Annotated in this window: 109 protein-coding genes and 1 other RNA gene (1 of these 110 running past the window's edge); 30 read left to right on the forward strand and 80 right to left on the reverse strand. The window is 47.7% G+C overall.

All coding sequences use genetic code 11. The features are described from left to right. From CWB99_RS15870 to CWB99_RS15880, 3 genes are all read right to left on the reverse strand, one after another. A partial coding sequence (locus CWB99_RS15870) for a TnsA endonuclease N-terminal domain-containing protein (protein WP_171045368.1) occupies nt 1-280 on the reverse strand: 280 nt, incomplete at its 3' end. 130 nt (nt 281-410) lie between these two features. Then, nucleotides 411-507, reverse strand: an RNA gene (ffs, locus tag CWB99_RS15875) — signal recognition particle sRNA small type. Nucleotides 508-665: 158 nt separating this feature from the next. Next, nucleotides 666-1,565 carry a DUF3014 domain-containing protein gene (locus tag CWB99_RS15880; protein WP_138550068.1) on the reverse strand — a complete coding sequence of 300 codons (900 nt, stop codon included), beginning with the start codon at nt 1,563-1,565 and terminating at the stop codon, nt 666-668. A gap of 602 nt (nt 1,566-2,167) precedes the next feature. On the opposite strand from CWB99_RS15880, the gene CWB99_RS15885 reads away from it, so the two are divergent. Next, nucleotides 2,168-3,313, forward strand: coding sequence for a patatin-like phospholipase family protein (locus CWB99_RS15885; protein WP_138550067.1), 1,146 nt, complete (start codon nt 2,168-2,170; stop codon nt 3,311-3,313). A 5-nt stretch (nt 3,314-3,318) separates the two neighbouring features. Here CWB99_RS15885 and CWB99_RS15890 read toward each other — a convergent pair whose 3' ends face one another. Then, complete coding sequence (locus CWB99_RS15890; protein WP_138550070.1) at nt 3,319-5,319, reverse strand: monovalent cation:proton antiporter family protein; 2,001 nt, start codon at nt 5,317-5,319, stop codon at nt 3,319-3,321. A gap of 206 nt (nt 5,320-5,525) precedes the next feature. Between CWB99_RS15890 and CWB99_RS15895 the strand changes: the two genes are divergently transcribed. Then, a complete protein-coding gene (locus CWB99_RS15895) occupies nt 5,526-6,422 on the forward strand; it encodes a GGDEF domain-containing protein (RefSeq protein WP_138546299.1) in 897 nt (298 codons plus the stop codon). 96 nt (nt 6,423-6,518) lie between these two features. On the opposite strand, the gene CWB99_RS15900 is transcribed toward CWB99_RS15895, so the two are convergent. The 19 genes from CWB99_RS15900 to rpsB form a co-directional block, all read right to left on the reverse strand. Beyond that, nucleotides 6,519-6,860, reverse strand: a complete 342-nt coding sequence (locus tag CWB99_RS15900) for a hypothetical protein (RefSeq protein WP_138550066.1) — start codon at nt 6,858-6,860, stop codon at nt 6,519-6,521. Beyond that, the gene (tilS, locus tag CWB99_RS15905) at nt 6,835-8,190 is read right to left on the reverse strand and encodes a tRNA lysidine(34) synthetase TilS (protein ID WP_138550065.1); all 1,356 of its coding nucleotides are present in this window, start codon (nt 8,188-8,190) and stop codon (nt 6,835-6,837) included. Before tilS ends, CWB99_RS15900 begins: the two co-directional genes overlap by 26 nt. 101 nt (nt 8,191-8,291) lie before the next feature. Further along, nucleotides 8,292-9,248 carry an acetyl-CoA carboxylase carboxyl transferase subunit alpha gene (gene accA, locus CWB99_RS15910; RefSeq protein ID WP_054015678.1) on the reverse strand — a complete coding sequence of 319 codons (957 nt, stop codon included), beginning with the start codon at nt 9,246-9,248 and terminating at the stop codon, nt 8,292-8,294. 16 nt (nt 9,249-9,264) lie between these two features. Then, nucleotides 9,265-12,756, reverse strand: a complete 3,492-nt coding sequence (gene dnaE / locus CWB99_RS15915; RefSeq protein WP_138550064.1) for a DNA polymerase III subunit alpha — start codon at nt 12,754-12,756, stop codon at nt 9,265-9,267. Between the two features lie 2 nt (nt 12,757-12,758). Further along, on the reverse strand, nt 12,759-13,352 hold the full coding sequence (rnhB, locus tag CWB99_RS15920) for a ribonuclease HII (RefSeq protein ID WP_138550063.1): 594 nt from the start codon (nt 13,350-13,352) through the stop codon (nt 12,759-12,761). Further along, nucleotides 13,342-14,496, reverse strand: coding sequence for a lipid-A-disaccharide synthase (gene lpxB, locus CWB99_RS15925; RefSeq protein ID WP_138550062.1), 1,155 nt, complete (start codon nt 14,494-14,496; stop codon nt 13,342-13,344). Before lpxB ends, rnhB begins: the two co-directional genes overlap by 11 nt. A gap of 100 nt (nt 14,497-14,596) precedes the next feature. Further along, nucleotides 14,597-15,367, reverse strand: coding sequence for an acyl-ACP--UDP-N-acetylglucosamine O-acyltransferase (lpxA, locus tag CWB99_RS15930; RefSeq protein ID WP_138550061.1), 771 nt, complete (start codon nt 15,365-15,367; stop codon nt 14,597-14,599). A gap of 2 nt (nt 15,368-15,369) precedes the next feature. Beyond that, entirely contained in the window at nt 15,370-15,822 is a 453-nt protein-coding gene (gene fabZ / locus CWB99_RS15935) for a 3-hydroxyacyl-ACP dehydratase FabZ (protein ID WP_138550060.1), read from the reverse strand. Nucleotides 15,823-15,833: 11 nt separating this feature from the next. After that, a complete protein-coding gene (gene lpxD / locus CWB99_RS15940; RefSeq protein WP_138550059.1) occupies nt 15,834-16,874 on the reverse strand; it encodes a UDP-3-O-(3-hydroxymyristoyl)glucosamine N-acyltransferase in 1,041 nt (346 codons plus the stop codon). Further along, on the reverse strand, nt 16,874-17,392 hold the full coding sequence (locus CWB99_RS15945; RefSeq protein WP_054015671.1) for an OmpH family outer membrane protein: 519 nt from the start codon (nt 17,390-17,392) through the stop codon (nt 16,874-16,876). The genes lpxD and CWB99_RS15945 overlap by 1 nt, the downstream gene beginning before the upstream one ends. Nucleotides 17,393-17,402: 10 nt before the next feature. Beyond that, the gene (gene bamA / locus CWB99_RS15950) at nt 17,403-19,874 is read right to left on the reverse strand and encodes an outer membrane protein assembly factor BamA (RefSeq protein WP_138550058.1); all 2,472 of its coding nucleotides are present in this window, start codon (nt 19,872-19,874) and stop codon (nt 17,403-17,405) included. Nucleotides 19,875-19,941: 67 nt separating this feature from the next. After that, entirely contained in the window at nt 19,942-21,294 is a 1,353-nt protein-coding gene (gene rseP, locus CWB99_RS15955) for a sigma E protease regulator RseP (protein ID WP_138550057.1), read from the reverse strand. 8 nt (nt 21,295-21,302) lie between these two features. Further along, a complete protein-coding gene (gene ispC / locus CWB99_RS15960) occupies nt 21,303-22,490 on the reverse strand; it encodes a 1-deoxy-D-xylulose-5-phosphate reductoisomerase (protein WP_138550056.1) in 1,188 nt (395 codons plus the stop codon). Next, the gene (locus CWB99_RS15965) at nt 22,487-23,353 is read right to left on the reverse strand and encodes a phosphatidate cytidylyltransferase (RefSeq protein WP_138550055.1); all 867 of its coding nucleotides are present in this window, start codon (nt 23,351-23,353) and stop codon (nt 22,487-22,489) included. Before CWB99_RS15965 ends, ispC begins: the two co-directional genes overlap by 4 nt. 11 nt (nt 23,354-23,364) lie before the next feature. After that, on the reverse strand, nt 23,365-24,138 hold the full coding sequence (locus CWB99_RS15970; RefSeq protein ID WP_138550054.1) for an isoprenyl transferase: 774 nt from the start codon (nt 24,136-24,138) through the stop codon (nt 23,365-23,367). A 77-nt stretch (nt 24,139-24,215) separates the two neighbouring features. Further along, the gene (frr, locus tag CWB99_RS15975) at nt 24,216-24,773 is read right to left on the reverse strand and encodes a ribosome recycling factor (RefSeq protein ID WP_010385751.1); all 558 of its coding nucleotides are present in this window, start codon (nt 24,771-24,773) and stop codon (nt 24,216-24,218) included. A gap of 84 nt (nt 24,774-24,857) precedes the next feature. Then, entirely contained in the window at nt 24,858-25,598 is a 741-nt protein-coding gene (pyrH, locus tag CWB99_RS15980; RefSeq protein WP_010385750.1) for a UMP kinase, read from the reverse strand. A 150-nt stretch (nt 25,599-25,748) separates the two neighbouring features. Then, entirely contained in the window at nt 25,749-26,600 is an 852-nt protein-coding gene (tsf, locus tag CWB99_RS15985) for a translation elongation factor Ts (protein ID WP_138550053.1), read from the reverse strand. A gap of 162 nt (nt 26,601-26,762) precedes the next feature. Further along, the gene (gene rpsB / locus CWB99_RS15990) at nt 26,763-27,491 is read right to left on the reverse strand and encodes a 30S ribosomal protein S2 (RefSeq protein WP_049866374.1); all 729 of its coding nucleotides are present in this window, start codon (nt 27,489-27,491) and stop codon (nt 26,763-26,765) included. Between the two features lie 316 nt (nt 27,492-27,807). On the opposite strand from rpsB, the gene map reads away from it, so the two are divergent. The 3 genes from map (at nt 27,808) to dapD (ending at nt 32,219) form a co-directional block, all read left to right on the forward strand. Further along, entirely contained in the window at nt 27,808-28,599 is a 792-nt protein-coding gene (map, locus tag CWB99_RS15995; protein ID WP_138550052.1) for a type I methionyl aminopeptidase, read from the forward strand. A 162-nt stretch (nt 28,600-28,761) separates the two neighbouring features. Further along, nucleotides 28,762-31,380, forward strand: coding sequence for a [protein-PII] uridylyltransferase (gene glnD, locus CWB99_RS16000; RefSeq protein ID WP_138550051.1), 2,619 nt, complete (start codon nt 28,762-28,764; stop codon nt 31,378-31,380). An 11-nt stretch (nt 31,381-31,391) separates the two neighbouring features. Beyond that, nucleotides 31,392-32,219 carry a 2,3,4,5-tetrahydropyridine-2,6-dicarboxylate N-succinyltransferase gene (gene dapD, locus CWB99_RS16005; RefSeq protein ID WP_138550050.1) on the forward strand — a complete coding sequence of 276 codons (828 nt, stop codon included), beginning with the start codon at nt 31,392-31,394 and terminating at the stop codon, nt 32,217-32,219. Between the two features lie 52 nt (nt 32,220-32,271). Here the strand turns inward: dapD and CWB99_RS16010 are convergent, their stop codons facing one another. The 5 genes from CWB99_RS16010 to CWB99_RS16030 all read right to left on the reverse strand — a co-directional run bounded on the left by CWB99_RS16010 (nt 32,272) and on the right by CWB99_RS16030 (nt 35,816). Next, nucleotides 32,272-32,475, reverse strand: coding sequence for a hypothetical protein (locus CWB99_RS16010; RefSeq protein ID WP_138550049.1), 204 nt, complete (start codon nt 32,473-32,475; stop codon nt 32,272-32,274). 117 nt (nt 32,476-32,592) lie between these two features. Then, on the reverse strand, nt 32,593-32,790 hold the full coding sequence (locus CWB99_RS16015; RefSeq protein WP_138550048.1) for a hypothetical protein: 198 nt from the start codon (nt 32,788-32,790) through the stop codon (nt 32,593-32,595). A 72-nt stretch (nt 32,791-32,862) separates the two neighbouring features. Next, nucleotides 32,863-34,062, reverse strand: a complete 1,200-nt coding sequence (locus CWB99_RS16020; RefSeq protein WP_138550047.1) for a helix-turn-helix domain-containing protein — start codon at nt 34,060-34,062, stop codon at nt 32,863-32,865. A gap of 198 nt (nt 34,063-34,260) precedes the next feature. Then, the gene (locus CWB99_RS16025) at nt 34,261-35,214 is read right to left on the reverse strand and encodes a heme-binding protein (RefSeq protein WP_138550046.1); all 954 of its coding nucleotides are present in this window, start codon (nt 35,212-35,214) and stop codon (nt 34,261-34,263) included. 302 nt (nt 35,215-35,516) lie between these two features. Continuing rightward, nucleotides 35,517-35,816: a helix-turn-helix domain-containing protein gene (locus CWB99_RS16030; protein ID WP_082353206.1), complete on the reverse strand. Its 300-nt coding sequence runs from the start codon at nt 35,814-35,816 to the stop codon at nt 35,517-35,519. A gap of 216 nt (nt 35,817-36,032) precedes the next feature. On the opposite strand from CWB99_RS16030, the gene CWB99_RS16035 reads away from it, so the two are divergent. Beyond that, nucleotides 36,033-36,476 (forward strand): helix-turn-helix domain-containing protein, encoded by a 444-nt coding sequence (locus CWB99_RS16035; RefSeq protein WP_138550045.1) that lies wholly within the window; start codon nt 36,033-36,035, stop codon nt 36,474-36,476. 110 nt (nt 36,477-36,586) lie between these two features. Here CWB99_RS16035 and CWB99_RS16040 read toward each other — a convergent pair whose 3' ends face one another. Continuing rightward, nucleotides 36,587-37,273, reverse strand: a complete 687-nt coding sequence (locus CWB99_RS16040; protein WP_138550044.1) for an FMN-dependent NADH-azoreductase — start codon at nt 37,271-37,273, stop codon at nt 36,587-36,589. 126 nt (nt 37,274-37,399) lie between these two features. On the opposite strand from CWB99_RS16040, the gene CWB99_RS16045 reads away from it, so the two are divergent. Further along, nucleotides 37,400-38,257, forward strand: coding sequence for a LysR family transcriptional regulator (locus tag CWB99_RS16045; RefSeq protein ID WP_138550043.1), 858 nt, complete (start codon nt 37,400-37,402; stop codon nt 38,255-38,257). Nucleotides 38,258-38,350: 93 nt separating this feature from the next. Here CWB99_RS16045 and CWB99_RS16050 read toward each other — a convergent pair whose 3' ends face one another. The 3 genes from CWB99_RS16050 to putP all read right to left on the reverse strand — a co-directional run bounded on the left by CWB99_RS16050 (nt 38,351) and on the right by putP (nt 41,272). Further along, complete coding sequence (locus CWB99_RS16050; protein WP_138550042.1) at nt 38,351-38,677, reverse strand: hypothetical protein; 327 nt, start codon at nt 38,675-38,677, stop codon at nt 38,351-38,353. 2 nt (nt 38,678-38,679) lie between these two features. Further along, nucleotides 38,680-39,234 carry a hypothetical protein gene (locus CWB99_RS16055; RefSeq protein ID WP_138550041.1) on the reverse strand — a complete coding sequence of 185 codons (555 nt, stop codon included), beginning with the start codon at nt 39,232-39,234 and terminating at the stop codon, nt 38,680-38,682. A 559-nt stretch (nt 39,235-39,793) separates the two neighbouring features. Further along, on the reverse strand, nt 39,794-41,272 hold the full coding sequence (gene putP / locus CWB99_RS16060) for a sodium/proline symporter PutP (protein WP_138550040.1): 1,479 nt from the start codon (nt 41,270-41,272) through the stop codon (nt 39,794-39,796). Nucleotides 41,273-41,542: 270 nt separating this feature from the next. Here putP and CWB99_RS16065 point away from each other — a divergent pair, with 270 nt between their 5' ends. Then, nucleotides 41,543-42,766: an EAL and HDOD domain-containing protein gene (locus tag CWB99_RS16065; protein ID WP_138550039.1), complete on the forward strand. Its 1,224-nt coding sequence runs from the start codon at nt 41,543-41,545 to the stop codon at nt 42,764-42,766. Nucleotides 42,767-42,945: 179 nt separating this feature from the next. Then, on the forward strand, nt 42,946-44,997 hold the full coding sequence (locus tag CWB99_RS16070; protein WP_138550038.1) for a TonB-dependent copper receptor: 2,052 nt from the start codon (nt 42,946-42,948) through the stop codon (nt 44,995-44,997). Nucleotides 44,998-45,055: 58 nt separating this feature from the next. On the opposite strand, the gene CWB99_RS16075 is transcribed toward CWB99_RS16070, so the two are convergent. The 11 genes from CWB99_RS16075 to ccmA all read right to left on the reverse strand — a co-directional run bounded on the left by CWB99_RS16075 (nt 45,056) and on the right by ccmA (nt 53,362). After that, nucleotides 45,056-45,385, reverse strand: a complete 330-nt coding sequence (locus CWB99_RS16075) for a hypothetical protein (RefSeq protein WP_138550037.1) — start codon at nt 45,383-45,385, stop codon at nt 45,056-45,058. A 244-nt stretch (nt 45,386-45,629) separates the two neighbouring features. After that, nucleotides 45,630-46,361, reverse strand: coding sequence for an MlaA family lipoprotein (locus tag CWB99_RS16080; RefSeq protein ID WP_138550036.1), 732 nt, complete (start codon nt 46,359-46,361; stop codon nt 45,630-45,632). Further along, nucleotides 46,362-47,636 carry a c-type cytochrome biogenesis protein CcmI gene (gene ccmI / locus CWB99_RS16085; RefSeq protein WP_432760836.1) on the reverse strand — a complete coding sequence of 425 codons (1,275 nt, stop codon included), beginning with the start codon at nt 47,634-47,636 and terminating at the stop codon, nt 46,362-46,364. Continuing rightward, nucleotides 47,633-48,106 (reverse strand): cytochrome c-type biogenesis protein, encoded by a 474-nt coding sequence (locus tag CWB99_RS16090; RefSeq protein WP_138550035.1) that lies wholly within the window; start codon nt 48,104-48,106, stop codon nt 47,633-47,635. The genes ccmI and CWB99_RS16090 overlap by 4 nt, the downstream gene beginning before the upstream one ends. Beyond that, on the reverse strand, nt 48,103-48,675 hold the full coding sequence (locus CWB99_RS16095; RefSeq protein WP_138550034.1) for a redoxin family protein: 573 nt from the start codon (nt 48,673-48,675) through the stop codon (nt 48,103-48,105). The genes CWB99_RS16090 and CWB99_RS16095 overlap by 4 nt, the downstream gene beginning before the upstream one ends. Then, nucleotides 48,675-50,630, reverse strand: coding sequence for a heme lyase CcmF/NrfE family subunit (locus CWB99_RS16100; RefSeq protein WP_138550033.1), 1,956 nt, complete (start codon nt 50,628-50,630; stop codon nt 48,675-48,677). The genes CWB99_RS16095 and CWB99_RS16100 overlap by 1 nt, the downstream gene beginning before the upstream one ends. Before the next feature lies 1 nt (nt 50,631). Continuing rightward, nucleotides 50,632-51,111 carry a cytochrome c maturation protein CcmE gene (ccmE, locus tag CWB99_RS16105; protein ID WP_138550032.1) on the reverse strand — a complete coding sequence of 160 codons (480 nt, stop codon included), beginning with the start codon at nt 51,109-51,111 and terminating at the stop codon, nt 50,632-50,634. Continuing rightward, nucleotides 51,108-51,311 (reverse strand): heme exporter protein CcmD, encoded by a 204-nt coding sequence (ccmD, locus tag CWB99_RS16110; protein WP_054015643.1) that lies wholly within the window; start codon nt 51,309-51,311, stop codon nt 51,108-51,110. Before ccmD ends, ccmE begins: the two co-directional genes overlap by 4 nt. Nucleotides 51,312-51,313: 2 nt before the next feature. Next, a complete protein-coding gene (locus tag CWB99_RS16115) occupies nt 51,314-52,051 on the reverse strand; it encodes a heme ABC transporter permease (RefSeq protein ID WP_125720824.1) in 738 nt (245 codons plus the stop codon). Between the two features lies 1 nt (nt 52,052). Beyond that, nucleotides 52,053-52,739: a heme exporter protein CcmB gene (ccmB, locus tag CWB99_RS16120; RefSeq protein WP_046003892.1), complete on the reverse strand. Its 687-nt coding sequence runs from the start codon at nt 52,737-52,739 to the stop codon at nt 52,053-52,055. Next, complete coding sequence (gene ccmA, locus CWB99_RS16125) at nt 52,739-53,362, reverse strand: cytochrome c biogenesis heme-transporting ATPase CcmA (protein ID WP_082078843.1); 624 nt, start codon at nt 53,360-53,362, stop codon at nt 52,739-52,741. The genes ccmB and ccmA overlap by 1 nt, the downstream gene beginning before the upstream one ends. Nucleotides 53,363-53,466: 104 nt before the next feature. Between ccmA and CWB99_RS16130 the strand changes: the two genes are divergently transcribed. From CWB99_RS16130 to CWB99_RS16140, 3 genes are all read left to right on the forward strand, one after another. Further along, on the forward strand, nt 53,467-56,043 hold the full coding sequence (locus CWB99_RS16130) for a flagellar hook-length control protein FliK (protein WP_138550031.1): 2,577 nt from the start codon (nt 53,467-53,469) through the stop codon (nt 56,041-56,043). A gap of 124 nt (nt 56,044-56,167) precedes the next feature. Further along, nucleotides 56,168-58,159 (forward strand): amidohydrolase, encoded by a 1,992-nt coding sequence (locus tag CWB99_RS16135; protein WP_138550030.1) that lies wholly within the window; start codon nt 56,168-56,170, stop codon nt 58,157-58,159. Nucleotides 58,160-58,258: 99 nt separating this feature from the next. Continuing rightward, nucleotides 58,259-58,555, forward strand: a complete 297-nt coding sequence (locus CWB99_RS16140; protein ID WP_138550029.1) for an EscU/YscU/HrcU family type III secretion system export apparatus switch protein — start codon at nt 58,259-58,261, stop codon at nt 58,553-58,555. 59 nt (nt 58,556-58,614) lie between these two features. Here CWB99_RS16140 and CWB99_RS16145 read toward each other — a convergent pair whose 3' ends face one another. Then, nucleotides 58,615-60,744, reverse strand: a complete 2,130-nt coding sequence (locus tag CWB99_RS16145; protein ID WP_138550028.1) for a TonB-dependent receptor domain-containing protein — start codon at nt 60,742-60,744, stop codon at nt 58,615-58,617. Between the two features lie 286 nt (nt 60,745-61,030). On the opposite strand from CWB99_RS16145, the gene CWB99_RS16150 reads away from it, so the two are divergent. Then, nucleotides 61,031-61,849 carry a helix-turn-helix domain-containing protein gene (locus CWB99_RS16150; RefSeq protein ID WP_171045367.1) on the forward strand — a complete coding sequence of 273 codons (819 nt, stop codon included), beginning with the start codon at nt 61,031-61,033 and terminating at the stop codon, nt 61,847-61,849. 295 nt (nt 61,850-62,144) lie between these two features. Here the strand turns inward: CWB99_RS16150 and CWB99_RS16155 are convergent, their stop codons facing one another. From CWB99_RS16155 to CWB99_RS16295, 29 genes are all read right to left on the reverse strand, one after another. After that, on the reverse strand, nt 62,145-62,573 hold the full coding sequence (locus CWB99_RS16155; protein ID WP_054015638.1) for a DUF2802 domain-containing protein: 429 nt from the start codon (nt 62,571-62,573) through the stop codon (nt 62,145-62,147). Nucleotides 62,574-62,576: 3 nt separating this feature from the next. Further along, the gene (locus CWB99_RS16160; RefSeq protein ID WP_010385708.1) at nt 62,577-63,074 is read right to left on the reverse strand and encodes a chemotaxis protein CheW; all 498 of its coding nucleotides are present in this window, start codon (nt 63,072-63,074) and stop codon (nt 62,577-62,579) included. Between the two features lie 24 nt (nt 63,075-63,098). Continuing rightward, nucleotides 63,099-63,914, reverse strand: a complete 816-nt coding sequence (locus CWB99_RS16165) for a chemotaxis protein CheW (protein WP_138550026.1) — start codon at nt 63,912-63,914, stop codon at nt 63,099-63,101. Beyond that, nucleotides 63,907-64,692 (reverse strand): ParA family protein, encoded by a 786-nt coding sequence (locus CWB99_RS16170; RefSeq protein WP_054015636.1) that lies wholly within the window; start codon nt 64,690-64,692, stop codon nt 63,907-63,909. The genes CWB99_RS16165 and CWB99_RS16170 overlap by 8 nt, the downstream gene beginning before the upstream one ends. Nucleotides 64,693-64,745: 53 nt before the next feature. After that, a complete protein-coding gene (locus CWB99_RS16175; RefSeq protein WP_138550025.1) occupies nt 64,746-65,906 on the reverse strand; it encodes a protein-glutamate methylesterase/protein-glutamine glutaminase in 1,161 nt (386 codons plus the stop codon). An 80-nt stretch (nt 65,907-65,986) separates the two neighbouring features. After that, on the reverse strand, nt 65,987-68,224 hold the full coding sequence (locus CWB99_RS16180; RefSeq protein ID WP_138550024.1) for a chemotaxis protein CheA: 2,238 nt from the start codon (nt 68,222-68,224) through the stop codon (nt 65,987-65,989). 15 nt (nt 68,225-68,239) lie between these two features. Beyond that, on the reverse strand, nt 68,240-69,010 hold the full coding sequence (locus tag CWB99_RS16185; protein WP_046003900.1) for a protein phosphatase CheZ: 771 nt from the start codon (nt 69,008-69,010) through the stop codon (nt 68,240-68,242). Between the two features lie 19 nt (nt 69,011-69,029). Then, nucleotides 69,030-69,413 (reverse strand): chemotaxis response regulator CheY, encoded by a 384-nt coding sequence (gene cheY, locus CWB99_RS16190; RefSeq protein WP_010385696.1) that lies wholly within the window; start codon nt 69,411-69,413, stop codon nt 69,030-69,032. A 43-nt stretch (nt 69,414-69,456) separates the two neighbouring features. Further along, the gene (locus tag CWB99_RS16195) at nt 69,457-70,191 is read right to left on the reverse strand and encodes an RNA polymerase sigma factor FliA (protein ID WP_138550023.1); all 735 of its coding nucleotides are present in this window, start codon (nt 70,189-70,191) and stop codon (nt 69,457-69,459) included. A gap of 2 nt (nt 70,192-70,193) precedes the next feature. Further along, on the reverse strand, nt 70,194-71,054 hold the full coding sequence (locus CWB99_RS16200) for a MinD/ParA family protein (protein ID WP_046003902.1): 861 nt from the start codon (nt 71,052-71,054) through the stop codon (nt 70,194-70,196). After that, nucleotides 71,047-72,570, reverse strand: a complete 1,524-nt coding sequence (flhF, locus tag CWB99_RS16205) for a flagellar biosynthesis protein FlhF (protein ID WP_138550022.1) — start codon at nt 72,568-72,570, stop codon at nt 71,047-71,049. Before flhF ends, CWB99_RS16200 begins: the two co-directional genes overlap by 8 nt. A 20-nt stretch (nt 72,571-72,590) precedes the next feature. Then, complete coding sequence (flhA, locus tag CWB99_RS16210; protein WP_138550021.1) at nt 72,591-74,687, reverse strand: flagellar biosynthesis protein FlhA; 2,097 nt, start codon at nt 74,685-74,687, stop codon at nt 72,591-72,593. 60 nt (nt 74,688-74,747) lie between these two features. Next, nucleotides 74,748-75,878, reverse strand: a complete 1,131-nt coding sequence (gene flhB, locus CWB99_RS16215) for a flagellar biosynthesis protein FlhB (protein ID WP_138550020.1) — start codon at nt 75,876-75,878, stop codon at nt 74,748-74,750. A 21-nt stretch (nt 75,879-75,899) separates the two neighbouring features. Continuing rightward, nucleotides 75,900-76,679 carry a flagellar biosynthetic protein FliR gene (gene fliR / locus CWB99_RS16220; protein WP_138550019.1) on the reverse strand — a complete coding sequence of 260 codons (780 nt, stop codon included), beginning with the start codon at nt 76,677-76,679 and terminating at the stop codon, nt 75,900-75,902. A gap of 4 nt (nt 76,680-76,683) precedes the next feature. Further along, entirely contained in the window at nt 76,684-76,953 is a 270-nt protein-coding gene (fliQ, locus tag CWB99_RS16225; RefSeq protein WP_138550018.1) for a flagellar biosynthesis protein FliQ, read from the reverse strand. 1 nt (nt 76,954) lies between these two features. Beyond that, nucleotides 76,955-77,695 carry a flagellar type III secretion system pore protein FliP gene (fliP, locus tag CWB99_RS16230; protein ID WP_138550017.1) on the reverse strand — a complete coding sequence of 247 codons (741 nt, stop codon included), beginning with the start codon at nt 77,693-77,695 and terminating at the stop codon, nt 76,955-76,957. Between the two features lie 4 nt (nt 77,696-77,699). Beyond that, nucleotides 77,700-78,071: a flagellar biosynthetic protein FliO gene (gene fliO / locus CWB99_RS16235; protein ID WP_138550016.1), complete on the reverse strand. Its 372-nt coding sequence runs from the start codon at nt 78,069-78,071 to the stop codon at nt 77,700-77,702. A gap of 11 nt (nt 78,072-78,082) precedes the next feature. Then, entirely contained in the window at nt 78,083-78,484 is a 402-nt protein-coding gene (gene fliN / locus CWB99_RS16240; RefSeq protein ID WP_054015623.1) for a flagellar motor switch protein FliN, read from the reverse strand. 29 nt (nt 78,485-78,513) lie between these two features. After that, nucleotides 78,514-79,608 carry a flagellar motor switch protein FliM gene (gene fliM / locus CWB99_RS16245; protein WP_046003911.1) on the reverse strand — a complete coding sequence of 365 codons (1,095 nt, stop codon included), beginning with the start codon at nt 79,606-79,608 and terminating at the stop codon, nt 78,514-78,516. Between the two features lie 9 nt (nt 79,609-79,617). After that, nucleotides 79,618-80,142 (reverse strand): flagellar basal body-associated protein FliL, encoded by a 525-nt coding sequence (fliL, locus tag CWB99_RS16250; protein ID WP_138550015.1) that lies wholly within the window; start codon nt 80,140-80,142, stop codon nt 79,618-79,620. Between the two features lie 44 nt (nt 80,143-80,186). Next, on the reverse strand, nt 80,187-82,424 hold the full coding sequence (locus tag CWB99_RS16255; RefSeq protein ID WP_138550014.1) for a flagellar hook-length control protein FliK: 2,238 nt from the start codon (nt 82,422-82,424) through the stop codon (nt 80,187-80,189). A 107-nt stretch (nt 82,425-82,531) separates the two neighbouring features. Further along, the gene (gene fliJ, locus CWB99_RS16260) at nt 82,532-82,978 is read right to left on the reverse strand and encodes a flagellar export protein FliJ (protein WP_138550013.1); all 447 of its coding nucleotides are present in this window, start codon (nt 82,976-82,978) and stop codon (nt 82,532-82,534) included. Further along, complete coding sequence (fliI, locus tag CWB99_RS16265; RefSeq protein ID WP_138550012.1) at nt 82,978-84,321, reverse strand: flagellar protein export ATPase FliI; 1,344 nt, start codon at nt 84,319-84,321, stop codon at nt 82,978-82,980. The genes fliJ and fliI overlap by 1 nt, the downstream gene beginning before the upstream one ends. Before the next feature lie 102 nt (nt 84,322-84,423). Further along, complete coding sequence (fliH, locus tag CWB99_RS16270) at nt 84,424-85,239, reverse strand: flagellar assembly protein FliH (RefSeq protein ID WP_138550011.1); 816 nt, start codon at nt 85,237-85,239, stop codon at nt 84,424-84,426. Nucleotides 85,240-85,242: 3 nt separating this feature from the next. Then, nucleotides 85,243-86,283 carry a flagellar motor switch protein FliG gene (fliG, locus tag CWB99_RS16275; RefSeq protein ID WP_054015617.1) on the reverse strand — a complete coding sequence of 347 codons (1,041 nt, stop codon included), beginning with the start codon at nt 86,281-86,283 and terminating at the stop codon, nt 85,243-85,245. After that, entirely contained in the window at nt 86,276-87,997 is a 1,722-nt protein-coding gene (gene fliF / locus CWB99_RS16280; protein WP_138550010.1) for a flagellar basal-body MS-ring/collar protein FliF, read from the reverse strand. The genes fliG and fliF overlap by 8 nt, the downstream gene beginning before the upstream one ends. Nucleotides 87,998-88,017: 20 nt before the next feature. Continuing rightward, a complete protein-coding gene (gene fliE / locus CWB99_RS16285; protein WP_138546246.1) occupies nt 88,018-88,359 on the reverse strand; it encodes a flagellar hook-basal body complex protein FliE in 342 nt (113 codons plus the stop codon). Nucleotides 88,360-88,590: 231 nt separating this feature from the next. Next, nucleotides 88,591-90,003, reverse strand: coding sequence for a sigma-54-dependent transcriptional regulator (locus tag CWB99_RS16290; protein ID WP_138550009.1), 1,413 nt, complete (start codon nt 90,001-90,003; stop codon nt 88,591-88,593). Further along, the gene (locus tag CWB99_RS16295) at nt 90,000-91,112 is read right to left on the reverse strand and encodes a sensor histidine kinase (protein ID WP_138550008.1); all 1,113 of its coding nucleotides are present in this window, start codon (nt 91,110-91,112) and stop codon (nt 90,000-90,002) included. The genes CWB99_RS16290 and CWB99_RS16295 overlap by 4 nt, the downstream gene beginning before the upstream one ends. A gap of 183 nt (nt 91,113-91,295) precedes the next feature. On the opposite strand from CWB99_RS16295, the gene CWB99_RS16300 reads away from it, so the two are divergent. Further along, nucleotides 91,296-91,910, forward strand: a complete 615-nt coding sequence (locus CWB99_RS16300) for a DNA-3-methyladenine glycosylase I (protein ID WP_138550007.1) — start codon at nt 91,296-91,298, stop codon at nt 91,908-91,910. Nucleotides 91,911-92,154: 244 nt separating this feature from the next. Here CWB99_RS16300 and CWB99_RS16305 read toward each other — a convergent pair whose 3' ends face one another. Together CWB99_RS16305 and CWB99_RS16310 are read right to left on the reverse strand one after the other, a co-directional pair. Then, nucleotides 92,155-93,597, reverse strand: a complete 1,443-nt coding sequence (locus tag CWB99_RS16305) for a sigma-54 dependent transcriptional regulator (RefSeq protein ID WP_138550006.1) — start codon at nt 93,595-93,597, stop codon at nt 92,155-92,157. 362 nt (nt 93,598-93,959) lie between these two features. Then, nucleotides 93,960-94,745: a flagellin gene (locus CWB99_RS16310; RefSeq protein ID WP_054015610.1), complete on the reverse strand. Its 786-nt coding sequence runs from the start codon at nt 94,743-94,745 to the stop codon at nt 93,960-93,962. A 226-nt stretch (nt 94,746-94,971) separates the two neighbouring features. Between CWB99_RS16310 and pseB the strand changes: the two genes are divergently transcribed. Genes pseB through CWB99_RS16325 form a run of 3 tightly spaced genes read left to right on the forward strand, consistent with a single transcriptional unit; the run spans nt 94,972 to nt 98,323 of the window. Continuing rightward, nucleotides 94,972-95,973, forward strand: coding sequence for a UDP-N-acetylglucosamine 4,6-dehydratase (inverting) (gene pseB / locus CWB99_RS16315; protein WP_138550005.1), 1,002 nt, complete (start codon nt 94,972-94,974; stop codon nt 95,971-95,973). A 17-nt stretch (nt 95,974-95,990) separates the two neighbouring features. After that, nucleotides 95,991-97,181, forward strand: a complete 1,191-nt coding sequence (gene pseC, locus CWB99_RS16320) for a UDP-4-amino-4,6-dideoxy-N-acetyl-beta-L-altrosamine transaminase (protein ID WP_138550004.1) — start codon at nt 95,991-95,993, stop codon at nt 97,179-97,181. 5 nt (nt 97,182-97,186) lie between these two features. Then, nucleotides 97,187-98,323 carry a Gfo/Idh/MocA family protein gene (locus CWB99_RS16325; RefSeq protein WP_138550003.1) on the forward strand — a complete coding sequence of 379 codons (1,137 nt, stop codon included), beginning with the start codon at nt 97,187-97,189 and terminating at the stop codon, nt 98,321-98,323. Nucleotides 98,324-98,331: 8 nt separating this feature from the next. Here the strand turns inward: CWB99_RS16325 and CWB99_RS16330 are convergent, their stop codons facing one another. Genes CWB99_RS16330 through CWB99_RS16350 form a run of 5 tightly spaced genes read right to left on the reverse strand, consistent with a single transcriptional unit; the run spans nt 98,332 to nt 103,873 of the window. After that, on the reverse strand, nt 98,332-99,849 hold the full coding sequence (locus tag CWB99_RS16330) for a class I adenylate-forming enzyme family protein (protein ID WP_138550002.1): 1,518 nt from the start codon (nt 99,847-99,849) through the stop codon (nt 98,332-98,334). Then, entirely contained in the window at nt 99,842-101,440 is a 1,599-nt protein-coding gene (locus CWB99_RS16335) for a pseudaminic acid biosynthesis protein PseG (protein WP_138550001.1), read from the reverse strand. The genes CWB99_RS16330 and CWB99_RS16335 overlap by 8 nt, the downstream gene beginning before the upstream one ends. Then, the gene (locus CWB99_RS16340) at nt 101,437-101,688 is read right to left on the reverse strand and encodes a phosphopantetheine-binding protein (protein WP_046003928.1); all 252 of its coding nucleotides are present in this window, start codon (nt 101,686-101,688) and stop codon (nt 101,437-101,439) included. The genes CWB99_RS16335 and CWB99_RS16340 overlap by 4 nt, the downstream gene beginning before the upstream one ends. Continuing rightward, on the reverse strand, nt 101,685-102,725 hold the full coding sequence (gene pseI, locus CWB99_RS16345; protein ID WP_138550000.1) for a pseudaminic acid synthase: 1,041 nt from the start codon (nt 102,723-102,725) through the stop codon (nt 101,685-101,687). The genes CWB99_RS16340 and pseI overlap by 4 nt, the downstream gene beginning before the upstream one ends. A 38-nt stretch (nt 102,726-102,763) precedes the next feature. Further along, nucleotides 102,764-103,873 carry an FkbM family methyltransferase gene (locus CWB99_RS16350; protein WP_138549999.1) on the reverse strand — a complete coding sequence of 370 codons (1,110 nt, stop codon included), beginning with the start codon at nt 103,871-103,873 and terminating at the stop codon, nt 102,764-102,766. Between the two features lie 273 nt (nt 103,874-104,146). On the opposite strand from CWB99_RS16350, the gene CWB99_RS16355 reads away from it, so the two are divergent. The 13 genes in view from CWB99_RS16355 to CWB99_RS16415 are tightly spaced (at most 45 nt apart) and all read left to right on the forward strand, a layout consistent with a single transcriptional unit that may run on beyond the window. Beyond that, nucleotides 104,147-104,872 carry a cytidylyltransferase domain-containing protein gene (locus CWB99_RS16355; protein WP_138549998.1) on the forward strand — a complete coding sequence of 242 codons (726 nt, stop codon included), beginning with the start codon at nt 104,147-104,149 and terminating at the stop codon, nt 104,870-104,872. A 45-nt stretch (nt 104,873-104,917) separates the two neighbouring features. Then, nucleotides 104,918-105,517 carry an SIS domain-containing protein gene (locus CWB99_RS16360; RefSeq protein ID WP_138549997.1) on the forward strand — a complete coding sequence of 200 codons (600 nt, stop codon included), beginning with the start codon at nt 104,918-104,920 and terminating at the stop codon, nt 105,515-105,517. Then, on the forward strand, nt 105,510-106,943 hold the full coding sequence (locus CWB99_RS16365; RefSeq protein WP_138549996.1) for a glycosyltransferase family protein: 1,434 nt from the start codon (nt 105,510-105,512) through the stop codon (nt 106,941-106,943). Before CWB99_RS16360 ends, CWB99_RS16365 begins: the two co-directional genes overlap by 8 nt. Then, nucleotides 106,936-108,036: a radical SAM protein gene (locus CWB99_RS16370; protein WP_138549995.1), complete on the forward strand. Its 1,101-nt coding sequence runs from the start codon at nt 106,936-106,938 to the stop codon at nt 108,034-108,036. The genes CWB99_RS16365 and CWB99_RS16370 overlap by 8 nt, the downstream gene beginning before the upstream one ends. A gap of 10 nt (nt 108,037-108,046) precedes the next feature. Continuing rightward, the gene (locus CWB99_RS16375; protein WP_138549994.1) at nt 108,047-109,033 is read left to right on the forward strand and encodes an SDR family oxidoreductase; all 987 of its coding nucleotides are present in this window, start codon (nt 108,047-108,049) and stop codon (nt 109,031-109,033) included. Beyond that, nucleotides 109,033-109,824, forward strand: coding sequence for a transketolase (locus tag CWB99_RS16380; protein ID WP_138549993.1), 792 nt, complete (start codon nt 109,033-109,035; stop codon nt 109,822-109,824). Before CWB99_RS16375 ends, CWB99_RS16380 begins: the two co-directional genes overlap by 1 nt. Nucleotides 109,825-109,826: 2 nt before the next feature. Next, nucleotides 109,827-110,315 carry a transketolase gene (locus tag CWB99_RS16385; RefSeq protein WP_138549992.1) on the forward strand — a complete coding sequence of 163 codons (489 nt, stop codon included), beginning with the start codon at nt 109,827-109,829 and terminating at the stop codon, nt 110,313-110,315. 1 nt (nt 110,316) lies between these two features. Beyond that, nucleotides 110,317-110,919 (forward strand): hypothetical protein, encoded by a 603-nt coding sequence (locus CWB99_RS16390; protein WP_138549991.1) that lies wholly within the window; start codon nt 110,317-110,319, stop codon nt 110,917-110,919. Next, nucleotides 110,897-112,015: a radical SAM/SPASM domain-containing protein gene (locus CWB99_RS16395; RefSeq protein WP_138549990.1), complete on the forward strand. Its 1,119-nt coding sequence runs from the start codon at nt 110,897-110,899 to the stop codon at nt 112,013-112,015. The genes CWB99_RS16390 and CWB99_RS16395 overlap by 23 nt, the downstream gene beginning before the upstream one ends. A 3-nt stretch (nt 112,016-112,018) precedes the next feature. Continuing rightward, nucleotides 112,019-113,461: a PfkB family carbohydrate kinase gene (locus CWB99_RS16400; protein ID WP_138549989.1), complete on the forward strand. Its 1,443-nt coding sequence runs from the start codon at nt 112,019-112,021 to the stop codon at nt 113,459-113,461. Between the two features lie 3 nt (nt 113,462-113,464). Then, nucleotides 113,465-114,208 (forward strand): nucleotidyltransferase family protein, encoded by a 744-nt coding sequence (locus CWB99_RS16405; RefSeq protein WP_138549988.1) that lies wholly within the window; start codon nt 113,465-113,467, stop codon nt 114,206-114,208. A 31-nt stretch (nt 114,209-114,239) separates the two neighbouring features. Continuing rightward, on the forward strand, nt 114,240-114,917 hold the full coding sequence (locus CWB99_RS16410; protein ID WP_138549987.1) for a class I SAM-dependent methyltransferase: 678 nt from the start codon (nt 114,240-114,242) through the stop codon (nt 114,915-114,917). Beyond that, nucleotides 114,907-115,343 carry the beginning of a GNAT family N-acetyltransferase gene (locus CWB99_RS16415; RefSeq protein ID WP_138549986.1) on the forward strand. 553 nt of this gene lie beyond the right edge of the window, so the window shows 437 of its 990 coding nt (coding positions 1-437); its start codon is at nt 114,907-114,909; its stop codon lies beyond the right edge, outside the window. The genes CWB99_RS16410 and CWB99_RS16415 overlap by 11 nt, the downstream gene beginning before the upstream one ends.

Here is a 115,343-nt window from a genome sequence, read left to right on the forward strand (position 1 = left end):
AATTATTCAAAATGGTATTAGGTTTAATTTCAATCAGCTGCTGTTTATTTGATGTATTAGTGAGCAGAAAGTCGGGGGTATACCTGTTGCTTTTCCCTTCAAATTCATACATGAATCCCAGGGGCTGCGCTTCAAAACATTTTATTTTAGGGGAATATTCGAAATGAAAACATGCATCATACTCGAGTGAGCTTTCGACTAAACACATACAATTGTTCTTTGCGCTCGCAAATTTGTATAAGTTTTTTACTCTGGAATGTTTGAGCTTCCGCCTAATCATTATTAGATCCAACGAGTTGTACTCATTAATAATTAGACTATGACAAGTTATTATGCAAATTCTGACAGGTTTGAAGGGCTAATATGACAACTTACACCTCAAACAACAAACCTGAGAGTTTGGGTGGCAGTCTTACCAGCCACATCCCGGCACACGAGTCATTCGCTGTGGCTGCTTCCTTCCGGACCTGACCAGGTTCACGAACTATCGTTGCGAGAGGACCAATAAGACTACCATTGAGGGCCTTGTTTGGCGCGGGAGGGATTATCGCGAGTTTCGCGTCTGGTTGCAAGGGGAAATGTTAAAAAGCCCGGCTAACTGCATAGTGAATATACAATTAGACGAGCTTTGTTGGTTTGGTTGGGTTTTTTACTTTGTTTTCGGGTTACTTGGCCAGCGCGACTTTTAGGTCTTGCAGACGTTTCTTCATCTTTTTCATGTTTTCCGGGCCCATGCGCAGGAAAAGTTTTTGCGCATCGGATAATTGCTCCCATTCTGCATAGGCATATTTGTAGGTGACTGACTCTTGTAGTAAAGGCAGGCTGGTTTCCGGGATTGGGGTTTCCAGCAACTCGCCTATGGCTTCTTGCAAAGTCAGGTCGAACTCGCCCCCGTCGTAGCCAATTTCTTCGTACGCTTCACCGATCAGAGGTCTGAATTTGTTGTACGTACGCACCAGTTGCGCAGTACTAATGGCGTTAAGCATGTTCACATAAGGCGTGTAGCGCTCGAAACTGTTTGGATCTGTGATGATGATGTCATCTTCAATGACCATAAAGCTATCTGTTGGCTTACTGACCGGGAAGTGCTTTTTAGCCACTTTACCCTGTGCCAGGTTATCGACAAACACCACGCTACGGCGGATCATGTCTTCTGTCACCACTAAATCCATTGCGGTATCATTCAGGTAATTCGAAATTTGCTCGCTCAGGGCCACGTCGCTGTCGTCCAGTGAGGGCAGCGGCGTTGCAACAGGTTGCTCTGGTTCGCGCTGTGGCAGCGGCTCTGGCTCAGGAATAGGCTCAGGCTCCACAATCGGTGCAGGCTCAACAGCTTCTTCAACCTGAGGCTGCGGCTCCGGGCGCGCGGTATTAACGACTTCCATTGGTGTTTTCTCCGGCACCACAACATCCTGTTTAAACTTTGTATTTTCCTGTTGATTGTCCCGGTTTGAAAGCACAAAAATGGCCACTATCACGAGGGCCACGACCACGCTTACGGCAAGCAATAAGTGGCTATTAGAAGGCTTGCTGTTCCTTGATTCTGCTGAGTTGTGCTCTGACATGGAAACTCCATTAAATTTGCTAAACGAATTTGTTGCACTTAGGGTGATTAAAGTACCAGATATAGCGGCCTGCCACTCACCAGACAACAAAAATAATCTATAATATACAAAAGATTATAGCTTATTGATGGCCGTTTTGACGACCTTTGCACCTGCAACCTGTGGCTTTTTTGGTATCTTTAAACGCGTCTACTCACCTATGCTTCCTGTATTGGTGAGGATTCAATACTAATCCAGATGAGCAGGTCGCCATGCGGTGGATAAACTCAGCCGCTCACGGTATCAGGACGCTCACATGTATTGCGATCAGGGCGTGCCATTTTTGCCTGAATAGCGCTGAGCCCCGCTTGCCTTCAGGCTAGCTACTCATTTAAGTGGATCAGTATAGTAAAAGATATCGCATCCCTGATAAGGTGCAATGCCAATTACAGGTTAGTGAGCATATGGGCTCAATATGAATCGTCAATGAATTTGCTTCGGTTAAGCGATGTATTACTGTTTTACTAAGTTAAACATACCATTATAGTAGTAGTGTCTGACCTTGAATGGCTGATGTGGCAATCTCAACTCAGCCAAGTAAATTTGAGTGGTTAAGGAAGCATATGAGTCAACATCACACCTCGCGTTCAAGACCTCAAACGGCCCTGTTGTTAACCGGTGGCGGCGCTCGTGCGGCCTATCAGATTGGTGTACTTAAGGCACTGGCACACAGCCAGCCCAGAACCGCACCGCTGCCATTTCGTATTATTAATGGTACGTCGGCGGGCGCTATCAACTCCGCGGGCCTTGCCTGCTATGCCTCAAATATGCATCTGGCCATTCGAAAAGTGGAGTCTATCTGGAAAAACTTCCATACAGATATGGTCTATGAAAGCGGTTTTATCGGGGCATTTGGCCATATTCTGGGTAATATGATGCGAAGTTTTCAGGCGGAATACATTAACCAGCCACCAGCGAGTTTGCTCGACAACACCCCCCTTCGCCATTTATTGCGCGATGTGCTCGATCTCTCGCGGATCGACCGCCACATTCAGCGCGGTTATCTGGATGCCTTGTCTGTTACAGTTTCCAGTTACTCGACTGGTCGCTCTGTGTCGTTTTACCAGGCCAGAGATGCACAACCCTGGCAGCGCGCTAAACGTATTGGCGTACCCGATCACATCACGCTTGATCACCTGATGGCGTCCAGTGCCATTCCCATGGTGTTTCCCAGCGTACGGGTCAGGCATCATTATTATGGCGATGGCTCAATCCACCAGCTGTCGCCACTCAGCCCGTCAATTCATCTGGGGGCAGAAAAAATCTTTATCATTGGTGTGGAGCAACCCAAAATACCCACGCCAATTGGTTACGAACCGCATTTTCCGGGCATGTCTGTGGTGGCAGGTCATTTACTTGATAGTGTATTCAGCGATACGCTGCAGTCTGATCTTGAGCGACTGGAGCGGGTTAATCGTACGGTGGGCCTGTTGCCTGCCAGAGACAAACACAAAGAGCTTAAACATATTAATACTCTGGTGGTTAACCCTACTCACAACTTTAATGAACTGGCGCTGCACTACTACGATGAACTGCCAATGGCCATCAAGCTGTTACTGCGTTCTATCGGGGTAAAACGGCACTCTCCGTCGAGTTTAACCAGTTACCTGCTGTTCGAAAAAGCCTACACCCGACAGTTGATTGAGTATGGCTATCAGGATGGCATAGACAGGTTAGACGAGATACGCGCTTTTCTGGAGCTGGATTAACGGGCCTAAGGCAGGCCGTCTAACAGGAATTGTTCCGCCCGCTCTACCCGACGCGGCTTGCCCTTTAGCAGCAATACATCACTGGCGCACAAGGTGGTTTCCTCATCGGGGATGGAAATTTCCTCTCCGTTGCGCCGCAGTGCTTTTACCACCACTTTATGGCGCGCCAGATCCAGCTCTGCGATTGACTTATCTACAGCGTAGGCGTCGTCAGGCAATGCGATTGCATGCAGGTATTCCAGCCTGTCTGAGCTGTAGCTTGCGCCTTCCGGGCCCGCGTATTCTTTCATTTCCTGGCTGTCGCCGGTAAAAAAGCCGTGTAAATATTCGTAGCGATTTTGTCGCTCTATACTCACCCGTTTAAGGATCCGCCGCATCGGCACGCCCGACATATACAATACATGCGACACCATCATCAGGCTGGCCTCCAGCGATTCGGGCACCACTTCTGTCGCCCCCAGCTCTTTTAAGGCCTCAAGGTGGGTGTCATCTTTCATTCTGACGAGAATTTTTACCTCTGGCGCAAAACGTTTCACTGCATCAATGACCGCCTGAGCTTTATCAAAGTCATTCAGTGAGATGATCACCAGGCGGGCCTCACTGACATTGGCAGACTTGAGCACCTCTTGTTGGGTTGGGTCACCAAACACCACAGGCTCACCGGCGGTCAGGGCCTCCTGCACAATCGCCGGGTTGCGCTCCACCGCAATGTAAGGAATGGCCTCCGGACGTAAAAACCGGGCAATAGTCTGACCGACACGAGCATACCCAAAAATCACCACATGGTTTTTTACTTTGCTTGACGTTATAAACCCCTGTTCGTGCGGATCAGGTCGGCCTTCGCTGTCAATACGTAGCAGCTTCACAAGACGGTCTGTTTCACTGATCAAATATGGCGTAAGTGCCATAGACAGCACGCCCAGGGCTATCAGAAAAGACGCTACCTCAGCGCTGAGTAGCTGATGCTTGCCGGCAAGAGCCACCAGCACAAAGCCAAACTCCCCCATTTGCCAGAGCAAGATACCTGCTGCAAATGCATCTTTGCGGCGCTCTCCCATCAACTGCGCCAGCAGAAAAATAATGCTTAGCTTCAGTACTATAAGTAACGCAAGCACCAGAATAATGTAAACAAAAGACTGAATGACATAAGAAACATCTAACTGCGTGCCCACGGTGACGAAAAACAACCCCATCAGAATATCGCGAAACGGCCGAATTTCAGCTTCCAGCTGGTGCCTGTATTGACTCTCACCGAGCATCATACCGGCCAAAAACGCGCCCAGTGCCATAGACAGACCAAACGCATAGGTCAGCGCCCCGGCACACAGCGCTACCACCAAAGTCGTCAGTACGAATAATTCATCGGTGCGTGCCATCGCAACTTCATTGAATACTTTAGGCAGCACCCATTTTCCGATGGCCCAGAGTAACATGCAAACAAACGCTCCCTTAGCGAGCGCGAGGATTAAAGCCCCAACCAGCACCTGGTTATCTGACTGACTTAATAAAGGAATGGTGATAAGCAAAGGGACAACGGCAATATCCTGAAAAAGTAATACGCCTACGGCCAGCTGGCCACGGCGTATGTTTAATATTCCCCGCTCTTTAAGCTCTTTGACCACAACCGCAGTAGATGACAAGGCTATCAGGCTGGCAATGATCAGTGCCTCTATCCAGTTAAAGCCGAGATATTTTAAGATCACCGCCAGCACCACAGTGGTGACCAAAACCTGTAAGCTTCCCAGACCAAATACCACACTGCGCATTGCCATCAGTTTAGGAATTGAAAATTCCAAACCCAAACTAAAAAGTAAGAAGACGATCCCCAGTTCTGCAATCAGTTGGATCTCATGGCTGTTGTCTATCCAGCCAAATCCATAACTGCCTGCCAGTAGGCCGGTCAGCAGATATGCCAGGATTGGCGGCAGCCCAACACGCTTGAACGACCACACCAGCGCAACGGCACAGAGTAATAACGCTATCAACCCGGCAAACTGACCCTCCAGGGCGGCAACTAATGTACTGGTGACATCCTCACCTAAAAACCCGGCAAAATTTTGCTGCAAACCGCCTCCCAAGCGTCAATAAAATAGTGTTGAGCAATTTTTATTCACTACTAAATATAGCAAGCAGCTGTTTTTCAGCCAGTTTAAATTTTTGGCATGAAACTCGCTTAGAACAGACTGAATGTTGTACTTTAGGGGAATATTAGATGGAAAATGTCCATATTTTGACTCAACGGGCGCCGACGCGCGGGGATTTTTTGCCGTTTAACGCGCAAATGCAAATGTCGCATGTCCCCGAAAACCCGATGAGCCTGACTGAAAAACTGCAAACAACTCTGGATGTGAATGGACTACTCGACATCTTTGCTGGTTATATTAAGCGCATAATAAACCTGGCCGGACTCCAGTTTCACTCGAGTGAAGGCGTGTTTCAAATGCAGCAGAGCAACAACCAGCTCAGCCCTTATACCTTTGATCTGGAATTAAACAACCAGCATCTGGGTCAGATTGTGTATTTTAGTAAATATCGCCTGAGTGAGGCACTGCAGGCCAGGCTAGTCCAGCTGCATACTTGCTTGCTGTATCCACTGAGAAATGCACTGATGTATCAGCGCGTGTTAAAGCTGGCAACCAAGGACTCACTGACCGGATTATCAAACCGCAGCCAGTTCAATGAGTTTTTGGCGAAGAAACTTGAACGCAGTCGTCGTCACCACTGCAATTTTAGCCTGATGCTGTTAGATCTGGATAATTTTAAGCAAGTGAACGATCTCTATGGCCATAAAATGGGTGACAACGTGTTGATTGAGTTTGCCCGTATTCTGGAATCATCTGTGCGGGCCACAGATACCGTATTCCGTTTTGGCGGCGATGAGTTTGCGATCCTGATTGACGATCCAGCCTTTACTACCAACAAAGTAATTGCAGAACGTATTATGGCATCGGTCAGGTGTTGCACTGTCATGAAAAATCATGATGTCACAACCAGTATTGGTTTTACACTGGCCACCAGCCAGGACTGTCCGAATGAGATTTTCTCGCGGGCGGATAAAGGGCTGTATCGCGCTAAGGACGCAGGCCGAGACTGCGCACGTACAATTTAACCTGCAACAGCTCGACCATATTGCGTCCCCTAACGCGATATGGTCTTTATACCAATTTCACTTAATACCTGTTCAATTTGAAGGAGAAAATTGGTATTACTTGCGCAGCACTGCCAGTTTGTAAAGCAACAGCAGCAGGGCAAAGCCACCAAAAAAGCTGTTGATCACCCAGGCCAGTGACAAAAAGTCTGGCAGATCACTGAATATGATGGCCAGCATGGGGGCACCCAGGCCAAAAATAAAAAAGCTGCCGCCTTTACCGTGCCAGTAAGCCAGCAACAGTGCTGCACTGAGCCCACCCACGCTTAAGCTAAGCGCGACATTGGCAATGTTCAGTCCACCATTTACCGCCAGGATTGCAAACAATGCACCGCAGCCAAGTACTGCCCAGATAGCTTTGTTTGCCAGCGATTCACCGATCTTTTGTGTTTCTTGCATCTTCTAATTTCCAGTTGAGTCCCTGAGACGACGCATACGCCTCATTAACGAAAAAGCCCACCACCTGCACCAGCTCGTCGTTGTAATAAATCAGGGGCACACGGCTGCGCTCCCAGGTTGGGACACCATAATCTTTTAACCAGTGCTTCAGGGTATTACGGCCACTTCGTCCAAGTGGTTTAATTTTCTCACTCAGACAGTTAAAACGTACCGACACTTGCTCATCTGGCGCAGGCATACGCACACCTTTGCCCTGTTGCACCTGTAAAACATGGGTATCATCCAGCACCACCGGCGTCTGACCTATATCATGGTTTTCACGCCAGGCTGGTTGTTCTATTACCCAGTAGAGTGCGCCTCTGAAACGTCGAACCTGCCCCTGAGGCAAAGTCACAGCCATTTGTGCGTCTGCTCTGGCGTTAAGTGCCTGTCCGAGGATCTGTTCAAGCTGCTTATGCGAAGGCATCTGAACGCCCTGCTCCGCTAGCCAGGCTCGCACCAGATTTTGCTGGCGCAACAGCGTAAATCCGCCAAGGCGCTCGATACATAAGCTGTTTTCGTTCGAACAGTAGGCCAGATCCGCTTGGGTAATTTCATCCAGCAGCGCCTGTTGTCCCTGTAGCAATTCAACGGAACGCATAACGCTTGGCACAAACCCTGAAAAACGGGATTTTAACAGGGGCAATACCTGATTGCGCAAAAAATTGCGGTCAAACCTGTCACTGAGGTTTGATTCATCTTCGATATGTGAGATCCCAAACGTGTGCGCAAACGCTTCTATGTCAGCGCGCAGGCAGGTTAACAGGGGTCTCAGACACACCCGACCGGATGGCAACACAGTGCGTGCATGCATCGCCCCCAGCCCTTTCAGACCTGAACCTCGTTTCAGGCGCAGCAGGAAAGTCTCAACCTGATCATCCGCATGCTGCCCGAGTACTAATGCATGATGCGGATATGCGTGTGTATCCAGTGCCTGATAGCGTGCCGTGCGGGCTTGCGCTTCGAGGCTTTGGCGACTTTGTGCAACCACTTTGACCGACGCTGGGGTAAAGTCGACCGCCAGCGCGTCGCATTGCGCCTGACAAAATGCCCGCCACTGAGCTGAGTTAGGCGACAAACCATGGTCAACATAAATCGCCTGTAACGTCAGATGGGTATGAGCTTGCACGTAGTGACGGCATAAGTGCAGCAGCACCACAGAATCAACCCCACCGGAGAGCGCAACGGTAAGGCCACGCGTTACCGCAGGCGTTGTAGCGTGCTTTCCCTCATCAGCCAGTAATTTATCCAGGCTGGCAGCAAAACGTTTATAAAGCGGGGTCTGAATCATAATTAGGGACGTTGTCAGTACTTAGGTCGTATTATCCCGATTTCTCAGATACAAAAAAAGCCGCGATGCGGCTTTTTTCAATCTTGCTGTGTCACTGTGGCTTAGCAGTAACCAAATGACATCAGGCGCTGGTAGCGTTGTTCCAGCATTTCTTCTGTGCTGAGTGCTTCCAGTTCACCCAGATCACGCTTCAGCTGTGCCTTCAGGTTCTTCGCCATCGCATCATAGTTACGATGTGCACCACCCATAGGCTCATCAATGATGGTATTGATGAGATCCAGCTCTTTAACGCGTGCCGCTGATACACCCATAGCTTCTGCGGCCAGAGGTGCCTTTTCAGCACTCTTCCACAGGATAGAGGCACAGCCTTCCGGTGAAATCACTGAGTAAGTGCTGTACTGAAGCATGTTAACGCGGTCGCCCACACCAATCGCCAGTGCACCACCAGAACCACCTTCACCAATGACAGTACAAATGGTCGGCACTTTCAGAGCAGCCATGACTTTCAGGTTGCGGGCAATTGCTTCACTCTGACCACGCTCTTCAGCGCCAACGCCCGGATACGCACCCGGTGTGTCGATGAAGGTGATGATTGGCATCTTGAAGCGCTCAGCCATTTCCATCAGGCGTAAGGCTTTGCGATAACCTTCAGGCTTTGGCATACCAAAGTTACGCTTGATTTTTTCTGCTGTGTCGCGGCCTTTTTGCTGACCGATAACCATGACTGGCTTGTCGTCTAATCGTGCAACACCGCCCAGAATAGCCGGGTCGTTTGCAAACGTGCGGTCACCCGCAAATTCGTCAAATTCAGTGAAAATACGCTCGATATAATCGCGTGTATAAGGACGAAGCGGATGACGCGCAAGCTGAGATACCTGCCAGGCACCCAGATTGTCGAAGATCTTTTTCGTCTGCTCTACGCTTTTTTCCTTGAGGCGGCTGATCTCTTCTTCAAGGCTGAGATCAAGACTGCCAGAGCGGCTTACGTTTTGTAATTCATTGATTTTTGCTTCTAATTCTGCGATTGGAAGCTCAAATTCAAGATAATTGAGGCTCATGCTCTAAACTACCTGTTTAATTAAATTCTAGTTCTATTTCCTGCGCCGCCATCTTGGATAACCGTCTGAGGAGATCATCACTGGGCGTCACACACCATTGCATACCTAATGTCACTTCCGCTATCGCGTCCGGGCGCTGATATTGGATTTTTACCGGACACGTACCGAATTTATACGGTTCCAGTACTTTTTTCAGATTATCGATGAAATTCGCGTCAATTTGCACCATGCTCAATGTCATTCTTATCGCACTGATCCGCTTTTCGCGGGCCTGAGCTATGGTGCAGACTTCTCTGGCGGTCATTGTAATGCCGCCGGAGAAGTTATCAAAGCTGACCTGTCCGGATATTACCAAGATTTGGTTCATTTGCAGCATATCTTGGTACATTTCAAACTGTTCAGGGAATAAGCGTACATCAATTCGTGCGCTCTTGTCATCTAAAGTTATCAGACCCCAGCGTTTGCCCTTTTTGTTGATCAGCACCCTTGCATTGATAACCAAACCAGCAGCCGTCGATTGCACATCGCGATTCGTCGGCTGTAATTCTACTAGACGACCCGAGGTGTAATTTTTTAACTCTTTTCTGTACTGATTTATGGGATGACCGGTCAGATACAAGCCTAACGTGTCTTTTTCACCCTGCAACCATTCATCATCCGATAGAGGAAGGGCTTTAACAAATGCCTGCTCTACTTCATCTGGTTCAACCGCCAGCAGGCCAAACAAATCGCTCTGACCCAAAGACTCAGCTTTGTGATGCTGCTCGGCAGACTTCATGGCGTCTTTCAGGCTGGCCAATAAGGTAGCACGCCCTGGCTGGGTTTTCTCCGGACCCAGCTGGTCGAGTGCACCCGCGTAAATCAGTTTTTCAATTACCCTGCGGTTGAGGCGTTTAAGGTCAACCCGGGCACAAAAATCGAATAAATCCTTGAACGGACCGCCCTGTTCACGGGCTTCGAGAATGGCTTCAACCGGGCCTTCACCCACACCTTTAATGGCGCCGATACCATAGACGATTTCACCCTGACGGTTTACCGCAAACTTATACACGCCAGCGTTGACATCCGGTGGCAGCAGCGTCAACTTCATGTTTTCGCATTCATCCACCAGGGTGACGATTTTATCGGTGTTATCCATATCCGCCGACATTACAGCTGCCATAAACTCGGCCGGATAATGGGTTTTCATCCACAGCGTCTGATACGATACCAGTGCATAAGCAGCGGAGTGAGATTTGTTAAAGCCGTAACCTGCGAACTTTTCTACAAGATCGAAGATCTTCATTGCCAGTTCGCCATCAACGCCGTTGTCTTTCGCACCGTCTTCGAATGTGGTTCGCTGCTTGGCCATTTCCTCGGGCTTTTTCTTACCCATGGCTCGACGCAGCAAGTCCGCGCCACCCAGGCTGTATCCCGCCAGAACCTGGGCTATCTGCATTACCTGCTCCTGATACAGGATGATCCCGTAGGTCGGCTCCAGGATCGGTTGCAGACTCTCATGCTGGTATTGTGCATCAGGGTAAGAGATGTCTTCGCGACCATGCTTACGGTCGATAAAGTTATCTACCATGCCCGATTGCAGCGGACCCGGACGGAACAGGGCTACCAAGGCTATCATATCTTCGAAACAGTCCGGCTTAAGACGACGGATCAAGTCTTTCATCCCGCGCGATTCCAACTGGAAAACGGCGGTGGTTTCGGCTCTGAGCAGCACTTCGAAACTGGCCGGATCGTCCAGTGGGATGGCTGCGATATCAACCGGATCAATACCATCGCGCGCCAGCCGCTCGTTGGTCATATCTAGCGCCCACTGCAAGATGGTTAAAGTACGCAGACCGAGGAAGTCGAATTTAACCAGACCGGCCGTTTCAACGTCGTTTTTATCAAACTGAGTAACCGGGAACTTACCTTCTTCATCACAATACAGCGCAGCAAAGTCGGTAATACTGGTGGGCGAGATAACGACCCCCCCGGCGTGCTTACCAGCGTTACGTGTACACCCTTCAAGAATACGACACTTGTCGATCAGCTCACGTACTTCCTCGTCGCCGTCGTACACTTCTGGCAGACGCGGTTCCACCTCAAACGCTTTGGCCAGTGTCATACCCGGGTCGCCAGGAACGAGTTTAGAAATACGATCTACAAAACCATAAGGATGACCAAGCACCCGACCAACGTCTCGGATAACCGCTTTGGCCGCCATGGTACCAAAGGTAATGATCTGGGAAACCGCCTGACGGCCGTATAGCTTAGATACGTGGTCGATTACTTCATCCCGGCGGTCCATACAGAAGTCGACGTCGAAATCGGGCATCGAGACACGTTCAGGGTTAAGGAAACGTTCGAATAGCAGGTCGAATTCCAGAGGATCCAAATCGGTAATTTTTAGTGCATAGGCCACCAGGGAGCCTGCACCGGAACCCCGCCCCGGCCCCACCGGAATATCATTATCCTTACTCCACTGGATGAACTCCATTACGATCAGGAAGTAACCAGGGAACCCCATCTGGTTGATTACGTCGAGCTCAATTTGTAGTCGCTCATCATAAGGACCACGTTTTTCTGCTCGCTCAGCATCATCCGGGAATAAGAACTGCAAACGCTCTTCCAGACCATCGCGGGACACCTTCACCAGGAAGTCTTCGATTTTTAAATCGCCGGTCGGATAATCTGGCAGGAAGTAAGTGCCCAGCTGAACGGTGACGTTACAGCGTTTGGCTATCTCAACCGTGTTTTGCAGCGCTTCCGGAATATCACTGAATAACTCCTGCATTTGCTCGGGGGTTTTCAGATACTGCTCTTTAGAGAAACGTCTCGGCCGGTTTTTGTCTTCCAGCGTATAGCCGTCGTGGATCGCTACGCGAATTTCGTGCGGCTCAAAGTCGTGCTCATGCAGGAATACCACTTCGTTGGTTGCAACGACGGGCAAACCCCGCTCAGCAGCAAGCGCAACCGCTGCATGGAGGTATTCTTCTTCCTGCTCGCGGCCCGTGCGATGCAGCTCCAGAAAATAATGATCGCTAAAATGGGTCTCGTAGAATTCTACGGTCTCGGCGACCAATTGCGGGTTACCCTTGAGTAGTGCTTTACCGACATCACCGTCTTTGGCACCAGAGAGTAAGATCAGGCCTTCTTTGTATTTTGCAAGCCACGCTTTGTCTATTACGGGCCGGTGAAACACGTGACCCCGTAAATAGGCCTCGGAGATCAACAGCGTCAGATTTTTGTAGCCTTCGTTGTTTTTTGCCAGTACCACGATACGGCTGGGCTCATCCGGGAATTGATCGCTCTTCAGCCAGAAATCGGCACCAACCAAAGGTTTAATGCCCGCGCCATGCGCTGCGCCATAGAACCGCACCAAACCACACAGGTTCATCTGATCTGTTATCGCAAATGCGGGCATGGCCAGCTCAGCGGCGCGCGCCACGATAGGCTTAGTCTTCGCCAGCCCGTCGACCATCGAGAAATCACTGTGTACTCTTAAATGAACAAACTCAGGGACTGCCATAACTACTGCTTCTCCGCCAGAATACGCTGTACGGGTTTAAAACTGGTCCTGTGGTGTGGAGTGGCACCATGCTCACTCAGCGCCGCAAAATGTGCTTTCGTTGGATAGCCTTTATGCGCCGCAAAGCCATATTGTGGATACTGATTATCCAGTTCCAGCATTTCCTGATCCCGCGTGACTTTTGCAAGTATAGATGCTGCACTGATCTCAGCCACCAGGCTGTCTCCCTTAACAACAGCCTGCGCAGGCACAGTCAGCTCAGGTAAACGGTTGCCATCAACAAACACAAACTGCGCTTTCACCGCTAAGCCTTCTACGGCACGCGTCATGGCTAACATAGTGGCATGCAGGATATTGAGCTCGTCAATCTCACTAACCGTGGCACGTGCCACGTGATAGCACAGTGCTTTTTGCTTAATCTCTTGCGCCAATAACAGGCGCTTTTTCTCGGTGAGTTTTTTCGAGTCCGTCAGACCTTCGATTGGGTTAGCCGGATCCAGGATCACGGCTGCCGTCACCACGTCCCCAACTAAAGGGCCACGACCCACTTCATCTACGCCTGCAATAAACTGCACATCAGGACGTTCAATTTGCATCAATTAACTCCACTACTGCCAGTGCCGCCTGTTTACTGGCATCACGGCGAATATTCTGGTGAATATCATAAAAACGTTGGATCAGGGCTGAGTTATCTCCTTTCAGCAAAGGTAGCAATGCATCCGTGAGTGCATCAGGATTACAATCCTGTTGTAAAAACTCTTCTACCAGGGCTTCGTCCGCTAACAGGTTTGGCAACGAAAAATGCTTGATGTTGAAGGTAAAAAAGGTATTAAAAATCCAGTAGCTTAAGGGCTTAAGCTTATAACCAACCACCATAGGCTTTTTGTACAGCATGGCCTCCAGTGTTGCTGTGCCAGACGCCAGTAACACCGCTGTGGCCGCGGTCATGGCCAAGGAGGACTGACCATCGAGTAAAATGGTTCTCAGCTCGGGCGCTACCTGGGCCTGAATAGCCTGAAATTGCGCTTTGCGCTTTTCATTTACCAGCGGGACAAGGATTTTTAAGTTTGGGATTTTATCTGCCAAAGCTTTGGCGGTCAGCAGATAAGTTTCACTGAGCTGGCTAACTTCTGAGCCCCGACTGCCAGGCAACAGAGCCAGTACAGTATCAGAGTCTTTAAGACCCAGTTGCGCACGTGCGGCTGACACATCCACATCCAGAGGGATTTCATCTGCCAGGGTATGGCCGACGAAGGTACAGGGCACGTCATGTTTATCATAAAACGCTTTTTCGAATGGCAACAGAGACAACACCAGATTGGTCGCTTCCGCGATTTTAAAAATGCGCTTTTGTCGCCATGCCCAGACGGAAGGACTCACATACTGTACGGTTTTAATTCCGGCCGCTTTTAAAGGTTTTTCGACGCGCAAGTTAAAATCGGGCGCATCAATACCAATGTAAATATCTGGCTTACGTGCAATAAAATGTTCGACCAATTGTTTGCGTATTTTCAGCAAGCGTGGCAAGCGCCCCAGCACTTCTACCAGGCCCATCACGGCCAGCTCTTCCATATCGAATAAGGTTTCACACCCCGCATCCAGCATTTTTGGACCAGCAATACCGATGAATCGTGCATTTGGGTAATGTTCGCGCAGGGCATGAATTAGCCCGGCACCTAGAATGTCACCAGAAAGTTCGCCGGCAACAATCCCTATCGTAATTTCTTTTTCGTTGGCCATGTGATTCTTTTAGAATAAAAAAACGCCATACAGGCTGTATGGCGTTAGTATATCAGATACAAATATGCGATGTAGAAAGGTTATCGGTCGTTATATAAATTTAACGAACCAGGCCTCTTTCTGAGGTCGCAATAAAGTCGATCATTTGCTGTACACCAGCAAACTTGGCTGCATCCTCACGCATGACTTCCAATGCCTCGTCCAGCTTAAGCCCTTTACGGAATAACGTCTTGTACGCTCGGCGAATCGCCATGATCTCATCCGACTCATATCCTCGGCGCTTTAACCCTTCGGAGTTAATCGCGGCAGGTCGGGCCGGAGTACCCGTGGTTGTAACAAATGGCGGCACATCCTGATTTACACCGCTGTACATGCCAACAAAAGCATGTGCGCCGATTTTACAGAACTGATGTACCCCGGAGTTACCAGCCAGGATAACAAAATCGCCCACATGAACATGCCCGGCCACACTGGCGTTGTTAGCAAAAATCACGTTGTTGCCAATGACAGCATCATGCGCAACATGAGTGTACGCCATAAACAAATTATTGCTGCCAATCTGGGTAATACCTTTATCCTGTATTGTGCCTCTGTGAATAGTGGCACACTCGCGGATAATGTTGTTATCACCAATTACGAGTTTCGTTGGTTCATCCTTGTACTTTTTATCTTGGCAGGCCTCGCCCACTGATGCGAACTGAAAAATGTGGTTGCCTGAACCAATCACGCTGGGTCCTTTAATTACCACGTGAGATTCAATTTTACAGTTATCTCCGATAACAACATCGTTACCGATATAACTGTAGGGGCCAACCGATACGTTTTCGCCCAGCTGAGCACCTGACTCAATAATTGCAGTAGGATGGATCACGCTTAAAACTCTCTTCTTGCACACATTATTTCAGCGCTACATACGACCTTACCGTCGACCTTAGCAACACCAGAAAATTTCCAAATATTGCGGCGCTCTTTAACAAATTCAACATGTAAATGCATGGTGTCACCAGGCACAACAGGATGCTTGAAGCGCGCATTATCTATCGCTGCAAACAAGTATAGTTCATTATCGCCGCGGTTTTCGACTGTCTTAAAGCCCAGAAGGCCAGTCGCCTGAGCCATTGCTTCTAATATCATCACGCCAGGGAAGATTGGCTGATCAGGGAAATGACCGGTAAAGATAGGCTCATTGGCAGTCACATTTTTAACTGCGTGTAAGTATTCGCCCGGTTTGTGGTCAATGACCTTGTCTACCAGCAGCATCGGGTATCGATGTGGTAGTAGCTTGAGGATTTCTTGAATATCGAAGCTATTTAATTCGTTGGCCAAAATAACATCCTTTAGTTATCAGTATGTTTAAGCTGTTCAGTGAGGCTTTCCAGCGCTTTTAATCGCGCCTTAAAATCAGAAAGATTGCGTAGATGAGCAATATTTTTACGCCACTCTTTATTGGTGGTGTGTGGCATACCTGATGAGTAAATCCCCGGCTCGGAGATCCCTTTGGTCACCATGCTCATACCTGTAATGACGACTCCGTCACACACTTCATTGTGTCCGTTGACAGCCACCATACCGCCTATCTGGCAGTATTTACCGATTTTCACGCTACCGGCCATAACACTACAGCCAGCAATGGCCGTACCGTAGCCAATTTCAACATTGTGTGCAATTTGAATTTGATTATCCAGGATCACATTGTCGTGGATCACAGTGTCATCCAGCGCCCCACGGTCAATGGTCGTGCTCGCTCCGACTTCTACGCGATTACCGATAATGACGCTGCCAAGCTGAGGAATTTTAACCCACTCTCCGCCTTCGTTAGCGTAACCAAAGCCATCACTGCCGATCACAGCTCCAGACTGGAATAAGCATGATTCACCAATAACGACTTCGTGATAAATGGTGACATTGGCCCACAGTTTAGTCTTTGCACCTATGCGGGTATGCTTACCAACAAAACAACCTGGCCCAATCTGAACGTCATCGCCCAGCTCAACGCCCGCTTCTATTACGGCATTAGCACCAATGCTGACATTTTGCCCAAGCTTAACGGATGCATCTACTGATGCCCGCTCATGAATACCTTGTGCGGCATTGGGTGTGGTATCCATATATTGCGCAAGTTTAGCATAGGCAACATATGGATTATCACAGATAAGCTTGTTACCAGAGAAGTGCTCTGCTTCACCAGGCGCGAGTATCACGGCCCCTGCTTGCGTAGATGCAAGTTGGCTGCGGTACTTTTTATTCGCAAGGAACCCAATGTCCTTATCACCTGCATTCAGCAAGGTGGCGATTTTCTCAATTGGCTGAGCCGGATCGCCTTGTAAATCGGCGCCCAGTGCCTCAGCCAACTGCGACAAAGTGTAGTGTTTGGTCATTACTTTTTACTGACTACTTCAACAATTTTATCAGACAGGTCAGAAACTTTATCAGGGTTGAAGTAAATTGTCGTATCTTTTACTCGAACTTCGTCATATTTTCCTTTTTTGGCAACTTCTTCAATGGCATCAACGATCAGTTTCTGAACTTTTGCCAGCTCCTGGTTTTGACGCACTTTGATTTCTTGCTCAAGAGGACGACCTTTTTTAGCCAGCTCTTGCTGCATGCCCTGAATCTTTTCACGCAATGCAGCTTGCTGGTCTTCGCTCATTGTCGCGCTTTCACGCTTGAACTTTTCAGCTTCGAAACGGATGTCACCTTGTAGTTTTTCTAATTCTTGGCGACGTTCAGCGAATTCAGCTTGTAAAGTTTTCTCAATCTCAGCCATTTGCGGCAACTTGCCATAAATGCTTTGCATATCGACCAGGCCAACTTTGTGTGCAAACGCAGACGCAGACGCCCCCATCATGAGTGTAGCCATCAGCGCCATGGCCGAAGTTTTAAATAGGTTTTTCACAATTAGCTCCTTAGAAAGTATTACTTATATTGAAGCTGATGAAGTCTGTTTCATCATCTTCTTCTTTTTTCAGTGGGTAGGCGAAACTGATCAGCATAGGCCCCATTGGCGAGATCCACTGTACAGATAAGCCCGTAGACACTCTGAATCGACTTGGATCAGAGTAGTCTGACAGTGTGTTATAAACACTTGGTGACAAGTTGGTGTAACGATCAACGTCAAACTCCGTATCCCAGACGTTAGCAGCATCAATAAAGAGGCTGGTACGCACTGAACTGGTGTTTTCCTCATCCATAAACGGAGTTGGAACAATCATTTCTATACCTGCCAGCGCTTTTGCGTTACCGCCGATACGACCACCCTGTACCAGGTTATCAAATTGCGGATCACCACCGATTGAGCCAGGTATTGTACCATCTGGCAGTGCTGTACCGCCGATAGCGGTAGGGACACGCTGCAACGCGCGCGGCAAAATGGTGTTACGGTCAAAGCCGCGCAATTCCATTTCAGTGATACGGTAGAACTCCTGGAACGGCAGTGTTTGCTCAAAGCCGTTAACTTCTCCGTAGCCATTACCATAGGCAAGTCCCGCACGAGCAGAGAATACCCAGCGATGGTCATTACTGACTGGCCAGTAGAAACGTGAGTCGTAGTTGATTTTAAAGAAGTTCAGATCCGAGTTAGGAGTGGTAACCCTGAAAGTGGCACTTTGTCGTGAACCATCTGTCGGGAACATACCACGGTTAACCGTGATACGAGACCAGCCCACGCTGAGCTCATATTTAGTAAAGTCAAATCCGGCATTCGGGTTGTCTTGATCGGTAAACGCTAAAACCATCACCCGGGATTGTTCGTAGTTCGGAATTCGATCCAGCTCTTCTTCAATCCAGCGCACACCAAAGTTGATACGGTTAACGGCATCGATTGGGAAACCAAAATTGGTGCCAATACCATAGTTAGTCTGGTCATAATCAATCAGACCTAACTTAGTACCATCGAAGTCACTGTAAAAAATACTACTGCCCTGAGATACGCCATCCGGTGTGAAATAAGGGTCGGTATAAGAAACGGTGTAACGCTTAGAGCCACGGCCAGTGTTAATGTTGAATGCGAGCTGGTTACCTGTACCCAGGAAGTTGGACTCACTCACCCCAACGTTGAACTGTAAACCACCATATGAGCCATAGGCAACACCTGCCTGGAAGCTTCCAGCGGGTTGCTCTTTTACTTTAAAATCGACATCAACCTGATCATCAACACCCGGGATTGGCTTAACTTCAAAGTCGACACTTTCCATATAGGGTAAACGCTGGATCTGTAGTTTTGAACGCTCCAGACTCTGGTTAGACAACCAGGCGCCTTCAAGCTGAGTCATTTCACGACGCACGACATGATCGGCGGTGACCTGATTACCATTGACGGCAATGCGGCGCACATAAACACGTTTGCCCGGGTCTACGGCCAGCGTCAGCTTAACTTCTTTGTTTTCATCGTCAATATCTGGAACAGTGCGCACTTCAGCATTGGCATAACCAAAACGCGCTAGGTAGCTTTTAATAAATTCTTCGGTGGCCGTTACAATTGAGCCATTATACAGCTCTCCACTTTTCAGTGGCACAACGCTGCGGATCAGTTCTTCACGGCCTAACAGGTCACCAATGAACTCGAAGTCCTTCACCATGTACTGCTCACCTTCGGTGAGGTTTGCAGTGACATAAACAGACTCGCGCTCAGGGCTGACAGAAACCTGAGTTGAATCTATGTTGAATCGCAGGTAGCCACGGTCAAGATAGTAACTGCGGATCTTTTCAAGATCGCCTTCAATGGTTTGCTTCTGATAACGGTCACTCGAGAGGAACTGCCACCAAGGTAAGTCTTGCTGCGACTCGGCCAGCTTCAGCAGCTCTTCATCAGAAAAGAGTTCATTACCCACCAAGTTGATTTGTCTGACGGATGCCGCATCTCCTTCTTTGAACTCCAGCTTCAGCCTTACCCGGTTACGTGGCAGCTCGACAATGCTCGTTTCAATCTTGGCATTGTATTTACCGATACTATGGAAGAACTCGATCAGACCTTTCTCGACACTGTCGATAACGGTTTTGTCAAGGGTCTCACCAGCACGAATATTTTGCTGATCTAAGCTTTGTTGTAGCTGTTCATCTTTGATGTCTTTGTTGCCATCAAACTCAATAGAGGCAATCGTGGGACGTTCTTTGACTTTGAAAATAACCTGATTGCCATCACGGAATGCAGCGATATCATCAAAGTGACCAGACGCAAATAGTGCCTTAATCGTCTTAGACACAGTGTAATCGTCAATTTGATCACCAACGTTGATGGGAATGTGCGTTAACGCAGCGCCCAGCGCAACGCGCTGCAGGCCTTCAACTTTCAAATCTTCTACGATAAAGGAGTTTTGCCCCAGAGCAGCAAAGCTCGCGCCCAGTAAACTCGTTACAGCTAAATGTTTTTTTATAGGCATTTTATTATCTTTATCCTTTACAGCTTACGGCGAACAGTGCGCCTCAATTGCTATCGCACCTAGCGGCCTAAAGCCTCGATACATCGTTAAGTAGTGCAAAACAAGTTAGCGCCAGGAGCACAACCGCACCCACCTTGTAGCCTAACTCTTGTGTCTTTTCAGAGACCGGTTTTTTGCGAATTAGTTCAATAAAGTAATACATTAAGTGCCCGCCATCTAAGACCGGCAGGGGTAAAAGGTTGAAAACCCCAAGGTTCACGCTAATTAAGGCCAAAAAGCCTAAAAATGCGACAAACCCATAACTGACACTATTTCCGGCCCCAACAGCTATGCCAACTGGCCCACTGAGATTCTTGACCGATACCTGGCCGGTCAATAAATTACCAATCATCTCAAAACTGAGCGCCGTCAAATCGTAGGTCTTTTTAACGCCCAGCACGATACTATCGAATACCCCGTATTGTCTAGTTTCAATATAACCTTCCGGCCAGGGTTCAAGCACTGGCACGACCCCTAAATAACCTGTCAACACCCCTGAGCTGTCTTCCCGCCCCTGTGGTGTTGGGTAGAGGTCAATTTCCTCTCCAGCTCGTTGTACAACTAAATGACTGCGTTTTTGTGCTGAGGTTTGTACCAGCTGAACAAACTGTTCCCAGGAGTTAAGAGGTTCATTGTTATAACGCAGCAGTTTATCGCCAACCTCCAGTCCGCCGTCCTCTGCAGCTGAGCCTTTAGCGACCTGAGCAATTTCTAGTTTAAGATTGGGGCGATAAGGTTGGATCCCCACAGATGTCAGCGGCGGGACGTCTTGCTCGTCTAGTCGCCACGCTCGGGTATCGAGTTGACGCAAGGCCAGTTGTCCCTTGCTGTCCTGAACTTTGAGTATTACCTCTGATTCGCCTAAGCCACTCATCAGCGCAAACGTTACTTCCTGCCAGGACTGAACAAGCTGTTCATCAACACTAATGATGCGGTCTCCGGATTGCACCTGCGCCAGCTCAGCAATACTATTTTTCGTCACGTCTCCAACAATGGGCTTGGCATTTTGCACCCCGATCATATACATCAGAGCCAGTGCGAAAATAGCGAAAATAAAGTTTGCAAGTGGCCCTGCGGCTGAAATCGCAATTCTGGAAAGGACGGGTTTATTGTTAAATGACAAGTGCTGTTCTGCTGCGTCGACCTCATCGACTCGTTCATCTAACATGCGAACGTATCCACCCAGAGGGATAGCAGCGATCACGTATTCGGTTCCCAGTTTGTCGTACCAGCGCACCAAGGGCTTTCCGAATCCGATAGAAAAGCGAAGTACCTTGACGCCTGCTTTTCTGGCAACCCAGAAATGGCCATATTCATGCACAGCCACTAAGATCCCCAGTGCGACGATGAAAGAACCCAGGTTCCAGAAAAATTCCAACATAACTACTCCTACTTACTGATCAGTTCCCTGGCCAGCCTGCGCGCTTGCGCATCCTGTGCCATTATCGCGTCCACAGAGTGTAATGGTTCCTGATGGCAGCGTTCAAGCACTTCAGCGTTAATGCGATAAATATCGCAAAATCCTATTTGCTCGTTCAAAAAGGCCGCGACCGCTATTTCGTTCGCCGCATTCAGCGTTGTTGTTGCTGACTGACCGCTGCGGCAGGCATCGATTGCCAACTTTAAGTTGGGGTAGCGATTGAAATCGGGTTTGGTAAAGGTGAAATCAACAATATCTGAAAAATCGAGTGGTTTTACGCCCGCTTCGATTCGCTCCGGATAGGCCAGACCATAAGCGATTGGCGTGCGCATATCGGGTTGTCCCATCTGTGCGATGACAGAGCCGTCGATGTATTGCACCATAGAGTGGATCATACTTTGTGGATGGATCACTACCTCTATGTCGTCCGCCTGACAGTGGAAAAGCCACTTTGCTTCGACAAACTCAAGGCCCTTGTTCATCATGGTCGCGGAATCAACTGAGATTTTCTGTCCCATTGACCAGTTTGGGTGTGCGACCGCTTCCGCAACGGTGACATCAGCCAAGGTATTAATTGCGCGATTCAGGAAAGGGCCCCCTGAGCCAGTAAGGAGAATTTTTTTGATCCCCTGAGTATCGAGTTGATTGCTTTGGCCATTTTGAACCGCCGTGGGCAGGCACTGAAAAATAGCATTATGTTCACTGTCTATGGGGAGCAAAGTCGCACCGTGGCGCTTTACTTTGTCCATAAACAATTGTCCGGACATCACCAAGGATTCTTTATTGGCCAGTAGGACTTTCTTGCCCTGCTCGACTGCCGCCAGCGTAGGCAGTAAACCTGCGGCCCCAACGATCGCCGACATTACAATATCAACGTCTGGGTGGGCAGCCATATCACACATTGCCTGAGTGCCGCAGAGCACCTCGGTCGGCTGAGCGCTCAGCGCTTCCTTTACCTGCCTGGCTGCTTCTTCGTTACGCATTACCACGTAGCGAGGTTGATGCTGAAGGGCCTGCTCAATCACCAGCGACACATTGTTGCCAGCTACCAGTGCAAAAACCTGGTAACGCGCGCTGTTTCTGCCTACGACATCAAGCGTGGATGTACCAATTGAACCGGTAGAGCCTAAGATAACCAGGTTTTGTTTGTCACTCATAGTGTCACCGTCCAGGCATACAGCAAAGCGAAAATGGGAGCAGCGGCGGTTAAACTATCGATACGGTCAAGAATACCGCCATGTCCCGGCAAACATTTGCCCGAGTCTTTTAACCCGGCTTCACGTTTAAACATGCTTTCCAGCAAATCACCGACAGCAGAAAACAGCGCTATCACAACGGTTAAGCCGGCATACAATAGCCACTGGTGTTGCTCTACGTCGCTGCAATAGCAGAAAATAACCACAAACACGACAGACGTCAGTAAACCGCCGATCAACCCTTCAATGGTTTTATTGGGGCTGACGTTAGGCATCAGCTTGTGCTTGCCAAAATTCTTACCTGCGAAATAGGCACCGATATCTGCACTCCAGACAATGCCCAGCACCACCATGATTAATACCGAGCCATATTGCTCTGCCTGATGATACTCTGCACTGCGCAGTACATTCAGTGCCAGCCATAGTGGAATTAAGGTCAAAAAGCCGGCGATGGTACGCATGATCATACCTTCATTCCAGGCTCTGGCCATACGCGGATAATTCATAACCAGAACGGTTGCAACCAGCCACCAGGCTGCGGCGAGCGTAAAGACATAGTTCGCATCTGCAACCAAACGCCCTTGTTGCCATAATTCAGTGATCGGCCAGTGTACATGAAGAGCCGCCAGCACCGCTGCCATAATAAGGACGTAGACGCCTTTGTGGAGCCGATTAGTCAGGCCTATAAAGGCCGCCCATTCCCAGGCGCCCATCAAAATAATGGCGCCGGCAATCACGCTAAATAGTTTAAGTGGTGTGAAAAACACCAATAGTAAGGCCAGTGGCGCCAGCACCACCGACGTCATAACACGTTGTTTTAACAAACTTTATACCTTCAACTTGTTGTTTTGCGCTCGGCGAGTAATTGTTTTATTTGTTCGCCGGTACAACCGAAACGTCGCTCTCTGGAAACGTAGCAGGCAAGCGCCTCTGAAAATGCTTCCTCATTAAAATCTGGCCATAGCGTTTCGGTAAAATAGAGTTCAGCATACGCAGCCTGCCACAGTAAGAAATTACTGATGCGATAGTCTCCACCCGTTCTGATCAACAGATCCAGTGGACTTTGGTCCGCCATGGTTAGCTGTGAAGATAGCGCCTCTTCCGTAATGTCGGTTGGCTGAATCTCACCACTGGCCACTCGCTGTGCAAGGGACTGGGTCGCCTGCACTATATCCCAGCGGCCACCATAGTTTGCTGCGATATTTAGCTTCAAACCTGTGTTGCTTTCGGTTAACTGTTCTGCATCAGCGACTTTTTGTTGTAACCCGGCTGGGAAGCGCGAGATATCGCCTATGATCGACAGTTTCACATTATTCTTGTGGAGCTTTTTAACTTCTTTACTCAAAACAAACAGGAATAATTCCATCAAAGTACTGACTTCGTCTTCAGGACGACGCCAATTTTCGCTACTAAAGGCGAACAACGTCAATGACTCTATCCCTAGCTTAGAGCAAAACTGCACGGCACTGCGCACTGAATCGACCCCTTTTTTGTGCCCAAAAGCACGGGGACGTTTACGCGACTGAGCCCATCGGCCATTTCCATCCATAATGATGGCAACATGTTTGGGCAGAGATTGCTGTGAAATTGCGTCAGCGGTTAAAATCATAATGCCTATTTAAGTAAAAAAAAACGCCGTCTAGTATACCTTAGACGGCGCTGCAAACCTAATAAATTTGTGGTTGCTTAGATTTCCATCAGCTCTGCTTCTTTCGCGCTCAGCTGAGTGTCCATCTCTTTGATAAACTTATCAGTTAGCTTCTGGATCTCGTCTTCTGCCTGACGTGCTTCGTCCTCAGAAATCTCTTTGTCTTTAAGTAGAGACTTCACGTCACCATTGGCATCACGGCGGATATTACGTACCGCAACACGGCCACCTTCGACTTCACCACGTACGATCTTGATAAGGTCCTTACGGCGCTCTTCTGTCAATGGAGGAAGTGGAACACGGATAACAGTACCGGCAGACATAGGGTTCAGACCTAAGTCAGACGCCATAATGGCTTTTTCTACTGCTTGTGCCAGAGACTTGTCAAATACGCTGATAGCCAGGGTACGAGAGTCTTCTACCGTCACGTTGGCAACCTGGTTCAGTGGCGTGTCAGCTCCGTAGTAAGATACTGAAATACCGTCAAGTAATGCCGGGTGCGCACGGCCAGTACGGATTTTAGACAGCTGGCTTGCCAGCGCAGCTACACTTTTTGTCATGCGCTCTTGCGCATCTTTTTTAATATCATCAATCACAGTGCTATCCTATTCTTTACTGTATTAATCGGACTCAGCTGGCGAGTTTAATTACGGTTTTGCCAAGGTTCTTAACCTAAGCCCTTACTCCGCAGCTGGTTGTGTACTGATTAAAGTGCCTTCTTCTTCACCCATGATAACACGCTTTAGCGCGCCTGGTTTGTTCATGTTGAATACGCTCAAAGGCATGTTGTGGTCACGAGCCAGGGTAAATGCCGCCAGGTCCATAACCTTTAATTCTCTTTCAATCACTTCATTGTAAGTCAGGTGACGATGGAGTTCTGCGTCCGGGTTTTTCACCGGGTCATCACTAAATACACCATCTACTTTAGTGGCCTTGATCACCGTATCCGCTTCGATTTCGATACCACGCAGACAGGCTGCCGAATCTGTGGTGAAGAACGGATTACCGGTACCCGCTGAGAAGATCACGACGCGACCTGATTTCAGCAAGCTGATTGCTTCTGCCCAGTTGTACGCATCACATACACCATTAAGAGGAATGGCAGACATCAGTCGGGCATTCACAAACGCACGGTGCAGCGCATCACGCATCGCCAAACCATTCATGACCGTTGCCAGCATACCCATGTGGTCACCCACTACGCGGTTCATACCCGCTTCGGCCAAAGAGCCGCCACGTAAGAAGTTACCGCCGCCGATAACCAAACCCACTTCTACGTCGAGTTCTACAAGTTCTTTTATTTCTTGGGCCATACGATCCAATACTTTTGGATCGATTCCAAAGCCTTCATCTCCCATCAAAGCTTCGCCGCTAAGTTTAAGAAGAACGCGTCTAAAAACAGGTTTTCGATTGATAGTCATAATTTCCGGGCCAAATTAAAAGTGAGATACAAAATAACCGCGCTTATGCTACACATAAATGCGCGGTTATTTTAGAGAATTTTGTGCAGTGACGCAAAAGCAAATCTCATCTCGAGGAGGCTTTTGCATCACTTAATCACCTAAGCGTGATTATTCGCCTTTCGCAGCTGCGATTTGAGCAGCAACTTCAGCAGCGAAGTCTTCTTCTTTCTTCTCGATACCTTCACCTACTTCAAGGCGAATGAATGAAGCAACAGAAGCACCTTTCTCTTTCAGGTACTCGCCAACAGACTTCTTAGGCTCCATGATGAACGACTGACCAGTAAGAGAGATCTCACCAGTGAACTTCTTCATGCGGCCAACAACCATTTTCTCAGCGATTTCAGCAGGCTTGCCTTCGTTCATAGCGATTTCAACCTGAACCGCTTTTTCTTTCTCTACAACCTCAGCAGGTACGTCTTCTGGGTTTAGGTAGTCAGGCTTAGACGCAGCAACGTGCATTGCAACGTGCTTCAGAGTCTCTTCGTCAGCGTCACCAGTTACAACAACACCGATACGGTCGCCGTGACGGTATGCAGAGATGTTTTCGCCGTCGATGTACTCAACGCGACGAACGTTGATGTTTTCACCGATTTTAGCAACTAGTGCAACACGCGTTTCTTCGAACTGAGCTTTCAAAGTTTCGATGTCTGTCTTAGCTTCAGCAGCAGCGTCAAGAACAGTGTTAGCGAAACCCAGGAAGTTTTCGTCTTTAGCAACGAAGTCAGTTTGACAGTTAACTTCAAGAAGTGCAGCGAAACCTTCACCTTGCTTGATCAGGATTGTACCTTCAGCAGCAATGTTACCAGCTTTTTTAGCCGCTTTAGCAGCACCGCTCTTACGCATGTTTTCGATCGCCAGATCGATGTCACCGTTAGTTTCAGTCAGTGCTTTTTTACAATCCATCATGCCAGCGCCAGTACGCTCGCGAAGTTCTTTAACTAGGGCAGCAGTTACAGCCATTAGAATATCCTCAATTCTGAATTCGGTTTTTTGATAAGCGAATTACCGCTTGTAAAGAATATCAAGTCTTCGGAAAAATAAGATGAAGACTTGATGACAGCTTAGTGCGTTACAACCGGCCACCCGCACACCTGTGTTGCCAGTGGCACGGTTTGTAATCTATTACTCAGCTTCTACGAAGTCGTCGCTTTCAGCTTGAGCAACGATGTTGCTTTCACGACCTTCAGTGATAGCAGTCGCAACAGCACCAGTGTAAAGCTGGATAGCGCGGATCGCGTCATCGTTACCTGGGATGATGAAGTCAACGCCATCTGGGTTAGAGTTAGTATCAACAACAGATACTACTGGAATGCCCAGGTTGTTTGCTTCACGGATAGCGATGTGCTCGTGGTCAGCATCGATGATGAAGATAGCGTCTGGAAGACCGCCCATATCTTTGATACCACCAAGGCTCTTCTCAAGCTTTTCCATTTCGCGAGTTTTCATCAAAGCTTCTTTTTTAGTCAGCTTTTCGAAAGTACCGTCTTGGCTTTGAGTCTCAAGGTCTTTAAGACGCTTGATTGACTGACGAACTGTTTTCCAGTTAGTCAGCATACCACCTAACCAACGGTGATTTACGTAGAACTGCTCGCTTTGAATAGCTGCTTCTTTAACTGCTTCGCTTGCAGCGCGCTTAGTACCTACGAAAAGGATTTTACCTTTGTTAGATGCAACGTTCGAAAGGAACTTAAGTGCATCGTTGAACATAGGAACAGTCTTTTCCAGGTTGATGATATGTACACGGTTACGAGCGCCGAAGATGAAAGGCTTCATCTTAGGGTTCCAGTAACGAGCCTGGTGACCGAAGTGAACACCAGCTTGAAGCATATCGCGCATTGAAACGTTTGCCATTTGTATTTTCCTCTAATTTAGTTAGGGTTAGGCCTCCACATATCCCATAACACCAACAAGTTCGAAAATTCGGTTACCCGATAATTTGTTCCGCGCTTGCACCCAAGTGTATGTGTCGATATGTGTGTGTGTTAAAATTAAATTTCGTGTTGTCTTCGTTACAAACAACCTGTGAGCCGAATCCGGCTGAAAGATTTATTTGTAAAAAGACGGCGCGCTTTATACCATATAAAAGAAATTAACTCAACGTTTGGGCTAAAAATCGTTCATAAACTAGCCTGGTGTTGTTGCGTCGAAACTATGACTTGGAGTCTCAATGAGTGCAGTGATCAAAACCCCTGAAGAAATCGAAAAAATGCGTGTTGCCGGTAAGTTAGCCGCAGAAGTATTAGAAATGATTGAACCTTATGTCAAACCAGGGGTGACGACCGATGAGCTGAATACCATTTGTCATAATTATATTGTGGATGTGCAGCAAGCAGTGCCGGCACCACTTAACTACCACGGTTTCCCGAAGTCTATTTGTACCTCAGTGAATCACGTCATTTGTCACGGTATTCCAAACGACAAACCGCTTAAAGAAGGCGACATCGTCAACATTGATGTGACCGTAATCAAAGATGGTTATCACGGCGATACCTCTAAGATGTTCTTTGTTGGTACGCCAAGTATTCAGGGTAAACGTTTGAGCGAAGTCACTCAGGAAGCCCTGTATATTGGTATCCGCATGGTGAAACCGGGCGTGCGCATTGGCGACATCGGCGCTGCGATTCAAAAATATGCCGAGGGCTTTAACTACTCTATCGTACGTGAATATTGCGGCCATGGTATTGGTGCCGAATTCCACGAAGAACCGCAAATTGTGCACTACGGCAAACCAGGAACCGGTGAAGCCCTGCAAGCCGGTATGTGCCTGACCATTGAGCCTATGGTCAATGCCGGCAAGCGCCACTGTAAACTGCTTAAGGACGACTGGACCGTGGTCACTAAGGACCGTAGCCTGTCTGCCCAGTGGGAACACACCCTGCTGGTAACTGAAAATGGGGTAGAAATCCTGACACTGCGCAGCGACGACACCATTGAGCGGGTAATCGAGCACAAAGCATAAGCTGAACTCAAAAACGCCACCAGCCGGTGGCGTCTTGCTTAGCAGACTTGTATGCTGCCTTTTCATCCATTTAAGCGCCCTTACCCTATCACTTTCTCGCATTTTTTTGCCACTTAGTGTAAAACTGAGCTGTGAGTTTTGCGCGCAACATAGGGAGCCCAGGTGGCACTACCAAACAAAGTAAAAACGCTTCTCGACGAAGCGCAAACCTTGAATGACTACAAAAACTGCCAGGCCTATTTTTATAAGTGGCTAAACAATCAGTTTTCTAAACAACCAGTCCGACAGCTTATCAATGCCCGAGCTGAGTTTATTGACCGGCTGCTGATCAAGCTCTACTCCGACACCGGATTGGCCCAATTTCCCGACCTCGCCCTCATTGGCGTAGGTGGATATGGCCGCGGTGAGCTGCATCCGTATTCAGACATCGATTTCCTCTTGCTCTGTAAAGTGGAGCCAGGGCCCGAACTAACAGGATCATTAGAGTCTTTTATGACTTTGCTGTGGGATCTGAACCTGGATATTGGCCACAGCGTAAGAACCCATGAGCAGGTGCTGGAACAAAAACGCGAAGACGTACACTTTACCACCAGCTTGCTGGAAAGCCGCTTAATTTGTGGTAATCACGTAGAGTTCGAGCGACTGAAAAGCCATATTGTCGAAACGCCCATCTGGCAATCGGATGAGTTCTTTATAGCCAAGGTCAAAGAGCAGCGTCTGCGACGCAAAAAATGCCACGGTACGGCTTATAACCTTGAGCCTAATATCAAAGAGAACCCTGGTGGCCTGCGCGACCTTCAGACCATCTTTTGGGTAGCTAAAAAGCACTTTCACGCCGAAACGCTGGAAGAGCTTATCAGCCATGGTTACCTGACTCATGAAGAATATCAGGAGCTGCTGGAGTGCCTGGAAAACCTCTGGAACATACGTTTTGCATTGCATCTGGCCGCCGGGCGCAGCGAAAACCGCCTGCTGTTTGACTATCAGCCTCATGCCGCGGAGCTATTAGGGTTTGGTTCAGAAGGTAAAGCGTCCGTTGAGCGTATGATGAAACGCCTGTTTCGGATCATGAGCCGGGTACGGGAAATGAATCAGATGCTGCTGTCCTATTTTGAGCAGAGCATTTTACCGGATCAAAGCGAGCAAACCGCAGTGCCACTCGATAATCACTTTGAGCGTGTTGGCAAAAGAATTCGGGTCAAGAACCCTTCTGTATTCTTTCGTCGGGAGAACCTGATCTTATTGTTCGAGCACATTGCCGACAACCCGGAGATCACCGATATCGACCCCAGCACCATACGTACGGTGCGCCAGGTAAGACGACGTCTGCTCGGTGACTTACAGGATTATGCCGCCTGCCGTGACGCGCTGATGCGCTTGCTTAAACACCCTAATGGCATGGGTCGCGCATTTACCCTGATGCATAAGCACGGGATCATTGCCGCCTATTTGCCACAGTGGCGTAATATCTTCGGCCAGATGCAGTTCGACTTGTTCCACGCCTACACCGTGGATGAACACACCCATAAGCTGATCAACAATATTTATCGCTACTTCAGTCATGAGCATCAGCATGAGTTTCCGCTGTGCTCTGAAATTGTCACCCGTATGGATAAGCCCGAGTTACTGTATTTGGCAGGGATTTTCCATGACATTGCCAAAGGCCGTGGCGGAGATCATTCAGAATTGGGAGCTGTAGATGCTTCAGCGTTTGCACGCATGCACGGCTTTTCTTCATCCGACAGCAAACTGGTTGCCTGGCTGGTCGAAAACCACCTGCTGATGTCGGTCACCGCGCAGCGTAAGGACATTAATGATCCGGATGTGATCAATGAGTTTGCCTCACGCATCAAAAATGAGCGCCAGCTTGATTATCTCTACTGCCTGACCGTTGCCGATATTCGCGCAACCAATGACAACCTGTGGAATGACTGGAAGAATACGCTATTGCGTGAGCTCTACTTACTCACCCAGCGAGCATTGCGGCTTGGGCTTGAAAACCCCATGGACATGCGAGACCAGATCCGCGACAAGAAACAGCAAGCCAAACAGCGGCTTATCAACAAGGATTACCGCGAAGACCTGATTGATATGATCTGGGCGCGCTTTAAAGCCAACTACTTTACCGCATTTAGTGAACAGCAAATTTCCTGGCATACCGAATACCTGCTCGGTCGTGATGATTTAAGTCAGCCTTGTGTGGTGGTTTCTGAACAGCCTATGCACGGCGGGACTCAGGTATTTGTCTACGCGCCATACGAAGCCAGTCTGTTTGCCAAACTGGTGGCCGTCATTGGCTCCAAAAAAGCCCAGATCCAGCATGCGCAGGTCCTGACCACCAAAGATGGCTACGTGGTCTTTAGCTTTGTCATTCTGGAGGTGGACGGTCGGCCTATCAGCGGTGGACGGGCCAAAACCCTGCGCCGCAGCCTGGAAGTGATCCTGACCGATCCGAAAAAGAAAATACGGCTCAAGAAAAATCGCTCACAACGCTTTAAAGACTTCAACATTAAACCTAAGGTTGTGGTACGCCCCCATGCACGCAGCGACCGCAACCTGATAGAGATCCAGGCGGTAGATATTCCCGGCCTGTTGACTAAAATAGCCGAGGTATTTCAGCTTCATTCACTGCACATTCACGCCGCACGCATTACCACTGTGGGCGAACGTGCAGAGGACTTTTTTGTGGTCTCGGACAAAGATTATCAACGTCTCAGTGAAGATGCCAAAGCATCACTACATCGCTCACTGATGAAAAAACTCAATGCAGAATCTGAATAAATGAGGACACTATGTCGGATTTAAAAACCATTATTGAACAAGCCTGGGAAAAACGCGATACCATCACGCCAAGTGATGTGTCTCCTGAGGTTAAAAATGCCATTATTGATGCGCTGGCCATGCTGGACTCAGGCGCAGCCCGGGTTGCGGAAAAGATCAGCGGTGAGTGGGTTGTACATCAGTGGCTAAAAAAGGCGGTGTTGCTGTCATTTCGCATCCGCGACAATCAGCCTCTGCGTGATGGCGTCAACCAGTTTTATGATAAAGTCCCGCTTAAGTTCAGCGACTATACACCAGAGCAATTTCAGCAAGGTGGTATGCGCGTCGTGCCTAACGCCGTCGCACGTCAGGGCAGCTTTGTCGGTAAAAACGTGGTGCTGATGCCGTCTTATGTCAATATTGGCGCGTATGTAGACGAAGGGACCATGGTTGATACCTGGGCGACCGTAGGGTCATGTGCACAGATTGGTAAAAACGTGCACCTGTCAGGTGGTGTGGGCATTGGCGGTGTACTGGAGCCATTACAGGCCAACCCAACCATCATTGAAGACAACTGTTTCATCGGCGCCCGCTCCGAGATTGTTGAGGGTGTGATTGTGGAAGAAGGGGCGGTGATTTCTATGGGTGTGTATATTTCACAGAGTACCCGCATCTATGACCGCGAAACTGGTGAGATCCATTATGGCCGGGTACCAGCCGGTGCGGTAGTGGTGCCTGGCTCACTGCCGAGCAAAGATGGTACGCATAGCCTGTATACCGCCATTATCGTAAAAAAAGTGGATCAGCAAACCCGTGAGAAAGTAGGGATTAACGCCCTGCTTCGCTCTGTACAGGATTAATAAGCTGTGAACTCAAAGCCCGGCATAGTAACCGGGCTTTGTGACTGTGACCTCAGAACTCCCATTTAACGCCAAACGACGGGATAATAGGTAACCAGTGACCCCGCTCTTCTTTTTTAAGCAGTTTTCCCAGCTCATTGACCGTATAACTTGTACGTTCGATACAGCATTCATTGTCAAAGTTCAGGACATTGGACACTTCAAAGAAAACCGTTAACTCGCTGTTTGATAAAGGATAGATTTTATGAACTCGCATATCTCTGACTGCCGCTAACCGTAATACGCTCCAGGTCCATTTCCGGTGAGCTGGCGCAGACCACTGCGGTGTTCAGCGAAACATAGACAGCAGTTACAAAAGGGAGGTTGGGTATTGTCACAATACACCTCCGTTGCACATAGTCTGGACGTATTCGGCTACCTCCAGTGGTTGATTAGCACCTCTGGCTGAGGCGCTCTGCTGATAAGCATGGCCAAAGATAAGACCATCGGAAGGCGCGTGCTGAGCAGCCGGCAGTTGTCGATATCGCAAGTGGGACAACTGCCATTGCTGACTGGGAACTTGTCTTGTCATTGTTGTTTTCTCCATCGAAATAACAATGACATCCTGATGCGACAACTTACTTTAGTCGTCCTGTTCGACAGATCAGGACAGTTTTTCTGCGAGCTGTTTGTGCTGTTTTCGGTATTCCCCTGGCGTTACTCCGGTATATCGTTTGAACGCCCCATAAAACGCTGAGCGCGAATTAAAGCCGCTGTCCAGCGACACATCCAGAACACTCCTGTTCGGGTGCGCAAGCAGCTGCGCCTGAGCATGTGTCACTCTCAGCTGATTAATGAAATCGAAAAAACTGACCTTTTTACTTTGGTTGATTGCCTGAGAAACATGGTGCCGTGAATGTCCACTTGCACAGGCCAAATCATGCAGTGTCAGATCCGGATTTAAAAAGAGCTTTTCATCCTGAACCTGGTGTTCAATCAGCCTGCAAAGCTCAGCAGCCAGCGTTTCAGAAAGTGCCGAATTAACGTACTTTTCTGCTTCAGGTTCATATGCCACAACATATTGATTACTTTGAATAAATATTTCTGGTTGACGCAAACCATAGTAACTCATCAGGTAAAACACAATCACAACGCCCAGCTCGGAGAAAAAGAATACCCGCTCTCCGATTAACCAGTCGTAGTGACACCCTATACCGGTGCCATGATCAATGCAGGCCATGGCATTAACTTCAATGGCCTCGTCGAGAAACCATAAGCCGTATAGCGAGCCGAGCATGATCAATAGTCGCCGCAGCCAGTTCAGATTAATCAGCTCAAGTGACGAAAAGTTATTTTCTGAGACTATCTGGTAGGTGCTAAGTCGACGCCATGATAAAACCAGATAAATTGCTACCTGGATCATAGCCCCAAAAACAAACACATTTTCGTACCAGGACAGATACCAAGCGGGTAAATCCGGCGCATACAGATCACCATACAAAAACTGCCATTTACTCTGAGCATCAAGTAAATAAAAAGGCACGGCGCACAGCACAGCGATGAAAAATGGCAGCAGGTGTGTGCGTACAAAAGGAAGGTAAGCTGGCGAAGTTAACCTGCCTACATAGTAATAAAAACAAGGCGCCAATAAAAAAGTAACCGGTTCCTGAAAACCTATCAAATGAGGGACGTAGTTAAACGCGCCGCTTTCATCAAGCAAAATAAAAAACAGCAGCGCAACAAAACACTGGATACACAAGGCAAGCATTCTGTTTGCATCATTCGCTGTATTTTTACGGATGAGCTCATAACTGAGATACAGGCCGTGCAGGCAGCCCAAAGATAATATGACCAGTGTAAACATCTTAATTTATCCACATCAAAGCCATTCCCCGTTGCGGGTCATTAGCGTGTGGCTTTATTGTTAATTATTTTCACATAGTGTGTTCCCTTATTGGCGAAAATGCAAGGCACTATGTAAAGTGCCATTTCGTCATAAACTGAATGAGAAAATGGCACTGCGAAACAAGGTGTTCTACCAGTATAAAACTAAAGCACTAAATTAAGTGGGTACCTTTTCCAGTGTGTTAATACTGATATGAGGCCAGCGGATCAATTCACCTGGTCTGTCTTTGCGATTAAAGAAATCCAGGATCACCGTTTGAGAATACTGTAGCCAGAGCTTGGGATTACCATTTGAGTCGGTTTCTGTCAGCTCGTAAATCCAGAATGTAGAGTGCATCTCTGCTGCGTTCGCCTGGCGAGTAACGAATGGAATATTGTTTACTGACCCCGATGCCGCGGTTGAACGCACTTCCAGCTTGGTTGTATTTCGTACCTTGCCATCTCTGAGCAAAGGTGCAATTGCCTTTTGTAACAGCGCATTTGCCTGAGTCGGGTCAAATACCCCTTCAAACGGATGGTCCCTGAAGTGTTTATAGGGTGCCAGATAAGGGCTTGTATCAATATCCCCCGCTACACCAATAGGTAATCCACTCAGCGCCGGAATTTCGAATCCAGAGTGAGACTGCGCACTCTTACCCAATGCGATCACCGCATCCCCATGAGGAATACTCGACAAGCGAGCAATATCCAGCTCATCGGTCAATTGATCGCGCATATGCAGCCACAATCCAGGCTCATGGTGGATAGCCAGCCCTGGCTTGCCTGCCAGGCCTGACTGTGGGAAATCATCCGCCGCAATCTGATTGATAATTTGGGTGTAATCGAGTGTGGCAACAGATTGGTCGTCCGGGATGCCCCTGTTTGGGACGCCTTTGTCAACCAGATTGAAAGTCAGTGTTTCATCATACTGGTTCATCAACAGGCGATAATCCAGATCACCCGCAGCAAAAGGCAAGGCGATCATGTTCCAACCATGCCCTTGCAGGTTACCAATATTTTGCCAGCTACCGGGCAGATGGCATAACGGGCCCAGCTCTGAATCTTGTTGCTCTCCGATAATAATTTTACGTTGGTTCTGATCAAATCCCAACTGTGATTTAGGTGACGACATAATGAGCTCCTTGTACTTGCTTGATTGCGCCCAAGTCGCTAACAACCCCAATAGTGACAGGCGCATGACGGATGGGACTGCAAGCAGGAAAGCCTTTCAGTTTGTCCGGACATACAAAGGTGAACAGGCAGTCGAAAACAATCAACGACGGCTAAAGGATCCTTGCTCCCACAGCAAAGCTAGTACAGGAATGAAGATTAGACGAATAAAAAAATAAAAACAGGGCACGAGCGTGCCCCGACAACACGATATGTTAGCTGAGGGGACCTGGCTGATAGATATGCTATCAGAGATTTAATGCGTCAGGCCGACTGCTTTTCGTCGACTAAATCGCTTTGTGCCCCTTGCTCCAGCAAACTCATAAAGTTTGGCTGGCCAAAAATCATCATAATATCCAGTAATTGACAGGCTGATAAGTCTGACTTACCGCACTCCCAGTTAGAGATGGTTGCCTGGTCAACGGGTGTGACAAGCTTCTTACCTAGCTCAGCCTGAGTTAAGTTCATTTCTCTGCGCAGGCGACGGATCGCAGTTTGAATTTGCTTCCTGGCTGCTATTGTGTGTGCTTTACGCACAGATTCATTTCTTCTAACAGTAGTCATAACATATCCGCTTATTATCAATCACAGTGTATTACACACCCAGACATAGAGTTTCAGCCTTTGGCGAGTAAGCCCCTTAACACAGGTCTTGAGTTTCACACTTAGCTGATTTTGTTGTCGTTCAAGTGCTTATTTTTCGTCCCGGTTAGACATTTGACTAAGAGTCATGTAGTCTGAACGGGTCAGGTGGATAAATAATTAACCGGATTGGGTCATATGTCAAATACTTTTGCTACAAGATTAAAACAGTTACGTATCAACTTGGGGTATTCTCAGGTTGGCTTTTCAGAAATACTGGATATTCCTACTGCTTCGTATCGAAAGTATGAAAAAGATGTAAGGGAACCAACCTTGTCTGTGGTCAGCAAGTTCTTTTTACACCCGGTGACTAAAGACAGTGCCCTGTGGTTATTAACCGGTGAGCAGCAGACCCACTCAGCACCGCAAGCCACGGCGCAGCCACCCTTGGTATTCCAGACTGACATGGAACAGAGCCTGATCAACAGTATTGCCAGTTCACTTGAGTTTATTGCGCATATGAAATGGTTTACACCTGGTACACAGGCCGGTTATCAGGACTATGGACATATTATCCTGCGCGACCTGAAACCTTTACTTTTGCAAAGCAGTGCCGCACACGACGAAAAAAGGCGAGCCTAGTATTATTGGCCTGAAAAAGCGCTTTTAAAGGTTGTTATTGAAAAAAAGCAAAAGTAACCCAAAGCGACCACTTTCTACTTAACTGACCGCAATGGCTTACTGGCTTGTGTTCAGTCCGTTGACACGAGTTCTTCAGCACATACTAGTGATAACGCCAAACTTTCTGCACTCTCATACGCGCTGGCAAGCGACATCTCGTGCCTTTTATCGTTAAACTCCTGATATTCACTGACTATCTCATGCATAGAGTCCGCTCCAAGATAACGGCTCAGGGTGCGTAAATGGGGCATGAGATGATTACTGCTTTCCCGAATTTCTGACTTGCCAAAGCCAAACTCCCCGCATGAGGCAATAACAACCAAGGTTTTTCCAGACATTAATGGGTGTAACGGAAAGTCACCACGCTTAAGGTCAAAGTCAAATGTTTTGTTAACCCGAATAATTTGGTCAAACCAGGCTTTTAGCTGTGCTGGCATACCATAGTTGTACATGGGGGTAGAAATCACAACAATGTCTGCACGTGCCAATTCGTCGATGAGCGTATCAGAAAGCGCCAGCTGCTGCTTTTGGCTTTCTGTTCTTTTTTGCTCAGGGGTAAACACTGCACCAATCCAGTCCTGATTAATAAACTGTGGTGGATGAATACCAACATCGCGATATATATACTCATCTATCACCCCCTGGTTTTGCCAGGTTTCTATAAACCTGTGCGCAATGCGCTTTGACAGTGAGTTGTGCGATGGGTTTGCATTGCTGATGGCTCTGACGCTGGAATCAATATGTAATATTGTGCTCATAAGAGTGACCTTTTTGATTATTGAACGCAATATAGTGTGCGTCACAGCGCACTATTGAACAAACGATACTATTGCACCTATGGATGAGTTAAAATCATCTATAATCTTCTATTCAGGACGTTGATTTTGGCTTTACATGTTTCCTTACAGGCGCTCAGAGCATTCGAGGCTGCTGCACGTCATAGCAGCTTTAAACACGCCGCAGAAGAACTGGCGTTAACACCCACCGCGATTTCTCATCATATTAGTAAGCTTGAAGACCGTCTTAATGTCAGCTTGTTTATCCGCCAGACCAGAAAGATAGTCCTGACCGATGCAGGCCGACTGCTGGCAACAGCCACAACCGAGGGGTTTACACAAATAGAAACGGCACTGGCGAGCATCAGACAACTTAATGAGGTTGTCCGGGTAACCACCACCTCCTCTTTTGCAGCACAGGTATTACTTCCGGAACTCTATATGTTCAATCAGCACTATCCAGACATTGTGGTGCAAATTGCCAGCGGAGAGCTGATGGATAGTCAGCCACATACAATCCCGATAAGGCTGGGGAATATCAAAGAGGTCCAGGCCGGGGACAGACTGAACGTGGAACACTACAATCTGTTTGGTCATCAGAGCCTTGAGTCACTCAGAACCTCCGACACCCGTCCGGTTATCTATAGCACCCGCTGGAAAAACCCGGCACTGTGTAAACCACCACTCGAGGCCTGGCTGGCTGAAAACGGTTTGAATAAAGCGGATTTTAAGATCCGGGAGTTTGATCAGGAACTATTCTGCGTACAGCAGGCAGTTGCGGAGCAGGCATGGGTATTTTGTTCAGAAACGCTCACTCGTCGGCTGTGCGCAATGGGTCAGCTAAGGCCCATAAGCAGTACAGGTATAGCCTCGGAATTATGTTACTACATTCCCGGGAAAACCCGCTCCCAGACAGATAATGCAAAGAAGTTTATAGCGTGGGTCCAGGAATTAATATTATCCTGAACCGAGTCGTAGGGGCGCACTTGAGGACTGAATCAGATGGGTATTACGTAAAGCGGTTATAACTAAACAACCGCTTGGGGCTGGCAAGTCTGCTCACTTAACAAGCTTAAGTGTGACTTTTTCTTGTTTGGCTATCTGGTGGTTTTCCGCCCGGAATTCTTCAACACGATCGTATATGTCTTTAACGCCGTAATATTGCTCCAGGTTCTTTTCCGCTGCCAGTAAGTCGCCAAACTCCATAACGATTTCATAGGCTTCAGCGTATTTATCTTCCACTTCATTATCATCGTCTTTAGCGACTATGATCAGCGACTTAAAGCGCTGCTCAAATGGTCTGAGCCTTGCTCCCTTTACGATCATGGCGAGCATAAAAATGAGTGCCACTACAATTAACAAACCGCCGATAAATATTAATTCCATGATTATACCTCTCCTTTGGCAAGTCTTGATTCCATTAGCTTGTAAAATGGGTATTTGGCTAAAGTCACAAAGGTAATCACATTCACAATCACCACAAACGGGCCATATACATCGAACAATATATCACTGTTCAAGTAGCCTCGCAGAACTAACTGAGCAAAGTTCATACACATTAATGCAACCGCAATATATGCCACAACACGGGCGGTGGTAGAAAAGCTACAACCCCGGATGGCATGCAATAAATATAATACGGTCATAAACGCAGCACCAGTACACACCAAAGCGAAGTAATAAACTTGACGCATTTGTATCAATTCAAAAGGCATACTTAGAATATAATTTCCAAGACTCGAACTGGATGTGTAAAACACAAGAATCGCCAAGGAGGAAAGAAAGCATGAATGCAGCTCATGATCATCTTGCTTTTTCAAGGTGTTTTTACCACCAAAAAATAAAGCAAAACGGTACTGCTTAAAACTGTAAAGCAAGAATAAAACAATAAACAGCTCTAATCCTGTTATGATCCATCCAGTAACTTGAAAAAACTCATTCATGCTCGGCTAAAACCCTACTATTTACCCGCCAGTAACCAACTCAGCTTCGGGAGAAAGTCTCTGTGCGCGGGGCTGCGACCCATTTCCTCCGCCATTTCCTCCAGCCACTAGCCGTGCACTTTCAGTGCTCAGGCCCGGAGTTCTCTCTAGCTGGGTCATTTTTGATTTATTATTTAAGCTCTTTATAAAAAACTTCATATTTTCCGTCCTTCTAATGAAATGAAAGGACCACCCACTAAGGTTACGCACATGTTAACCTTATTGCCATATAGTAACAAGCACTAATTGCCTTAAATTCACTGAATTGCGGATGATCTCGTACACCATGACATTGGCCAAAAAGCTTAATACTGACCGAATCACGATACCGTTCATGATAAGGAAAATTAGAAAAATTGGAACAACAAAACGATAAACCGGGCTCTCTCCCGCCGATTTGCAACACTCATAACAACCCCGATCGTAAGTTTAATTCGGCCCTCAACGTAATCAGAGCATACCTTTCGGGCACAAAAAAGCCGCGGTCAACAAACCGCGGCTATTGATGTGGGTGCAACACTTATAGTGCGGTTTGCATTTCCTCAAACTTGTCTGTGATCTCAGTGCTCGGCTCAGAGGTTGCCAGGCTTACCGCTGCAATCGCAATTGCTGAGGCGATAAATCCAGGTACAATCTCATAAATTAGCGCGCTAAGCGGCTGACCATTAATAGTCACTGGGCCATAGATCCAGAACAATACTGTTGCAGCACCGACTATCATGCCCGACAGTGCACCGGCAAAGTTCATCCGCTTCCAGAATAAACTTAGCAGTACCAGAGGACCAAATGCAGCACCAAAGCCAGCCCAGGCATTACTGACCAGGCTCAGAATCGTGCTGTCTCTGTCGTAGGCCAGGTAAATGGCACACAGTGACACCAGCGCAACGCTAATCCGGCCAACCAGCACCAGCTCTTTGTCTGAGGCATCTTTGCGCAGGAAGATCTTATAGAAATCTTCCGTCAAGGAACTGGAGCTCACCAATAGCTGCGAAGAAATGGTACTCATAATGGCAGCCAGAATCGCCGCAAGTAGAAAGCCAGCAATCAAGGGGTGAAACAGCAGCTCAGATAAGATCAGGAAAATTGTCTCCGGATCTTCGACCACAATCCCATTTTCGTGTGCGTAAGCCGCACCAAACAGGCCTGTCGTGATCGCGCCCACCGTTGCCACCAGCATCCAGCTCATCCCAATGCGTCGTGCCGTGGGCATGTCTTTTACGCTGCGTACCGACATAAAACGTACAATGATATGAGGCTGGCCAAAATATCCCAGTCCCCAGGACATCGCAGAAATGATGCCGATTGCACCACCCGCACCAACCCAGGTAAGCAGCTGAGGATTAATGTCGTTGAGTGTGACGCTTAGCGGGTTGTCCAACAATGAATAAGTCACAGCGGGTACCAGAATTAACGCCAGGAACATAATACACCCTTGCACAAAGTCGGTCAGGCTAACCGCCAAAAATCCGCCGAACAAGGTGTATAAGACCACCACACCCGTCGTGATATACAGACCAGATTCGTAGCTCATGCCAAAGGAGTTTTCGAACAGTTTACCGCCCGACACCACACCTGCTGATGTATATAGGGTAAAGAAAATAATGATCACCAGCGCCGAAACAATACGCAACGCATTGCCTTTATCTTCAAAGCGATTAGCAAAATAGTCTGGAATGGTGATCGCATCATTGGCTAGTTCGGTGTAAACACGCAAACGCGGTGCCACCAACAAATAGTTTAAAAAGGCACCTATTACCAAGCCGATAGCTATCCAGGTGCTACTGAAACCACTGACAAACATGGCGCCTGGCAGACCCATAAGGATCCAGCCACTCATATCCGAGGCACCCGCAGATAGGGCTGCAACGCTAGGTGGAAGACTTCTGCCACCCAACATATAACCCGACACGTCGCTGGTTGACTTACGATACGCATACAGTCCGATACCCAGCATGGCGATGAAATACATGGCAAGTGAGATCATAGTGCCAGTTTCCAAAATTACCTCCTTTAGTCCGGGCTCCTCTCCACAATATCAGATGCTGTTATTTTCTTAGCTGAGATTGGGACAAAAGCCATTGCGAAAGGACCACTATAACATGGCAAAGATCGCCACCCAAGTTACACGGGGTGAACTGAGCATGATTTGCGCGCAATCCGCTCATACCTTAATACCAAAAGCTGAAACAAGCTGAATTAATTAATGAAATAAGCCTGAGATTGCCTTATATTGTTGTGCAGTAGAAGTATTCAGTCAGGTGTATCTTTCATGTATTTTTATGCCGCCAGGCAGCCAATCCTAAACAAAAACAAAGAACTCGTGGGTTACGAGCTGTTGTTTCGCGACGGGTTAGATAATGTCTTCCCGGAAATTGATGGTTCTGAGGCGACCTCCAGATTGATCGAAGGCAGTCAATTTAACTTTGGCCTGGAAGATTTGACCGACAACAAACCCGCATACATCAACTTCACGCTGGAAACCTTGCTCAAAGGCTACCCCACGATGATGGGACGTGAGCAGCTGGTTGTGGAAATCCTTGAAACAGTGCAGCCGGGCAAGCGCTTGCTTGCCGCCGTGCAGGATCTTAAAAGTAAAGGCTATACCATAGTGCTGGACGATTATCAGCACCAAAAAGTGTGGCGACACTTCTATCCGTTTATCGACCAAATCAAAATCGACGTCCTGACCACGGATATAGAAACCATTAAAGAGATCAAGGAAGCCATTGCACCGTTTAAGAATATTGAACTAGTCGCAGAGAAAGTCGAAACGCATGAGCAATACCAGCAAGCACTGGAACTTGGTTTTAGTTACTTCCAGGGGTTCTTTTTTGCTAAACCCGAAGTGGTTCAAAGTAAAACCTTACCGCCATCAGAGATGGCGCTGGCCGAGTTGCTATACGAGACATCAAGCGTCGACGTTGATTTAAAGCGTATTACCCAGGTATTCGAGCGCGATGTTAACCTCAGCTATAAATTGCTACGTTACTCTAATTCAGCCGCGTTTAAACGCCGCGCCGAAATTTCTACCATTAAGCAGGCTTTGGTGGTGTTGGGTAACCAGGAGCTTAAAAAGTTTTTATCTTTGCTATTTGCGTCACAGGTTTCCTCAGAGAAACCGCTGGAGTTGGTGCGCCTGTCACTCACTCGCGCACGCTTTGCTGAACTATTGGCGGTTAAGCACAAAAAGCTCAAAGACACTGGCATGGCCTTTCTCGCGGGCATGATGTCGCTGATGGACGCCATCTTAGATGAAAGCATGGACAGCGTTATGAATAAGCTGCCACTGGCCATTGAGATCAAAGATGCCTTGTTAAAACAAGAAGGCTTACTCGCCAGCTACCTGACGCTTATCAAGTTGTATGAACAGGCAAACTGGCAAGGGGCGAATGAACTGGCGCAGCAGTTGAGCCTGGATCCGGACCTGCTGCCAGATTATTACCATGAAGCGCTGCAGTGGTGCGACCAACAAATGGAAGTGATGTCGATATAGCACTGTCAGTAGCTTATACCAAACAGCCCCCTTTTCGGGGGCTGTTTTTGTTTCAGGTCAATGTTTTCTAATATCCTCTTCTAAATCCGTGCAAGTGCGACAATTTGTCACATCCCAAGCATCTGTCTGGCAAGTAAAATTCCTCTCAACAAACACGTGAAAACACTTTGGGATGAATCATGACCAGAAACCTTATTTGGCTTGCGGTAACGGCCGCCTTTTCTGCACATAGCCAGGATGCACAACACGACACACACACAGATAACCTTGAACGCATCGTGGTGATCGCCCCTATGCATAGCCCTCTAGACATTAAAACCGACCCAAAGGCACCCAGACAACCTTTACCTGCACAGGATGGTGCCGATCTGTTATCCAGCATTGCCGGTTTCTCTTTGGTTAAAAAAGGCGGCGCCAGCAGCGATCCTGTGTTTCGTGGAATGGCCGGGTCGCGCCTCAATATTATTACCGACGGTGGCCTGACACTCGGTGGCTGCGGCGGCCGTATGGACCCGCCCACGGCCTATATCACACCGCAAACCTACGATACCCTGACCGTTATCAAGGGTCCGCAAACCGTATTGTACGGCCCGGGTAATAGCGCCGCTACCGTGATTTTTGAGCGTGAATCGGAGCGCCTGAGTGAGACAGGCTGGCAAGGCTTTGCCAACGCAACCTTAGGCAGTTTTGGTAAGCGTATGGTGAATGCCGATGTAAAAGGCGGTACAGAAGACTACTATGCCCGTATTGCGGCAAGTAAGAGCGACGCCGATGATTATGAAGACGGCGAAGGCAATTCCATTCACTCCGCGTATGATAAATGGAACCTCGACTCCGAGTTTGCCTACACTCCGGACGACGACAGCCTTTATAGCCTGAGCCTTGGTCGCAGCGATGGCGAGGTCGCCTATGCCGACCGCATGATGGATGGCAGCAAGTTCGATAGAAATCACGTTGCGCTGAACGTTGAATTGAGTGAACTGACAGGGTTTGTCAATGCACTGGAAGCCAATGTGTATTACAACAACATAGATCACATCATGGATAGCCATAGCCTGCGACCATTTACCCCGAATATGATGATGAAAAACCCCACTTCATCCAACCCGGACCGTCGTACCTGGGGTGGTAAAATCATGCTCACTTCGGCTATTAATACACAACATACATTGAGTTATGGCGTCGATCACCAACAAAACCGCCATCGTATCCGCGTCAGCATGAACCAGCCAGTCATGCCCGTCGAGGCCCTGCCGCGGCGCAACAATGCCGAATTTAAACAGACCGGGTTATTTGGCGAACTAGAATATGCCCTCAGTACACAAGGCCCGAAGCGCAGCCAATGGGTGAGCGGATTACGACTTGATGACTGGTCTGCAACAGATAAGCGCCAACAACTTGGTTCCATGATGATGCCAATGACCAACCCAACGGCGAACGAAACACGTGATGACACCCTGTGGAGTGGATTTACGCGCTATCAGGTCCAGCATGAAGACATGAGCTACTATATTGGCGCAGGTCATAGCGAACGCTTTCCGGATTACTGGGAACTAATGGGTGGCGGACGTCGCGCCGTGGACAGCATGAGTGCCTTTTTGTTAGAAACGGAGAAAACCAATCAACTGGATATCGGCTGGATGTTGCAAAAATCCGGCATGACAACGTCCGTTTCTTTGTTCTACAACCGCATTGACGACTATCTGCTGACCGACAATCGCTATGAGGTGATGGACAAAACTCTGGCGGTTACCCGCAATATAGACGCTCAGACCATGGGCCTCGAAATGGAAACCCGAATGGAGCTCAGCAAACGACTGAATTTCACCACCAGTATCAATTATGTGCGCGGCAGCAATAAAACGGATCATACGGCCCTTGCACAACAGCCTCCCCTGCAGGCACGCTTTGCTATGGATTACACGCTGGATAAATGGCAGCTTGGTGGCTTATGGCGTCTTGTAAAAAGCCAGAACCGCGTTGCCATCGGTCAGGGCAACATTGCAGGTCAGGACGTTGGACCCAGTCATGGCTTTGGCACACTGGCACTGAATGTGTCCTATAGCCACTCAGATGAACTGCTATTTAGCCTTGGGGTCGATAATGTACTGGATAAGGCTTACGCAGAACACCTCAGCCGCGCCGGCGCTATGGTCAGCGGCTATGCGCAGATAGACAAAGTCAACGAAGCGGGCCGCACGCTGTGGGCCAATGTGAATTGGCGTTTTTAATCTCACAGCGTCATGGGAGCCTGACTAAGCCAGGCTCTCCTGCCACATCGGCCTGGCATTACTCCGGTTTGATACGAAATTTAACGTTACAGTAAAACCCCGTTGCTATCACCGTTGCTGCGCCTGCCAAAATCAGGATAGCGGACTGCTCTTCACCGAACAGGCCAAGATAATCGAGCAAGGCTGCGGCACTCATCATCAGGCCGCCAACAAATAACCCCCAACCAAAGATTTGCGCAATGGCGTTATGGCTATGATATTTATCCGGATCCCACCCTGCGATTAAAAACATACAGTGCTTTACCCCAATCAGATATGCCCCTACCAGACAGGGTAACGCCGCCACAATAAACACGACAATGGCACCTGCATTTGAATTTTCCATCATTAAGCTCCTTTTAGGGCGGACAATCCGAGCACACAGCCAACCTGAAACACTGTCATGACCGTTGCGCACTCATCGCCCGGATATGATAAAGCATGTTGTGTGCTTTTCGTTCACCTAATGAAGTTACCCTTTTAGGGTCAACTAGGCAAATACCTGGCACAAAGGCCGTTCAGAAAGGAAAAGTCTATTTGCAATATCATAATAAAAAAACCGGTCAGCGAATGCTGACCGGCTTGATAAAAGGCTACAGATTCTCGAGGAAGTCCTCATCGAACTCTTCTGGTTCCTCCTCAACGGGCGGGTTGCCATCATGGAGTTCATACAGCTGGCGCTGAAAATACACGTCTTTAAGGAAAATATATGGGTCGAGCGACTCATTAAGGAGCTTTTCCTGCGACATCAGGCTGGCTCTTGCCTCAACGGCGCGCAGCGCAAATACCAGAATAGTTTGCGGCGTAGACAGTGCTATTTCTGGTAGCACAACGTTATCGACCACATCACCGGTGAGGTTACGAGCCGTCGACGGACCATAACCCGGGATCATCAGATAGGCACCGTCACCAATACCCCAGACACCCAATGTCTGACCAAAGTCTTCATCTTTGTGTTCCAGGCCCAGCGTCTTGGCCACATCAAACAGGCCAAAAATACCCACGGTTGTGTTCACCATAAAGCGCGCAACATTGACGCCCGCATCGCCCGGTTTGGCCTGCAGGGCGGCGTTCACGGCATCTGTTGGTGCAGCAAGGTTAGTCGTGAAGTTCACAATACTGCTGCGCACCGGTGCCGGTGTAATGGCAATATACCCTTTCGCTGCAGGACGTAAGATGTAGGCATCCAGAACATCCATATTAAAGTCGTACAACGGCCGGTTGAGCGACTGTAGTGGATCTCGGGGGTCTTGTTTTTCTTCGGGGACTTGCGCACACCCTGATAAAATTAGCGCCAAAGCGGCGCCAACGAGTTTTTTATACATTTAGCTTCCTGTGCTGGTTATAACACGACTGATAGTGACCGAAACCTGCTGTGCTTCTGGGGTCATCGTGATGCTCTGAGTCGCGCCTTCAAGCTCACCGCTCTGCAGAGCCACGTTGCCATCCACTGAAATACGTGCTGTAACAATCACTTCTTTAAACCCTGACAGCTTGAGGTTAGGCATCATCGCCATACTATCGTCCAAATTGACACTCAATGGCAAGTTAAAATCTGTAAGTTTGGCAACCGCCAATGGCATTGGCGGACCTTCCGCCGCTTTGGCAAAGACAAACAAAGTTGCGTTTGCAGGTATTCTATCCGCTAACTCGTCTGCCAGTGTCACTGTCACTTGCAGCCCATCAGCCGGCATTGCTGGCTGTGAGGCTTGTGCTGAGTCCAACTTCTCGTTCAGCTCAGTAATACGTTGACGGATCATCGCGTAACGCGGGTCGTCCTGAGTCATGCTCGCAAGCAAGACTTCGAAAGCCGCTTTAGACTCTTTCCAGTCCTGACGCTCATAGGCGATCAGCGCCAGCAAGGAAATCGCATCGATATTCCGTGGCTCGCGTTGTAGTACCTGAGACAACATGCGGGCGGCGCGGTTCATGGCGTTTTCAGAGCCCTCAACCAGCAGCGCCTGAGCATAGCTGACCTTCACATTACTGTTATCCGGTTGCATTGCCAGTGCTTTATCAAATGCCTGCATGGCCATTTCAAAATCGTTTAGTGACATAGCAACTCGGCCCAGCAACATCCAGGCCACTGCGTCGTCGCCACTGTTTGCCAGCTTAGTACGCAGCCCCAGCGCAAATGCCTGAAGTTCATTCGGACTGAGCGGCTCACCCGTTTGCATCACCGCACGCTGGCCATACTCGGGCAACATATCAACCGCTTTGTACCAGTCGGCGATTTGTTTTTGACTGCCCGTGAAGGAGTAAAATACCGCACTGACGACCAGCAGGAATGCCACACCCGTCGCGGCAAGCACCAGGTTGTTACCCCGTGTATCCAGCGTACGCTCCGGTGACAACTCGTTCAGCAATCGGCGCTTGAGCTCCAGTACAGATTCATCATGGCTGCTCTGGTCAATACGCTGATTACCCAGCTCTTCTGCCAGCTCCTGTAAACGCTGCTGATAAATGTCGATGCGCTCGGCATTGGCATCGTGGTCCACAGCGACCAGTTTGTCACGACGGAAAAACGGCATGACTACGAACAAAGCTGCCAGCACAGTCAGAAGCGCAAACATGCCCCACATTTGCATCATGTCATTCATGAAGTACGCTCCTTACGCTGGCTTTGTTTGATTAGCTCTGCCAGTTTTTGTTCATCTTCCGGGCTCCAGCTTTGCTTACGTGCTGCTTTTTTCTGTCTGAACACGATAAAGCCAAAACCCAACACCAGGATCACCACAGGCATCACCCACAATACAATGGTGGCCGGGGTAACGGGCGGCTGGTAGTGAACAAAGTAACCGTAACGGTCGATCATAAAGTCGATGACTTCTTGCTTAGACTTGCCTTCCTGAACCATGTCCAGCACGCGGTCGCGTAAGTCTTTGGCGACTACTGCATCAGAGTCCGCAATGTTTTGGTTCTGACACTTAGGACATCTTAGTTCCTGCACCAGCTCTTTAAAGGTCTGCTCTCGTTCGGCGTTCTTGAACTGGTATTTGTCTTCAACAGCATGGGCACTGAGCGACCACAGGCCTGCCAGTAATACCAATGCCAGCATTAGTTTTTTCATGGTTGCAACTCCTGAATTGCCGGAGCAAATTTGCTGCGCCACACGCGCGGATTAATGTCGCCGGTGTGGTGTAAAATGATCTTACCGTTTTTATCTACCAGGAAGGTTTCCGGCGCGCCCGAAACCCCTAAGTCCAGCGCCAGAGTGCGCTCCAGGTCAAGGATATTAAACTGGTAAGGGTCACCTGCACGCGACAGCATTTGCTGTACGTCGGCACGCAGGTAGTTAATATCAAACTGATCTCCAAAGTCGGGATCATAGGCTTGCTCGTAGTACAAACCGATGATCCGCACGCCCTGCTCGCGCAGCTCGGTCAGATAACCCAGCTCCGCAATGCAGGTCGGGCACCAAGTGCCCCACACGTTCAGCAGGTACACCTCTCCCAGCAAGTCCTGATCGGTCCAGCGCTTTTGCTCATCCATCAGATCGGGCAATTCGAACGCCGGCATAGTCTGGCCCAGGCGGCCGGTTTGCAGCTCTCTGGGGTTACCAAACAAGCCCTGATACAAGAACACACACAACAATACAAAGATCAGCAGTGGCGCCAGGCCTAAAAACTTCTTGTTCATTATGCGTGCTCCACAGAGGGTTGCTTGCGACGACGATAACGCTTATCGGCCAGCACTATAAAACCAGCCAGGGAGATCAGAATACCACCCAGCCACATCCAGCGAACGTAAGGTTTATGGTAAATACGCAGTGACCAGGCACCATTGCCCATGGACTCACCCAGCGCCAGATACAGGTCACGGAAGAAGCCATCATCAACTGCTGCTTCGGTCATAAACTGCATACCCACATCGTACAAACGTTTTTCTGCATGCAACAAGGTGACATATTCACCGTCCTTAAATACGGTGACTTCACCGGCATGGCCGCCATAGTTAGGGCCTCGGATCTCGTTCACGCCTTCAAAGCGATACTCGTACTCATTCAACGTTGCGGTTTCACCTTTTGTCATCACCACTGAGCGTTCAACTGAATACGCAGACGTCAGGGTCACACTGGCAATCACAAACGCAATACCTACATGACCCAGCACCATCGCCCAATAACTCATGCCCAGACGTTTCAAACCCTGAGCCGTGCTTGGGTGAACGCTCACTTTTTCAACCAGGTCAACCACAGTGGCGATACAGATCCATACCGCCAGTGCGGTCGCCAGATAAGTCAGCATGCTGATGTCATCAAAGCTGGAGAACAGCCAGGCGCTGGTGATCACAATAGTGGCAACAAAAATAGCGGCCCATTTTTTAGCCAGCGGAGGCAACTTGTTCTGCTTCCAGCGCAGCATAGGCGCCATGCCCATCAAGATGGCAAACGGCACAATCAGAATGGCGAACATCTGGTTAAAGAAAGGTACGCCAATGGAGATGGAACCCAGCCCAAGCTCTTTATGGATCATTGGCAACAGCGTGCCCAGCAATACAATCAGGGTTGCCACAACCAGGAAGATGTTATTCACCCACAGCCCGACTTCACGGGAAACAAGCTTGTAACGGCCTTCGCTGTACACCTGGCTTACACGTAATCCATAAAGTGCCAGACTACCGCCCACCACTAAGGCCAGGAAAGACAGAATAAACAAACCACGATCGGGGTCGGTGGCAAAGGCGTGTACCGATACAATGATGCCGGAACGAACGATAAAGGTGCCTAACAAACACAAGCTAAATGCGGCGATAGCTAATAAAACAGTCCAGGATTTGAACACGCCGCGTTTCTCTGTAATAGCCAGCGAGTGCAACAACGCGGTTGCCACCAGCCAGGGCATTAAAGAGGCATTTTCAACCGGATCCCAGAACCACCAGCCACCCCAGCCCAGTTCAGCATAGGCCCACCAGCTACCAATGGTAATACCTAAAGTCAAAAAGCCCCATGCGGCCATAGTCCAGGGACGCGACCATTTGGCCCAGGTATTATCCAGCTTGCCAGTTAACAGAGCGGCAATTGCAAAAGAGAAAGACACAGATAACCCCACATACCCCATATAGAGCAAAGGTGGGTGAATGATCATGCCTGGGTCTTGCAGTAATGGGTTCAAATCGCGGCCTTCCACCGGGTAGTAAGGCAGCAAACGCTCAAACGGGCTCGACATCCACAGGGTATAAAGCATAAAACCAACCCCGAGGAAACCCAGCACACCGAGTACGCGCGCGCGCAGCACCCAGGGCAGAGATTTAGACATCATGGCAACTAACGCCGTCCAGCTTGCCTGCATCACCAACCACAACAGAATGGCGCCTTCATGGCCACCCCAGGTTGATGTGACCTTGTAATACCAGGGCAAGGTACTGGAAGAGTGATGCGCTACGTAAGCCACAGTAAAGTCATCGGTGAGTGTGATATAAATCAGTACACCAAAAGAAAACAAAACCAGCAGACACTGACCAATGGCCAGTGAAGGCGCCGTACGCATCAGGCGTAAGTTGCCGGTATAAGCGCCCCAGAGAGGAAAAATACACAACAGCAGGCTCAGGCCCATGGCCAGAACCAATGAAAAATAACCTATCTCAGGGATCATACTAGTTCTCGCTGTTTAAATTATATTTGGGTTTTTCGTGCTTGATCCCTTTCACGGCTTCAGCTATCTCGGCTGGCATATACTCTTCATCGTGTTTTGCCAGCACTTCAAATGCTTCTATCACGTTAGGTTCAACCAGTGTGCCCTGGGCAACAATCCCCTGACCCTCACGGAACAAGTCTGGCAAAATACCATGGTACTTGATAGTGACCATTGGACCGGTATCAATGAGTTTAAAGGTCACATCCAGAGAGGTTTCAACTCGATCCACACTGCCAGGCACAACCATGCCGCCGATGCGCAGCTTTTGCCCGATATAAGGCAGCTCTTTGTCGGGGCCCTTACCTTCAATCAGCTCGCTGGGCGTATAAAAGAGGTTAATGTTTTCTTGTAACGCATACAGAGTCAGACCAACTGCTGAGCCGATGCCGAATATCACGGCTAATACGGCAAATAAGCGTTTTTTACGTCTTGGGTTCATGCTTTAGCCTCCTCTTGGGCCTGCTTGATACGTGCTTCACGCTTCATTTGTGCATCCACTTCACGCTTGATGCGCTTGGCATCGTTCAAAGACGCCCATACCAAGCCCAGCAGGATAAAGGCACAGCTACCAAAGGATAGCCAGACATAAAAGGCGTAACCGCCCATGTGAAAAAAGTCACTCAAAGATTCAAACTGCATACTTAACCTCGACTAACCAGCTGGCGCACCCAGGGGCGGTGCTTCTCGACCTGAAGGATCTCGTTTTTAAGACGGACCAGTGACAGCGCGCCAACAAAGGCGGCAAATCCTAAAATATTGATAAGCAACGGCCATAACATAGACGGATCGATGGCAGAGGTATCAAATTTGGTGATGGTTGAGCCCTGGTGCAGCGTGTTCCACCACTCAACAGAGAAATGAATAATCGGCAGGTTGATCACCCCAACAATGGCCAGAATACAGGCCGCTCTGCCACCGGATTTTTTGTCCTCAAAGGCGTGATACAAAGACAATACACCAAAGTACAAAAACAACAGGATCAACTCAGACGTTAAGCGCGCATCCCATACCCACCAGGCACCCCACATAGGTTTACCCCAGGCAGCGCCAGTGATAAGGGCAATGGCGGTCATCGCCGCGCCAACCGGAGCAATGGCAATCACGGCCAGTTCAGCATTACGAATTTGCCACACCAGCGCTACGATTGCGGCAATCGCCATAGACGAATACGCCCCCATCGACAAAATAGCCGACGGTACATGGATAAAGATAATGCGATAGCTGTCCTTTTGCTGATAATCGGCTGGAGCAAACGCCAGGCCCCAAATCCATCCTACGGCGATACAAACCGCCGTTACGGTAACAAAGTACGGAAGCAAGGTGTTACACAATTGGTAAGCACGCTCCGCTTTGGCATAGGGATGTAACCACTTCCACATTTTAACTTACACTCACTCTTAAAGCTGACGATATGGCAATTGGCGCCGTGACAATGGCAACGGCCAGCATGGCACCAAGGATCGCAAGTTGCCCGCCATAAGCGACCGACATACTGGCGGTATCAATGGCAGAGGTTGCGAAAATCAGAACCGGGATATACAAAGGCAAAACAAGCAGACTCATCAAAATACCGCCTTTTTGCAGACCCACGGTTAATGCGGCGCCTATGGCGCCAATAAAACTTAACAACGGCGTTCCAATCAACAAAGTCAGAATGGTTGCGCCAAGTGCCTGGCTGTCGAGGTTCATCAACAGCGCAAATAACGGTGCCATCAGCACCATAGGCAATCCGGTGATGGTCCAGTGTGCGGCTACTTTGGCCAGCACAGACAAAGACATAGGATAGGGTGAAGCTATCATTTGCTCCAACGATCCGTCGGCATAATCATCGCGAAATAGCTTGTCCAAACCCAGCATGGTCGACAGCAACGCGGCTACCCAAATGATACCTGCAGCCATGCGCCCCAGCAAGGCCGGTTCGGGTCCAATTGCCAACGGAAATAACGAAATGACTATCAGAAAAAACAGAAGAGGGTTTACGATTTCGGCGCGTTGGCGAAAAGCCAAAGTCACATCTTTACGATAAACAGCGACAAATAAATGCCAGTAAGAATGCTCAACCTTCATTAATGGCGGTACTCCAGAGCCAGGGTTTTCAGGGAGCTGAACTGAGTCGTCAGATCCTGGTGGGTAGTCAGTAAAATAGCGCCGCCATTTGCCAGGTGCGATTCAAACTGCTGTTGCAGCAGCGCGACACCTTTTTTGTCGAGCGCAGTAAAGGGTTCATCGAGGATCCACAGGCGGGCTTTATTCAACCATAGCCGCACCAGAGCGACCCGACGTTGCTGACCTGCGGAGAGGGTCCGCACGGGGACGTCTTCCAGCCCAACCAGGCCAAGCTGGCCTAACAGGGTATAGATTTCTTCTTCGTCGGCGCCGTAACCATGCACCTGCAACCAGTACAGAACGTTTTCATAGGCAGTCAATTGCTGGTTTACACCGGTTTTGTGTCCGATAAATAGCAAAGACTCGGCGAAAGTGTCGTAATCCCGACTGATGTCCTGGCCTTCAAAACAGATCTGGCCTTCGTCGGCACGGGCAAACCCCGCGATAATACGTAATAAAGACGTTTTACCTGCACCATTTGGGCCTTCAACTTGCATGATCTGACCCGCCTGAAGCGAAAAACTCAATGACTCAAATAAACAGCGGTCCTGTTTTACACACGTGACGGACTTAATCTCTAGCAAGGCGCGACTCTCTGACGCTAAAAAATTGGGCGTTAGTCTATCATAATGGTAGGGTAATACGAATAATTGGATGCGACCGATCAACGAAAATTTGATTTAAAATAATGAATAAGCCGACGATTTCTATTCAAAACAATGCACATTTGGCCACATCACAGCTGAATGAACGCGGGTCATCAGCAAACACTACCGCAGCGACTGAGCAGACCTTCAATGCCCGCAATTTGGTGATCAAACCCGACAGCATTCAAATGGAGGTGACGATAGATGGCCGTTGGCAAGGCGTACGACTGGCCAGCCAGAGCCAGTTGCAGCAGCCGCTGAAATTACCCGAAGCCGAGGTAAAGCTCAGTGCCGACGGCACACTGCTGACGGTCAGCACCCCAGAACTGAAATTACAGATCAAACCCGCGCAAACTTTGCTGAGCCTGCTGAGTCTGATCAAAGGGCTTGGCGGACAAAGTGCGTTACAGCTGGACGCGCAGCTTAAAGGCAGCAATCAATCCACTTTAATGCTGGAAAAAATCGGCCTGGCACTGCCGGTTCCCCCTGCCCTGGCAGACTTGCTCAAACAAGAGAATAAACTCGTCGCCAATCTCAGTGCACGGCAGAATAACTTGCTGCTACAGATTTTTAATGCCTTTGGCGATGAGCTGATGAAAGCACCAGTTAGTAAACACAAACTAACTTCTTTACTGGCGCAACTTGGCAATCAGGAGCAACCCAAGATTAAACTTGGTCGCAGCAGTGCCACATTGCAGCTTGCCAACCAGCAGGTTGAAGTGAAAACCCCTGAAGCCCAGAGTGCGCTGAAGCTCAACAGCTGGTTCAATGCTCAGCTCAAAGCCCAGCCGGACGGACTGCAAATCGGCGTAGCCAGGCAATCAACTGAGGTAAAACTGGCCACGCCTTTACAGCAGGCCCTGCCCAAACTGGCCACACATCGCTTTGCCACTGAGCTGGAAAAAGCCACTAGCCCTGCGTCTGACAGTAAATCAACACTCAGCTACGACAAACCTTTGCTCAACGTATCAATGGCAGACATTAAACAGACGGTTAAACAAGCCCTGGGTCAGCTACTGTCCAGGCCCTTTTTCAACACCAAACAAGCTCAGGGTTCTCAAGCACCGACTGCCACTCAGCCGCTAGCCACGGCTGCAAAATCACCCAATGCGACTTTACCTCAGATTGCAGCCAACAATGCCGCGCTGGTGCTAAAAAGCATGACACCGGTACACAGCCAACCTCTTTTACAGCTACTGGATAACGTAGAGCAAGTATTTACTAACATCACTAAGCAGGCTACACCTAAAGGTAACGTGCAAACCCCTGTATCATCTTCAAGTAGCCCAGTCGCTGAACGTAATGCCGGCTCGGCACCAGCCAGGGCGACACCACAGGAACCAGGTAAAATCAGCAGGGCTTTGTCACACGCACCTGCGCCAATACCGCCCTCCGGCTCTGCTGCCACAGCCAAAGATGCACAGGCGCTCGCGCCTGCAACTCCAGACAAACCCGCTGTTGCCTCGCAGCACTCCAGCGCGTTTACGCAACGCCTGGCGATACTTCAACAGGTCTTTGCTGCCGTGGTTCCTCAACAAAAGCCTTACAGCGCACAGCTTATAAACCCTCAGTTGCAACAGGCACAGGCACTGAGCGACGAGTCGGCAGTTAAACCCGCTGACAACCAGCCAAGCCAAACGAGCTCAGCAAAAGCTGAGCAGGCAACGTCGGCCAAACCCAGTTTATCTTTGCCAATCGCCCAGATTTTGAGTAAAACACTGCGCCAGATAGAGGCAACACCGACACAATCTGGCCCCCCACTGCAACAGCAACTCAGTGAAACTCTGTCTGCGACACAGCAATTTCGCAGCCCCCAATCAGCCGACTTGATGCGCCTGGTCCATCAGGCCTTTAGTAAAATGATGGACGAAACGCGCCACTCCCCGGAGCAGGTCAGTCATGAACTGTTTGCACGGTTACCGGCGCTTGCCAGCCAGATCCAGCCCACTTTGCCCAACAGCAGTTTTGCGCAAGCACTGGACAAGCTAATAGTGACTTTACTGGGTACTCAGCTTACTGCCAAAGCCCAGGACTTACCGCCGCAAACCAGTCTGGAGCAGCGTGTTGCGGCCCTGGTCGAAACCCTGCAACCCGGTACAAAACTCTCGTCTCCCGGTCAGTTTATTCAGGCGGTGACTCAGCAAGCTCAGTCTCGTTTAATGGACGACCTGGCGCTGTTGCAAAACAATCTGGCCAACAATGCCAGTCCGCAACCGCTGGCGCAAAAATTCGATAGCGAAAGCCAGTTGCTTATCAATTTATTTATGCCTCTCAAATTGCCGCAGGAATGTCGCCAGAGTGAACTACAGATAGGCAAGTATAAGAAACCCGCCAAAGCCAATATGCCGGAAAAACAAGTGTGGTTTGTGCGGCTCAATTTTGATTACGCCAAGCTTGGCCAGTTAAGTGTACAAGCGGAGCTGATGGACAAAGCCGTCGACTGCGAGATTGTTGGCGACAGCGCGTCGGTTTGCCAGCTGGCCCAGCCCCACCTGGATGCACTGCGCAGCAAGCTGGCCGCACACGGCCTTCAGGTGGGGGAGATAGCGCTGCGCGAAGATGCCTCTCAGGTGAAGCGTTTTTACGACAGCCACGCCATTGTGAGTATTCAGGTGTAACCCAAATTTTACTCGTCAGGATCACGGCATATCCGGGCAGCTTTCACTTTTGACCATATGTTCTACAGTTGTAGCGCAAGTCTGACTTGCCTAACACTACATCACATATGCAAAGGAGAACGCTATGTCTTCGCACCACCCGCACCTTGGCTGTGCCTGCTGTAACTATCAGTTGTTTGGCCATGCCGTACAAGGCGATAATAACCTGTCAGATAAGGGGATTTTCAATCTCGATAAACTACTGATTGCCGCAGAGCATTACATAGATGATTACATTGCCAATCAGTTTGTCAGGCCCCCTCAGCAGCACAAGATTTTTTACGGCGGCACTATTCGTACACTCGAAAACGGTGATGTAAACAAAACCGTTGAAGCCGTTGTCATCGAAGATGGGCAAATAGTCCATACAGGTAGCCTGACTGACTGTCAAAACCAGTATCCACACGCCGGCTCAGAGGATTTACAAGGGGCCTGTATGTTACCCGGGCTGATTGAACCCCATGTTCATTTGACTCCCACGGCCTCTTTTAACGCCTGGCTGCAACTCGCACCATTCAGAGAAGGAACTGAGAGTGGCGGTGATAACAATGATCAATATTTAATTGGCAAAGACTACAACAAGAAGTCAGTGTCAGCGCTGTTACTCAAAGCAGCAAAAGCACTCCCCTCTCACCGCAAATGGCTGCTGGCCTTTGGGGTCGACCCCAGCCAGTTTAACCCTATCACTACAACGTCTGCGGACGGCTCTGTCAGTCCAACGCCCTGGGAGGACTTCAACTGTACTGAGCTGGACGACATCAGTAAGCAGGCACGCTCGGGCAAAGACGATGATATTTGCATTTTTATTATGAATGCATCTGGCCATGTTGCTTACGTCAACACCAATGCACTTGAAGCAGTGCAACACGCGCAGCATGCAAGCAAGCCGCCCGTCAATGAAAATGGTATCTTACTCGAATCGGATCAGATTGGCCCGGTGATCAAAGTCGCGCTGGAGCAGTACTTTGTGGAGCACCCTCAGGGCATCACTGAGCTGTTTGGCAATTTACAAAAGATCTTTAAGCTCGCGCTATCACGAGGCGTAACCCTGATGTGGGACGCGGCGCTCGGCGCGTCTTTGAAAAACGCTGAACTGGAGATATTGAGTAAGATGGCCAGCAGCGGCCTTGCCGGGTTGCGCCTTGGCGGTGCATTATTCTATACCACGGCTGATCAGTGGAGCAAGATCACGCCAACCGAACCCAGCCATTATCATACGGACTGGTTCAATATTGCCCATGCCAAAATCGTCAGTGATGGCTCTAACCAGGGCCTGACCGGATATCAGCTCACCAAATATCAGTTCCCGGACAGCAATATTAACGATGAATTCCCCTATGGGGTTTGGAATTTCAATCCGCCGGATGGCGTAGCGGATCATCAAGTCGAATCTCCGTTTCTGGCGCTGGTGAGTGAGTTAGACATGCGCGGCTGGTCTTTAATGATCCACGCTAACGGCACACATGCCATAAACAACACCATCATGGCGTATCGTGATGCACTCCATAACCAGGAAAAAGAGGGGCTGGAAAAACGCCATCGCATTGAGCATGCTTCTTTGCTGAGCGATCAGAACCTGGCTGATATGGACTATCTTGGCCTGTCGCCAAGCTTTTTGATCGGGCATGTGGGCTACTGGGGCTATACCTTCAAGCATAAGGTGTTTCCTCAGCAATCGGTTGTTGAGCACCTGGATCGCACCGCCTCTGCAACTCAACATGCGCTGCGCTATACCCTGCACAGTGATCACTTTGTTTCACCGATTGGGCCTCTGCGTATGATGGAACAGGCCGTCACCCGCATGATGGAGGACGCCCCTGAAGAAGCCTATCAAAGTGGCCACCCTCCAATTCTCAATGAGCAAGAGTGTGCCACCATGGCTCAGGCCCTGCGCGCTGCAACCTATGATGCAGCCTGGCAATGTCATATGGATCACCTCATCGGAGAACTGGTAGTTGGCAAACAGGCCGATCTGGTTATTCTGGATGAAGATCCCTTAACACGCCCCGCAGTCGGGTTAAGAGATGTGCCAGTCCGCCAGACCTGGGTAAATGGCAGATTGTGTTATAATAGCTAAACTGACAGCCCTTATCCGGATATTAATCCGGGTAAGGGGTTTTTATCGGACGGTGTTACGTGCTACTTTGATACTAAGATGTCTGTGTAGTTAAATGTTATGAAACAAAAAACCGCCATTGGCCTGTTATATGAAGCGGGTAAGTCGCCCGAAGTCGTTTGTAAGGGCTTTGGCGAACTCGCCGAAGAGATCATTGCACTTGCTAAAGAAAAAGACATCATGATCCATGAAGATGCCACTTTGGTCCAGACGCTCAGCCAGCTCGACCTGCACGAAGAAATCCCCAAAGAACTCTATTATGTCATTGCGGAGCTGATTGCTTTTTCGTATGTTCTGCGTGGTAAATTTCCACCTGGTTGGAAACACTTCCAGGGTAAATTGAACATTAAGGCCTAGGTTTCATCTACTGAGGTAGCTTATGCAAAAATGAAAGCGGCCGTCAGGCCGCAGAATCATCAAAACAAATAAGACACCGTAGCCTTAATATTTCTCCCTGGTTCGTAGTCAAGTAAATAGAGCTCACCAAACGCAGGATGCTCACCAAGGCCCGTTCTCGAAGACTGTGAAGCGTAAAATTCATCAAACACGTTATCGATGCCCAAACGCACTTCTAACGCGTTCGCAAATTCAGGATGCCAGACAGCGACCAAATTATGGACACTAAAGCCATCCTTAGAATTGTCTTTTCCAGCACGGCCATCAAGGTCCAGACCTGAAGAAAGCTCCTGTACACTCTGTATTTCCCACTTCACTGTTATTGGCAATTTTTCAAAGTGATACGTTACATCCAGTGCCAAGCTGTTACCCTGTTCACGATCCAGCCGAGCGCCATCGAAAACCGCTTTATAAGGTGCAAATGCATCCAACTTACTATTTGATCCCGAATAACTCATCTGTAACTCAAGCTGGCCAAAATCATAACCTACATAAAGTTCAAAGCCCGAGTTCTCCATATCACCAATATTGTCACGGAAAGTTGCGCGCTGTCCGCCCTTAGGATACGGCGCATAATCATGAATATAGTTTTCTATAGAAGTGTCAAATAGTGTTACACCAGCACGATAGTCTACTGCTCCAAGACTTGCCTGATACGCTATTGCCAGCTCTTTGTTTAACCCTGTTTCCGCTTTGAGCGCGTTATTTGGCGTTCGCCCTAATCCAGCTCCGGTAAATACTTCGCTCAACTCTGGAGCTTGAAATAGCTCGGTGGCACTCACTGTAAGCAACAAATGTTCGTTAAACTGATATTGCGCCGATAAGGCAAATGTTACATCATCATAGGTTTCATCAATCACATTCGCCTTTATGTCTGCCCGCTCATAACGCACACCAGGCGTAATGGTTACCCCTCTTGGAAAAGCAACCTGATTCTGCAGATATATTGCTGTTGTGGTTGATTCTTCTGATGCTTGCCTCATGTCACCTATATGGGGGTCTAATGCGTAACTTGTCTCATGCTTGATGTGATCCAACCCATAAGTCAGGGTATGTTCGGCCTCGACTTCAAGTAGACTTTCCAAGACAGTTTCACCAAGTATATTCAGCCCTGAGTTCTTAGCTTCACCCATTACCTGCCCCGCCAGCCCGTGGAGGCGGGAACTCGTAGCGTCCAACCAACCAGATTCATCGCGTTTGAGTTCGCTAACATTGCTAAATAGACTGAAACTGACAAGCGAAGTATCAAAGAAATCTAAATCATAACTCAGCGTTACTGTGTCACGAGTAAACTCGGTCGGCCATGTCAACGGAGTTTGAGTACCACCTGCAATGGTCATATCTGTTGACATACCCATATCAGGACGATAACTGTAGTTCCCTTGGTCTTCGTATCGCTCAAAACCTATTGCGATTCGCTGTTGATCATCAATATCCCAACCAAATTTAACCAAAAAATCTGAAACGTCACCTTCCAGGCCACGTACGGTACCATCTGTTCCCTCTTCTACTAAGCCATTTTCATCAAGGATTTTACCACCGCCAACCTCGAAGTTGTCTTTGCTAACGTCGTTAAAGTACGCTAAAAAATCAACCGCTTCTGTCAGTTGACCATAACCAGTTAAAGAAAACTGCTTTCCCGAATTGTCCCCAGCAGAGACACTTACCCTGCCACCAAATCGCTTTTCTGCACTAAGCAAGTCTTTAGCTTCTTTGGTTTTAAAGCGCACCGTACCGCCAAGACCACCATTAATCACCGAGTTAGTGCCTGTATAGATTTCTACCGACTTCAAAATATCTACATGAATTTGCAAATTACCCATGTGATGATACATATAGGTATTTTGTGATGCGCCATCAATAGAAATTCGCAGATCTTTATCGTCCATGCTACGAATGGTAATACGTTGGTTTAAAGAGTGTGCGCCACCCACGTCTACACCGGGTATCGCTCTGAGCAAATCAGATATGTGATCAGCCTGCTTGTCTGCAATTTCCGTTTGCGCTAAGTAAGGTGCTGAGGACTTTACCTTGGTACTCCAAATTGCTATACGCTCAATATCACTGGCCTCTTCGGTTGCTATTACATTAGCTGAGAGTAAAGCCAGGCTTACAAGACTTAAATTTAAAACACGCTTTTGAACACTCACACTTTTCTCCGGGGACTATTATCTAAAAGGATTAAATACAAATAGGAATTAATCGCAATATTGTAATGATAAAAGGTCCCACGCGTGTTACATTCTTGTTTGCAAAATCGTCATAGGATAATTAGAAATCGTCATGGTGGAAAAAATGATGCCCGCGGATCTGAGCAAAGCACTGCATGACCAAGGAATAGAGCACCACCTATGTGCTGGCGCAAGTAGTGAACTGGCAGAGGGTACACTGAGATTCTCTCAGTTTGATCAAAACTTACGAATTCACTGCAGCGCAATGACTGAATTGGAAAACACAACCAACACAGCGGCGCTACAGCCCTGCATTGCATTTACAGTGTTATTCCACGGCGCGCTAACCTTTAGCGTAGGAGAATGTCGCTATGAAGTAAGCACTGAAGACTCTCCTTTAGTTTTTGTGAATGTAGTTGCTGAACCTCAAATTTTTACACGCTTTATGCAGCGCAATCAAAGAGTTGAAAAGATCACTGTAACACTTACCTACCAGTGGCTAAAGAACAAACTCCAAGCTAACCATAGTGAAGTGTATACAAACCACGAGCTTCTTAGTAGCAGTCATGTGTCTGTTTTAAGCATTGATGAATCAAACATTGAACTTGCAAGACAGATTTTCGACTGGGACCAAAATAAAATAGATCCCTTCGCCAAAATCAATCAGGAACGATGTGTACTGGCGCTAGTTCCCACACTACTGGATACACTTACTTCTGGACAGTGTGAATTAGTACAGCAACTTGTACCGCGCGACTATCCATTGGAGTCAGAAAAAGATACCAACCAAAAACTGCACCAGCTGTTGAAAGAGGACCTGTCACTTGAGCAGATTGCTACACAACTTGGCATGAGTGTAAGTACCTTACAACGATATTTTAAAAGCCAATTTCAAACGACCGTAAAACAATATATCAAACTGCAAAGACTCCAGGCAGCAAAAAAGTCAATTATGCTGGGCCAAGCGACAATAGGCGAAGCAGCTTATCATGCCGGATACAATCATGTTGGTAACTTTATATCAGCGTTTAAAAAAGCATTTGGCGTTACCCCCAAGCAATTACTTAAAAACCATCGCACATAATCAAATCATTTTGCATTGGTTAACATTGCAGATGTCGGTGAGGCCAAATTAATCTACATTGCCGCTGAGCTGGGCAGATAGCTCGCAAACTTGATCTCGCAATAATATCGCAGTAAAAGGGTCAGCGCTTACAAACACCACTCTTTTATGGCATTGGTGCACACAAGTCAGCAAACCAGTGTGGTGCAATTGCCCTATAAGATATCAACCTATAAGGCATTAGTTAACGTTAAGCAGAAAGATCTGTTTATTGGCATTAAGGTTTAAAACCTTTCCAGGCTGAGGATAAACCACTCTATGATTGTTTATTGTGAAGGGACATTAACAGTTCTGCTTCGGCTCGGGGTAGTTCACACTCGCGCATGATTTCTTCTATGTCTGCGCCCAGTTCAACCATTTTGACTGCGCGTGAGTAAATCTTAGCATCAGGATCGTCATATTTTTGCGCAGCCTGTTGCTGAGCCAAGTCCTTTGCGTAATTCTCGCAGGCAACCAGGCGTTTACCAATACTTAGCACACTAGCACGGACCTCGGCAATTTCACTACGTAAAATAGCAACTTGCTCGTTTTCTCGCTTCATATGCTGAAGCAATTTACCGTGTTCATGGTTTTGTTGTTGTACTTTTTTACTCAGCGCAAAAATAAACCCCAAGCACACTAAACATAGCAGGCTTGAGGCAATGACCAGGAGCAATAAAATCTCGTTTTGGGTTACTGCTTGCACGGGTTATATATGGCTCAACTCATCCCACTCATCATCGCTGAGTAGTTTGTTCAAATCAACCAGGATCAGTAGCTCACCTTCACGGTTCGACACACCCTGAATAAACTTAGCGCTCTCTTCAGTGCCAATATTTGGCGCGCTATCGATCTCAGAGCTGCGCAAGTACACCACTTCAGCTACGCTGTCGACCAGAATACCGACTACCTGCTTTTCAGCTTCAATGATCACGATACGAGAATTGTCAGTTACTTCTGAACTAGGCAACCCAAAGCGAGAGCGAGTATCAATAACGGTGACCACGTTACCACGTAGATTGATGATACCAAGCACGTAGGTTGGCGCACCTGGTACAGGGGCTATCTCGGTATAGCGTAATACTTCCTGCACCTGCATTACATTAATGCCGTAGGTTTCATCCTCTAGCTTATAGGTAACCCACTGAAGGACTTCATCATTACTATCTGCATTTTTATCAGCCGAAAGTATTCTCTCTTGACTCATGATTTTACTCCAGTTAGATGCTAGTTACTGCTCTCGGCTATCGAGGCCATGCTCTAGCAATCGATTTAAATTCTCAACATCTATCAGTGCGCACATTTTTTCTTTAATGACGCCCGCCAGCCATGGCCTTTTACCGTCGGCTGTTCGCCATTTAACGTCTTCTGGTTTCAACGTAATATTATTGACCAGATTTTCTGCCAACAGTCCCCACTGGCTATCGCCCAGCATGATCAAGTACTGGTAATTGAGCTTTTCTTCCAGCTCAGGTGTAAACTTCTCCGGCATAACCCAACGTGCAGTATCTACAACATTGAGCTTTTCTTCCCGATTGAGCATCACGCCTTTAAACCATTTTGGCTTACCAAACAATTGATTAACTTCTGTAAGCTGATGTATACCACCAAGCGACTTTAACGGCACCGCCAAAGTCAGCCCGGCAACTTCAAAGAATAACGCCTGAAATTCATTTTCAAGATAGGCATCCCGTGCACGAGCCGGCACAGCCTGTTCAGCTTCTTCTTTGATAATAGTAGTATTTTCAGTTATCTCAAGATCATCAGCCGGGGTTATTACCTGCTCTTGCGGCTCAACTTCCTGAGGTATCGTCAATTCTGCCGAAGGCTCGGCAGTGGGTTGTTCTGGTAATGCTTCAGTAACGACATCATCCACGACACTTTGCTCAGCAGGACTTGGCGTGGCAAGGCCCTCCTGGGCTTCAGGAACAGACTCCAAAAGCTTCGCGACTGGTGCAAGCGTGACGTCGTCTTCCTCTTCTTCGCGTAACAAAGCACCCAGATATTGTTTCATGACCTGTTCGTTGGCAAACAGATGCTTACTCATCGTTACCTCTATCAACTTCTGCCAGATGTTCCAACAATGCGCGATAAGCATAAACGCCACGCGATTTTGGGCAGTACTGAACTGGCACCTGTTGCGCTAGACTGGCATCTCTGAACTTAGTATCAACCGGGATAACCCCGGGCCAGACTTTGTCCTGGTAGGTTTCCACCAGAGACTTGTAAGCTTCAAGAGATGCTTTAGTGCGCTTATCATACATAGTTGGCACTATAGTATATTGATATTGCTTGGAATGCGAACTTTGCATTAATGACATTGTGCGCATCATGCGATCCAGTCCTTTCAACGCAAGAAACTCTGTTTGTACCGGGATGAGAATGCGTTCGCTTGCAGCGAGTGCATTCACCATCAGCACACCAAGTACAGGCGGACAATCCAAAATAGCATAGTCATAATGCTCACTGATCTTAGCAAGCGCCTTTTTCAGGATGAGCCCCATACCCGAGCGATTGCCCATACTGCGGTCCAGCGTGGCAATGGCCATAGTCGCCGGTAATATGTCCAGATTCTCAATAGTTGAAGGGCAAAGCGCCTGAAGAATTTCTTCGCTGGCCATATTTGAGCCGCGAATAAAAATATCGTACACACTGACTTCCAACTCTTCCGAGTCAATGCCAAAGTAGTATGTTAATGAGGCATGCGGATCTGTGTCTATCAGTAATACACGTTTCCCCTGAAGCGCCAGGATCCCGCCGAGACTCACTGTGGTGGTGGTTTTACCCACCCCGCCTTTTTGGTTCGCTACCGTCCAGATTTTCACGTTTTTCTTTTATTCCTTCGGCCAAACACAGATCGCATTCAGGCTACCATCAATTATGCGCAGCCTATTTCTTTGTTTATTCTCAGTGCAACATCCTGCAAAGCAATATCTTCTGACGAAATACCCGCGCTGGCAACAGCCTGTGGCATACCATACACCACACAGGTTTTTTCGTCCTGTGCCCAGATAGTCGCACCACTTTGTTTCAACATCCTGGCACCATCACGCCCGTCTGCTCCCATCCCGGTCAGGATCACAGCCAACACGTCTCCTCCATATGCTTTGGCGGTACTGGCAAACGTGACATCAACACTGGGTTTATAGGTGATACGGGGGCTATCATCTTCAAACACTTTCAGCGTTTTACTACCCCCTCTGGCTTCAACCAACATCTGCTGCCCACCCGGCGCCAGATATGCTACGCCAGGTTGCAACCTGTCACCCTGCTCAGCTTCTTTCACTTTAATTTTACACAGGCTATTTAATCGCTGAGCAAATGCAGGAGTGAATGCCGCGGGCATGTGCTGAATCAGCAATATAGGGTGTGGAAAGTTCGCGGGCAGCTGAGTCAGAATTGTTTGTAATGCGACCGGCCCACCCGTCGAGGTGCCAATTGCAACAATTTGATATTTCTTGCCTGACGCTTTAAACGACACACCAGTGCTGGGAGTATCTGCTGCCGACCTTGAAAAAGAGCGGTCTGGTTGAGCAATCGGTTTGGCTGTAGAACGTAGTCCTGAGGACGCAGTAGTTGGTGTACTCCGCGTTGGTGGTGGCGTTGATGGAGAACTAATCGGGCGAGTAAATCGGCTTACCCGACGTCTGCCAATTTCTTTGACTTTGTTTTGCAAAGAGCGGATCGCGTCTTCGCTATTACGTGCAATATCTTCGAATTTTTTAGGCAAAAAGTCGACTGCACCCGCATCCAAGGCATCCAGAGTAGCGCTGGCACCTTCGCGGGTTAACGACGAAAACATCAGAATCGGGGTAGGCGAGCTCTGCATGATCTGCTTCACTGCGCTGATCCCGTCCATCACCGGCATTTCCACATCCATAGTGATCACATCTGGTCTGAGGCGGGCAGCTTTGTCGACTGCTTCCTGACCATTTACGGCAAAATCAATCACTTGAATTTCTGGATCTTTCTCTAGTATTTCACTCACTCGGCGACGAAAGAAGCTCGAGTCATCTACAACTAATACTTTAACTGCCATTGGCATTGCTCTTTTATTCGTTACAGATCCGAAAAGTGGTGTCAAAGACACCACTTTGTCGGTATAAATTCGCCTGGTATTTACTTACCGGCGTAATATTTTAACATGCTGGGGACGTCCAGAATCAGCGCGATACCACCATCTGATGTAATGGTTGCACCTGCCATACCGGGTGTGCCTTGCAATAAGGCATCCAATGGTTTGATCACCACTTCTTCCTGGCCTATCAGTGAATCCACCACAAACCCAACCTGCTTGGTGCCCATCTGAACGATGACGACATGCCCTTCAGCTTTGCGCGCTCTTCTGTCCGCGCCTTTCACTAACCAGTGCTCCAGATAGAACAGCGGGATCGCTTTTTCACGCACTATGATAGTTAATTGGCCATCGACCACATTGGTCTTGGTCAAGTCCAGGTGGAATATTTCGCTCACCCCGGCAAGCGGAAGTGCAAATGTCTGCTGACCAATCATCACCATCAGTGTGGGCAAAATGGCCAATGTCAGTGGTACTTTGATTTCCAGTATGGTGCCTACACCCAGTTCAGACTGGATATTAACGGAGCCATTAAGCTGGGTGATCTTGGTTTTTACCACATCCATGCCAACACCCCGGCCTGAGATGTCAGAAATTTGTTCTTTGGTTGAGAAACCTGGTGCGAAGATCAGGTTGTAAGCTTCATTATCCGACAGGCGACTTGCCTGATCTGAATCGATGACCCCTTTGCTGATCGCAATCTTTTTCAGTTTCTCAGGGTCCATACCTGCACCATCATCGCGAATGGTCAACAGAATATGGTCGCCCTCTTGCGAAGCGGATAAAGTGACAGTACCGGTTCTGGATTTACCTGCGGCTTCACGCACGTCCGGCATTTCAATACCATGGTCTACCGAGTTACGCACCAAGTGAACCAAGGGATCGGCCAATGCCTCAACCAGGTTTTTATCCAGATCGGTATCTTCCCCTTCCAATACTAAGCTAATGTCTTTTTTAAGACTACGCGCTAAGTCCCGAACAACCCGAGGGAAGCGACCAAATACTTTCTTGATTGGCTGCATCCGGGTTTTCATTACCGCGCCCTGCAAGTCTGCCGTGACCACATCCAGGTTCGAGATAGCCTTGCCCATGGACTCGCTATTAGAGTTATTTGCCAGGCTCACTAGTCGGTTACGTACCAACACCAGCTCACCGACCATGTTCATGATCTCATCAAGGCGCTTAGTATCAACCCGAACGGTGGTTTCAGCTTGTGCGGCAGGCTTTTTAGCAGCCGCTTTATCAGCCGCGGGTTTACTCTCCGCTGGCGGCTTAGCCGCCGGTGCCGGCGCAGGTTTGGCAGCTGATGTACTTGGTGCTTTTGCCGCCGGCGCCGCTGGCTTAGGTTCAGGTTTTGGCGGTGCTTTGGGCGCTTCTTTGGGCGCTGCTACTTCCGCTTCTGTTGACTTTGGTGCTTGTCCTTTACCATGCAACTCATCCAGCAAAGCTTCAAATTCGTCGTCGTTGATTTCGTCATCATCACCGCCCCCCGATGCTGGTGCCTTTTCAGTGGCTGCGGGAGGTGCAGGTGCAGGTGTAGGTGCTGCAGCAGGTGTTGCACCAAATTGTCCAACCCCGTGTAACTCGTCTAACAAACTGTCAAATTCGTCGTCGGAAATATCGCCGTCGTCACTGCTCGCTGGCGCGGATGTGGCTTTGGGTGCAGCGGGTGTGTCTGAAGCTACAGACGGGCCATTGCCAGAGCCGTGTAACTCATCCAGTAAGCTTTCGAATTCTTCTTCTGAAATTTCATCTATGCTGTCTGAGCTCTCACCATCGGCTGCGTCGACAGGGTCCGATGGTGCATCGAACAGCACATCATCTGCACTGGGCGTTGCAACAACCGGTTCTGGCTCTGTGGCAGCAGGAGCTGCAATTTCTTCGTCTGCTGATTGTGGTTGGCTAAGCTGGTGTAATACTTCCAGCAGGTGAGGATCTGCGGGCTCTGGTTGCTCTCTATTTTGAATACATGAGAACATTTCATTGATGGTGTCGAGCGACTGTAAAATCACATCCATCAACTCCGCCGTTACCTGACGCTGACCCTGACGCAAGACATCGAACACGTTTTCCGCACCGTGACAAGCATCCACCAGTTCCGTCATACTCAGGAAGCCTGCGCCCCCTTTAACAGTATGGAAACCACGGAAAATCGCGTTCAACAGCTCTTTGTCTTCCGGGTTATTTTCTAGTTCGACAAGCTGCTCAGATAACTGTTCGAGTATTTCCCCAGCTTCAACAAGAAAGTCTTGTAAGATATCTTCATCGACTTCAAAGCTCATTCGCATACTCTCCTATTAGAAGCCCAAACTCGACAACAGGTCATCAACTTCGTCCTGCCCGGATACGACATCATCTCGAGACTCAGCGTCCATAATTGGACCCTCAGGACCTGACAACTCATCAGCAACGGGGGTGGCTTTAGTTTGTGACTGCGGCTGGGCTGCAGTTTGTTGACTTTCTTCAGCGCTACCAAATACAGTCAACAAGTGAATTAGGCTGTCTTCAACTTCGCGAACCAGCTCAATGACACGCCGGATCACCTGTCCGGTTAAATCCTGATAATCCTGTGCCATCAAAACATTGGTCATCAGATTCTGTAATTCATCTGTACGGCCTTTTGACGACTGCATAAAACTGTCAAGATCGTGACACAAAGACTTGAACTCTCCGAGCTGGATATCCCGGCTCATCAGTCTGTCCCAGGTGGGCTTGATTTCAGAGAGTTGGTCGGCAAGTTCTTGGGCTAAGGGAAGACTCGCTTCTACGGCATCCATGGTTTTATTGGCAGCGCTTTCGGTCATTTCCATGACGTAATTGAGGCGCTGCTTGGCATCTGGAATGGCTTCTGTCGTGAGATCTGCTAAGCGCGTATCCAACTCAAAGTTCTTCAATGATTCATGAAGTTGTCGAGTCAGCTTACCTACTTCAGCAAAAAGCTCTGATTGTTCTTTATTAGTGGCCTCAATTAATATCTCATCAGCCTTTTCCTGCTCACCTTGTTCTAGGTATTCAACGAGCAGTTTAGCCTGTTCCAGAGTTATCTGTGGCACAGAAGATGTTGACATAAGCCTACCCTTATCAATACTAGCCTAAACGCTCGAACACTTTTTCTAGTTTGGTTTTCAGGGTTCCTGCCGTAAACGGTTTAACGATATAACCATTAACTCCAGCCTGGGCAGCAGCAACGATTTGTTCTTTTTTCGCTTCCGCTGTTACCATGAGTACTGGGATGTGTTTAAGCTTGTCGTCAGCACGAATTGCGCGTAACAAATCGATACCTTGCATGCCGGGCATATTCCAGTCAGTTACGACAAAGTCGAATTCCTGATTTTGCAACATTGGAAGTGCCGTACTGCCATCATCAGCCTCTTGAACATTGGTAAAGCCTAAGTCTCTTAGCAGGTTTTTGATTATTCTTCTCATCGTAGAGAAATCATCAACCACGAGAATTTTCATGTTCTTATCCAAAACTTCCTCCGGTGAGGTTTGAACCTATATTGTAAAACTTACTCTAATTGATCCAGTCATTGATCTTTGCACGAAGCTTGATCATTGCTTGACCGTGAATCTGACTCACTCGAGATTCGCTGACTTCTAAGATCGCGCCAATCTCTTTTAAATTCATCTCGTCGTTGTAATACAAAGACAACACCAAGGCATCGCGCTCAGGTAAAGTCTTGATAGCATTGACTAACGACTCGTTAAAGCGCTCATTTTTAACATTATTGAATGGTTTGTCTAGCGCAAAATCGTTGCCCGCGGGAGAAATTACGTCTTCGTCGACCCCCAAGTCTTCGATACCGATAACTTTACTCGCATTCACATCATGTAAAATATGATGGTACTCATCCAGCGTAATATCAAGTTTTTCAGCGATTTCAGTATCTTTTGGTTCCCGTCCGAGCTGGGATTCAAGCTCAGCAATGGCTTCTGCCACCATTCGACCGTTTTTATGAACAGAGCGTGGTGCCCAATCACCGCGGCGTATCTCGTCAATCATTGCACCGCGAATTCGAATACCTGCAAACGTTTCAAAGCTTGCCCCTTTGCTTGCATCAAAGTTTTTACAGGCCTCGATCAATCCAATCATGCCTGACTGGACTAAATCATCTAACTGGACACTGGCTGGTAACCTAGCTAACAAATGACAGGCCACCTTTTTTACCAAAGGCGTATGACGCTCGACCACCTTATGAAGGTGGTCCGTCGTTTTATATCCCGCCATGCGGTTGACCGGTGAAGCCATCGTTAACCGTTTACCAGTTGCTCAATAAAGAATTCCAAATGACCTGATGGTTGATGGGGGATGGGCCACTTGACAGCTTTGCTTGCCAGGCCTCTGAATGCCACAGCAGCAGGTGAATTGGGGAAAAGCTCAACGATGGTTTTTTGACGTCGTGAAGACTTGCGCATATTTTCGTCAAACGGGATCGTTGCAACCAGTTCTAGAGCAACATCTAAAAACCGGTCGGTGACTTTGGATAACTTAGCGAAAAGCTCTTGCCCTTCTCTTAAACTGCGCACCATGTTGGCCACAATTTTAAACTTATACACACCATGCTCTCGGCTTAGGACTTTAATCAGCGCGTAAGCATCGGTGATCGAGGTAGGTTCATCGCATACCACGACTAACACGTCTTGAGCAGCGCGTGAGAAGCTCAAAACCATGTCTGAGATACCAGCAGCGGTATCGACAATTAAAATGTCAAATTCGCTGCTGAGCTCACTGAACGCACGGATTAATCCAGCGTGTTCTGCAGGTGTTAACTCCACCATACTTTGCGAGCCAGAGGTTGCGGGTACAATGCGGATCCCAGCTGGGCCCTCGACCAGAATTTCGTCTAGTTCACATTCTCCAGACAATACATGAGATAAATTTTTCTCAACCCTTAAGCCCAACATCACATCACAATTGGCCAGACCTAAGTCAGCATCAAGCACCAAGACCCGATTACCCTGCTGTCCTAATGCAATGGCAGTGTTAAGGGATACATTGGTTTTACCTACACCACCTTTACCACCAGTCACTGCGATTACTTTTACACTGTGGTTATTTTTTTGGTTCATTCTCCGCAGGCCACTTGCTTGATCTAAAACTGTATTAATCATACATTCCTACTGTCTGGGACGCCACTGGTACACGTCGCGAATGTTGCGCTTTTGTTCTCTTTAAATACAATTGCTCAGCCTTTTTGACTAACTTCTGAGCGTTTGCCACGCGAATGTCTTCAGGCACTCGCTGACCATTGGTAAGATACCCTATTGGCAGACGATTTTGAATCGCTATGCTAATAATCTCACCTAAACTTAGACTTTCATCAAGTTTTGTAAAAATACAACCACTTAAATTGACTTTTTTGAAGTGGTTTACAGTCTCTTGCAGTACATGCATTTGCGCTGTTGCACTTAATACCAGGTAACTGCGAATGTCAACACGGCTGCTGCGCATCAAAGTGTTTAACTGTTCTGTTAAACGCAGGTCGCGCTGACTCATCCCTGCCGTGTCTATTAATATTAGACGCTTATTACGTAAATGATAAAGAACCTCTGCAAGTTCATTGGCATCTTTTACTTGTTTTACAGGACAGCCGATGATCCGACCATAGGTTGCCAATTGCTCATAAGCACCGATACGATAAGTATCTGTGGTGATCAATGCCACATTGTCAGCACCATATTTTTGGGCACCCAGTGCTGCTAATTTTGCAACGGTTGTCGTTTTACCCACTCCCGTAGGCCCAACCATGGCGTACACGCCACCTTGGCGCAATATATCGTTGTTGGTTGTATGCATCTGATTGACGACCATATTAAGTAGCGCATTCCATGCTTCTTTGCGAGAAACATCATCTGGAATAAAACAGGCCATCTGCTCTGCCACCTCAGCACCAATCCCCATGCCTTTTAGGCGATCAACCAAACAAGCACGAGTTGGGTCTCGGCGTGCCATCTCTTGATTCATCAGACCTGACAATTGAAACTCAAGTAGCTGACGGATCGCGTTCATTTCATCGCGCATAGAAGACATTTCGTCATCGTTGGCTTTTTTCTGCGTCGCAGGCTCGTCACCAAACCCCTGCTCCAGATCATCACCAAACTCCCAGGACGTGCTCTCCTGGCGTGCGTCAAAACTATGACTTGGTGCTTCGTAGCGCGGCTCACGAGCTGCCTGAGGCATGGCCTTAGCTGGAGCTTCACTGCGTTGTTGAGACCCAAACATATCGTCAGTATTGATACCAGATTGAGAAAACATCGAAGCAAGCTCAGGCGACTTAGGACGAGGGGCTTGGCGCTCAAGTAAGGCTTCGAGACTATCTGCAACCTGTGCCTGCTTTTGCGGCTCGGCACGGCGAGGCTGAGGACGGACCATTCTGGCAGCTTGATTGTAGCCTTGCTGCGCACTTTGTTGAGACGCAGCCTGACGAGGAGCGGCTTGCATTGCTGGCTGTTGAGGCGCCGCCTGGGGCTGTGACGCAGGTGTGCGGTCGTTGTCGACTGCAGCAACGATCTCTACACCGTCAGCCAGCTTCTTGTTCGACATAATTACCGCATCCGCACCAAGCTCTTCTTTCACTTCTTTCAAAGCGGTACGCATATCTTTTGCAAAAAAACGTTTAATTTTCATGGTCAGCCCCTTCTAGTCCTCTACTGTCCAACTGAGCTCACTATCTTAATTTGTCTTTCATCCGGCACTTCCTGATACGACATGACTCTGAGTCCCGGGATGGTGTGTTTTACAAATCGTGACAGCACACTTCTCAACATACCTGAGGTTAATAAGATGGACGGCTCGCCGAGCATTTCTTGCGTTTGATGGGCTTCTCTTAATGAACCTTGAAGCCGCTCTGCAAGGCCTGGCTCTATGCCTGCCCCCTCATCACCTGCGTTCTGAAGTGATTTATGCAACATCTGTTCCAACTCGGGCGCCAATGTTATGACAGGGATTTCTTCAGCCCCGCCAACCGCGTCCTGAACGATGAGTCGGCGCAGTGAAATTCGCACCGCAGCCGTTAATACATCGGGGTCCTGACTGCGCGGCCCATACTCAACCAGAGTCTGAACGATGGAGCGCATATCACGAATTGCAACGCCTTCGTTTAACAGGTTTTGTAGCACTTTTACTACCGTGGTCAGAGGTAATACATCCGGCACCAGACCCTCAACCAGGCGAGGGTGACTCTTGGCCAGCATATCCAGTAGGTTCTGAACTTCTTCATGACCCAACAGTAAGGATGCATTGTTGGTCAACAGCTGACTAATATGTGTGGCAACCACCGTGGCGGCATCCACAACGGTATAACCCAGTGAATGAGCCTCGTCTTTCTGCTCTGGTTTGATCCACACAGCTTCCAGGCCGAAGGCCGGATCTTTAGTCGCAACGCCGTTAATTGGGCCAAAGACCTGGCCCGGGTTGATCGCGAGCTCATCACCATGCTTCAGTTCGCCATCTCCTGAGCCCACTCCCATCAGGGTAATACGGTAAGCGTTCGGGTCCAGCTCCAGGTTATCACGGATATGAACTGGTGGCACAAGGAAGCCAAGCTCCTGTGACAACTTTTTACGTACCCCTTTGATGCGGTTTAACAGTTCACCACCCTGGGACTGATCAACCAAGGGGATGAGGCGGTAGCCTACTTCCAGGCCAATCACATCAACTGGCTGTACGTCGTCCCAGCCAAGCTCTTTTTGTTCCTGCTGCTGAGAAGCAACAGCGCCGCCTTTCGATTCTTCAGCTTCCTGCTCTTGTGCTTTAATTTTTTGTTGGTGTGAATAGTAAGCCAGATAACCAATGAGTGCGCCTAAACCCAGAAACGCAACATGAGGCATGCCGGGTACCAATCCCATGACAAACAGGATCCCTGCTGCGATAGACAAGGATTTCTCGTTGCCCAGTTGCTGGGTCATTTGCTCGCCCATGTTGTGCGATTCGTTTTGACGAGTAACAACAATCGCGGTACCAATTGACAACAGTAACGAAGGAAGCTGAGCAACCAGACCATCACCTATCGTCAGCAAGGTGTACACCTCCATGGCTCTGCCAAAGCTCAGATCATGCTGTACCATACCCACAAACAGGCCACCAATGATGTTAATCGCCAGGATCACAATCCCCGCTATCGCATCGCCTTTTACGAATTTACTGGCACCATCCATTGACCCGTAAAAGTCAGCTTCACGGGTGACTTCTTCACGTCTTGCTCTGGCTTCGTCTGCCGAAATGAAACCGGCATTCAAGTCCGCGTCAATTGCCATTTGTTTACCGGGCATCGCGTCCAGGGTAAAACGGGCTGATACTTCGGAGATGCGGCCGGCACCTTTGGTAATAACCACAAAGTTGATGATGATGAGGATCAGGAAGACCACCAGACCAACCGCGTAGTTACCACCAATTACAACGGAACCAAACGCTTCGATCACTTTACCGGCTGCGTCTCCGCCGTTATGACCTTCCAGCAGCACCACCCGGGTACTGGCAACGTTAAGTGCCAATCGCAAGATTGTCGCGATCAGCAATACTGAGGGAAACATGCCAAATTCAAGCGGCTTCATGGTGTAAACTGTCACTAGCAGTACAACCAATGCCAGGGCGATATTGAATGAGAACAAGATATCAAGCAGGAAAGGAGGCATAGGTAATACCACCATGCCCAATGCCGCCAGTACCAGCACTGGAGTACCGACGCCTTTGGCGTACTCTTTTTTATCTCGATTAATCTGCTGTAAAACCGCTTTAAAATCCATAACTTACAAACCACAAATTATTGACGCAGTTACATTAAAGCAAGTTTAATACCAATTAGCTTAGTGTTTTAGTTCATCTGGAATGGGAAGGTCTTTTTTCAGAGCTACAGGCCGCTTGCCCCGCCCTTTGTTGAACTTTTTCAACTGGAATACGTAAGCCAGTACCTGTGCAACAGCAGTGAAGAGTTGCTGTGGAATTTGGTCACCTACTTCAGTCGTATGATACAGGGATCGCGTTAATACGGGTGACTCGACAATCGGGACTTCATTACCTTTGGCAATTTTACGGATCTGCATGGCCAGTTCATCAACGCCTTTTGCTATGACCATAGGTGCCCCTGCTTTTTCAGTGTCATACTTGAGCGCCACAGAATAGTGGGTCGGGTTGGTAACAACCACATCCGCATCAGGCACTTCCTGCATCATACGTCGCTGCGACATCTCCCGTTGTGTGCGCCGAATACGCGCTTTGATCTGGGGGTCACCTTCCGAGTTCTTGTACTCGTCTTTTACTTCTTGCAGCGTCATCTTGAGTTGTTTGTGATGATTATAGCTCTGATAGGGTGCGTCAATGGCTGAAATAATGATCATAGTGCAGCTCAGTGCGAGAAACATCCAGGCCAATATTTCCAGCGAGTGCAGAATGCTGCCAGGGATTTGCTCGATACTCAGGTGCAATATCTCATAGAAGAACACCTTAATCAGCAAAATTGCAAACCCGGCCACCAGCACAAATTTGAGGATCGATTTGACCAGCTCTACAGCCGCCTGAGGCCCAAACATACGTTTAATGCCTTTTATTGGTGACATTTTACTCGCTTTAGGGGCTGCGGCTTCCCAGCTAAAATTAAAACCACCTAACAAAGTATTACCAATGATCCCGGCAACCATGATGATCAAAACGAACATGCTGAGTGGAAAAACGATCTCGGAAAATGCATCACCCCAGACAGAAAACATTTTGGTGGTGTCATAGGTTTCATTGCGATTTAGCGTAAACATGCGACCCATCAAATTATAAAGCCCCTTCGCAATGTCCGCGCCATACAGCAATAATGCCACAGCTGAGAATATGAGCACGAACGTCGTACCCAGCTCTTTTGAACGCGCAACCTGCCCTTTTTTTTTCGAGTCAGCTATCTTTTTGTCTGTGGGTTCTTCTGTGCGTTCCTGACCAGAATCTTCTGCCATCGTTTTGCTCCCGGTACCCGATTACACCGTGCAACCAATCAGGTTACACATCAGCTCTGTCATTTTCAGCCACTGGAACTCGTACTGAATAATAAAATTACCCATCGTCATCCAGATAATCAACAAGCCTGCCACCATAGTAAATGCAAACCCAACAGAGAAAATATTCATCTGCGGCGCAGCCCGGGTCATTATGCCAAATGACAGATTAATCAGCAGCATGGCCGTTAGAGGTGCCAAAGACAGCGCAAGCGCTGTCGCAAACAGCCAGCTCCCCCAGGTCACTATCAGCCAGTAATTATCGACCACCCACCAACTGCCATCGATAGGCCAAGTCTGAAAGCTATAGACCACCATTTTGATCATCATCAGATGGCCATTGAACACAAAAAACAATAACGTCGCCAGGATCAGATAAAACTGGCCAACAGCAGGCACACTCAGACCATTGGCGGGGTCGACCACTGACGCAAAGCCTAACCCGGTTTGCATTGCCAGGATCTGACCCGCAACAATAAAGGTATTTAGCAACAATACAGAGGCGAAGCCAATGGCAACTCCGACAATGATTTCATGTGTCACAACCAAAACCATGGCGAAGGAAAATAAGTCAGTAAACTGAGTCTGGGGGATGGCAGGCACAACCGCCACAGTGACCACGATCGACAGAGCAAGTTTCACCCGGGTTGGCACACTTTGGGCACCCAAACCAGCCATAATCATGATCATAGAGCTGATCCGGACAAACGGCAACATGTAGTCGCTCAGCCACTGTATAATGATTGCTAAGGGGTACTCCATAGTACTACCCTGCAATTTCAGGAATTTGCAGTACCAACTGGTTGAAGAAGTCCATCAGCACCTGCACCATCCAGTGGCCACCGAAAATCAGTGCCAAAATGGTGATGATGAGCCTGGGCAAAAAGCTCAGCGTTTGTTCGTTAATCGATGTTGCAGCCTGGAAAACCGCAACCACCAAACCTATCATCAGACCGGGTAGTACAATTGCGGTTACTAATTTGATAACAATAAAAAGCGAGTCACTGAGAATGTCGACAAAAACTTCTGGTTCCATGTCACACTCCTAAACCAAAACTTCGCGCCAGCGTGCCCATTATCAAAGACCAACCATCAACCAACACAAACAGCATGATCTTAAAAGGTAAAGCCACAATCATCGGAGAGAGCATCATCATACCCATGGCCATCAAGACACTGGCTACCACCAGATCTACTATCAGGAAAGGGATAAAAAACATAAAGCCAATGATAAAAGCGGTCTGCAGTTCACTGGTCACAAACGCCGGAATAATGACCACAAACGGCGTGTCTTCCGGGCTATCCAGTTTATCGTAACCCGCTATCTTAGCGAATGTTTCCAGGTCCTTTATACGGGTCTGGGAAAGCATAAATGCTTTGATCGGCTCCTTGGCTTGCTGCAATGCCTGTATCGACGTCAATTCTTCGTTCAAATAAGGTTGCACTGCGCGGTCATTAATTTGATTGAATATTGGCGCCATAATAAAGAAGGTCAAAAACAGCGACATACCCACCAATACCTGATTTGACGGCGATTGCTGCAAGCCAATGGCCTGACGTAAGATAGCCAATACCACAATGATACGTGTAAACGAGGTCATCATAATCACAGCAGCAGGGATAAAGCTCAGTGCCGTCATGATAGCCAAGACTTGCAGGGTTACGGAGTATTCCTGAGAGCCATCCGGATTAGTGGTTACGCTCAAAGCCTCGATACCATCAGCGAAGGCATTTGATGCAAAGAAGAATACACTGATGAGGAGGAGAATTCGGATCATACGTTCATTTCTTATTGTTATTTGCGCCAGACATTAAGCGACTGAGTTCTTTTGCAAAAGGCGCTGAGGGTGTCACCTCTAGCGGCGACTCTAACTGATATAAATAATTGATACTGTGTGGCGTGACACCAAGCAAGTGTTGCTTGTCGTCTATTTCTATCACCAGCAGGCGCTCCTTACTGCCTAGCGGTAAGCTTCGTATCACTTTAAAATCCTGGCTGTTGCCCAGGTTTGGATTGAAGCGCTTTACCAGCAATGCCAAGCCAATAATGGCCAACACCACAAAAGCCAAAGACAGGCCAACCGACAATAGCTCACTGCTGAGCCCGCTTGGTGGCTGCGCTGCAGCCACACTGGAGAACATTAAAGCACTCATTACCCAGGCTGCTAGCGAAGCTTCTTAATGCGTTCGACCTGGCTGATCACGTCAGTCAGGCGAATACCAAACTTATCGTTTACAACAACCACTTCGCCGTGCGCAATCAAAGTGCCGTTGACCAATACATCCAGAGGTTCACCGGCAACCCGATCCAGTTCAACAACGGATCCCTGATTTAACTGGAGTAAATTACGAATATTGATTTTAGAGCGTCCCACTTCCATAGAAATGGTGACCGGGATATCTAAAATCGTATCGAGTTTGCGCTTTTCATCTGCACTCAGATTAGCGCCGCTGTCCTGCAACTCTTCCAGTTCCGCAACTTCGGCTTCAGCACCATCCTGGTCAGCTTCCTCGGCCTCTGCAAGTGCAGCCGCCCATTCGTCCATTGTATCTTGATCATCGCTCATGCACTGACTACCTTAAATTAACTTCTTCATCACCAATCTAAATCCACACCTTCAGACAGGTGCAGATCTTCTTCTAATTCTGCCAACTCGGCATCCGAATCCAGCTTCTTGCCGCCCTTTGTAAAGACGTGAAGCTCAGACTTAACAGACTCAGGGCGTTTAATCTTCTCACTGATCTGCAGTGCCACATTATCACGGGAACGTCCCATTTTTGCCCGGAAAGTCGGCAGCTCTTCCACAAACACAGTAATATGCTCAGGCATTTCAACGGGGATAATATCTCCCGCTTTCAACTGCATGATCTGCTCCAAAGACAGATCTACCTCAAGTAACTGCGTAGACAGTTCAACTTCGACGTCCATAATTTCGTCGCGCAACGCCTTACTCCAACGCAGATCCGTATCTTCCGTATCTGACTGGACACCTGCATCGAGTAACTCCCGGATAGGTTCAAGCATTGAATAAGGTAAGGAGATATGGAAGTCGCCTCCCCCGCCGTCTAGCTCGATATGGAATGAGCTGATCACCACCACCTCGGTAGGTGACACTATGTTGGCCATCGCGGGGTTCACTTCCGAATCCAGATACTCAAACGAGACATCCATAACCGGTGCCCAGGCTTCTTTGTAATCTTCAAAGATTATCTTGAGCAGCATCTGAACTATCCGCCGCTCTGTCGGCGTAAACTCTCGTCCTTCAATTTTTGCATGATAGCGCCCATCACCTCCGAAGAAGTTATCTACCAGTATAAATACCAGTCGGGCTTCCATAGTGATCAATCCGGTCCCCTTGAGAGGACGAAATCGCACCATGTTCAGGCTGGTGGGGACAAACAGAGTATGGATGTACTCGCCAAACTTGAGCATTTGCACACCGTTGATGGATACTTCTGCGGTACGGCGCATCATATTAAACAAGCTGATCCGCATGTGACGAGCAAATCGTTCATTAACAATTTCGAGGGTCGGCATGCGACCCCGAACGATTCGGTCCTGCGACGAAAAGTCGTATTGTAAGGCGTTACTCGTCCCGCCATCATCACTATCGGGGACTTCTTCTTCTTCGACTTCATCAACACCGTGTAATAAGGCATCGATTTCGTCTTGTGATAATAAGTCGCTCACTGACTCTTCCTACTGCATTACAAAACCGGTAAATAATACGCGTTCAACCACTTTGCTACCTTCCACACTCTCCATTGCGGCCTGAACCTTGTCTAATGCACTCAGTCGCAGCGTTTCTTTGCCTGCACTGGTACTCAGTTCATCGGCTGTTGTGGTAGAAAACACACTCAGCAAGGTCCCCTCAATCAGAGGAATATGCTTTTTAGCTATCTCTTCATTGACGTCACCACGTACAAGAAGTTGTACCTTAATTTGTACAATGCGGTCCCGGCTTGCGCCAGGTACGTTAAATACAAAAGGACGAGGCATAGCAACATACAATGCACTGCCTGTCTGTGCCGCATTTTGTTCGGTGGCCTGCACCTGTTGCTCAGTCGTTTCTTCGGCCAGCGATTCGGGGGCGTCATCTGACCCTGCAAATAAAAAGTAGCCTGCAACTGCGGCCAAGACAACAACCACAGCGGCAATGATGATGATTAATTTCTTCTTCGAGCCACCCGTCTCTTCTATTTCTAAATCGCTTTCTTCTGCCATATTCGCGCTTCTTTAAATCACACTTACCTTAATCATAGCAGCTGTTACGCATAGTAATCTATTGCAGAATCACTTTGCCGTCTGCTAGTTGTTGATTGTTGGCCGTTATTTTGCGCTTCACTGGCATTATTAGCAAGTGTTCCATGACCTTGGGATGCTTCCTGCTGCTGTTGCTCACCACCCTGACCTTGCTGAATGTTACTTTCTCCAAGCTGGATCCCCTGCTCGGCCAGCATCTCTCTGAGTTTCGGCATGGACTGTTCAAGCTGTTCTTTCGCTTGCTGATTTTGCACAACAAAGTTGACCTGAGCCTGCTCACCCTCGGAGCGTATACGTATCTGCATACTGCCCAGCTCAGGTGGGTCTAAGCGGATCTCAGCTTCCTTGTTATTGATATTGAGCATCATATTGACACGCTCTTGTAAGGCTTTCACTGCGTCATTTCTGGCAATATTAATGGCCTGACTGATCGCGGGATCAGTCTGCATGGCTTTTTGGTTTACCGCACTTTGCTGATTAACCTGCTGACTCTGTCTAACTTGCTCAACTTGTGCCAGCAATTCATTGAATTCATGCTTCATCCCCTCTTCAGGGCGCTCACCACGAATTGCCTTAAAAATATTTTCAACAGGCGCAGGCATTGCACTGCGTTGCTGCGAGTTCTGCTGCTCCGATTGGCCCCCTTCTTTTTTAAGCTGGGCTAACTCAGGATGTTCACCTTCTAACGGATCTGACATCACTGTCTGCTGCAAGTTTTCTTTACCCTGAGATTTTGCATCTGCGCTGCTCACACCCGTCTGGCTTACCACCGCGGCTTGTTTATTCACTTTTTCAGATGAGACAGGATCTGTCAGGCCAAGCACTTTACCGTCCTTTTCGACCGTCGCCGCCTGTATCGACTTATCCGCTACTTCAGCCTGTTTGGAACCTGGCTCAATCGTTGATTGTGGTTTGCTCGCAGTACCCTCGCTAGGCTTTGCCGCAAGTTCTTGCAATAGCAGCTCCGCCTTAGTGCGCTGCTCAGGATTACTTAGCTCGCCACTTTTTAATTGCGCACGAAGGTTTGTCTCCAGCACTTGCTTTTGATCGGGAGTAAGAGAGTCAACCATCGCCTTCAAGTCAGACGTACTCACAGGGGGTACGGCATTTTTTGCTGGCTGCTGAGGTTTCATAACCTGTTCATCACCCGTTATGTCCTCTTTATCTCCTTGCGGCGCAGTCATTACAGGGCCAATCTGATCAACAGGACGTTGAGATTTTCCAGCACTGGCAGGTTGTAGCTCACTCACATCGCTGTGCGCAGCACTAATATGTGTGGCTGCTTTATCCGGTGCTGGTCGCAGTTCAATGTCGACCTTTGCTGGTTGCTGCTCATTGACGAGCTTCACAGAGGCCTCAGCGGTCCCTTGTTTACCAATTGCTGTATTTGCTGTTTGCTTTGTATTGTCAGCGCTCTCACCTTTAGCAAGCTGAGTGATGGGATCCAGTTTAACATCGCCGTCTGCTGGCTTGTTTTGAGTCTGTAACCCTGATCCGTCTGTCGGCTGCGTGATAACAGGGCCTACCTTATCAACTCGTTTTGCAACAGCCGGGTCACCCGGTTTTTCTACTGATACTTCACCTTGACCAAGTTTACCATTTGCATACAGGCCAGCGTCCAGAGTTGGCTTTTTCACTACACCATTTTGCAATTCAACATCTACAGAAACATCAGATATTTCAGTATCACCGCTATTTTTCTCCGCTGGCACTGGTAAAACGGGCCCAACACCATCAACCGGCTTTTTATTATCCGGACCTGTTACCTGCTCAGCTTTAGACAAATAATCTTTCAGTGCTTTAGGAACCGGCGCTAAGTTTTGTGCTAAATCGGTATTCTGCGCATTCGATGATTTGATCTGTAAAAGCAAATCATCAGCATGGCTGCCGCTGGTATCTGTGGCTGTATCAGTGCCTGGAGTGACGGCCATACCTGCACCCATTTTCGGGTCTGTCTGGCCTGGGAGCGCTGAATCATCCAGCTTTAAAGGCTCATCCGGCAGCGCTTTGTTGCCTCCGGGAAGCTGGCTGTCATCAAAGCCCAAGCGGCGGTCAAGGCCACCAGGCAAAGGCATATACTCTCCCGCCTCATCCGTATTTGACTGTGAAGCCTCATCGCTACTGTCTTGCTCTGCCTGAGCTAACATTGCAAGAAACCCTGAGTCCTCGGACTGTTCCGTTTGATCCTTTCCCTTCGCCGAAACTCCGTTATTGATTGCTACTTCTAGCGAAACATTGACCATACTCTCACCTTTATATGCGGCAACTTCACGCCGCTAACCGGATAAAATTGATGTGCTGTAATGACACTGCAAAAAACACGCCATTATTGTGCAAATTTTGTTATACCTTAATAGGCCTGCTTACGACGCATAAAAATATTAGTCGCAAACTCGTCGAGCATTTTCTGCTCTGCTTTTGCAAGCCTCTGCTGCTGTTCCAGCGCTTTTTTCTCAATCAGTTTCGCGATTGCTTTGGCCTTAACCTGCTGCTCTAACCATAACTTGCGGCGTTGATCGACCACCCGCTTAGCGGTTGCAACTGTGTTGGCCTGCTGGCGAATGGCTTCTTCAATTTTGTTGATAAAAGCATGATATTGGCCAAACCCGGCGCTAGACAGGCCCTGCAAAGCCTTTTGATGCAGCTGCTGACTATACTCAAGACGAAACTCGTTCAGACCAGTGAGCTTTTGCTGGTTAGCGTGAAAGTTTTGCTCCGCCTGGATAAAGCTGAGCCGGAGCTTTTCTTCTTTTTCACTTTCAAGTTTATAAAGTAAATCGAGTTTATTATTTGCCATTAGCCTTGTCCCAGTAGTTGTGCCAGGCCTTGCAGACATTCATCGTAATGCAGGACATCTTTCATGCCCTGCTGCAAGAAGGCATTAATATTTGGCATCATATTAATGGCCTGATCCAGCATAGGATCACTCCCCTGCTGATAGGCCCCTAACGTGATCATGTCTTTATTTTGTTGATACATGGAATACACCTGCTTGAGTACCCTGGCCTGTTGCATGTGACTGTCTGATACCACCTGAGGCATCACCCGGGAAATAGATTTCTCGATATCTATTGCCGGATAGTGGCCGCTGTCAGCAAGGTCGCGAGATAAAACAATATGACCATCAAGAATTGCACGCGCAGAGTCCGCGATTGGGTCCTGCATGTCATCCCCTTCACTCAGTACGGTGAAAAAGGCGGTAATAGAACCCTGCCCCTCACCGCCATTTCCCGCACGTTCAACCAACGCGGGCAGTTTGGCAAATACGGAAGGCGGATAACCTTTCGTTGCTGGCGGCTCTCCCACCGCCAGTGCGATTTCACGTTGCGCCATGGCGTAGCGAGTTACAGAGTCAAGCAATAACAAGACATTCAGCCCCTGATCTCGAAAGTATTCAGCAATTGTGACAGCGCTCTCACACCCTTTTAGTCTCATCAACGGAGACGCATCGGCGGGTGCCGCCACCACCACTGAGCGACGCCGCCCTTCAACTCCCAGGATCTCGTCGATGAATTCTTTAACTTCTCGTCCCCGCTCACCGACCAGCCCCACCACGATAACATCCGCCTCACTGCCGCGTGTCATCATGCCTAGCAGGACGGATTTACCGACACCACTGCCCGCAAACAACCCCATCCGCTGACCCTGACCGACCGTGACAATAGAATTAATTGCACGAACACCTACATCCATAGGTTCTTTGATTGGGCGCCTGGCCAAAGGATTAATGGCTGACTGCGCAAATTTAAGATGAGTTTCGGCTTCAATCGTGCCTAAGCCATCCAAAGGCCGGCCCAGGCCATCCACGACTCGACCCAATAAGCTCATACCCACAGGCAAGCCAGCCTCTTTGATCTGTGGAATAACCCGGGCACCGGGTAGCACGCCTGAGATATGATCGTTCGGCATCAGGTAAAGCGTGTCCTGATTGAAGCCAATGACTTCAGCATCCACAAAGCCACGTATTGTTTCTATTTTACACTGACTGCCAACCGGTGCGTTTAGGCCCTTAGCTTCCAAAGTTAAGCCAACGACACGAGTCAGGCTGCCTGCCACCGCAACCCCATAGGGTTGAATGTATTTTTGAAATTTTTGCAGGCGCTCTGCCAGTGGCTGCTCTGATGAACTGGATATTGTCATTTGCTATCAGTGAAAATTTGCGATAATCCACTTATGCAAAAACCTAACCAACTTTTAGAAAGGGCGGTACCTCCACCAGCAGGTACCGAGTAATGAAAAGTGTTAAGGGTCTACACCACTGTCTTGTAAAAAGCTGCCCAGTACTTCGCTAATACGATTTTTCAGGCTCAAATCGATGGATGAGTCCGGCGTTCTGATGTGACACCCACCCCGCTCAAGCGTTGGTTCGGGCACCAGCTGCCAATGCTGCTCGGCAATGGTTTCTTCTCCATAGGCTTCTTTGACTAACGCCAGATCTTCAGGGTGCAGATTAATTCGCATCTGTGTATCGTGCAGTGGCAGCGCATCAAGCCCCTTTTTCAAGGCTTGCAGAATAAGCTCGGGTCGGGTTTTAACTTGTTCGAAGATGACTTGCTCTGCCAATAAATTGACGAGCTGCAACAGTTGCTTTTCGGCGGCTTCGTCAATTTGTCGCAACGGCTTTTGTGTCGCTTCCAGTAATGCAGACAGCGATTGAAGACGTTCTTCAATCAACGGTTTAGACTCTTCAATCCCCTGCTCTTTACCAAGTGTCACGCCTTCTTTATAACCGGCTTCTTTCCCTTCACTAACACCTTTGTCAAAGCCTTCAATATACCCTTGCTCGTGACCCTGCTTCAGGCCTTCTTCGAATGCATCTTGTCTGATCTGCTCCAGCTCTTCCAGCGTGAGCATGGGTACTTCTTCTTCCTCAGGCTCAGGCGCAGTTTGTTGTACTTTTTGCTGATAAAGCTCCTCAAGTGGCGTGCCCATTGCCGTGGAGCGCCCGGAATATTTACTTAAGTCTTCTTCTACATTAGGGATTGGCCAGTTTTCCAGTAACTCATCTAATGCTTCGGAGCTGACCGGCTTGCCACGATATAGCTTTTTTTCCGCCATGGTTTACAGGAACTCCTCACCGCCACCGCCGCCAAGCATAATTTCACCTGAGTCAGCAAGGCGTCGAGCCGTTGCCAGGATCTCTTTTTGCGCCGCTTCTACTTCACTGATCCGCACCGGCGGCATGGCTTCTAAATCATCCGCCATCATCTCAGCCGCACGTTTAGACATGTTCTTCATAATCTTGTCTTTCAATGAATCGTCGGCGCCTTTGATGGCCTTCATCAACACATCCTGTTGTACCTCACGCAGAATCGCCTGAATACCGCGATCTTCCACATCCATGAGGTTTTCAAAGACAAACATCAGATCCTGAATTTGCTGCGACATCTCTTCATCATGTTCACGGATAGAGTCCATCAGCTGACCTTCGATGTTGGTATCCAGGTAGTTCATGATATCCGCAGCGGCTTTAAGGCCACCCATTTTCGCAGCTTGCGCACCGGCCTGACCTGCGAACTGTTTCTCCATGATTTCATTCAGCTCTTGCAGTGCTGCTGGCTGTACTTCTTCGAGGTTAGCGATCCGCATTGTCAGATCGAGGCGAACTTTCTCAGGGAACTGAGAGAGGATTTCAGCGGATTGCTCTGGTTCGAGATAAGACAACACAATCGTCTGGATCTGCGGGTGCTCATTACGAATAATGTTGGCAACCTGCTTGGAATCCATCCACTTCAGAGAGTCCAGACCTTTAGCGCCCGATCCCATCACAATCTGGTCGATCAGGCTGGCAGCTTTGTCCTCACCCAGTGCCGCAGTCAGTGCCTTCTTAATGAAGTCTTCTGACTGGAAGCCAATGGTACTGAAACTCTGAATTTGCTCGATAAACAGATTATGGACCGCACTGATTTTGGCCTGCGATAAGTCATCGAGTGCCGCCATTGCCATACCCACTTTTTGCACCTGCTTAGGCTCAAGGTGCTTCAGGATCTGGGCGGCATCTTCTTCCGTCAGGCTCAGTAGCAGGATGGCGGCCTTATCGACCCCATCCAGTTTGTCTACATCGAACGCCGGCGGCAGTTGTTTTTGTTCTTCATCACTCATCTTCGGTTAACCATGCTTTGACTACTTGAGAAGACAGCTCTGGCTCATTGGCAACCAGTGCACGGACAGCTTTAAGCAAATCTTCATCACCATGTAAGTCTGGCAATTGTAATGTACCATCGGAAGAGAAGCCAACTGCTGATTCATCAAAGTCATTGTTTAACATATCTAAAGTGCTGTCACCAAGGTCTACTCCTGAGGTTAGTGCATCTTCATCATATTCTTCAAGCGTATCTTCTGGGTAAATCAGACGTTTCAGCATAGGTCTGACGACCGCCAGAATCAGCACTATGATGACCAGCGCGCCCATTACCAGACGGATGGTTTTCATGAACCATTCCTGCTCCCAAAGGGGCAAGTCGCCTTCTTCCAAAATATTTTCACGTACAAAAGGTACAGTCACCACTTCCAGTGCGTCACCACGCTGCATATCAAAACCCACCCCACCTTGCAGCAAGCGACGAATGTTATTCAGTTCTTCCTGAGAACGCGGTGTCATAACCATATTGCCTTCAGCATCAGGCTTATTCATGTAGTCCACAGCAACCGAGACACTGATGCGACGGATCACGCCGGTTTGTTGACGCTTATGTGAGATAGTGGTGTCCAGCTCGTAGTTACGTGTCGCTTCTTTGTGTATACGTGACGGGGTTGTACCCGAGCCATTGCCTTGTCCAGCTACTTCTGGAATATTTGAGTTCACCGGAGGCTGGTTCGTTAGCGCACCAGGGATCCCCACCGCCAGGCCGCCCACATTGTTCTCTTCAAACGTGGTTTCACTGCGTACCGCGGGCAAATCCGGGTTAAAACGTTTCTGAGTTTCTTCTATCGCGCTGAAGTCCATGGTCAGGTCAACCTGTGCGGTATACTTACCCAGACCAACGACAGGGATCATGATGCTGTCGATTTTTTCCAGGTATTCCTGTTCACGCTTACGTTCTATCTCATATTCTTTGCGAGAACGTGCTGCCAGAGAATCCTGAGAGCCAGAGTTAAGCAAACGACCATTCTGATCTGTCACCGTAACACGTGCTGGTGTTAACCCCTGTACCGCAGAAGCAACGATATCAACAATGGAATCTACTTCTTCACTATCCAGTGTCCGACCACGTTTAAGCGTTACGACTACAGTCGCTGACGGCTGTTTTTCGCGTCGTGCAAATACATTCTCTTTTGGAATAGCCAGCAGAACTTTAGCGCGGTTAATATCCTGCAGCTCTTCGATGGTCCGGGCCAGCTGTTGTTCACGGCTGTGCTTAAGGCGCTCACGCTCCAGACGTTGGCTCACACCAAAGCCCATATCCTGCATCAGAATATCAGTACCACTGCTGGGTGCCTGGCTGAATCCATCACGGGCCATTCTCAGCTTGATGTCCTGATAATCAGATTCAGCCACCATGATGGTGTTGCCATCCAGGTCATACTCAATTTTCTGTGCATCGAGAAAGTCCAGCGTCTGAACCAGCTCTTCTGTAGGGTATTGACCTAACGGACGCATATCAGGCTGACGTGCCCAGATAATGATAAAAATCGCAATTGCCAGGCAGATGGCCAGTGCGATCACCAAAGTAACCTGGCGGAGCATATCAACACCGCTTAAAGCACTAAAGTAGCCCGATTTTTGCTCTTGTTGCGTATCTGCTTCGCCACCTGCACCGGGAACCGTTTGTCCATCAGCAAGTGCCAGATCGGTTGATTGATTAGTAGCCACGATTACTCTCCGCTAAACTCTGATTATACCGGCATGCTCATGATGTCTTTATAAGCTTCTATCAGCTTATTTCTGACATTCATTGTGGCATCAAAGGCCACCGATGCTTTGTTTCTGGCAATCATTGCTTCAGCCAGAGACACGCTGCGGTCACCCATTTCAACAGCAGTCACCTTTTCTTTAGCGTCACGCTGTAATCCAGCAACCGTATTAAGTGCATCGCTGAGTAAGTCACCAAACTGGGCGCTTGAAGTAGCAGCCGTTGCCTGAACTGGCAGCTTATTCGGATCCTGTGGTCTGACGCGGCCGGCTTCTGAGGCCATTGCCTGCATTTCCTGGTAAAGTCCGGTAGATTGAATTTTCATGGTCTGGCTCACTTTGTGAGTTATACATAACTCTAATAAAGCACAAAGCGTGCCAAGTGCATTTATCTTAAATATCAGTGTCTTATGATCAATTTTGGCAGGTCGGTTTTTTGACAGCGGGGTAATTGCGCGATCCTATCTACAGAAATGATCCATTATCCGAACACATTAAATGTCCGGACAATGGGGTTTTATACCAATTTGCTTAATCAGGTGAATTTGATATTACACCTAGGCAGGGACAGGTAAGCCCAGATCACGCATTCTGGCAAGCTTGTAACGAAGCGTTCTGGGGCTGATCCCCAACAGCTCGGCGACGTCCTTACGCTTGCCATTACACCGGGAAAGTGTATCCAGAATGATTTGATGCTCTTTGTCCTGAAGCTCTTCTTTATAATTAAGCCCCTCAGCATCGTCATTATTCACATTAATGGCAATCGAACTGACCTCTTCAGCATCGTGGCGCGCAGGTGTAAGAGCCTGATCAACTGGCTGCTGCGGTGTGCTTACTGATCGCGGTGAAAAGTTCTCAATAAAAATGTCGTCAGCAGTGATCTCTGTTCCCTGTTGCAAAATCAAGGCTCGTTGCACCACGTTATCCAGCTCTCTGACGTTACCCGGCCAACGATGACTGAGCAATTTATCCTGCGCACTCTGTGATAACACAGGTGTCAATTTGCCGGATTTGTCACAGTGACGCTGTAACAGGTGCTCAGCTAGCGGAACAATATCCCCACCACGCTCCGCAAGAGGCAGCCAGGTCAAAGGAAAGACATTCAAACGATAGTAAAGGTCTTCGCGAAAGACGCCATCATTAACGGCTTCTTTAAGATCTCGGTTACTGGTCGCCAATACTCTGACATCCAGCTCAATGGTCTTTCTGCCTCCAAGACGTTCTACTTCCCTTTCCTGCAATACCCGCAACAATTTAGCTTGTAAGCCCAGATCCATTTCGGTGATTTCATCAAGGAGTATAGTGCCCTTTTGTGCTTGCTCAAACTTGCCTGGGCAAGCTGCAATTGCGCCAGTAAATGCCCCTTTTTCGTAGCCAAACAATGTTGCTTCAAGCATATTCTCTGGGATAGCGGCACAGTTAATTGCCACAAAAGGCTGTTCTGCACGATCCGAGCGGTCGTGAATATAGCGCGCGAGTACTTCTTTACCTGAACCGCTTGGGCCCAGCACCATCACACTGGCATCAGAACGTGCTACTTTCTTAGCTAACTCAAGCAACTCCAGGCTTTTACTGTCAGCAACCACCGGGCCGTCGGTTTCTTTCTCTTTCTCCGGCATATAACGGCTGACCATGTTAAGTAATACTTCAGGTGCAAATGGCTTAGCCATATAGTCAATCGCCCCCAGGCGCATGGCTTCAACCGCGTCATCTATAGTGGCATAAGCCGTCATCATCAACACAGGCAGCTCGGGATAATTAAGCTTCACTGTTCTGAGCAGATCCAGGCCACTCATGGCCCCCATTTGTACATCGCTGACCAATAAGGAAAATACCTGCTCTTTTAACAATATGACTGCCTGTTCAGCGCTATCTGCTTCGACGCACTCAAACCCCGACATTTCAAGGGTGTCTATCAGTGCTTCACGCAACCCGGCATCGTCTTCGACAACCAAAATTTTGTTGCTCATACGGCCTCCTGTAATGATGAATGTTCGCTGGAAATAGGCAGTAACATGCTAAAACATGCTCCTCCACTTTCATTGTTCTTGACGTCAACCCGACCTTTGTGAGAATGGGCGACGGAGTTCACAACGGCTAACCCCAGGCCGGTGCCCTGAGATTTAGTTGTATAAAAGGGTTCAAATAATTTGCTTGCCTGACTCAGGTCAACACCAGGGCCATTATCGGAAACGCTGATACGCACGGTGTCTGTGCCAGGCTCACGCTTGGCACATATCTCTATTTTGGCACCGGCACCAATATGCTGAACACTGTTGTGGATCAGATTCTGAATTGCACTGGCCAGCGCTGTTTTATTGCCCAGAATTTCGATATCCGGCTCAGGTAGTTCAACGGTCAACTGTGCTTTGTGCAGCAACACCATCGCATCAGCCCCCGCTTTGACTTCACTCAGCAACTGCTGCATTGAAACACGCTCAATCACCTGTTGCTCGCCACTTTTTGCGAACAACAACATATCATTGACCTGATTTTCAAGATCTTTCAGGCGAGACATCAACTTAGTGTGAAATTTATCTCGAGACTGAGCTGGCAGCTTACTACTGCCCAAATTGGCGCCATACAGCATGGCTGCGGATAAAGGCGTGCGCACCTGATGAGCCAACGAGGCAACCATCTTGCCCAGCGCACTCAGGCGCTGCATGTGTGCAACACGTGCCTGCAGGCGTCGGGTTTCCGTCAGATCCGTCATCAGTATCAACTGACCAGGTTCTGGCGTCAGTGCTGTAATATCCAGCTTGATAAGGCGCCCGTCTTTAAGCGAGACTTCATGGCCATCATCCTGCTGTGGACTAAAAGAGCGCTGGATAATACTGAACCACTTTTCACCTTCCAGTGGTTCACCCAGCATATCAATTGCTATCTGATTCGCCTTGGCTATCATGCCCTGACCATCCAGTACCACCACCCCCGCAGGCATGGTATCAACCAGATGACCCAACCAGCTGGCCTGCTGTCGCAGATCGCTCAGCTCACCCATGTACGCCTCTTGCAATAAACAAGGGTTGTACTGAGTCGTTGGCACAAATTGTGGATTAATCACTTTTGCTAATGCCATGATATTGCTCTCTTAAACCTAGATACCTGTAAAAAGCAATTGACGTGCCAACTTTATTTCACTTTAAATTCAGTGAATTACGTAGAGTAAAACACCTTCAAAAGTTTGACACTGTTTATTTGTACAGCACTTCAATATACGCTAAACTGGTATATGTACATCACCTAACTTACGGAAAATATCATGCGCACACGCTGTCACTGGGTTGATTTAAGTAAGCCGGATTACGTGGCTTACCATGACGATGAATGGGGAAAGCCAGTCCTCGAAGACATTAAATTGTTCGAGTTTATTACATTGGAGTCAGCACAGGCAGGCCTGAGCTGGTACACGATTCTAAAAAAACGAGATAATTATCGCGAGGCGTTTCACCAATTTGAACCGCACAAAGTTGCAGCGATGACAGACAGTGACGTAGCCAGGCTGATGGAAAACACGGGGATCATTCGCAATAAGCTCAAAATCCAGGCAACCATTAATAACGCAAAACGTTTTATTGAAATACAGCAGGAATTTGGCAGCTTTGCATACTACCAGTGGCGGTTTGTTGATTTTACGCCAATTGTAAGCACGATCCACAGTCCTGAAGATTACCAGGCAACCACAGAGATAAGCACACAATTTGCGAAAGATTTAAAAAAGCGTGGCTTCAAGTTTCTTGGACCTACCACAGTTTATGCCCATATGCAGGCCTGCGGCATGGTCAATGATCATCACGAAGACTGCTTTTGCAAAGCACCTATTATAGAGGCATATCAGCAGTTGGATATTAAAGAGACGCTAAGTGCTCAAAAGTAGCGTACATCAGTGTAACTTATGCCAATTTCACTGAATACCTGTTCAATTTGAAGGAACAAATATGCCGCAAACGGTGTTAAAAACTGCTCATTTAGAACAGTTGTTATTAATTAGAAACAAAAACACCGGATGATTTTTGCTTTTTCGCCCCGGCCACCCTACCAGAAAAATCGCCAGAGAGCATTTCCAAGGCCATAAAAACGGCGCTTTAAAAGCGCCGTTTTTCAGTGTGTTACGATTACTTCTAGTCGCGATTCAGGTTGTATTTTTTCATTTTTTCGACCAGCGTTGTACGGCGTACACCCAATATCTCTGCGGCTCTGGCGACCACATAATCATAGCGCTCAAGTGCCTGAGTGATCAGGCTAATTTCCATCTCAGCCAGGTACTCTTTAAGCTCGATCCCTTCGTCTGGTAATAATCCCAGGCCAGTTTCTGCACTGCCTTGTTCGAGTGTTTCTTCTTCATCCTCAAAGTCGCTGAATCCGTCACTGAACAACTCGTTAAAAACGTCTTTTTCCAGCAGCTCTTCGGGATACTCAGGCTCATAGGCTTCGACGTCGATGTAGCGATACTTACCGGGCAGATCCGTCACATCTACTACTTTTTCAGGGAACATAATGGCCATACGTTCTACCAAATTAGCCAGCTCGCGAATGTTGCCTGGCCAACCATGTGCCTTGAGACTTTCAATTGCGCGATCGGTAAATTTGACCGAACTACCACCTTGCTCACTTACGCGGCGTAGCAACTCTTTTAACAATAATGGAATGTCGTCAGCACGCTCTCGTAGTGACGGGTTCTCGATGGGAAACACATTTAGGCGATAGAACAGATCCTCACGGAACTTGCCCTCTTCGATCATGATTTCCAGGTTGCGGTGTGTTGCTGCGATCACACGGACATCAGCCTGAATTGGCTTGGTCCCACCAACGCGCTCATAGCTACGCTCCTGCAAAACACGCAACAGCTTAACCTGCATTTGCAATGGCATATCACCTATTTCGTCGAGAAACAGAGTACCACCTTGTGCCAACTCAAAGCGTCCTTTACGTGCCGAGATTGCCCCGGTAAATGCGCCCTTCTCATGACCAAACAACTCGCTTTCCAGCAGCTCACCGGGGATAGCACCACAGTTAACCGGTACAAACGGGCCAGAATTGCGGTTGGATAACAAGTGTACATTGCGTGCGACGACCTCTTTACCTGTGCCTGATTCACCAAGGATCAATACATTGGCATCTGTTTTAGCCACCTGAGAGATCAAAAAGCGCACTTCCTTAACGGCTTTGGTATCACCTACCAGACCATCAAACGACTTAGCGTCATTGAGCTGAGTCGATTTCCCGGGCAGCATGCGCAAGTATTGCTGGCAGTCGTGTAACAATTGCATTGTCACTTCCTGACCAAAAGGCTCAGTGATGAGGCCAATGACGTTGGCAAGAGCAAGTAGCGGCCTTAACGTTTCCCCAATTAACAGGAACGGGACGGCGGGCAAAGACTTAATCAACGCCTCATGCTCTAATTGCGACAAAGCCCCCAGGATGACCACAGGCTCCTGCAGATTGCTTAACCGCGCTGGAGTAAAATCAGACTCCGCAACTACCTGAGCTGGCTGACCAACAAAGCCCAATGCCGCTGCCAGTCCAGATGCTCTGTTATTATTGTTATCGAGGATCGTAATCATGCCCGTAAGATCCAACTTCTTTGTTTATATCAATAGTATTGATTGTAAGTCAGTGACATGGGGATGCAATACCTAAGTGGCAAGTTTTTGACATCAACGCCAAAAAAACGCCACCGCCTATGCGCTAAATCAATACTTAAGGATTAAAGTGTCGAAAAATCAGAGGGGCGTACATTTTAAGGGGACATGTGCGTAAGTATGCTGAATGACTTTTTTCATTGCAGGTAGTAAGTAGCGACGACTACTGTATGATTGCGTTACATCAACGTGCAGGGAGGGCGCTCAACCATGGGTAAAGTGCACAAAAAAGCCAGCGTTGATTCGCTGGCTTTCATGAAATACTTGTTGAGACCACAGTGTACCTACAGCAGACCTAAAACAGACGAAGCTGACTGATTAGCCTGACCGCGCAATGCAATCGAGGCCTGAGATAAGATGTCATTGGCCGTTTGTTCAGCTACGGCACTGGCATAGTCAGTATCTTGGATCCTGCTTTGACTTTCCGCGATATTGTCTCGTTGCGTACCCAGACCACGTATGGTACTGTTAAGCGTATTTTCAAACGCCCCTAGCTGCGTTCTTTGCGTGTTCAGCGCTTCCGATACCTGGTCGGCCGCGTCAATGGCAGTTTGTGCACCCGCCTGCGTTGAAATATCAACACTCAGTATAGGGTTTGCGAAGCTACCGTCCGATGCGGTGAAACCTTGAGTGGTATTCGCGTCTGGACCAACCTGAAAACTGGTTTGATTGCCATCAAATAGTGCCTGTCCACCAAACGTCGTATTCTCAAACGTATCCGTGATCTGTGACTGTAACTGAGTCACTTCTTCTTGAAGAGCTTGCCTGTCGCTGTCAGTCAGCGCACCGCTTCCAGCCTGAAGTGACAACTCGCGGATCCGCGACACAGCATCATTCACTCCAGACAAAGCTGACTCTGTCGTTTGAGAGTATGAAATGCCGTCGTAAGCGTTACGGATAGATTGATTATACCCTTCCTGTTGCGATGTCAGACGGTTGATGATCTGTAGTGCGGCCGCATCATCTGCTGCCGAGTTGACCTTTTTACCGCTAGCAAGCTGTTGATTCAGCTTATTATTGGTTTGATCAACTTGGTTAAAAAAACTATTGCTTTGAGATTTTATCTGCATAACGCCTCCCCATCAGGTGTTATATTAAGTTAAGTCTACTCCTTTGTGTTCAAAAAGTCATCTATTGTCAGAAATTGAATACTACGCTTGGTATATTTACTGCAAAAACTCCATAACTGATATAAAGTGTTGAGTAATCACTTTTTTATCTTTAGTTAGGCGAGTTTCTTACAGTCATACCTTTTTCTATACTGTAAAGAATTCAATGCACCTTTAGGTGGACTTTATGTTTGACAACAAAACCATTCTTATCACAGGCGGCACCGGCTCATTCGGCAAAAAGTATGTTAAGACATTACTTACCCGATACAAGCCAAAGAAAATTATTGTTTTTTCTCGTGATGAGCTAAAACAATTTGAGATGCAGCAAGTATTTAATGACCCTTGCATGCGTTACTTTATCGGTGACGTTCGAGACAAAAGCCGCCTTTATCGTGCCATGCAGGGCGTCGATTATGTGATCCATGCCGCAGCACTCAAACAAGTGCCGGCAGCTGAGTATAATCCCATGGAGTGCATCAAAACCAATATTAATGGCGCTGAGAACGTGATTGAGGCTGCGCTCGATAACAACGTCCAAAAGGTGATTGCGCTGTCAACGGATAAGGCAGCTAACCCGATCAATCTTTACGGTGCCACTAAGCTGGCTTCCGATAAACTGTTTGTTGCAGCAAATAACATCGCAGGTGGACATAAAACCCTGTTCTCTGTCGTTCGATACGGCAATGTGGTGTGTTCAAGAGGCTCGGTTGTTCCTGTATTTCAACGCTTTATCGATGAAGGTTGCGACCATATCCCTATTACCCATGCCGATATGACGCGCTTCTGGATCAGTCTTCAGCAGGGGGTGGACTTCGTACTTAAGAACTTTGAGCGTATGCTGGGTGGGGAGATCTTTGTACCTAAGATCCCTTCTATCCGCATTGTGGATCTTGCCACCGCTATGGCACCGCAACTGCCACATAAAATAATCGGTATACGCCCCGGAGAAAAGCTGCACGAAGTAATGTGTCCCGAAGATCTCTGCTTTGATACCTTTGAATTTAGCGATCACTTTGTCATCGCGCCCGGCATTAAGTTTAGTAGCCGCAGTAATGACTTTGATACCAATGCACTCGGGGAGCAAGGTCATGCTGTAGCACCTGGATTTGAGTACAATTCACTCAGTAACCCAGACTATCTGTCCGTCGAAGCCATTAAAGCCTTTAATGCTCAGGCATTGATCTAGCCTGACAGGAGCACAACATGATCCCTTATGGCAAACAGAGCATCGCACAGCAAGATATAGATGCAGTTGTGGCGGTATTGCAGTCTGATTTTCTGACCCAAGGTCCGGTTGTTCCCCAGTTCGAACAAGCCGTTGCTCAGTACTGTGAGGCTTCACATGCCGTGGCAGTGAATAGTGCAACATCTGCTTTGCACATTGCCTGTATGGCACTGGATGTCACAGCGGATAGTTTGGTCTGGACGGTACCAAATTCTTTTGTGGCTTCATCAAATTGCGCCCTGTATTGCGGCGCCTCGGTGGACTTTACCGACATTGATGCCGCAACAGGCAATTTGTGTATCGTTGCCCTGGAAGACAAACTGAAGCGCGCCCAAGCACTCGGTAAACTACCCGATGTAGTTATCCCCGTACACTTTGCTGGGCAGTCTTGCGATATGGCAGCTATCGCAAAGCTCGCCAACCAATATGGCTTTAAAATTATCGAAGATGCATCCCACGCTATCGGAGGACGCTATCAGGATAAACCTGTTGGCCACTGTGACCATTCAGATATTTGTGTGTTCAGCTTCCACCCGGTTAAAATAATCACCTCAGCTGAAGGCGGGATGGCTGTGACGCAAAATGAGCAGCTTGCACAGCGCATGCGCTCATTACGAAGCCATGGTATTACGGCAGATCCCACCTTGTTAACTGAACCGAGTCATGGCCCCTGGTACTATCAGCAACAAACACTGGGATTCAACTATCGCATGACGGACCTGCATGCCGCGCTGGGTCTGAGTCAGTTGGCACAACTTGATCAGTTTGTTGCCGCTCGCAACACGCTTGCACAATGCTATGATGCCTTATTTGCAAACGTTGAAGGTGTCACTCCGTTAACCCAATCTGATAGTCAATACAGTGCTTATCATTTGTATGTGGTCAGAGTTGCTCACAGCAACGGGCAATTGCACGAGTACCTTGTTACTCAGCTACGAGCGCAAGGGGTCTTTGCTCATGTGCACTATATTCCTATCTATTTGCAGCCTTACTATCAACAATTAGGATTCGAGCCCGGCTATTGCCCAGCGAGCGAAGCCTATTATCACAGTGCGATTACCTTGCCACTGTTTCCGTCTTTAACGACAACGCAACAGCAACATGTCGTCGATACCCTTTGCCAATTACTCAGCGATTGGCAAAAAACTCACTCTGCACTGAAGGAGTAGCAGCCATGACAACCAAGCCCTTAAACCTTGCTTTTATCGGCGGCGGCATGAATTCGGCCGTCGGTTATGTGCACTTTAGTGCTGCACAACTGGATAATCGCTTTAAAGTCGTGGCTGGTGCTTTCAGTCGTGATCAGGATACCAATACAGCGACCGCACAACAGTGGGATATCGCCCCTGAGCGTACTTACAGTGACTGGCGCACCCTTATCGAGCAAGAAAAAGACCAGGTAGATGCTGTGGTGGTTCTCACGCCTACACCGCATCATTTAGATGTACTGACAGCATTATTGAATAAAAATATTCCGATCATTTGCGAAAAGTCTTTGGTCTGTGGAACAGCTGAGACACAAGCGTTGGCAAACGTGTATGACCCCACGAAACACTTTCTGGCGGTGACCTACAACTACAGTGGCTATGCGATGGTCCGAGAGCTCAAACATCTGATTACCCAGGGTAAGCTGGGCCAAGTCCAAAAAATTCACCTGGAAATGCCGCAAGAAGGCTTTAAGCGTCCACCGGATATTGCCGGCAAACCCGCTAAACCGCAGGCATGGCGACTTCAGGACTATCAGGTGCCCACTATCTGCCTTGATTTGGGTGTACATTTGCACCACCTATCGAGTTATTTACTGGAACTGGAACCAACAGAAACCTGTGCCCAATTTGCTAACCACTCCGATTACCCGGGGTTAGTCGACGATGTACAAATGCTGCTTAAATACCCTAATGGGATCCAAGGCAGTATGTGGATGTCAAAAACCGCCATCGGTCATCGTAACGGCTTACAGATCAGAGTCTATGGCACGGCGGGCAGTGCCACCTGGGTACAGCTCAACCCGGATGAGCTGCAATTACAATTCAGTGATGGCAGGAGAGAAATATTGGACCGCGCTGGCCAGTGCCAGTACGCGCATCAGTTTCGTTACAACCGCATGAAGCCAGGACACCCAACCGGGTTTGTCGAAGCGTTTGCCAACTTATACACGGATATTCATCAGGGCCTGACGGCCTATCAGGCGGGTATCGCGCCCAAAAATGAATATGTCTTTGGCTTTGCTCAGGCTCAGGCAGGGCTTGCGCTGTTTGAAGCGGCGGTCACTTCTAATGAGCAACACCGATGGTGTCAGGTTTCCTCCTGACACCCCTATTACACCTCTGAGTAACGCAGTTTTACATCGTTTCGCAGCACTTTACCCATTGGGTTTCTGGGTAGTGCACTGAGGCACTCAAGCGCACGTGGTTGCTGGTAATCCGTCAGCTCCGCTAAACACAGCAACCGCAGCTCGCGACTGATATCCACATCCCCATGCTGCTCATAAACCACTTTGATATATTCGCCCAGCTGCCTGTCTGCACAACCAAAAGCAACACAATCGATCACTTTGGGGTGCTTCTTAATAACGGCCTCGATATCCTGCGGAAAGATATTGATGCCCCCACTGGAGATCACCTCTTTTTTACGTCCGACGTAATACAAAAAGCCGTCTTCATCCAGATATCCCAAGTCACCCGTAAGAAAATACCCGTCAGAGTCATAAGCATCTTGCGTCTGCTGTGGCATTTTCAAATAGCCACTGAACCCGGTTGTCGTCTGACAGGCAATCTCACCCACTTCACCAACATCCAAAGTACGCCCTTCTTTATCCAAGATTTTAACCTGAACAAAAGGTAAAGCCGCGCCGACTGCGCCATTTTTATCGCGTCGGTCGCTGACACAAAAATCACTGACAACACCCACTTCAGAAGCGCCATAACATTCATGCAAGCGACAAGGTAGCTTTTTTAGCAAAGCCTGTTTAGATTCTCCGGCGAGCACAGCAGACGACGACACCACACAGCGCAGCGAGCTCAGATCCATTTTTTCGTCACAGCTGAGCAAGCTTTCTAATTGAGCTGATACAGCAAATAAAAAACTGACTTGATGCGTTTTGATGGCTTCCAGCCATTTCGGCAAAGTAAACTTGGGCAGGATCACACTGGTTGCACCCAGCATCAGCGGCATCAACACTCCGCGCTGGGCCAGCGAATGATAAAGCGGTGTAGCAACCAGCACGACCTCATCCAAAGTTAATCCGTAATAGCGAATAGTGGCGTCAAACGCACGACTGATTTTACATTGCTGGCTCAGTACGATGGGTTTAGGCTGACCGGTCGAACCGGATGTCATAGTGAGTATAAAAGGCGCGTTAATATCCACCGGTGGCTCTGGGATATTTATCGCCTGTGCGGGCAATTCCTCTGACATAATATCCTGCCAGCACGGCTCATCGGCCACAGGTTGTGATAGGCTGAGCAGGTTAACAGGCTCTATGACTGCATCTGCCAACAGCGTTCGCCCGATAGAAGGCCAGGCTATTACCGCTGCAACGGGGGTTTTCTTCAACGCCACCGACAGCGCGTCGCCCTTCAGGCTGATGGGTAGCGGCACAATGGCGAGGCCGAGGCGCGCCGCTGCCAGCATCACAATCGGGTATTCCAGGCCGTTCGGCGCAAATAAGGCTACCCGCTGACCCGGCTGTAACCCTAAGCGGTAAAAATGGGCACACAACTTCAATACTTTGATATTCAGCGCCTGATAACTCACTTTTTGTTGCTCAAACACCAAAGCGACCTTATCTGGCTGTGACTGCACATGCTGCGCAAAAATTTGATAGATATTACTCACAGTCTGTCCTCATTGGGTATTTGGCGACAAAGTTAAAGTCCTGGTGGCTGGCACCAGGAAAGAGCTGCTGCACAGCTTTATAACCGGGCTCATCTTCTGCCAGAGTCACAAAACCTGCCCGTTCATTAAGCAAATTAACAAATCGATTTTGTTTATTGATCACCGCAACCCAGACAGCATCAGGGAAAGCCTCAAGCGTGAGTGTCAGCTGCCATTGCAAAATGAGCTGAGCATGGACAAAATTAACCGCGTCACTGGCTGCAAACCAGCCACCAAACAGATAGGCCTGTCCGTCTATTGTGGTACATTGATGCCAGACATATAACAGAGGTTCATCGTCCTGCAACAGCACAAATGAGTCGCGTGTTTGCCGGAACCACCAGCGATAATGATCCACTTCATTAATACGATCAGTAACCGTCATACGCCAGGCATTGTCGCTGCGGTTTCGGGCTTTGAGATAGCGGTTGATATGCATATCTGTCACCGGCAGCAATCGCAAGTTACCCGCCAATGTCCAGCTGAATTGTGGCTGTTCATTGACGTCTTTGAGTGCGGTCAACCCTGCGCCGGTTCCATTTAACAAAGCAGAGGCAATACGCTGCGCACCCAGCCCGTCCACCTTAATAGCCGCTTGTGTACAAAGTTGTTGCACACGTTTGCGCTCATTGTACAAAGTTGCAATTAGCTCGGTCACCTTGTGCGTATCTTGCGCCAGCAAGTCGGGAATATGAAGGTAATGCCCCAGCGCTTCAAGATCGGCTAATGCATTATCCTGGTTGGCAGCCAGGCTAAAGCTCAGCGCTGGCGTGTGTGTCGCGGCCAGTTCATACAAAGATGTACCCAGCGCGCCAACAAAAAAGCCACAGCGCTGGTAGAAGCTCACCAAACTGGTTGCCTGTTCAATCAAAACTAAGCGGCTGTGTTGTGCGGCCAGTGTGTATAGCTGCTCTGTGTTTGTGGCCTTGGGCCCTATCACCACTTGTATCGGTGTGTTTTCCAGTCCAGCGGGCGGCGTATCGAGTAGGCGGGAAATCCATTGTGCAGGCACATGCCAGTCTCCGCCTCCGCCCAGTGAAAATAACAGCCCGCCATCGCGCACGTCAGCCATTGGCTGGCTGTACTCGGGTGCCAGAATACAATAATCGGGGCCCAGTAAAGTCTGGCTGTGCTGAGCAAGTTTGCCATCGTAACGCACAGCAGTCTGAGCCCCCTGCCATTTGGCATCCACCACCAGGTCGGCCACATGCGTCCGGGCTAAATCATCCATGGCCAACAAGGGAGCCCCGGTTTGCCGAATAAGTTGTTCCCATTGCACGTCAAAACCATAACCATCGACCACCCAGCGGCTGGCGGTTTCTCCTCGCTGTGCAAGGGCATCCAGGGCAAAGCGGGCATCACTGACGGTATCTGGTTGTTGCGGCACTTCGACTAACTCGATGCCCAGATCGCCATAAAAACGCGCTGGCACTGTATCCGCATCCACCAGCATCATTACTCGTTGTTGCTGCTCGAGCAACGCTTTAGCCAGCCACTTCATACGCATAAAGTGACCCAGGCCACAGCGCGTGTCTACACGAATGGCTATCATGCCAAGGCCACTATGGCATCAGCGAAACGCCCCACTTGTGCATTGCGCGTATCCAGCAGCAGTTCGGGTGGGACTGACAAGCCAAAATGCGCTTCGATGTGCATGATCATCGACAACACCTCAAAGGAATCCAATACTCCGGCGGCGATAAAATCGAAAGACTCAAAATCAGCCTCACTGACCACCACAGCACGTGCTTCAAAAAACTCTTTCAGCAGAGCCAGGACCGCGTCGCGTTGTACACTCATAGCAAGTCCCCCCAGCTGAGTTGCATGCCACGCGTCAGCGCCTTGTTGACTGTGCGGCCAATAACATCAGGCAAGGATTTGGGCATAATTTCTCCGCCACCAGGTCGCATCTGTGCGACATGCTCTGGCGTGATACGCTCTCCCGCTTTGATGTCTTTGACGATATACACACAGCGGCGGGCTTTCGACGCCTCGCTTGGGTAATGAACCCGTCCCATTGCCAGTTCAATTTGCCGAACGCCATGCACTAAAGCAGCCAGTTCATCGGGTGTCATGGAGAAGAAACTGTCTGCGGTATTATCCTCTTTACCCATCACAAAGTGTTTTTCAATCATGCATGCACCGACCGCCACTGAGGCCAGCGGTACATCATTCCCTAAAGTATGGTCAGATAAGCCCACAGGACAACCAAATGCCTCTCGCATATGTGGGATAGTACGCAGGTTTATAGTGTCGGCTGGAGCAGGATACGTGCTGGTACACTTCATCAGGCATAACTCTTCAATACCCGCGTCTTCAGCTACCTTCACCGCCTCGGCAATCTCTACCAAAGTGGCGCCGCCCGTTGACATGATCACCGGCTTGTTGGTGGCCGCCACATCTCGGATCAGTTGATGGTCAATCAGTTCCGGTGAAGCAATTTTATAGGCCGGCGCATTCAGTTGCGCCAGCAGATCGACGGCGGTTTTATCAAACGGTGAAGAAAAACAGGTGATGCCAATTTTTTCAGCCAGCTCAAACAGCTCAGCATGAAAATCCCAGGGCATATAAGCCCCTTTATATAAGTCATACAAATACTGGCCCTGCCATGGACCTGTTGCCTCAAAGTGAGGTAGTCTACAGTCCATGGTTAGCGTATCTGCGGTGTAAGTTTGCAACTTAATTGCATCAGCACCGGCTTCTTTCGCTGCATAAACCAGCTCTTTGGCTTTACTTAATGACTGGCCATGATTTGCAGACATCTCTGCGATGATGTAGCAGGGCTGGTCATGGCCGACACCCTGTCCTGCGATGTTGAAACCTGATTGAAACGTCATGATGTTCTCAAATTCAATTTAATCTGTACGGTTAATTTTTATTGCTGCTTAAGCATGTCTTTGGGCACGGCATAGAACTGGGTTTCCAGCAGCCAGTGACCTTCTTGTCTCACATAATAGTGATAACGCCCGGGTGCATATGATTCAATTAGCAAGGGAATACGCCACAAGTCTTCTGGTTTGTGGTATAAAGACAAAGCCAACGTGGGTGTGTACTCACGGATATAATTAGCCCCCTGGCATAAAGCATCATAATCCGCCCCTTCGATGTCCATTTTCAGCACATTGCATTGCACTTCGGCCATCATATTCCCAAGGTTGACACTATCCACCAGGCAATCCGGTTCAACCTGCTCATGTGGTTCAACGACAGAGACAATAGTTGCTGAAGCATTTTCTTCAACTTTAAGTTTTTGTCCTTCAGGGAGACCTACCGCCAGACGATGTATACTCACCAGGTTAGGCTGTGCTATGCCCATGCTATCTAAGCGAGCAAGAAACTTCTGAATATTTTTTGCACTGGCCTCGAGCGCTGTGTAGCCCTTGAGAGCCTCAGGGTACCGCTGAAAAAAGCCAGCAAAGGTGTCACCATCAAACGCGCCAACGTCTAATACTCGCAACTCATCATACTGATACAGTTGCAGAATATCCTCGGGAAAATACATTTCGTATTGCTCTGGCAATGGATAGTGCGCACGACTAGGATTCAGCCGGTGGCTGACAATTGACTGAAAAGTGTTCCGCGACTTATTATCAGACAATAAGTGCAATAAGGCCTGACATTGGGTTTCATCAACCTGTTTGCTCCTTGGCGCCTGCATCCATAAAACACCGCATTCGTTCAGCAATTTCAGCGCCGGGGGGAACAGTTCAAAGGCGCTCAAAGTATCGATTACCTCTGAGAAACCAGCTTCATGTAAGCTTGATTCAACGCCTGAATAGCCGAGAATTGTGACTATGACTGGGTAATGAGTCTCAAAGTTATGCTCGGGGAAAGGCAGGCATGGCACCCCAAAATATTGAGCGGCTTTAGGTGCCCTGTCTAAAATTGCGCGGGGCCTGAGGCCTGCGCCAACCAAATAAGCGGTCAGCGCTTGTCCGTAATGACTTGCGCCGTAAATGTAAAATTGACTATCTGCTATGATCACCGCAGCTCCCTGTTGCCTGCCTGTTAGTTGACAGTAATGTGTAAAGCAATAAATGGGCCTTTCTTTTTATCGGCTACTGTAAGCATAACATTAGCTTGCTGCAAGGGGATGGTGTGACAACCACTGATTATCTTTAAAAAATTGTACAACTGTTGGGTTAGTTGCATACATAACAAACAACTGCCTTATGAGATGTTACAATTCGGCTTTACTTGCCTGATGCCACTCATATATTATCCAAGCTACTATTAAGCGCCAACAAATAGGTTTATCTTGAAGGACTTGCAAATAATAATTCAGGCCAGAATGACATCAACCCGGCTGCCTGGGAAAGTTATGCTACCCCTTTGTGATAGCACAGTACTACAAGTGATGTTGGAGCGCCTTGGTGATTTAGTCAATAATGTAATCGTTGCAACTACAGATGATGGCAGTGAACAGCCCATAGTCGCGCTCTGTCAGCGCCTTGGTGTAAAATACTTTAAAGGTAGTACAGAGGATGTGCTCAGCCGCTACTACCTAGCCGCCCGACAGTTTGGTGCGCAAGAAAATACCGCTATCGTACGTCTGACTAGTGATTGCCCCCTCATTGATTCAGGGCTGGTTCGCCAGGCCATATCTTATTACCAAACTCATGACGTTGATATGGTGGGTCTGGGACCTCACAGTGGCTTTCCTCGAGGTCTGGATACTTGTGTGTTTGCCTTTCGTTTGCTGGCGCGCACCCACCAACTCGCCCATAGCGCCCCGGACAGAGAGCACGTCACTTTAGGTATGGCAAAATTCAACACCATGAATACTCATACCATTAGCGCAGGTGACGATCACAGTCATTATCGATTGACGCTGGATGAACCAGATGATTACACCGCAATTCAGGCAATTTATCAGCAATTTAATAATAACCTGTGCTTTAGTTACAGCGAGTTGTTAGAAACATTAAAGAATTACCCCCACCTTGCCGATATAAATAAGCACGTTGAACAAAAAAAGAATTAGTTTGTGGCTTGAAATTTGCTTAAAACTAGAAAACTGAGGTATGCCATGATTGGTATTTCACAATCTGAAACGAATTCGTTTACGTCTAATTACATAGAACTATTAACCACAGTTTTACAAAAAACTGATACTCAAGCTTTGAACGTCGTGGCCAACAAGCTTATGAAGCTTATTGAACAAAAAGCAACTTTGTACATATGTGGAAACGGTGGTAGTGCGGCTAACGCTCTACACATAGCGAATGACTTTACTTTTGGAATAAATCCATCAGGTAATTCAATGTCCGTTGAAGCCCTGCCAAGTAACAGTGCCGTACTGACATGCCTCGCGAATGATATTGGCTATGAGAACATTTACTCTCATCAGTTAATCGTCAAGGCTAAGAGTGAGGATGCCCTGTTAGTGCTAAGTGGTAGTGGAAACTCCGAAAATATAATAAACGCGATATTGCAAGCCAATAATATGGGTGTAACCACAATTGGTATTTTTGGTTTCAACGGCGGAAAGGCACTTGAACTTGTTGATATTGCTTTGCATTTTGACGTCAATGACATGCAAATTTCAGAAGACTCCCAGGTGATTATTGGCCATATCCTGATGAAAATCTTGAATAAAAAACTAGCTGAGAATATATCGGATGAGTAACCTAAATACAGATATATACTTCGAGACTTTCGAGGAGGCTATAGTACAAGCCCGTAAATCAGTATGGTTAGATAAAGCGAAAAGTAAGTTACAGCTCTGCTTTTATTCAACTGCCACTAATCTAGAACCCGATGAACACTTTGACAACTTGATTTACTTGCCTAAATCAAAGTTCACGGAAGTACTTCTTGAAAAGAATTATCGTCCCCCACAAAAATCAATAGGTATTGATGATAACGTTTTCGAAGGATTAATAAGGGAATACAATTTAGAAAAAACAAAATTAATCAAAAAATATAAAAAATGCATCAAAGAGGCTAAGCTTGATTTCAGTGACCCCCTTCGAGTGTATCTAAGCGTTGATTTCAGAGGGTTTGTCGTAGAAAAAATCTATTACCTCCTCAGTGATGCTTTTGAAAAAAAAGGGTATAGAGTAAAACTGGATAAAAACACCAGTGTTACTATGATGGATGATTTAAAACGCCTTCGGCGTATCGCAGAGTTTAACCCCCACATTATGTTCAACATAAACAGAAGCAGAAGCGAGCTTCTGAATGAAAGTACTTTCAATTTCATTTGGTTTATGGATCCAACATTGTGCCTCTATGATGATAGTAAATTCGAAAGTAGAGCTAGAGATTTCTATTTTTACTTGGTCGATAACTTTAAAAAAGCGTTATTAAAAAAACACGTTCCTACCGAAAAAATATCTAAGCAAACATTCGCAAGTGATAGATCAAATTTTTATATTCAAGAAAATATCACTAGGTTAAATAAGATTGTATTTATTGGCAACGATTACTTCGATGTTTGTGACCCCACATATAAATATGCTAATAACGCAGAATTAAGGAGAAAACTAGCTTTTTTATTTAATAAATCCCAACTTTCACTAGCTATGCTCCATCAGCTTTCGGAAGACCTCCATAAAGATGGTACTTTATATAGCCCAGAACACTTGGAAATGTTTCTCTATCCTGCAATTGTCAGACTCGAGGTTTTGAAATGGTGTGCAGAGCAAAGCGAAATACCTTTTGAAATATATGGTAAGGGATGGGATTTATATCCTGAATTAGCCCCCTTTTACAAAGGCGAATTAAAATCCAAAGATGAAGTAAGAAAAATATGCAATCAATCTAAGTATTCTTTACTTGCACATCCTGAATATTTTTATCAGCAAAGACTACTAGAAGCGTCAGCATGTGGAAGTATTCCAGTTATATTTGAGGGTGAAAACAACACTGAAAATTATGATTTTAGGGAACACTCTCTTATTTTTAAAAGAAAGAGCGATTTAAAGCCGCTACTGACATCTACTCCTCTCAAATCGCCAGCAGCGATTTCTGAACAATGTTCATATTCAAAATTAATCGAAAAGATTGATACCGTTATCAAAAGTACTCATGGGGGTTACAAACATGCCTGACAAATACTCCATTGATTCTCACAAGCTAATTTTGCACCCTACAAGAGTAGCTGATTGGCTAAGAGCAAAAGATAAAAATGATTGGGAGCTGCTTAAAAAAATATACCCAATCTACGTCGAAATATCTCCTTTTGGAGGTTGCAACCATAGATGTACCTTCTGTGCATTAGATTATATGGGTTATAAAAATATTAGCTTAGAGTATGAGACCCTAAAAAACACAATTACGAATATGGGGGAAAATGGAGTCAAAAGTGTCATGTTTGCAGGTGAAGGTGAACCTTTACTCTTTAAAAATCTGGATAAAATTTGTGAGCATGCAAGCAAAGTAGGGGTGGACACTGCAATTACTACTAACTTCGTACCTCTCAAAAAACAAAACATAGAGTTACTTATGGAAAACTGTTCTTGGATAAAGGTAAGTTTGAACGCTGGGAGCGCAGAAAACTATGCTCAAGTCCACAGAGCAAAAGCAAGGGACTTCGACACTGTTATTTCAAACCTTAAAACTGCGATTGCGCACAAACGTGCGAATAACCTGAAATGCACATTAGGAGCGCAAATGGTGCTTCTACCTGATAATATGCATGAAGCTGAAACGCTTGCGAAAATTTGTAAAGACATTGGCTTAGATTACTTAGTGATTAAGCCGTATTCGCAACACTTATCTAGTATAACCACTAAGTATGAAAGTGTTGACTATACTAAAATGTTTGATCTTGAGAAAAAGTTAGCAAAATATAACACAAACTCTTTTCAGGTTGTTTTTAGAGCAAATACAATGCAGAAATTTGTGACTAAAAAGCAACCTTATACTAAATGTCACTCTACTCCTTTCTTCTGGGGGTACATCGCTGCAGATGGTAAAGTTTTTGGCTGCAGCGCGTACCTTGGAAAAGATGAATTCTGCTACGGAAACATTTATGACAACTCCTTCAATGAAATATGGGAAAGTGATGAGCGCAAGAAATCTTATGAATTTGTCCGGGACAAATTGGATATTAAGGACTGTAGAATTAACTGCAGAATGGATGAAGTAAATAGATATCTATTTAGACTTTCCGAGCCTCAAGATCATGACAACTTTATTTAAGGGGTAAGCAATGAAAGCGGTTGTAACAGGTGGAGCTGGGTTTATTGGCTCTCATATGGTTGATTTGTTAATAACAAAGGGCTTTAATGTCACGGTCATAGACAACTTAGTTAACGGCAGACTCGAAAATATAGCCCACCATGAAAGTGAGCTTACATTTGCGAACTTGGATATAAGTTGTTCTGATGAACTTGAAAAACACATTGTAGATGCTGACTATGTTTTTCATTTTGCTGCGTTAGCTGATATTGTTCCATCTATAAATGAGCCAGCTAAGTACCATCAAGCCAATGTTGAAGGCACTCTAAATGTGCTTGAAGCATGTAAAAAAGCGCCAAACCTAAAAAAGATTATTTATGCTGCATCCAGCTCTTGTTATGGCATTCCGGTAACTTACCCAACACCGGAAGACGCATGTATCAAACCTGAATACCCATATGCATTAACAAAGGCCGTAGGAGAACAATACGCATTACATTGGGGCCAAGTTTATAAACTCCCTGTTATTTCGATGAGGTTTTTCAATGTTTATGGGCCTCGCCACAGAACATCAGGAGCATATGGTGCTGTATTTGGTGTATTTCTCGCTCAACTGCTCAATGAGCAACCCCTAACAATAGTTGGCGATGGCGAACAAACTCGAGATTTCACGTTTGTGACTGATATTGCAGATGCTTGCTATACAGCCAGTCAAAGTCGTTTTAGCAATGAAATATTCAATGTTGGAAGCGGTAGTACATATAGTATCAACTACTTAGCAGAACTATTGAGAGGTGATAAGGTTTATATTGATAAACGCCCCGGAGAACCTGATAGTACCTTTGCCGACATCCAGAAAATTCAAAAACTGCTTTCATGGAATCCCAAAGTCAGCTTCGAGGATGGTGTCCGAATCATGCTCGAAAACATAGAACTGTGGCGCGATGCGCCAGTTTGGAACGAAAATAGCATAAAAAAGGCTACCAAAGTTTGGTTTGATTGTTTGGGGGATAATTGATGATATCTTCAGAAAAGATTCGACAACTAACTATTGAGTTTTCTTGTAATACAGGAGCTGGACACCTTGCCCCTTCTTTGTCAACAGTAGAACTAATTACGGTGTTGTTCAATGAGTATTTAACATTCAATAAGACCGACCCTCTCGATGAGAGCCGAGATAGGTTTATTCTTAGCAAAGGCCATGGTACATACGCATACTACATCCTTCTAAACAAGCTGGGCTTTATCCCTGACTGGGAACTCGAAAAATTCAACACTCCTGAGTCAACACTGAAAGGTTGCTTAACAGAGAATCCAAATTACATGATAGAAGCTTCTACAGGCTCCCTGGGACACGGACTGCCTTTAGCCGTAGGAATGGCTCTATCATTCAAAATTAATGGTAAGAATAACAAAGTTATTTGCATGGTCGGTGATGGAGAGATGCAAGAAGGTAGTAATTTTGAAGCCATGATGCTTGCCCATAGGTTCAAACTAAATAACTTACTGGTTATTGTTGACGCGAATGAGTTACAAGCAATGGGAAGAGTTGAAGATGTGGCTATCAGCAATGATCGCCTTGCTAGAGTAATGAGTGCTTTCATTGATGAAGGCTTTTATGACATTGATGGTCATGATGAAGTAGCTATCCGTAATGTATATTCAAACTTCTACAAACACCAAGGTGACAATTTTAATATTATGTTTGCTCGAACAATCAAAGGAAAAGGGCTGCCAATTCTTGAAGGTTCTATCAAGCACCATTATCGTTGCCCTACAGAAGATGGCTTTAAGCCTGGAGAGGAGTAACCATGCCGTCTCTAATTTCAAAAAAAGAGGCGATGTCAAAAATTTATGACATCTTCAAAGCAGACCCTGAATTCGTGCTATTAGCAGGAGATATGGGCTTTGCTGTATTAGATAGCTTCTTTGACAATCACCCAAACAGGGCTTTCAATACAGGTATAAACGAACAAGCAACAATGAGTATTGCTGCTGGAATGGCGATTACAGGAATGCGTCCTATCATCTACTCGCAGATCCCTTTCATTACTATGAGAGCTTTTGAACAGCTGAGATATGACATTAATGAACATAAGCTCAATGTAAAAATTGTCGGTGTTGGGGCAAGTAATTATTTTTCTGCTTTAGGTAGAAGTCACTGCATGGATGATGATGATATTGCTTTGGTTTCAGTACTTAAAAATATTGAGATCTATTCACCCACATCAGAAACTCTGGAAAAAGATATTGAAGCTATGTTTTCTCATAACGGCCCTTCATATATGAGGACACTTTAAAATGGATAACACTCAATTAACCTTTAATGCTTCATTCAAAAATACTTGTCTTACAGTCAATATCGAGAATGGGCTAATCACAAAAGCAAGCATGAGCCCCAACAAGGACTCATTCAAACACTTTTGCGTAACTATAACGGGTATGGATTTGTCTAATGCAGCTTACTACGGTGCAAAAATATCTTTAGAAAACAGTGCGGCTCCCAAAGAAAAAGGTATCACATTCGTTGAAAATCATGATGAACTTAGTATTTGTAACATACTGATTCGAAAAGTATTTAATGATTCTGGTGCACCTAACAGCGGTCGGTACGAAAGCTCGACCCTGAAAAATTGGCAAAAAACTAAGGATTCTGAAAAATATAAGCAGATTTCTGATGCTATAACGAAATATTTTGAAGGAAACTCTCTATTTAAACTAGATACTACTTTAGTATCTGTTAAGAATAATACCATAAACCTAGACTTATCCAGCTGTATTCCAAAGGGTCAGGTTCAAAATACACTTGTAAAACTGGAGAAATTCACTCGAGAATATCTAAACGGTGTTCCTATTATCGTGCTTATTGAGGAGTTTGAAGATGCAAACACCAAACGAAAATAAATATATATTGGATGCCACAAAAATAGCATGGCATCATGACAGAATTCAAGAGTGGAAAAAGGGCAAAAGAATTGCACCTATCACAATTGACATGGCTCTAACTCGAGCTTGTAATTATGGCTGTCACTTTTGCTACGCGCGGCTTCAGGAAAATGATCGGTTTGATATTACCAAAGAGCATATTGATAATTTTTTAGAGGATTGCAAGGAGTTAGGGGTTAGAGCTATTTCACTGGTCAGCGATGGTGAAAGTACATTATCCCCTCATTTTGAACATACCATTATAAAAGGCTCTGAATTAGGCATATCAATGGCTGTCGCTACTCATGGTTATAATTTTAAGTATGAAATGTTGGAAAGAATATTACCTCATCTAACTTATCTGAGAGTGAACTTTTCTGCTGGAGAGCCAAAAAGATACGCTGAAATCATGGGGGTGAAAGAAAAGCATTTTCATAGAGTTGTACAAAATGTCCGAGACATGGTCGAAATCAAAAAAAGAGATAGCTTGGATGTAACTATCGGCCTTCAAATGGTGTTAATGCCCGAAGATGCGGATCAAGTTGTACCTTTGGCTAAACTAGGTAAAGAAATTAGGCCTGATTACTTAGTTGTTAAGCACACAAGTGACAGCGAGGATGGAAAGCTTGGCGTTGATTATTCTAAGTATGCTGAATTAAATCACATTCTAGAAGAGGCTGAATCATATAGCGATGAAACTTACCAAGTAAGCGTTAAATGGTCAAAAATTAATGCTGAAGGAAAGAGAAGTTATCAACGTTGTTACGCTGCACCTTTCCAAATTCAAATTTCTGGTTCTGGTTTAGTAGCGCCATGCGGCATGTTATTCAATGAAAAATACAAGCGCTTCCACATTGGAAATATTACGCAACAGAGATTCAAAGACATTGTTATGGGAGATAAATACTGGGAAGTAATGAATCACCTTGCATCAATGAACTTTGATGCTCAGAAAATGTGTGGCTCGTTATGTTTACAACACAAGCCAAATGAGTACCTGGACAACGTAGAGAAAGGTAAAGTAAAGCTTGAAAAGCCCTCTGGCACGCCACCAAAACACATTAACTTTATCTAGTTTATGAAAAAAGTATTAGTTACAGGGAAGTTTGATCTGCTTCACCCTGGCCACATCAGACTTTTAAAATTTGCTAAAGAATGTGGTGATCATCTCACTGTTGCAGTTTTATCAGATTCATCATGCGAAGAGCCATGCAGAATTAGTGAGTCTCATCGACTTGAAATGCTCAACTCTTTAGAGTGTGTCGATCAAGCTTTTATATCTTCAGATGACGCTTCAATTATTATTCATAAAATTAAACCAGCCATAGTAGTAAAGGGTAAAGAATTTGAAGAGCGAAACAACCCTGAGCTTTCAGCGTTACAATGCTATGGTGGTAAGCTAATCTTTGGGTCAGGTGAATTTGAATCAAATGCAGAGCAGTTTATTAGGCGAAACTCTTCTGCAAAAAACCATTTTGACTTTAAGGAGATAAAGGAATATATAAGCCGTCATAGAATTCGGCAACCAGATATTGACAACACTTTAAACACCATACAAAAACTCGATGTGCTTGTGATAGGTGAGGTCATTGTAGATGAATATGTACAGGGTACAGCTGTTGGCCTGTCTCAAGAAGATCCTACAATAGTAATGACACCTAATAAAACGGATACATTTCTGGGCGGGGCCGCCATTACAGCGGGACATATCAAAGCGATTGGTGCACGCAAAGTAAACCTTATCTCAGTAATAGGTGAAGACAAAGCTTCTAATTATGTAAAGAAGTATATCGATAACTATGAGCTTGACACCTATTTATATACCGACAATAGCCGTCCAACTCCACTAAAAACACGCTATAGGGCTGGCACTAAAACACTTCTTAGAGTAAACAATGTCAGACAACATAAAATTTCGCTTGAACTCCAAGCTGACATTTTTAATAAAGTTGAAAATCTCATTCCCGAACTGGATATTGTGGTATTTTCCGACTTTAACTACGGCTTATTGCCTCAAACATTGGTTGAGAGTATTACCAAGCTTTGTGAAAATAACAATGTGAAAATCGTTGCAGATAGTCAATCTTCTTCTCAAGTTGGTGATATTTCACGATACAAGAATATGGATTTGATCACACCGACAGAGCGAGAGGTTAGAGTCGCGTTAAACAACCCTGATGATGGCCTTGTCATTCTTGCACAAAAGCTGGCCAAGAAATCACAAGCCAAAAATGTGGTTATTACCTTAGCAGAAGAGGGGTTATTTATTCACTTACCCTCCCAGGATTTCTCCAAGTGGGAAAATGACAAGCTGCCGGCTATAAATAAACATGCTGTCGATCCTGCCGGCGCAGGCGATTGCTTTCTGGCAGCCAGCTCTCTTGCTCTGTGTACAGGCGCACCGATCTGGCAAGCGTGTTACCTTGGGAGTCTAGCTGCCGCTTGTCAGGTAGGATCCGTTGGCAATACTCCGCTAAAACGAATTACACTCGAAAAAGCCATAGAAGACTCATTCAAATAAATTATGAAAGCTATTTTGCTTGCCGCAGGCCTTGGCACCCGCCTGCGACCAATCACAGATACATTGCCAAAGTGCCTTGTCCCGCTCAACGGTCAACCCCTGCTGGGCTTGTGGATAGATAAACTCGTTCAACTTGGGGTTGACGAAATCTTAATTAATACCCATTACTTTAGCGAGCAAGTTGAAGCCTTTGTAGCCAACAGCCCATATCACGAGCGCATTACCCTGAGTTACGAACCCGAGTTAATGGGCACTGCGGGTACACTGATACGTAACCGAACTTTCTGGCAAAACCAGACCTGCATGGTGATCCATGCTGACAACTACTGTCAAAGCTCGTTGGTGGACATGCTTGAAGCACATAACCAACGTCAGGCGCAGACCGATGCCACTTTACTTTTGTTCGAAACCCCGACGCCCCGTAGCTGTGGTATTGTAAAATTGGATGACAATCAGGTTATTCAGGAGTTTCATGAAAAGGTCGAGCACCCGCCTGGCAACCTTGCCAGTGGTGCCCTCTTTATATTTTCGCCTCAGGTCTATGAACGCTACTTCTCGCATCTGGAAGCACAGCGGCCCTATGAGCTCAGCCTGGATGTTGTGCCAAGTATGATTGGCAAGTTACAAGGCTGGCTGGTCGATGATCATTACCTAGATATTGGCACGCCAGACAGCTACGCACAGGCGCAAAATATGGCCCAAAAGGCGGCCCGTCATTCCAGCGATGCTGGCTCAAACCTTGCTTAACAACAGCATAGTTACTTCGAAGGATTTACATATGTCATTTTGTCAAAACTGGGATCAACTGTACCGCAGCAATCAGCACATGTCCGTATGGCCGTGGAGCGAAGTCGTCAGTGGTGCACTACGCAATACCCGTCTGCGCGACGGCGATCCGTCGTTCACCATACTGGAAGTGGGCTGTGGTGCGGGCGCGAATTTCCCCTTTTTCTTGAGCTATTGTCCAAACGTCTATGGCATTGATGGTAGTGATTTTATTATCGGTGAACTGAAAAAACGATTCACTGATATTGCCGATAACTTACATGTGGGCGACTTTACACAGCCCTGGCCCTTTAATGCACAATTCGATTTAATCGTCGACCGGGGCGCATCCGTACATAATCCCGCCAGTAGTATTCAGCGCTATCTGGATCAGGCGTACGCTCAACTCAAACCCGGCGGTGTAATTCTGATCACTGACTGGTTTAGTACTGAGCATTCTGACTATGACAAAGCGCCAGAATCGGTCGATAAATACACCAAAACCGGCTACACCTGGGGCCCGTTTGCAGGTGTCGGTAATGTTAATTTCTTTGATGCTGACCTTATTCACCAATTGGTATCAAAATTTGAGGTAGTGTCTCTGAGCCATTCTCAGTCCAGTGAATATGGTAGTGACGGCGTCCATGCGGCGTGGAGTATGGTACTGAAAAAGCCAGCCCATGAAGAATAAGTTTAGCCTAGAACGCTGTGAGCTGGACCCGAACTGGGACAGCTTCATTGCCACATCTCTCCATGGTACCCCGTTTGTTCATAGCCAGTTTATTGCACAACTGGGTGTGAAGTATCACGCCTACTATTGCTGTAAAGGCAGAGAAAAAATTGCCGCGGTGCTGCTGATAGTAGACGAAAGCGAAACCCAGGTCATCGGTCACCATGATGTGATCCATGATGGCATAGCGCATCGCAATATCAGTCATCTTAATCGTGCCCAGGGCCATTCCGAATTATTCGCCGCACAAGAATATATTGCTGAGTATCTCGCTGAGCATTACACTCAAGTGCAACTCAAGTTACACCCCGCCATTAAGGATATTCGTGCATTTTTGTGGGTCAATTATCATAACGATGGACCCAAATATGCTGTAACCCCGCGTTA

The organism is Pseudoalteromonas rubra, assembly GCF_005887095.1.
Classification (GTDB): Bacteria; Pseudomonadota; Gammaproteobacteria; order Enterobacterales; family Alteromonadaceae; genus Pseudoalteromonas; species Pseudoalteromonas rubra_E.

Bases quoted from the DNA above. Each gene is read 5' to 3' on its own strand.
- CWB99_RS16385 (WP_138549992.1), top strand. From the start codon at position 109,827: ATGCCGTCTCTAATTTCAAAAAAAGAGGCGATGTCAAAAATTTATGAC.
- pseC (WP_138550004.1), top strand. From the start codon at position 95,991: ATGATCCCTTATGGCAAACAGAGCATCGCACAGCAAGATATAGATGCA.
- CWB99_RS16325 (WP_138550003.1), top strand. From the start codon at position 97,187: ATGACAACCAAGCCCTTAAACCTTGCTTTTATCGGCGGCGGCATGAAT.
- CWB99_RS16255 (WP_138550014.1), bottom strand. From the start codon at position 82,424: ATGGTCAATGTTTCGCTAGAAGTAGCAATCAATAACGGAGTTTCGGCG.
- CWB99_RS16180 (WP_138550024.1), bottom strand. From the start codon at position 68,224: ATGAGCTTTGAAGTCGATGAAGATATCTTACAAGACTTTCTTGTTGAA.
- pyrH (WP_010385750.1), bottom strand. From the start codon at position 25,598: ATGACTATCAATCGAAAACCTGTTTTTAGACGCGTTCTTCTTAAACTT.
- rseP (WP_138550057.1), bottom strand. From the start codon at position 21,294: ATGTTGGAATTTTTCTGGAACCTGGGTTCTTTCATCGTCGCACTGGGG.
- CWB99_RS16165 (WP_138550026.1), bottom strand. From the start codon at position 63,914: ATGAGTAAGCATCTGTTTGCCAACGAACAGGTCATGAAACAATATCTG.
- fliH (WP_138550011.1), bottom strand. From the start codon at position 85,239: ATGGCGGAAAAAAAGCTATATCGTGGCAAGCCGGTCAGCTCCGAAGCA.
- fliJ (WP_138550013.1), bottom strand. From the start codon at position 82,978: ATGGCAAATAATAAACTCGATTTACTTTATAAACTTGAAAGTGAAAAA.
- CWB99_RS16340 (WP_046003928.1), bottom strand. From the start codon at position 101,688: ATGAGTGTACAACGCGACGCGGTCCTGGCTCTGCTGAAAGAGTTTTTT.
- dnaE (WP_138550064.1), bottom strand. From the start codon at position 12,756: ATGGCAGTCCCTGAGTTTGTTCATTTAAGAGTACACAGTGATTTCTCG.
- CWB99_RS16075 (WP_138550037.1), bottom strand. From the start codon at position 45,385: ATGATGGAAAATTCAAATGCAGGTGCCATTGTCGTGTTTATTGTGGCG.
- CWB99_RS16185 (WP_046003900.1), bottom strand. From the start codon at position 69,010: ATGTCAACATCTTCTGTGCCACAGATAACTCTGGAACAGGCTAAACTG.
- fliG (WP_054015617.1), bottom strand. From the start codon at position 86,283: ATGAGTGATGAAGAACAAAAACAACTGCCGCCGGCGTTCGATGTAGAC.
- CWB99_RS16380 (WP_138549993.1), top strand. From the start codon at position 109,033: ATGATATCTTCAGAAAAGATTCGACAACTAACTATTGAGTTTTCTTGT.
- pseB (WP_138550005.1), top strand. From the start codon at position 94,972: ATGTTTGACAACAAAACCATTCTTATCACAGGCGGCACCGGCTCATTC.
- CWB99_RS16070 (WP_138550038.1), top strand. From the start codon at position 42,946: ATGACCAGAAACCTTATTTGGCTTGCGGTAACGGCCGCCTTTTCTGCA.
- rpsB (WP_049866374.1), bottom strand. From the start codon at position 27,491: ATGGCAAACGTTTCAATGCGCGATATGCTTCAAGCTGGTGTTCACTTC.
- CWB99_RS16360 (WP_138549997.1), top strand. From the start codon at position 104,918: ATGATTGGTATTTCACAATCTGAAACGAATTCGTTTACGTCTAATTAC.
- fliR (WP_138550019.1), bottom strand. From the start codon at position 76,679: ATGGAGTACCCCTTAGCAATCATTATACAGTGGCTGAGCGACTACATG.
- CWB99_RS15895 (WP_138546299.1), top strand. From the start codon at position 5,526: ATGGAAAATGTCCATATTTTGACTCAACGGGCGCCGACGCGCGGGGAT.
- CWB99_RS16055 (WP_138550041.1), bottom strand. From the start codon at position 39,234: ATGAATGAGTTTTTTCAAGTTACTGGATGGATCATAACAGGATTAGAG.
- CWB99_RS16305 (WP_138550006.1), bottom strand. From the start codon at position 93,597: ATGATTACGATCCTCGATAACAATAATAACAGAGCATCTGGACTGGCA.
- CWB99_RS16140 (WP_138550029.1), top strand. From the start codon at position 58,259: ATGAAACAAAAAACCGCCATTGGCCTGTTATATGAAGCGGGTAAGTCG.
- fliP (WP_138550017.1), bottom strand. From the start codon at position 77,695: ATGATCCGAATTCTCCTCCTCATCAGTGTATTCTTCTTTGCATCAAAT.
- CWB99_RS16095 (WP_138550034.1), bottom strand. From the start codon at position 48,675: ATGAACAAGAAGTTTTTAGGCCTGGCGCCACTGCTGATCTTTGTATTG.
- CWB99_RS16335 (WP_138550001.1), bottom strand. From the start codon at position 101,440: ATGATAGCCATTCGTGTAGACACGCGCTGTGGCCTGGGTCACTTTATG.
- bamA (WP_138550058.1), bottom strand. From the start codon at position 19,874: ATGCCTATAAAAAAACATTTAGCTGTAACGAGTTTACTGGGCGCGAGC.
- CWB99_RS16150 (WP_171045367.1), top strand. From the start codon at position 61,031: ATGACTGAATTGGAAAACACAACCAACACAGCGGCGCTACAGCCCTGC.
- CWB99_RS16160 (WP_010385708.1), bottom strand. From the start codon at position 63,074: ATGAGTCAAGAGAGAATACTTTCGGCTGATAAAAATGCAGATAGTAAT.
- ccmB (WP_046003892.1), bottom strand. From the start codon at position 52,739: ATGAAGGTTGAGCATTCTTACTGGCATTTATTTGTCGCTGTTTATCGT.
- CWB99_RS16130 (WP_138550031.1), top strand. From the start codon at position 53,467: ATGAATAAGCCGACGATTTCTATTCAAAACAATGCACATTTGGCCACA.
- CWB99_RS16015 (WP_138550048.1), bottom strand. From the start codon at position 32,790: ATGACAAGACAAGTTCCCAGTCAGCAATGGCAGTTGTCCCACTTGCGA.
- CWB99_RS16300 (WP_138550007.1), top strand. From the start codon at position 91,296: ATGCGCACACGCTGTCACTGGGTTGATTTAAGTAAGCCGGATTACGTG.
- ccmE (WP_138550032.1), bottom strand. From the start codon at position 51,111: ATGAACCCAAGACGTAAAAAACGCTTATTTGCCGTATTAGCCGTGATA.
- CWB99_RS16195 (WP_138550023.1), bottom strand. From the start codon at position 70,191: ATGGCTTCACCGGTCAACCGCATGGCGGGATATAAAACGACGGACCAC.
- CWB99_RS16050 (WP_138550042.1), bottom strand. From the start codon at position 38,677: ATGGAATTAATATTTATCGGCGGTTTGTTAATTGTAGTGGCACTCATT.
- accA (WP_054015678.1), bottom strand. From the start codon at position 9,248: ATGAGCCTCAATTATCTTGAATTTGAGCTTCCAATCGCAGAATTAGAA.
- tsf (WP_138550053.1), bottom strand. From the start codon at position 26,600: ATGGCTGTAACTGCTGCCCTAGTTAAAGAACTTCGCGAGCGTACTGGC.
- CWB99_RS16310 (WP_054015610.1), bottom strand. From the start codon at position 94,745: ATGCAGATAAAATCTCAAAGCAATAGTTTTTTTAACCAAGTTGATCAA.
- CWB99_RS16175 (WP_138550025.1), bottom strand. From the start codon at position 65,906: ATGGCAGTTAAAGTATTAGTTGTAGATGACTCGAGCTTCTTTCGTCGC.
- CWB99_RS15885 (WP_138550067.1), top strand. From the start codon at position 2,168: ATGAGTCAACATCACACCTCGCGTTCAAGACCTCAAACGGCCCTGTTG.
- CWB99_RS16040 (WP_138550044.1), bottom strand. From the start codon at position 37,273: ATGAGCACAATATTACATATTGATTCCAGCGTCAGAGCCATCAGCAAT.
- CWB99_RS16400 (WP_138549989.1), top strand. From the start codon at position 112,019: ATGAAAAAAGTATTAGTTACAGGGAAGTTTGATCTGCTTCACCCTGGC.
- CWB99_RS16200 (WP_046003902.1), bottom strand. From the start codon at position 71,054: ATGATTAATACAGTTTTAGATCAAGCAAGTGGCCTGCGGAGAATGAAC.
- fliO (WP_138550016.1), bottom strand. From the start codon at position 78,071: ATGAGTGCTTTAATGTTCTCCAGTGTGGCTGCAGCGCAGCCACCAAGC.
- CWB99_RS15880 (WP_138550068.1), bottom strand. From the start codon at position 1,565: ATGTCAGAGCACAACTCAGCAGAATCAAGGAACAGCAAGCCTTCTAAT.
- CWB99_RS16395 (WP_138549990.1), top strand. From the start codon at position 110,897: ATGCAAACACCAAACGAAAATAAATATATATTGGATGCCACAAAAATA.
- CWB99_RS16370 (WP_138549995.1), top strand. From the start codon at position 106,936: ATGCCTGACAAATACTCCATTGATTCTCACAAGCTAATTTTGCACCCT.
- CWB99_RS16390 (WP_138549991.1), top strand. From the start codon at position 110,317: ATGGATAACACTCAATTAACCTTTAATGCTTCATTCAAAAATACTTGT.
- CWB99_RS16115 (WP_125720824.1), bottom strand. From the start codon at position 52,051: ATGTGGAAGTGGTTACATCCCTATGCCAAAGCGGAGCGTGCTTACCAA.
- CWB99_RS16080 (WP_138550036.1), bottom strand. From the start codon at position 46,361: ATGTATAAAAAACTCGTTGGCGCCGCTTTGGCGCTAATTTTATCAGGG.
- CWB99_RS16035 (WP_138550045.1), top strand. From the start codon at position 36,033: ATGTCAAATACTTTTGCTACAAGATTAAAACAGTTACGTATCAACTTG.
- CWB99_RS15970 (WP_138550054.1), bottom strand. From the start codon at position 24,138: ATGATTTTAACCGCTGACGCAATTTCACAGCAATCTCTGCCCAAACAT.
- fliQ (WP_138550018.1), bottom strand. From the start codon at position 76,953: ATGGAACCAGAAGTTTTTGTCGACATTCTCAGTGACTCGCTTTTTATT.
- CWB99_RS16410 (WP_138549987.1), top strand. From the start codon at position 114,240: ATGTCATTTTGTCAAAACTGGGATCAACTGTACCGCAGCAATCAGCAC.
- ccmD (WP_054015643.1), bottom strand. From the start codon at position 51,311: ATGCAGTTTGAATCTTTGAGTGACTTTTTTCACATGGGCGGTTACGCC.
- CWB99_RS16405 (WP_138549988.1), top strand. From the start codon at position 113,465: ATGAAAGCTATTTTGCTTGCCGCAGGCCTTGGCACCCGCCTGCGACCA.
- CWB99_RS16025 (WP_138550046.1), bottom strand. From the start codon at position 35,214: ATGTCGTCACCTAAATCACAGTTGGGATTTGATCAGAACCAACGTAAA.
- pseI (WP_138550000.1), bottom strand. From the start codon at position 102,725: ATGACGTTTCAATCAGGTTTCAACATCGCAGGACAGGGTGTCGGCCAT.
- tilS (WP_138550065.1), bottom strand. From the start codon at position 8,190: ATGATTCAGACCCCGCTTTATAAACGTTTTGCTGCCAGCCTGGATAAA.
- CWB99_RS16010 (WP_138550049.1), bottom strand. From the start codon at position 32,475: ATGCGAGTTCATAAAATCTATCCTTTATCAAACAGCGAGTTAACGGTT.
- flhA (WP_138550021.1), bottom strand. From the start codon at position 74,687: ATGGATTTTAAAGCGGTTTTACAGCAGATTAATCGAGATAAAAAAGAG.
- ccmI (WP_432760836.1), bottom strand. From the start codon at position 47,636: ATGAATGACATGATGCAAATGTGGGGCATGTTTGCGCTTCTGACTGTG.
- CWB99_RS16295 (WP_138550008.1), bottom strand. From the start codon at position 91,112: ATGGCATTAGCAAAAGTGATTAATCCACAATTTGTGCCAACGACTCAG.
- rnhB (WP_138550063.1), bottom strand. From the start codon at position 13,352: ATGCAAATTGAACGTCCTGATGTGCAGTTTATTGCAGGCGTAGATGAA.
- CWB99_RS16375 (WP_138549994.1), top strand. From the start codon at position 108,047: ATGAAAGCGGTTGTAACAGGTGGAGCTGGGTTTATTGGCTCTCATATG.
- lpxD (WP_138550059.1), bottom strand. From the start codon at position 16,874: ATGACCAAACACTACACTTTGTCGCAGTTGGCTGAGGCACTGGGCGCC.
- flhF (WP_138550022.1), bottom strand. From the start codon at position 72,570: ATGAAAATTAAACGTTTTTTTGCAAAAGATATGCGTACCGCTTTGAAA.
- CWB99_RS16135 (WP_138550030.1), top strand. From the start codon at position 56,168: ATGTCTTCGCACCACCCGCACCTTGGCTGTGCCTGCTGTAACTATCAG.
- CWB99_RS16030 (WP_082353206.1), bottom strand. From the start codon at position 35,816: ATGACTACTGTTAGAAGAAATGAATCTGTGCGTAAAGCACACACAATA.
- flhB (WP_138550020.1), bottom strand. From the start codon at position 75,878: ATGGCAGAAGATTCTGGTCAGGAACGCACAGAAGAACCCACAGACAAA.
- map (WP_138550052.1), top strand. From the start codon at position 27,808: ATGAGTGCAGTGATCAAAACCCCTGAAGAAATCGAAAAAATGCGTGTT.
- CWB99_RS15900 (WP_138550066.1), bottom strand. From the start codon at position 6,860: ATGCAAGAAACACAAAAGATCGGTGAATCGCTGGCAAACAAAGCTATC.
- fliN (WP_054015623.1), bottom strand. From the start codon at position 78,484: ATGAGCGATGATCAAGATACAATGGACGAATGGGCGGCTGCACTTGCA.
- CWB99_RS16090 (WP_138550035.1), bottom strand. From the start codon at position 48,106: ATGAAAAAACTAATGCTGGCATTGGTATTACTGGCAGGCCTGTGGTCG.
- dapD (WP_138550050.1), top strand. From the start codon at position 31,392: ATGTCGGATTTAAAAACCATTATTGAACAAGCCTGGGAAAAACGCGAT.
- fliL (WP_138550015.1), bottom strand. From the start codon at position 80,142: ATGGCAGAAGAAAGCGATTTAGAAATAGAAGAGACGGGTGGCTCGAAG.
- CWB99_RS16290 (WP_138550009.1), bottom strand. From the start codon at position 90,003: ATGAGCAACAAAATTTTGGTTGTCGAAGACGATGCCGGGTTGCGTGAA.
- ispC (WP_138550056.1), bottom strand. From the start codon at position 22,490: ATGAGTGACAAACAAAACCTGGTTATCTTAGGCTCTACCGGTTCAATT.
- fliI (WP_138550012.1), bottom strand. From the start codon at position 84,321: ATGACAATATCCAGTTCATCAGAGCAGCCACTGGCAGAGCGCCTGCAA.
- CWB99_RS16020 (WP_138550047.1), bottom strand. From the start codon at position 34,062: ATGTTTACACTGGTCATATTATCTTTGGGCTGCCTGCACGGCCTGTAT.
- CWB99_RS16365 (WP_138549996.1), top strand. From the start codon at position 105,510: ATGAGTAACCTAAATACAGATATATACTTCGAGACTTTCGAGGAGGCT.
- CWB99_RS16100 (WP_138550033.1), bottom strand. From the start codon at position 50,630: ATGATCCCTGAGATAGGTTATTTTTCATTGGTTCTGGCCATGGGCCTG.
- lpxB (WP_138550062.1), bottom strand. From the start codon at position 14,496: ATGGCCAACGAAAAAGAAATTACGATAGGGATTGTTGCCGGCGAACTT.
- CWB99_RS16065 (WP_138550039.1), top strand. From the start codon at position 41,543: ATGTATTTTTATGCCGCCAGGCAGCCAATCCTAAACAAAAACAAAGAA.
- fliE (WP_138546246.1), bottom strand. From the start codon at position 88,359: ATGAAAATTCAATCTACCGGACTTTACCAGGAAATGCAGGCAATGGCC.